Source organism: Flavobacterium reichenbachii, from assembly GCF_002217435.1.
GTDB classification, from domain to species: Bacteria; Bacteroidota; Bacteroidia; order Flavobacteriales; family Flavobacteriaceae; genus Flavobacterium; species Flavobacterium reichenbachii.
In genome coordinates this window covers 173,015-288,357 of record NZ_MUHF01000001.1, presented here as the reverse complement: position 1 = coordinate 288,357, position 115,343 = coordinate 173,015, and the positions used below count along the sequence as shown (strand labels likewise).

Below are 115,343 nucleotides of genomic sequence, written 5' to 3'. Positions count from 1 at the left end.
TACTGAAGGAACAGACTTATTCAGCAAAGGAAATATGTTTTATTCCAGAAGAATTGGGGGAACTCCTTCTGTTGAACCAGCATTGATTGACAACGAAGAAATAATTGAAACGGTACAAAATGTAAATCTTATTAATGCGCTAAAAGTTTCCGGCAGAACAAAAAACGGATTGGGAATTGGAATTTTAAATGCCATTACCGAAAAAACTTTTGCCACAATAAAAGATACGATAACAGGAGAAACAAGACGCGAAATTATAGAGCCGTTGACAAATTATAACGTTTTGGTATTGGATCAGCGTTTTCGTAAAAACTCCTCGGTAACTTTAATCAATACAAATGTTACTCGAAATTTTCATTATAGAGATGCCAATGTAACGGGGCTGGCTTGGGACTTAAACACAAAAGCAAATACTTATAGTTTGTTTGGAAATGCAAAATACAGCTATATTCATGATACTGAAAACAAAACGGGGGTTTTTACAACAGTGGGTTTTGCAGAAACCAGCGGTAATTATCGCTACAGCGTAGGTACAGACTTTGTTTCAAAAAATTTCGACCCAAATGATTTAGGGATTAATTTCTACACCAATTATTATAATTTCTATGGAAATGCTAATTACAGGATTTTAAATCCAACGAAGCTTTTTAACAGCTTTAAGATTGATTATGATATGTACACGGAATTCAATAAAGAATCTGGAAAATTGCAAGACAATAAGATCAGTGCAGAGTTAAATCTTTCAACCGTAAAAAACAATTATTACGGAGCTGGATTTACAGTTTTCCCTTTAGAAACTCATGATTATTACGAACCAAGAGCAACAGACCGATATGTAATAATTCCACGAAAAATAGATCTTTGGGGAAGTATTTCTACCAATTACAATCATAAATTTGCAATAGACATAAATCCGTCCATATCTTTTGCCGACGAGCCTGGACGTATGGCATATGGCGTTGATGTAGGGCCGAGATATCGTTTTAGCGACAAACTGCTGCTTACTTATACTTTTAGTTTCTTTAAACGTAATAATAACAAAGGTTATATTGACAGCTATGACGATGATGACAACGAAAGCACTCCTAAAACAATTGTCTTTGCAAATCGAAATGTATTTACATATTCTAACACATTATCAGGAAAATATGCTTTAAACAGCGCCATGACTTTAAATCTGGCTGTTCGTCAGTATTGGTCTTATGCAGAAAATAAGGAAGCGCTTGAATTGGCTTCAGACGGAACCTTAAATCCATATCCTGAATACACAACAAATAAAAATTCAAGCTTTTATTCCTGGAATGCTGACTTGTCTTATTCTTGGTGGTTTGCGCCGGGAAGCCAGCTTTCTGTTTTGTACCGAAACAGCGCATCTAACTTTGAGCGAATTATTGACAAAGATTTCAAGAATACCGTTACAGGATTATTAAACAATGACGCTCTAAAACACATTTTTTCTATTAGCGTTAAATATTTTATTGACTATAATGGAGTCAAAAATAAGTTCGGAAAGAGAGCATAGCGTGAATTAATTTTAAAAAATAAAGACTTCTATAATTAAATTATTATTTTTTAATACGCTTCATTTTATTAACCATAAATTGTAACAATGCTTTCTTTCGCATTTTAGAAATGCCTTATCTTTGTAGAAAACAAAAAATGATGAACAAAAAAGTTATCCTTATGATTTTAGACGGTTGGGGAAAATCTCCTGACCCTAAAGTTTCTGCAATAGACAATGCAAATGTTCCTTTTATAAATAGTCTTTACACAAAATACCCAAGCGCACAGCTTAGAACTGACGGATTAAATGTTGGTCTTCCTGAAGGACAAATGGGAAACAGTGAAGTGGGACACATGAATCTTGGTGCCGGAAGAATTGTATACCAGGATTTAGCAAAAATAAATTTAGCAGTAGCACATCAAACACTTGCCAAAGAACAAGTTCTTATTGATGCTTTTATATATGCAAAACAAAACAACAAAAAAGTACACTTTTTAGGATTAGTTTCTGACGGAGGTGTTCACTCTCATACTTCTCACCTGCGTGGTTTAATAGATGCTTCGCAAGAATATGGTTTAGATCAGGTTTATGTTCACGCTTTTACAGACGGGCGCGATGTTGATCCAAAATCTGGTGCAAAATACATTCACGATCTTGAAGATTACATCAAAGAAACTCCTGTAAAAATTGCCTCTATTGTGGGTCGTTACTACGCAATGGACCGTGACAAACGATGGGAACGCGTAAAATTAGCTTACGATTTGGTTGTTAACGGAATTGGAATTCCTTCTACAAATGCTGTTGCAAGTGTTTTAGACAGTTATGCTCATGATGTTACTGACGAGTTTATTGCACCTGTGGTAATGGTTGATGAGACACAAAAACCCTTAGCAACGATCAGCGAAGATGATGTGGTAATTTTCTTTAACTTTAGAACAGACCGCGGACGCGAACTTACAGAAGCACTTTCTCAGCAAGACTTTCACGAGCAAAACATGCACAAGCTGAAGTTATATTATGTAACGCTTACTAATTATGACGAAACATATCATGACGTAAAAGTGGTTTACAATAAAGATAATATCACTGAAACACTTGGTGAAGTTTTAGAAAAAGCAGGTAAAAAACAAATCAGAATTGCCGAAACAGAAAAATATCCGCACGTAACATTTTTCTTTTCAGGAGGAAGAGAAACTCCTTTTGAAGGCGAATCCAGAATTTTAAGAAACTCTCCAAAAGTGGCTACTTATGATCTAAAGCCAGAAATGAGCGCTTTTGAACTTACTGATGCACTTGTTCCTGAATTGAACAAAGGTGAAGTTGATTTTGTATGTTTGAATTTTGCAAATGGTGACATGGTAGGTCATACCGGAATTATGAGTGCCGCTATTCAGGCTTGTGAAGCTGTTGATGCTTGCGTGAAACAAGTTATCGAAGCAGCTCTGGCAAACGATTACACAACAATTGTAATTGCAGATCACGGAAACTGTGAAACCATGATTAATCCTGATGGAAGTCCAAATACAGCGCACACAACAAATCCGGTGCCGATTATTTTAGTTGACAAGGATTTAAAAAATATTCAGAATGGTGTTCTTGGTGATATCGCTCCTACTATTTTAGAATTAATGGGCGTACAGCAGCCAAATGCAATGACTTGTCATTCGCTTTTGTAGAAAACACTTAAATATTTTAAACCATATAAGTGATATAAGTTCATTTAATTAAAGCTTCAAAAGCTTGATTCGACTTATATCTCTTATATGTTTTTTATTTTTAAAAAGGCAAACAGCTCTTATAGTTTAAATAATAAAATAATGATAAATCTGTTCGACACCATATATTACAAGTCCGATAATACCGCCGACAAGTGTGCCGTTTATTCTTATGTATTGAAGGTCTTTCCCAATTTCTAACTCTAGTTTTTCTGAAACTTCTTTTCCGTCCCAGCTTTTTACGGTTGAAGAAATCAGATCTCCAATTACTTTTTTATTATTTAAAAGTACAGATAATAAATCCTCTTTTATAAAATTATTAATTTTAGCAATCATAATTTCATCCTGACTTATACCTTCGCCAAAACTCTGAATCAAGCCGGAAATGCTATTTCTTATTTTTGATTCTTCACCTTTGTCCAAATCATCTGTAATAGATAATTTTATTTCATCCCAAATTCCGTTTATATAGTCCTGAACTTCTTTTTTACCTGTAAAACCCAAAATCAAATTGTTGATTTTGACTCTCATTTCTTCTGAATTTTTTACTTTATCCAGAAAGTCATAAACGTATTCATCTATCTTTGCTCTAACTTCGCTGTTAGGATCTTTGGCTGTATTTAAGAAATCGTACAATCCATTAAAAACTCCTTCTGTAATGCTTTTATCGGCTAAACCAAAACTCAAAAACGGCGTAGAATCTTTTACTTTTCTTCGAATAAGATCTTTATTATTGATCAATTCATTACTCAAAACATCAAAAAGATTAGTTAGTAATTGATTTTTCAATTCGCCTTTTTGAAGCGGCTCTAAAGCAACAGCAACCCAGTCGCCAAAATTTATGGCGTCTAGTCTTTCTCTAAACTGAACCTGAATAAACCGCTTAATATCTTCATCGTTAATTGTATTTAAAACTCCAGGAATAATATTTACCGAAACAACATTGGCAATTTTTATCGCATTTTCTTTTTGTGAAAGCCAATCTGAAGCTTTAACTGCAAAATTGAATTCATCCAATTTAATTTCCAGTTTCTCACGGTTTAAGAATTCCTCTGAAACAAAATTTCCTAAATTTTCTCCAATCTCATTTTTCTTTGTTGGAATAATTGCTGTATGCCAAATCGGAATTCCCATAGGATGACGAAACAAAGCTACAACAGCAAACCAATCGGCAATTCCCCCAACCATAGCGGCTTCGCTAAACGCCTGTAAAATTGGGATTTTAAAGTAAATAGCAATTATAAAAAGAAGTACTGCAACACCTAAAAGTGCCAAAGCATTTTGTTTCATTTTTTTTAAAGCTTTTACTTTCAATATATCTTGATCTGTACTAGTTTCCATGATTTCACACGTTTTTACTACTAATTTAGGGCTTTTTTACGAGATAATTTGTTTTTCTGGCTCTTAAAACAGCTATAAATTATCCGTTAAAATCTATACTGTTAAGATTCGTGAAATGAATATTCCAATATAATTTGCAGCAATCTGTAAATTCAAGGCAAAAAAAACCTAATTCACAGCAAAAAAATTAGATACAGAAATAATATTAAAATCGTACTTTTGCGAACTGAAAATGGGAAAAATATGATTATCCAAAAAACTAGAGAAGAAATCGAATTAATGCGCGAAAGTGCTTTAATCGTATCGAAAACATTAGGAATGATTGCTTCTGAAATTAAAGAAGGAGTTACTACATTATATCTTGACAAATTAGCCGAAGAATTCATTCGTGATCACGGTGCAACCCCAAGCTTTTTAGGATTGTACGATTTCCCGAATTCGCTTTGTATGAGTCCGAATGCACAGGTTGTACACGGAATACCAAATAACACACCCCTAAAAAACGGAGATGTAATTTCTGTTGATTGCGGCGCTTTTAAAAATGGATACCACGGAGATCACGCTTATAGTTTTGAAATCGGGGAAGTTGCTCCAGAAGTTAAAAAACTTTTGCAGGTGACGAAAGAATCTCTATATGTTGGAATTAGAGAATTTAAAGCAGGAAATCGCGTTGAAGATGTTGGAAATGCGATTCAGAAATATACAGAAGCACACGGTTACGGAGTTGTTCGTGAATTGGTTGGACACGGTGTTGGAAAAAAAATGCACGAAGAGCCTGAAATGCCAAACTACGGAAAACGCGGACGCGGAAAACTTTTTGTTGAAGGAATGGTTGTAGCTATTGAGCCAATGATCAATATGGGAACAAGAAACATCAAACAATTGAAAGACGGCTGGACAATTTTGACTGCCGACGGAAAACCAAGTGCTCATTTTGAACACGATGTGGCGCTAATTGACGGCAAACCAGAATTATTATCCACTTTTCAATACATCTACAAAGCTTTAGGAATCGAAAGTAATGAAGAAGATGAATTTAGAAAAGTGCCGTTGATATTATAACACAAATTTCACGAATTAACACGGATTAATGTTGTTGTGAAATTACACTGAATGAGTGAATGAATGATGAGTGAATTATATTTAAGAGAAGAGTCCTATAAAATTATAGGACTCTGTATGGAAGTGCATAAAATATTAGGAAAAGGACATAGTGAGAAAGTTTACGGCGACGCTTTAGAATATGAGTTTCAAAGAAATAATATTCCGTATAATCGGGAATTAAGATATAATATTAGCTACAAAGACATTATTTTGCCCAGTTATTACTTTGCAGATTTTGTCATTTTCGATAAAATTATTTTAGAGCTTAAAGCAATTGCAACATTATCAACAAGTGAAATTAAGCAGACATTAAATTATTTAGCTGCATCAAAAAACAAATTAGGTCTACTAATCAATTTTGGAGAAGACAGCCTCAAGTATAAAAGAATAATACTTTAACCCAAATCAAAGTTCGTGAAATTTCACCATGTGTTTATTAGTGTAAATTCGTGAAATTCGTGTTCAAATTATTTAATCGTGAAGAAACTTTTTAAACTCGTACTTAATACAATTCCACGTCCATTATTAATTCGTTTGAGTTATGTGGCGCGTCCAATTTTAGCTTTCTCATTAAAAGGAGATAAATTTACAGATCCAATTGATGGCAGAAGTTTTAAATCTTTTTTACCTTACGGATACGGAAAACAGCGCAACAATGTGCTTTCGCCAAGTACACTTTCTTTAGAAAGACACCGCTTGCTTTGGCTTTATTTAAACGATCAGACTGATTTTTTTACAGCACCAAAAAAAGTACTTCATTTTGCTCCGGAACAGGCTTTTTATAAAAGATTCCGCAAGCAGAAAAATCTTGATTATACTACCACCGATTTACTTTCGCCTTTGGCAGATGTAAAAGCAGATATTTGCAACCTGCCTTTTAAAGATAACGAATATGATGTTATTTTATGTAATCACGTTTTAGAACATATTCCAGACGATACAAAAGCAATGCAGGAATTATTTCGTGTTTTAAAACCGGGCGGAATGGCAATTCTTCAAATCCCGCAGGATTTATCCAGAGAAGTTACTTTTGCAGACGACTCAATTACAGATCAAAAAGAGCGTGCTAAAATATTCGGACAATACGATCACGTTCGTGTTTATGGACGCGATTATTTTGATAAGTTAAGAAGCATTGGTTTTATTGTAATCGAAGAAGATTATACTAATAAAATCGCACCAGAATTGGTAGAAAAATATTGTCTGGCAAAAGGAGAAATTATTCCGCTTTGCTTTAAACAGGAAAATTAGTTTTTCACTATATAAGTGATATAAGTTATTTAAAAAGTTTTCAGAATCGCCCTATTTTGAAAACTTTTTAATTTTATAAGCCGAACCAAAACCATACAAACCAAATTTCAAATCTTGGAACCTACAAATTCATTTCAGTTCTGTTTTGACATCAGTTTTGAAAAAAATCTGAATGTCTATATTCCAACAGCTTATATCGTTGAGGATGCCGGCGATATTAAATATCTAAACAAAAAAGCAAGTAAAGACGTACTGGAAAGCTTTGGAATTGTTTTGGAAAATTTAGATTCGAATACAAAAAAAATATTGACTATTTGCGAGTCTTTAAAACCTGAATTTATTTTCAAAAAATTCAGTGCAAAAATCAAATCGGCAAAGACAATTGCTGACTTGCAGAAAGATTCTAAAATTGATTTTGCAATTCGCCAGCATTTAAAAATCAATTTAAGTTCCTTTTATTGTATAATTACAGCAGAACAATTTCCGTTATCTCTTAATATGGGAGCCGAGAAGGATTTTTATCGCTCCAGAGTCAGTGTTGAACCGCTTGATTTTGAACCTCAGATTCAATTTGACAAACATCCTGAAGGTATTACTTACACCCTTTCTTTAAAAGAAAACGAAGCTGCTTTTTTACCGATGAACAGCACTGTTAACATTCTTTTGGATGAACCCGGCTGGTTGATTATCAATAAAAAATTAGGACAGTTAAAAGAGCTGAATTCTAAAAAACTGATGCCTTTTTTAAAGAAAAAATCAATTGAAATACCTTCGAAATTAGTCGATGATTATTTTAAAAATTTCATTCCCGAAATAGCTAAAAAAATTGACATCGAAGCCAATGGTTTTGAAATTGAACTTCGTGACAAGATCATTTCCTGTACGATTCAGCCTGTTTTTGATTTTTTTAAAAACTGTTATTATCTGAATCTTTATTTTGATTATAACGGATATTCTTTTGATGCCGGTAAAAGTAAAAAAACACATTCGTTTGTTGATTTCAGCATTGCGAATGAACCCAAAATAATTCAGTTTAAACGAAACTCTGATGAAAATTCATATGCAGACAAATTACTCGAAATTGGTTTAATAAAAATCAAAAACGAATTATTTGGATTGAATTCAGAAGCAGAAAATGAAGATCCTTATGTTAATATTCAGTTGATCATTGATCATAAAGAAAAACTCAAAAGTTTAGGTTTTACCATTCAGAATTTGAAACTGGAAAGCAAAGAAATCATTACAGAAAGTAATACCATTTCAGCCTCAAAAGACACAAAAGAAGATTGGTTTGATATTAAAATAATCATTGAAATTGGGACCTATACGATCAATTTTAAGGAAATTATTCCAAACATAAAAAGCAAAGAAAGACTCTTTTTACTGCCCGACGGAAATTATTTCTTGATTCCGCTCGAATGGTTTAGCAAATACGGTTCACTGGCCAAGCTTGCTAAAACAGAAAATGGAAATCTTCTTTTGCGTAAAAGTAATTTTACAGCTTTGGACGGAATTTCTGAAATCGACAATGATTTAGATCAAATTCATAAAGCAGAATATACGGCTTCAGATTTACTAAAAGCAACTTTAAGACCTTATCAGGTTGATGGTGTAAAATGGCTTTTGGGACATTTTAACTCAAGTTTAGGCGCATGTCTGGCTGATGATATGGGACTTGGAAAAACTTTGCAGACATTAGCAGTTTTGGTTTCTGTGCAAGAACAATTAGGCTTTACAACTAAAACAACCAATTTTGATTTGTTTCAAAACGAAACTACTATTGAAAGGGAACCTTTAAAAACATTAATTGTTTTGCCCTCTTCTCTGGTTTTTAACTGGTACAACGAAGCCGGAAAATTTACACCGCATTTTTCAAAAATGCAGTACATTGGTAATGACAGAAAATTATTAGCAGGAAGATTAGCATCAACAGATTTAATTTTTACCAGCTACAGCATTATTCACCGTGATATCGCAATTTTAGAAAAGTACGATTTCCGTTATTTAATCTTAGACGAAAGTCAATACATTAAAAACAAAAATTCTAAGATTTTTAAAGCCATAAACAAAATAAATACGGCTCATAAAATTGCACTTAGCGGTACGCCTATCGAAAATTCGCTTGACGATTTATGGTCACAAATGCAGTTTATAAACCCTGATATTTTGGGCAGTTATGCTTTTTTTACTGAAAATTTTAAAAATCCGATTGAGAAAAAGCAAGATGAAAATGTTTTGTCTGAATTAAAAAACCTCATTCAGCCTTATATTTTAAGAAGAACCAAAGAACAGGTTTTAAAGGATCTGCCAGAATTATCAGAACAGATTTATTATTGCAATATGGATCCTGAACAGGAAAAACTATACGAACAAGAAAAATCAAAAGCTCGTAATTTTTTACTAAAAACAGACGGATCAAGTCCCGACAAAATCAGTGTTATAAATACGTTGATGAAACTAAGACAATTAAGCAATCATCCTAAAATGGTTGATCAGGATTCGGAAATTGATTCCGGAAAATATATTGCCGTTACCAATTATCTTGAAAATTTGGTAAAAGGAAAACAAAAGACCATCATCTTCAGCTCCTTTGTTACGAATCTGAATTTTTATACCGATTGGTGCAAGGCAAACAAAATAGCTTTCTGCGAAATTACGGGCGAAACTCCCGCGAGCAAAAGAGAACAGCAGGTAAAAACATTTCAGGAAAAAGAAAATCCAATGTTGTTTTTTATTTCGCTAAAAGCGGGTGGCGTCGGATTGAATATTACTAAGGCTTCCTATGTTTTGTTCTTAGATCCGTGGTGGAATCCTTTTGCTGAAAAACAAGGAGTGGGCCGAGCACATAGAATTGGGCAATTGAATAAAGTAAACGTTATCAGGTTTATTTCTAAAAATACGGTAGAAGAAAAAATAATCAAACTTCAGGAAAACAAAAAACTGTTATCTGATTCGCTTTTAGAAGAAAGCTATATTAATGACGAAATCGAAGTGAACTTAGAATACATTTTGGGTTCATAAAAATTTGTTTTGAAACCAATATAACAGCTTATTTTACGTTATATAAATTTGTTATATTTACAATCTTACAACGTAAAAGATGCTAAAATTTTTGTTTCAAAAACTTCTTCTGCTTTTTATTTTTACTTCGGCCATCGCTCAAGAAGTACAGACAGAAGTTGTTCCTCCTTATAATATTAAAACTGTAACGTTTGTGCAGAACGGCAGCAATGTTGTTCCAATATTCGAACTAGGATCTTCGTTTCAGCTGCAGTTTGATGATTTATTTGGTAATGAAGCCAATTATTATTTTGAAGTTACACATTGTGATTACAATTGGAAACCAACCGATATCCCGAAAACAGATTACATAAGAGGTTTTGACAATCAAAGAATTACAGATTACACCAATTCATTCAATACGTTACAGATTTACTCGCATTACAGACTTTCCTTTCCAAATCAATTTGCAACGCAGCTTCGTTTATCAGGAAATTATATGCTAAAGATTCTAAATGAAGACAGAGAAGTTGTTTTTTCGAAGAAATTCATTTTATATGAAGAACGTTCGACCGTTACTGCGCAGGTAAAACGAAGCCGTAACCTGAGCAATATCAATTATATGCAAAACCTTGATTTTGCAATTGCATCAACTGAAATCAATTTTCAAACTCCGGCGCAAAGCGTAAAAGTACTGTTACTTCAAAATGGTAATTTTAATACTGCGATCAAAAATGTGATTCCGCAATATACCATTGGCAACCAGCTGATTTACAAATACGACAAAGAAACTCAGTTTTGGGCTGGGAATGAATTTTTATATTTTGAAAACAAAGATATTCGTGCTGCAAGTAATAACGTAGGCAAAGTGGGCACAAATAATGATATTTACAATTCTTATTTATACACGAATCAGGCAAGAGCCAATCAGATTTACAGTGTTTACCAAGATGTAAACGGAAACTTTGTTGTTAAAAATATAAACGGTTCTGATAATGAAATTGAAGCCGATTATGCGTGGGTATATTTTACACTTTCTGCTCCCACCTTCAGATTAAACAAAGACATCTATATTACCGGAATGTTTAATAATTACAGTTTATCGCCAGAATACAAAATGGAATACAACACCGATAAAGGAGTGTATGAGAAAGCGATAATGATAAAACAAGGTTTCACTAATTTTCAGTATACAATTGCAGATAAAAAAGGGGTAATTGATAATGAAAATGCTGTAGATGGAAACTTTTATCAGACTGAAAATGAATATATGATATTAGTATATTATAAAGAAAACACTGACCGCTACCAAAGAGTAATAGGAAAAGGAAATGCAAACTCTATCAATATAGTCAATTAAAAGATTGTTAAGTTTTTTAATCGTATGTTTTTTTTTGTAACTTTGCCACTATAACCAACACATATATACTACTTTAGTATGGTTTCCCAGATAACAAGAGGCATAAAAATATCTGTTTTGACTAGTTTTGAAGGTACTTACTTCAAGAACTACAAGATTCATTTTGCTTTTAGTTACGTAGTTACAATCGAAAATCACAGTAAAGATTCTGTACAGCTGACTTCACGCCACTGGGAAATTTTTGATTCTCTAAACGATTTAGAGGTTGTAGACGGAGAGGGTGTTATTGGCAAAAAACCAGTTTTAAAACCAGGAGAAAATCACACCTACAGTTCAGGTTGTTTATTATCGTCTCCTTATGGCGCTATGAAGGGTCATTTTAATATGATTAATTTCACTACTACAAAAACATTCAAAGTAATTGTTCCTACTTTTAGAATGTGTGCTCCTTTTGCTTTAAACTAAGAATTAATTTTAATCGACATTTTTTATCGTTATCTAAATCATAATTTTGTCAAATTATTAATTTATCCTTTGTACTTTTGTGCAGCGTTAGATTATTCGTAACAAATCAAATAATCCAACCCTAAAATTGTCTAATTATCTAATTTTAAATAAGATGCTAAAAGGATTCTTTCAAGTACCAAAAGCGGTAAACGAGCCTGTAAAAGGCTACGCTCCAAATTCACCAGAAAAAGCAGCAGTTCAGGCAGCTTATACTTCATTATGGAATTCTAAAATTGATGTTCCTTTATATATTGGAAGTGAAGAAATCAGAACAGGAAACACAAAAACAATATCTGCTCCACACGATCACAAACATATTGTAGGAACGTATCATTTAGCAGAAAAACAACATATAGAAAAAGCCATTGCAAATGCACTTGAATCAAGAAAAGCATGGGCAAATATGGCATGGGAACAACGTGCTGCTATTTTCTTAAAAGCAGCTGAATTAATTGCAGGCCCATACAGAGCTCGTATTAATGCAGCAACCATGATTGGCCAGTCTAAAAACATTCATCAGGCAGAAATTGATGCATCTTGTGAGTTGATTGATTTTTTACGTTACAACGTAGAATTTATGACTCAAATTTATAACGATCAGCCAAAATCTGACTCTTCAGTTTGGAACCGTTTAGAATACAGACCTCTAGAAGGTTTTGTTTACGCTATTACTCCATTTAACTTTACTGCTATCGCTGCCAACCTTCCTGCAAGTGCTGCAATGATGGGGAATGTTGTGGTTTGGAAACCAAGTGACAGCCAAGTTTTTTCGGCAAAAATTATTATCGATGTTTTCAAAGAAGCTGGAGTTCCTGATGGAGTTATTAATGTAGTTTTTGGAGATGCATTAATGATTACAGATACTATTTTAGCAAGCCGTGATTTTGCTGGAATTCACTTTACAGGTTCAACTCACGTATTTAAAGATATTTGGGCTAAAATTGGTGCAAACATTCACAATTATAAAACATACCCAAGAATCGTTGGTGAAACTGGTGGTAAAGATTTTATCATTGCTCACCCAAGTGCAAACGTAAAACAAATAGCTACAGGAATCACTCGTGGTGCTTTTGAATTTCAAGGGCAAAAATGTTCTGCTGCTTCAAGAGCTTATATTCCGCAAAGTTTATGGCCAGCTGTAAAAGAACAATTAATTGCTGATGTAAAATCTATGAAAATGGGTTCTCCGGAAGATTTTGGAAACTTTATTACAGCTGTTATTCACGAAGGTTCTTTTGACAAATTAGCAAGTTATATTGATCAGGCTAAAAAAGATGCTGATGCCGAAATTATAATTGGAGGTAACTACGATAAATCAGTTGGGTATTTTATTGAGCCAACGGTTATTGTAACAACAAATCCAAAATATACAACAATGGAAACTGAGTTGTTTGGACCAGTAATTACTATTTATGTTTACGAAGATGCAAAATGGGAAAAGACTTTAGAACTAGTTGATACTACTTCTGAGTATGCTTTGACAGGAGCTGTATTTAGCCAGGATCGTTATGCTATTGAAGTTGCTACAATAAAATTGCAAAACTCAGCTGGTAACTTCTATATTAATGATAAACCAACTGGAGCAGTTGTAGGAATGCAGCCTTTTGGCGGTGCCAGAGCTTCTGGAACTAACGATAAAGCAGGTTCTGCATTAAACTTACTGCGTTGGGCTTCTCCTAGAACTATAAAGGAAACTTTTGTAACTCCAGAAGATTACAGATATCCATTTTTAGGATAATTCAGTTCTCCTAAAATCACACATAACCCCCAGATTTTCAGTTACATTTGAAATCTGGGGGTTTTTCTTTTTAACACCCATAATCTATATTCAAAATATTTTGTAGTACTTTTCTTATTTGTTTGAGTTTCAGCTATATAGAACGAACAAAAAACTTATTTTACCATTTTTAAAACTTATTGTGGCATATTCAAAATGCGTATGCTTTATAAATTTGCTGTCAGAAATAACAGAGTTTAATAATTAGTCAGATAACTTTAAACAATAAGAAAGCAAAAATGAAAAATTTAAAAAAAATACCAAAAATAATTGTTCAGGCAAAAGTTGCTGATCATTTGATTGACTACAAGTGGACTCCTAAAATAATGGAAAAACTTATTGATCCGGTTGGTGAAAATGAAGGATTAGAACATATTTTAAATCAAATTAGCCACAAGGCATCAATGGGATTGGCTGCGGCAACATTAGAGTGGATTTTTTGGAGATTTAAAGAACTTTCTACAAAATCTGAAGACATTAGACAACGCATAGAAACTATGTGGAGTTCTATTGAAAATCCAGAAAACACAAATGATTTGGTTTTTGACATTGAGTTGGATTTTCCTGCAAACAACTATATAGACGGACCGATTTGGGTAAGTTTAATGAATGTTAGAATGATCGATATCCTTTATAAAAAAGGATCCAATTTCTTGCAGACTGAAACTTTAGGCCTTATTTTATTAGCACGTCACATTACTCCTAAAAAGAAAACATTTGATAAATGGTTTGATGACAACATAAACAAACTGATAAACTTTTATCCAAATCAAAATTTAAATTCAGTAAATGATCTGGAAGATTCGTTATACGATTACAGTAAAGACCCCGTAATCTGTCGTGAATTTTTCTTTGATTCTTCATTCGAATACAATGAAGAACAATCGAAAAAAGCATTAAGTGATTTTATTTCTAATATAAATTATCAAAAAAATCAATATTGTATAAAAAGAAAAGAATATGCTTCGGCGTAATCTCAATCAAAGTCAGTTTTAGTTTAATGGGTTAATAGATTCTGATTAGAAACCACAAGTTCTTTTATTAGTACTTGTGGTTTTATTTTTAAAATTTAATTTTTAGTATCATTTCCAAATCGGAATTTTTACAAAACTGTCGTTATACCATTTTATTTTTAGAGGTACACTTGCATCTTTTATCGTTTCTTCTGTCACAATTTTTCCGGAACCTTGATTTAATTCTGAAAACGGATTTTTATTGACATTTAAGGTAATTAACAATCTGCTTCCCTTATTTAATTGCCTGCTTACCAAATGTGAATTTGAAAAAGGAATTGATTCAATTTTCTCGGGCTTTAATAACCTTCTTGTGGTAATATCTTTTGCGTAACTGGCACGCCCAATAAAATAAGACAAATGAAAATATTCTCCAGTCGGTGTCACTTCATAAAGTGTAACTCCAATATCCATGTCTTTTTTATTAATACTTGCCTTTATTTCACCAATAAAAGAACCGTTTACAAGAATTGGTTTTTTCAGAGGGTCACTTATAAAAGCAAATCCGCTGCTGGTATCAATTTCTTGTTTAATAATTGGGTCAGGATAATAGTCATTATTACTCAATTGTCGATCAGCAAAATCAACTTCTTGGACTAAATACCCTAACTTATTTGCTTTTTTAGAGGTTAAAGAATAGAAGTTTTCACCTTTATTTTTAGAATTCGTCAAATATAAAGTCAGGAAACCATTATTTATTTTTGCCAGAGAAGGCGCACTCCTCCATTCATTTGCTCCCATCACCTGATAGTTTACCCTATCTTTTAAAATTTCTGGCTTTGGACCACTTTTAAATATATAATCAAACCATTCGAAGGTAATCTTATTTGTATTTATTAACGCATCTGCATCAACTTTATAGCCATTCAAAACAGTTGCACCTTCTCTCTGCGCACCAAAGTGACTGTATGGACCAATTATTAAATGATAATCTGCCCGAGGATTATATTTCTCGAGTTCTCTTAAATAATACAAACCAGAATTTTGAGAATCATTGTAATAACCATCAATTGCTAAAACAGGAATATTTATTGCTGCAAATTCTTTTCCATAGGGAGCCATTTTTTTCCAATATTCATCAAAAGAAGGATGTGCAATCCATCGTTGAAAAAGTCTGTTGGGAGTTCCGTCAATGCTGTCCATTTTTTTGTAAGCCGCTCCGCTGTTCCACCATTTAAACATCATATTTCTAAAGCGCTGTCTGTCATTTCCAGCAACTGTATCTAAATATTTATTATTTCCTATATAAAAAGACCATTCGTAATTTGGATTTATAAAGACATTATTCTCCATCGGCAGTCCCATTCCGGGCCTATTGGCAACATACGGGACAATTGTTTTAATTGCCGGATGCATTTTTTTACAAGCTGCCCATTGCGTAAACCCATTATAACTTCCTCCATACATGCCTACACTTCCGTTACACCATTCTTGCTTACTGATCCAATCTATTACATCATAAGTATCGGCGGCATCATTTTCATACGGAAATATTTCATTTGGACTAAATCGCTTTCCGCGCGAGTATGCCATTACACCCACATAATCTTTATCTGCAGTTTCTTTTAAAGATTTTAAATCTCCTTTTTTATCTCTTACATAAATAGTATACTGCAATATGACAGGTTTTGGAACATTTACCCCCTTTTTTCTAACTACTATTGCAGAAATTAATGCACCATCGCGGGTTTTAATCATTACACTGTCCTGAATATTATATGCATTTTTTAAATCGGCCTGCCTAGCTGATTTTGTCTGCTGAGAAAAACAATTTACAGCAAACAGAAAAACAAATAAAAGCTTTAGAGGAAATTTCATTTAAACAACTTTTTAAGATTACTAATTGATTGATTAGTTTTTTGATACTCAAATATAATGGTTTTCAGATATTTAATTTCTTTTAATGGATTTCTCAAACAAAAAAATCCGAATCTTAGTAAGATCCGGATTTTCTATAAAGTTGTTATATGATACAAATAATTTTCTACGCTTTAAACTTTAAAGGTAAATGCACTACTTTTTTTGTTTCAAAAAATTCATCTTCAAAAAATTCAGCCAAATCATATAAAGTGGCATTTGGAAAATCTTTTAATTCTTCTGAAAGATCGCCCCCTTTAAGATAAAGTATACCGTTTTTTAAAGTGTGTTTATGCTGTTTTTTGATTTTGTCTTTTATCCACGATACAAAATCAGGCATATTTGTTACGGCACGGCTCACTATAAAATCAAAATCGCCTTTTGCATTCTCTGCTCTTAATTGCTCTGCTTTTACATTTTTTAATCCTAAAGCATCGGCAACGCCCTGAACTACTTTTATTTTTTTTGCAATAACATCAATCAGGTAAAAACGAGTTTCGGGAAAAAGAATTGCTAACGGAATTCCAGGAAATCCACCGCCTGTTCCCACATCCAGAACTGTAGTTCCCGGTTCAAATTTCATTATTTTTGCAATTCCAAGCGAATGTAAAACGTGTTTGGTATATAAGGCATCAATGTCTTTTCTGGAAATCACATTGATTTTTTCGTTCCAATCGTGGTATAAAAAGTCTAACTTTTGAAATTGTTCGATTTGAATGTCGGTCAAATCAGGAAAATATTTCAGAATCTCATCCATTGCTCTATTTTTTTAACAAAAGTAATACTTTACGATTGAAATATTTAACTCAATTTTGCAAATTGAGAATTTATAATAATTACCTTTGAGGCTATTTAAATTAATTATGAATAAGACTGCACCTACATTTGCAAGGCAAGATAATATGAAGTTTTTCAGAACCCTTAATACACGGGTTAACAATTACTTCAAAGAAAATAATATTAAAAAAACCGGAAATTGGAAACTTCATCTTAAAGCTATAATTCTTTTTGCTGTTTTCCTTACACCTTATTTTTTAATCTTAACACTTCCGATGCCGTTTTGGGTTATGCTGCTTTTATCAATCGTTATAGGGATTGGTATGGCCGGAGTCGGTATGAATGTGATGCACGATGGAAACCACGGCTCCTATTCGACCAAAAACTGGATTAATAAATTTATGGGAGGTACTATTTATGTTCTGGCCGGAAATGTTTACAACTGGCAGGTTCAGCATAATGTGCTTCACCACACTTATACAAATATTCCTGGACATGATGAAGATCTGGATGCCGGAAGAATTATTCGTTTTACAAAAGATGCTAAATGGCATAGTTTTCACCGTTTTCAGCATTATTACTCTGTTTTCTTATATGGATTACTGACTTTTAATTGGGCGATTACAACCGATTTTAAGCAAATGCGTAATTATTTGAAAAGAAAATTATCATATGGAGAACCAAAAAACCCAAAAATTCTTTGGACAACTTTAATCATAACTAAAGTAATTTACGTTTCGATATGGATCGTTTTACCAATGGTAATTGGAATTACATGGTGGAAAGTACTTGTTGGCTTTTTTATCATGCATTATACTGCCGGATTAATTCTGAGCGTCGTTTTTCAATTAGCGCATGTTGTAGAAGAAACTACAAACCCTTCTCCTAATGAATTGGGTGAAATGGATAATACATGGGCTATTCATCAATTGTTTACTACAACCAATTTTGCTCCAAAAAATGCAATTGTTAATTGGTATACAGGCGGGTTGAACCATCAAATCGAGCATCACATTTTTCCAAATATCAGTCACATTCATTATGGTAAAATTGCAAAAATCGTAAAAGAAACTGCAAGAGAGTGCAACTTACCGTATTACGAATACAAAACAATGACAAGCGCCGTTATTGCTCACTTTAAGCATTTGCGTGAGTTGGGAATGAAACCTGAATTAGCTGTTTAAACTAAAAAAAATCTATTAATAATTAACCTTCCTTAATTATAACTGCAATTAAGGACATTCAAAATTTTTATAATGAACCATATTCTTTCAGACAGAATCAACAACCTTGCAACTTCGCAAACATTAGCAATGGCCGCTTTAGCACGCGAACTAAAAGCACAAGGAAAAGACATTATCAGTTTAAGTTTAGGTGAGCCTGATTTTAATACACCAGACTTTATTAAAGAAGCTGTAAAAAAAGCAGTTGACGAAAATTACAGCACATATTCTCCAGTTGAAGGTTATTTGGAATTAAGAGAAGCAATTTGCAGAAAATTTAAAAGAGATAACGGATTAGAGTATAAACCAACTCAAATCGTAGTTTCTACAGGAGCAAAACAATCTTTATATAACATTGCACAAGTAATGTTAAACGATGGTGACGAGGTTATTTTACCAGCACCTTACTGGGTTTCTTATTTCGAAATCGTAAAACTTTCGGGTGGTGTTCCTGTTGAGGTTCCAACATCTGTAGATACTGATTTTAAAATTACACCAGAACAATTGGAAGCTGCTATCACACCAAAGACAAAAATGATGTGGTTTAGTTCGCCATGTAACCCTTCAGGTTCTGTTTACAGCCGAGAAGAATTAACAGCACTTGCAAAAGTGTTGGAAAAACATCCAAATATATATGTAGTTGCTGATGAAATTTATGAGCACATTAATTTCTCAGGAACTTTCTGCAGTATCGGTTCAATTCCGGGAATGTTAGAAAGAACTATCACTGTAAATGGAGTTGCAAAAGCTTTTGCAATGACAGGATACAGAATTGGTTACATTGGAGCGCCTGAATTTATAGCAAAAGCATGTACAAAAATTCAGGGGCAAGTAACATCCGGAGCAAATTCTGTGGCGCAGCGCGCTACAATTACAGCTGTAGATGCAGATCCAAGTGTATTAAACCACATGGTTCAGGCTTTCCACACTCGTAGAGATTTAGTGGTTGGATTATTAAAAGAAATTCCAGGCGTAAAAATTAACGTTCCAGAAGGAGCATTTTATGTCTTCCCAGACGTTTCGTCTTTCTTCGGAAAAACGTTGAGAGGAACTGAAATCAAAGATGCAAACGATGTTTCTATGTATCTTTTGGCTGAGGCAAACGTTGCAACAGTAACCGGAGACGCTTTTGGAAATCCAAACTGTATTCGTTTCTCTTACGCAACAAGCGACGACATTTTAAAAGAAGCATTACGCAGAATCAAAGAAGCTTTGGCTGCATAAAACTTAAATAATATTACTAAAACGGCTTAAGGTTCAAAGTTTCATCACTTTATACTTTAAGCTGTTTTTTTATGAAGTTAAGAACCATCACACAAAAAAATGAAATCTCAATTCTAATCAAACCTGTTAATTAATAATTCATTTTTCTAAGAAAAAATACTTTTCTCTTAGTATTCGTTAAAAATTATTTGCGCTTTCAAAATTCCCATTCCACAATATTATAAACAAGTGCTATAATTCTGTAAGGCTTAACGCTTTATAAAATCTCAACTTTGTATTATACAAATTATTAAAAATTATAGTCATGATACACACAGATGAAACCACAAAAGAAGCTATTAGCACATTAGAAGGATTAATTTCAATTCTTGAAGACGGAAAACTAGGATATACAAATGCTGCAGAGCATGTAGAAAATGCCTTAATTAAAACTGATTTTCTTGAATATGCCCGCGAGCGCGCCTTATTTATTGTAGAATTACAAGACGAAATCAACAAACTTGGAAAATCAACAGATACATCTGGAGGAGGACCATTAGGTGCTTTACACCGTACATGGATTGATATAAAATCATCTTTTACAGGTGGTGATACTGAAGCGATTATCAAAGCTTGTGTTACAGGAGAAGAAGCTGCAATTGAAAAATATAAAACAGCTCTTGAAAAAAACGAATTAGAGTACAATCAAATTTCTATCGTTACAAAACAGTTGAATAGTATTGAAAATACTTTGACTAAAATTAAAATGAAAGCGAATTAATCGATCGATCGATTCATACTTTTTAGAGAACCGCTCAGTCTTTGGATTGGGCGGTTTTTTGGGGATAAAATAAATTATCTTTTTGAGTTCATGATTATTTTATACTTTTAAACACCTTTTATAACTATAATCTAAAATAATCATCTATTAAAAAATGAAATCATTTCTTTTAATTTTTATAATCTTTTCAAGTATTAAGATTTATTCGCAAAGCACGCAAACCTCTCTAAATTTTGGAAAAAATAATGATTTTCATTCTGATAAAATAGTTTCTGAAACCACAACAAATAGAACTTTTTATAATCGTAGTGGCACTACGGAGCGTACGAAGGAAGTAAAATCCTATAATACTCAAAATAATGTTATTGCTGAACTTCGATACGATGAAGACAATAATTTAAAACAACGCTTAACTCGAATTTACGACAGCACTGGAACACGATGTTTAGCTAGAAAATTTGAGAACTGGCATAGGTACTTAGGTCATTCAATCGAAACTGCAATTTATACCTACGATTCTAAAGGTTTTTTAATAAATGCTTCTGACAAAAATCAAAAAGGGCAAATTTATAGACAAACTAATTTCATTAATAATGACAAAGGAGATCCTATTGAGATAATAAATTTCAACGGAGAAGAGATTATTGGAAAAGAAAAAAACGAATATAATTACGATAAAAATGAAGTCACTATTAAATACTGCAATAAAAATAATGAATTACTTAGCTCGCAAACGAGCACTATTGATTACTCAAAAGTTAATTCTGATGACATTGTAAACGAACATGGCGATATTATTAAATCAGCTACTTATGAAACGGAGATAAAGTACGATAAGTTTGGAAACTGGATTAAAGAAAAACATTCAGTAATACGAAATGGTAAACTCACAAAACAATCTGAAACATCACGAACCATAAAATATCTTAATTAAAACACAATCATTCCATATAAGTTAACAATTTCAAAAAAATCACTCCATCTCTAGCAATCTCAAATAATTTATAAGACCTTTGCAAACTTTTTTACGTGAATACCACAGAAGGTTAAAGTTTTAGAAATGAAGAAGAAAATCGAAATATTAGCTCCTGCTAAAGATTTAATTGGAGGAATGGCTGCTATAAACAGCGGCGCCGATGCAGTTTATATTGGTGCACCGCAATTTGGCGCACGTTCTAACGCTAATAACTCTATTGAAGATGTTGCAGCTTTGGTACAATATGCACATTTATTCAACGCACAGGTTTTTGTCGTTATGAATACCATTCTTTACGACAATGAATTAGAAACTTGTCGCTCAATGATTTGGGAATTATACGACATTGGTGTTGATGCCCTGATTATTCAGGATATGGCGATTATGGAAATGGACTTACCTCCTATCGTACTTCACGCCAGCACACAAGCCAATAATCGTGATGCTGATAAAATCAAATTCCTAAAAGATGCCGGAATCAAACGTGTGGTTTTAGCCCGCGAATTGAATTTACATCAAATTAAAACAATCTACGACGAAGCCGATGTAGAATTAGAGTTTTTCGTAACCGGAGCTTTATGTGTATCCTTCAGTGGAAACTGTTATATGAGTGTGGCAAACGGAGAACGCAGCGCCAATCGTGGTTCTTGCGCACAAAACTGCCGTTTACCTTATAACTTAATCGACGGAAACGGAGAAACTTTAATCAAAAACAGTCACTTACTTTCTATAAAAGATTTAGATATCTCAGATCAGATTCCAAATCTAATTGAAGCGGGAATTGTTTCTTTTAAAATTGAAGGAAGATTAAAAGATGTAGTTTACGTTAAAAATAACGTATCCTTTTTACGTCAAAAACTAGACAGTTATCTACAAGGCGCAGGAAATGATAAATACATGAAAGCTTCATCTGGAACTTGTACGTATACATTTGATTCTTCTTTAAACAGAACTTTCAACCGTGGTTACACCGATTATTTTGTAAACGATAGAAATCACAGTATTGGTTCTTGGGAAAGTCCAAAATCAAAAGGACAATACATTGGTAAACTTATAAGAACTGTTGGAAACGCTTACGAAATCGAAAACGGCGAATTACTAAACAACGGCGACGGACTTTGCTTTATCAACGAAAATAATGAAGCCGACGGAATCTACGTAAACAAAGCCGAAAACGGTAAAATTTACCCGAACGTTCTAAAAGAAGTAAAAGACGGAACTTTCATTTATAGAAATAACGACGCTGCTTTCATCAAAATTGTTGAAAGAGAAGACAGCGCAGTTCGTAAATTAAGCACTACTTTATTACTTACAGAAAATGAAAATGGTTTCGAATTAATCGCCACCGATGAAGACGGAAACGTAAGTACAGTAAAATTAGAGCATTCAAAAGAGCAGACAAAAACGGGCGAATCAATCGAGGAAAACATCAAAACACAATTGGCAAAAACAGGTTTCACGCCTTATACAGCCGATGAAATTACTATTATGTTTTCTCAAAACTGGTTCCTTCCTATTTCAAAAATCAACGAAATGCGAAGAACGGTTTACGATCAATTAACCGAAATTCGTTTAGCAAATTACAAACGCGAGGAACACCAATTAGTAAAAACGTCACATCCTTATCCTGAAACCAAATTGGATTTCATGTACAACGTTTCAAACAAAACGGCCCGTAAATTCTACGAACGTCACGGCGTTACCGAAATCGAAAAAGCATTCGAATTACAATGGGATCCGGGAAAATCTCGTGTAATGACCACCAAATATTGCATCAAATACGAATTAAAAAAATGCCCAATACACCAAAAAGATATAATGGGGGTTAAAGTAAAAGAACCTTTAGTTTTAAAACAAGGCGAGCTTGAATACAAACTAAAATTCAATTGCAAACCCTGCGAAATGGAAATTTGGGAAAAAGACGCTGAATTCGAAATTGAAGAAGATCATTTTCATTAATATACAAACCGATACTTTTTAAAAGAAGTGTCGGTTTTTTGTTTGGGCGTGTCCCTCCGGGCCGGGCTATACGTTGCAAGTCCTCGCACTTCCTTCGTCAGGCTGTGGGCTTTCCACTTCTATCCCTCACGCAAACATTTTCATAAGAACTTTTACGTTATAATTCCCATGATTTTGTCATTTCGACGAACGAGAAATCTCCGCAAGTAACTCCGTTCCAATTAGCCAACCTTTGTCGAGCTTCTCGCGTAGATTTCTCCTTCGTCGAAATGACAGACTGTGCTGAAAATCTCCCGAATCTGCAAAATCTGCATGAGAAATTCTTTGCAAACCTTATTTTAACTTAAAAAAACTTCGCGCTCTTTGCGTAAATCTTTGCGAACTTTGCGGTTAAATTATAGATTACGCAGACGCACTGCAGTGCGCCTCTACACTTGCGGTTAAAAACATTTTTCGCTACTTTTACTACTCCAATATTACAAAACTCCAAAATGAAAATACTACTCCTAGGTTCAGGCGAATTAGGCAAAGAATTTGTCATTGCCGCACAAAGAATCGGACAAACCATAATTGCAGTTGACAGTTACGAAAATGCTCCGGCAATGCAAGTCGCACACGGTTTTGAAGTCATCAATATGCTTGACGGCGAAGCGCTGGACAGAATCGTAGCCAAACACAAACCAGACTTTATCGTTCCCGAAATAGAAGCCATTCGCACCGAACGTTTTTACGATTATGAAAAACAAGGAATTACTGTTGTTCCTTCAGCAAAAGCGGCCAACTTTACTATGAATCGTAAAGCCATTCGTGATTTAGCTTCAAAAGAATTGGGCTTAAAAACAGCTAAATATCAATATGCAACATCAGCAGAAGAACTGCAAAAAGCTGTTCAGGAAGTTGGAATTCCGTGTGTTGTAAAACCCTTAATGTCCTCTTCGGGAAAAGGACAATCGACTATAAAAACAGAAAGTGATATCGAAAAAGCTTGGCAATATGCCGTTGCAGGTTCGCGTGGCGATGTTATCGAAGTTATTGTAGAAGCTTTTGTAAATTTTAATTCGGAGATTACGCTTCTGACCATTACTCAAAATAATAATCCCACTTTGTTTTGCGCGCCAATTGGGCACCGACAAGAACGCGGCGATTATCAGGAAAGCTGGCAGCCGGCACAAGTATCTGAAGCTGATTTATATGAAGCGCAGGATATGGCAGAAAAAATTACAGAAGCACTTGGAGGTGCAGGACTTTTTGGAGTTGAATTTTTCCTGACTAATGAAGGTGTTTATTTCTCTGAGCTCTCTCCGCGTCCGCACGATACCGGAATGGTAACTTTGGCCGGAACGCAGAATTTTAACGAATTTGAATTGCATTTACGCGCGATTTTAAGTCTGCCAATTTTCGAAATTACGTTAGAAAAAGCCGGAGCAAGTGCCGTAATTTTAGCTTCTGAAGATGCTGCAAATCCAACTTTTACCGGAATTGAAAAAGTAGCTGCTTTACCAAAAACTGATTTTAGGATTTTTGGCAAACCAACTTCAAGACCTTATCGCCGAATGGGAGTTGTTTTAAGCCACGATTCATTAGCCACTCCAATTGAAAAAGTAACCGAACGCGCCAAAGAAACGGCAAAATTAATAACTGTAAATTCTTAAAAAATGAAAAAACTTATATTCATGCTTTTCCTTTTTATCGGAATTGCAGCTCAGGCTCAATCTAAAAAAGTAATCGATAAACCAACAATTGTAGAAGCTTCTTGCGGAGAATGCCAATTCGGAATGAAAGGCAAAAGCTGTGATTTAGCCGTTCGCATCGACGGAAAATCGTATTTTGTGGATGGAACAAAAATCGATCAGCATGGTGATGCACATGCAGAAGATGGTTTTTGCAATGCGATCAGAAAAGCTTCTGTTACCGGAGAAATTGTGGGCAATAGATTTAAAGCAACTTCATTCACTTTAATAGAAGACAAAAAATAATGACATTAATACTAGAAAACATTGCCAAACATGTTTCTTTAACACCAGAAGAACAGGCGCTTTTTTTATCTAAATTAGAAACGAATACTTACAAACCTAAAACTATTTTATTGAATGCCGGCGAAATCTGTAAACATTCCTATTTTGTTAATTCGGGAATTTTAAGAAGCTTTAATATCAATGATAATATTGTGGAACATGTACTTTCATTTGCCTGCGAAGGCTGGTGGATGAGCGATATGTACAGTTTTTTTTCTCAAAAACCGGGACAACTTTTTATTGAGGTTCTGGAAGAAGCAGAAGTAGTTTCATTATCTAAAGAAAATCAGGAACAATTGTATCTTGAAATTCCTAAACTGGAACGCTTTTTTAGAATTCTGATTGAAAATTCATTAGTTGCCAATCAGCAAAGATTAATGGATAATTTAAGTTTACCTGCGGAAGAACGCTTTGATAAATTCACAAAGAAATATGGAACTTTAGTTCACAAAGTTTCCCAAAAACAGATCGCTTCTTTTATTGGTGTTACGCCTGAATTCTTTAGTAAAATGAAAGCGAGACTATTGAAGAAATAAGTTTTTTTTCACAGATTTGCTTCGCCTTTTCGCTATCTTTCAGGTCAAAGATTAAAATGATTTTTTGCCACGAGTTCCACAAATTTTCACAAATTAAGCTGAATTGGAATTCGTGGAAATTTGTAAATTGAAATTCATTGAAGAAAAACCTTTAGATGTTATGAAATATTTTATTTTAATAATAGCCTTGATTTCATTTAACTTGAATCAAGATACAGATAAGCTTAATGGACGCTACAATTATTTAATAGAAGACAATAATGTCTACATCCAAAAAGATAAAATTACTTTTAAGGATAGTGTTTTTGTGTTTGATAATAAATATATGCCAAAAGGAAAAATCTCTTATGGTAATGTGATACTATTGGATAATTTCATAAATACTGATTTAATTATAAGCATTTCAAAAGATCAAATCAAAAAAGATACTATTCCGTTTTACATGCATGATAAGAAACATCGTGTTATGAATTATCTTGATATAGTTGTTGGGAAAGGGAAATTGATTAGGATTAAATAATTCATATTTTTTATAATCTCGCAAAGACGCGAAGGCGCAAAGTTTATTTTCCTTTGAACTCAAACACAATCTTGTCATCTCGACGAAGGAGAGATCTTCAAGAGAAACTCCTCATGCAATATCACCAATCTTTGTCGAGCTGCTTGCGAAGATCTCTCCATCGTCGAGATGACAAACTGTGTGGCTACATTTGCTAAATAATTTGGTAGTAAAATCTTTGTCGAGCTGCTTATGCTGGATGGATTGAAATCCATCCCTACAATCTCTAAGTTCCTACGGAACTTTGTCCCTTTACACCTCTTCAACTTCTGAAAATGAAACTTCTTGCCTAGCCCTGATAGAAGCGGCATCCTTTTGTGGTTTCGTTTTTTTCTAACGAGATCACAAAAGATACAGCGGAGAGCAGGACATCAGGTCTTTTGAAAAACTAAACTTCTGCTTCTAAAAAAACTTATACACCATAATACTTATATTATCAGTAACTTAGGATATCAAAAACTTTTCTTAATCTAGGTTAAGTGTGTTTGCTTGATGTTGGTGGTAAATTTGTACCATAATAATAACACAAGCAAAACATCATGGAAAATATAGTATTACACAAAGCAGAAACCAGAGGAAATGCAAATCACGGTTGGTTGAATGCTTATCATAGTTTTAGTTTCGCGAGCTGGTACAATCCAGATAGAATTCAGTTTGGAGCACTTCGTGTTTTGAACGATGATACGATTGCAGCTGGAATGGGTTTTGGAACGCATCCTCATGATAATATGGAAATTATTACGATTCCGCTTGAAGGTGATTTAGCACACAAAGACAGTATGGGAAATACTGAAATCATCAAAAATGGGGATATTCAGGTAATGAGTGCCGGAACTGGTGTTCAGCACAGTGAGTTTAACCCAAATGCAGATCAGCAGACTAAATTATTGCAGATCTGGTTGTTTCCGAACAAAAGAAATGTGGCGCCACGTTACCAGCAAATTACTTTGAATGTTGCGGACAGACACAATAAATTATCTCAGATTTTATCTCCGAATGCAGATGATGAAGGCGTTTGGATTCATCAGGATGCCTGGTTCAATATGGGTAATTTTGACTCAGGTGTATCTACAGAATACACAATCAAAAAAGAAGGCAACGGAGTTTATGCTTTTGTTTTAAAAGGAAATGTAACAATAAACGGTCAGGAATTGAATACTCGTGACGCGGTTGGAATTTCAGGAACTGATATTTTAAAAATACAAGCTAATACAGATGCGGAATTATTATTGATGGATATTCCGATGAATTATTAATTCGACAGCAATTTTTCAAACAACAAAAACAAACAAACGGACAATTAGAAAGTTATTCATTTTTTTTCTTAATCTAGGTTAAGTGCCAAATAAAGACAGTAGAAGTAACTTTGTCCTATCAAAATGAAATTAATTATTTAAAAATAAAAATTATGGCAACTACAAAATGGTCAATTGACCCAACACATTCAGAAATTGGTTTTAAAGTTAAACACATGATGTTTACAAATGTTTCAGGTAAATTTGGAACTTACGATGCAACAATTACTTCAGAAGGAGAAAACTTCGAAAATGCAGCAATCGAATTTTCTGGTGACATTGCTTCTATTGACACTGCAAATGCAGACAGAGACGGGCATTTGAGAAGTGCAGATTTCTTTGATGTTGAGAACAATCCAAAATTAACTTTCAAATCTTCAACTTTCAAAAAAATTGATGCTGGAGATTACGAAATTACTGGAGATTTAAGCATTAAAGGTGTTTCAAAATCAGTAACATTTCCGGTAGACTTTAGCGGTATCATGACTGATCCTTGGGGAAATACAAAAGTAGGTTTAAGCATAGAAGGAAAAATCAATCGTAAAGATTGGGGTTTAAACTGGAACTCTGCTCTTGAAACTGGAGGAGTTTTAGTAGGAGAAGAAGTAAAATTAAACATTGAATTACAATTTGTAAAACAAGCTTAATTATTAAAAATAGGTTTTAATTTGGTTGGTTAAGAAGCCTGCACTTTTTAGGAAGTGCAGGCTTTTTTTTTGTTTGGATAAAAAAGTCAACCACAAATTACACAAATTTCCGCAAATTTTTTTCGCTTAAAGACGAAAGCTTTTGCCACAGATTAAAAAATTTTCACAGATTTAAAATCTACAGAATCTCTTAATCTGTGGCAAATAACGATTAAAAATTAATTTGTGTTAATTTGTGTAATTTGCGGTTAAAAAGAGTCAACGCAAAGTATTTCGAAATTCTGTTGGCGACAATCCGGTTTGTTTTTTGAAGAATCTGGAGAAATATGAATAATCTTCGTAACCAACTTTATAGGCAACTTCGTTTACGGCTAATTGTTTGTCGATTAACATTCTTTTTATTTCCAGAATTACGCGGTCTGTGATAACTTCTGTGGCTGTTTTTTGTAGAATTTCATTGCAGATTCTGTTTAAATGTTTTAGAGTTATACTGAGTTTTTCTGCGTAGAAAGACGGCAGTTTTTGGGTTTTGAAATATTCTTCTAAAAGAATTTCAAATGCGCTTATTTTGATATTGTACGAATGTGCCTGATGTGAATAGGTTTCGCTGTACTTACGGGAAATTTCAATATGAATACAATCTAGCAAATTCAGTAATTTATCCAATTGCAATTTATTATTTTGAAGATTTTCCTCAATCAATAAATTAAAATACGGAAGAATTTTTGGAATTTCTTTTTCTTCAAAAACCATTTCAGGACGATTATGAATCGAATGGTAAAAATTATAATCGTTAATTTTTTTCTGTCCGAAATATAAATTGTACAATTCCTGCGAAAAGATGATTACAAAGCCTTCAATGTCTTCAGACAAATTCCAATGGTGCATTTGTCCGGGTTGTAAGACAAATAAACTTCCTCTTTTTATTTCGAATTGATCAAAATCGACTTCGTGTTTTCCAGAACCATTTGTAAAAAATACCATTAAATACGAATCGTGCCGATGTGGTTCTTCGACAAAACTGTGGCTTTTTAAATGTTCTTTGAAAGTGTTCACATAAAAATCGCGATGAATATCGTTACAGCTAAAATTCTGAACACTATAAATTGGATATTTTTTCATTTATGCAGAATTATTTTTTATTGGTCGTATATCACAAAAATGTCTTTATTGTGCTACAAGTGGCGAAGATATAAAAAAGACTTTTATAATACTCTTAATTACCTTTGTATAAACAAAAAACATCAAGATCATGTCACATGCATTAACTCATATTTTAAGCAACGAATGTCCGGTTTGTCATAAAGGAAAAGTTTTTAAAGACAAGAATATTTTTTTGAATTTCGGTTTACCCAAAATGAACGAATATTGCAGTCATTGTAATTATAAATTCCAAAAAGAACCTGGTTATTTTTTTGGTGCAATGTATGTAAATTACGGACTTACGGTGGCGCAAGGCATTGCTACTTATTGTGTTGCACAGTTTTTCTTCGAAACTAATTTCGACTTAAGAATCATTCCGATTATTGCGGTTGTAATAACTTTACTCACTTCTTTTAATCTCCGATTTTCAAGATTGGTATGGATTTATATGTTTAAGGATTATACGAGCTAAAAAAATACTATTTTTGCCTTTCAATTGAAACTAATTTTCAATTCATAAATTCAATCTTAAATTAGACAAATGAAAGCATACGTATTTCCGGGTCAAGGCGCACAATTTACAGGAATGGGCAAAGACTTATATGAAAGCTCGGCTTTAGCCAAAGAATTATTCGAAAAAGCCAATGAAATTTTAGGTTTTAGAATTACAGATATTATGTTTGAAGGCACTGCCGAAGAACTAAAAGAAACTAAAGTTACGCAGCCTGCTGTATTTTTACATTCTGTTATTTTAGCAAAAACTTTAGGCGAAGATTTTAAACCAGAAATGGTTGCAGGACATTCTTTAGGAGAATTTTCAGCATTAGTAGCCAACGGAACTTTATCTTTTGAAGATGGTTTGAAATTGGTTTCTCAACGTGCTTTGGCAATGCAAAAAGCCTGCGAAATTACTCCATCAACAATGGCTGCAGTTTTAGGCTTAGCAGATAATGTTGTGGAAGAAGTTTGTGCTTCTATCGATGGAATTGTAGTTGCGGCAAATTACAACTGCCCTGGACAATTGGTAATTTCCGGAGAAACTACAGCAGTTGAAAAAGCTTGTGAAGCAATGAAAGCTGCGGGAGCAAAACGCGCTTTAATTTTACCTGTTGGAGGAGCATTTCACTCGCCAATGATGGAACCGGCAAGAGAAGAATTAGCAGCTGCAATTGAAGCTACAACGTTCTCTAATCCTATTTGCCCGGTTTACCAAAACGTTACAGCAAATGCTGTTTCTGATGCAAACGAAATCAAAAAGAACTTAATCATACAATTAACTGCTCCAGTGAAATGGACTCAATCAGTTCAGCAAATGATCGCTGACGGCGCTACTTTGTTTACAGAAGTTGGACCTGGAAAAGTGTTGGCTGGTTTGATTAATAAAATTGATAAAGAAGCGGTTACGGCGAATGCTTAATTAGTGTTTAGTATTCAGTTTTCAATTAATCAACAATAATTATATATTAAATTCTCATGAACGAAATGTTTTATGAGATTTTTTTTTAATACCATTCAAACTAAAATTTTGATTATTAACAAATTAAAAAATATAAGTTAAAATTCAAAATGACATTTTTTTTATTAAAACTTTATTGTAAATTTGAAAAAAAGGTTACTTTTGCACCCACCTAAAAAACACTATTATGGACAATAAAATTCTTGCAATCCGCTATGCTATTTTCAAAGTAGCGCAAGATTTTCTTGCTATAAATTCAAGAGATCTGAATGATATTGTTTTTTTTAACGAAAGCAATAATTTCTCAATAAAAAAATGTCTACTTCTGCCTTTTATTGTTACTATAGCAAATGGTAAAAAAGAGCAATTAATGGAAGGAATTTTTAATCTATCATTTTTCCCAGATATTGAAAAATTAGAAGGTGTTAGAATTGGAAAAATTAATGCTGACACTTTTGAGATATATGATTCAGAACAATTAGAATTAAAATTTGAAAATTCACGTTTAATATTTGAATTTAAGGAGAATGAATTTACAGATTTAGATGTAAAAATAAAAGCTGCAATAGATTATTCAATTAAATTTTTAAAAGAACGAAGAATTGAACGTTTTTCTAGCCTAAGCTCTCTTGAGTTAAGCAAAATATCAATGAACAATGATGCATTTGAATGCCTATTGGAAAACATTGAAACAAAAAAATTCACCAATATCGACAATATTTCTTTGGTAAAAGAATTTCAAAAATATATTATGGAATTCCCTTTTTATCTATCTTTAGTTAAAGAATTAGAAGAAGATATTATTTAATTGGATAACATTAATAAAATAGTAATTAATGAAGATGTAATAAAATTAAAACCCAATTTTATTACTTTCAGAAAGCACTTATTTACCTCATTGTTTTTGGGAGAGTATTATTCTGCAAAGTTTTCAGAAAAAATCAAATCACTCTTAAATCAACTTGACAGTATTGATGACTCTGTAATAACTCAAGATCCTTATATCAAAAAAAGATATTATCTAGCTAGAGATTACCTTTTACATTTTCAATACCTCAATCTTTTCATAACAAATAGATTAAAAGACAATTATTCTATAAAAATTTATAATTTCGAATATGAAGATGTTTTTGAAAAAACATCTTTCTTTCAGGAAAAAAATATTTCAATCGATGATTCTCTGCATTGGCTTTTTGTGGCGAATATCAAATTATCTGAAATGGATGAAGGGTATTCTGTTGACGAAAAAACAATATTAATACTTTCTGAAATCTACCACAAATTAGAGAGAATAAATCCTACTCTTGAATTTTTCGTTTCAAAAACAAGAACGAAATGCTCTATACTTCTTTATAAAATTTTAAAAAGATTAAAAAAAACCAATAAATTAATTGAGTACTCGATTTTCAATCAAGATAATATAACAATTCAAAAACTTGAAGAATATGTTCCCGATACGATTATAAAAAACATTGATTCTCAATACAATTGCTTAAAAAAGAATGACATTCATTCATTAAGCAAAGAAATTCAAAAATCACTTGATAACAAGACTTTAAACATAAGTTCTTCTCACAAATATATTAAAATTATAAAATTAAAAGACAGTTTTAATGATGGTGAGTACAAAAGAACTCGAGAAATCTTAGAAAACATTAATCTTTACTTTTCTGAAAAAATAAAAGATGACGAAATTAATAACATTTCATTCAAAACTTGCACTTACTTAGTTTTAAATTGCCAATTCACATTGGATTGCAATCATTATTTAAAGAAAATAAAATCTGATTTTAAATTTGACAAATTATTAAGTTTCAATTCAAAAATAGACGAAAGCTTCAACAGTATCAATTCATTAGAAAACACTGATTACCCAAATTGTATATTAAATAAAATATACGTACGAAAAAAAATTGAATTAATCGATATAATTAAAAATAGCAACCCTAAAGAATTAAATAACGAGGAACATGATTATTTTTCAATATTGGAAAATATTTTTACAAATAGCTTTAATGAGTTAAATAACTTAAAAAGTAAAATTAAAGTTTGCCAAAAAAATAAAATAATGCCTTTATACATCGAGCTGGAAAATTGCAAATTAGACGACAAAACATTTATAGACAGCCAGTACATTCTACCTTCAAATTATGAATATTTGCTAGATGAATGCGACAATGACTGGGACAAACTTAAAATTCAAGAAAGCATATTCTATTCTTTTACACCAAAAGTCATTAAAGAAATCAATGAAAAATTAAAAAAAGACATTAAGGAACAACAATACAGTATTATAACTGTAATTGGTCTTTATGCCTCCTTTATAACTTTTATACTCGCGAATGTAAATGTTTTACCAGAATTAATAAAACACAGCATCGGAGCTGTTTTAGCATTTATGCTAGTTTTTGGGATTGTACTTTTTTATTTTATTACATCATTAAAATTACTGTTTACTGCAAAGAAAATTTTTAAAGGCATTAGCAATTTTATTCTTTGGGCAATATTTGGTTTAATTTTAATTATATTGGGATTCATAGCCATTTTTAAATTCATAAATATTGATTTTAAAAAGGATATTGAAAATAAGAAAACTACCACTACTATAACAACATTTGACTTAAAAACAGGAAAAAAGCAATCTGAAACAAAAACTTTAGAACAAAATTCTGTAAGTGAAAAAAAAGATAGCTTACAATAAGCAAACATTTAAGCTAATTTGACAAAACCAAAATATTCCTTCTTAAAAAGAACATAAACTAAATCATCAAAATATTCAAGAACTTCTCTTTAAAATTATTTTTTCCAAGGATAAGCTTTAATTCGTTTAGACATTTCAGCTTTAAACTCCTCTGGCGTTAATCCTTTTGCAAACTCGGCATGAAAATCAAAAGTTTCAGGGTGTATTCCTTTAAATTTAGGTTTTTGAACTTCGTATTCTACTCTCGGTTCTTCTACCTTATTTTCCTTATTTATTTTTTCACCTGCCATAATTCTTACATTTCAATCTTATAAATTTACAAAATAAATTCAATCAAAATTGATTATGTAGAATTTTACTTTTGAATATAAAACTATTCAACATTACAAAACCTTCTTTTCTTTTTTCTTGTAGTTCACAATAAAAACCCCAAGAATAATAAGTGCTGTAGCAATAAGAAAATCAACCGTAATTATTTCATCTAAAAGAAGCCATCCCAGAAAAACAGCAATTATCGTATTCACATATGACAAAATAGAAACCTGAACTGCTGTAACATGCTTTAAAGCATAATTATAACAGAAAAATGCAATCACAGATCCAAAAATCGATAAATATAAAGCTGCAAAAATACTTCTTGAACTCCAAGAACTTAAATCTGGATTTGGAGAAAAAATAGAAGCCAAAACCAGCTGAATACAGGAAGCCATTGTAAATTGATAAAACAAATTGAGTACAATATTACTTGATTTATTAGCATGCGTTTTAGTATAAATCGTCCCTGCTGCCCATGCTAAGATTGCGAATACCATGAATACCATGCCCGTTTTATAATTCGCATCCAAAAATGATCCGAGTCCGTCTTTGAATATGAAAACTACTCCGGAAAACCCAATAATTACTCCTAGAAGTCCTCTCAAACTTATTTTTTGCAATCCAAATAAAATACTGCCCAGAAAAATAAGTATTGGAGACAAAGCACTTATTACAGACGCCAATCCGCTGGGAAGAGTCTGCTCAGCAATCGTTGTAAAACCATTAGCAACTACAATCATTAAAACTGAAGGAACAAGTTGCTGCTTTAAATTTTCCCACCCAATCCACTTTAATTCTTTTTTGAACAATAAAATAGTCATCATTATCATTCCCGCCAATCCTTGACGAATAGAGGTTACAAACCACGGCGGAATTGTCTCCACAGCTACCCTAATGCCTAAAAACGTCGTACCCCAAATGATGCCAACTGCCGCCAAAGCAAATATTAATCTATAATCTAAATTTTGTTTCATAATAAATGCCATTTAAAAAAAATCCCAAACTATAGTACTATAATTTGGGATCTTAAAATTTTACAATTTCAACTTAAGAAATTATTTATTCCTTATTTTTTGTTCCCATTTCCAAGCACTTGCCATTGCTTCATCCAATGATAATTCTGCCTTCCATCCTAAAACATTATTTGCTTTATCAGTGTTTGCATACGCTTCGGTAACATCACCTTCACGGCGAGGCATAATCTTATATGGTAATTTTTTATTGCTTACTTTTTCAAAACTTGTAATGACCTCAAGAACAGAACTTCCTTTTCCTGTTCCCAGATTGAAAGTTTCAACTTTAGCCAGATTTTTTTTGTTTAATAAACGTTGTAACGCTATTACATGTGCTTTCGCAATATCTACGACATGAATATAATCCCGAACTGCGGTTCCGTCCGGAGTTGAATAATCATTTCCAAAAACAGACAATTCTTTACGCAGCCCTGCACCTGTCTGCGTGATAAAAGGCACTAAATTTTGAGGAACACCCAAGGGCAGTTCTCCTATTTCAGTAGAAGAGTGCGCTCCAACCGGATTAAAATAGCGCAATAAAATAGCACAGATATTGGTTACTTTAACCGTATCTGTAATAATCTCTTCTCCAATTTGTTTTGTATTTCCATAAGGAGACATTGCTGTCTGAACAGGTGCATCTTCTGTAATTGGCATTTTTTCGGCTTGACCGTAAACCGTACATGACGAACTAAAGATAAAACTAGCTTCTGGTTTTTGCTGCAGCTGCTGTAACAAATAAACCAATGTTCCAATATTATTTTCGTAGTACAATAAAGGGTTTTCTACACTTTCGCCAACTGCTTTTGAAGCTGCAAAATGAATAACTCCGGTAACATCAGAATGTTTTTTAAAGAAATCCTGAATGGCGCTTTTCTCTCTTAGATCTATTTTTTCAAAGACAGGCAGTTTTCCTGTAATTGCTTGAATTCCTTTTAAAACATCTTCTGAAGAATTAGAAAGATCATCAATTATCACAACTTCAAAGCCTTCATTTTGCAACTCGACTACGGTATGCGAACCAATAAATCCCAATCCTCCTGTTACTAATATTTTCATATATTTTAGATTATAGAAAATAGAATAAAGAAAATAGACTTACAAACTGTGTGTGTTTTTTCTATCTCAATTTACTCTGTTTTCCTTTTTAAATTCTTTTCTCCTTATTCTTTGTTCTTTACTCTAAATTTCTTATTTCAAAAATCCTAAAACAGAATCAGTAATAAATTTTATCTGCTCATCATCTAGTTCTGTATGCATTGGCAGCGCAATTACTTCTTTTACTAATTGATTAGTTACAGGAAATTGTTCTTCTTTGTAACGTACATTTACATAAGCTTTTTGAGAATGCAGCGGGATCGGATAATAAATTGCGCAGGGAATCCCTTTGTCTAACAAATGCTGCATTAAAGCATTACGATCTGCATCGACAATTCTTAAAACATATTGATGAAAAACGTGATCATTTTCGTTTGCATCAAATTCCGGAGTGATAACATGTGCATTTCCAGCGAAAGCTGCATTATATTTTGTTGCTGCACGTCGACGCGCTTTATTATATTCGTCTAAAAGAGGCAGTTTTGCATTTAAAACTCCAGCCTGAATACTGTCTAAACGTGAATTAACTCCAACAACGTCATGATGATAACGCTCGTACATACCGTGATTTACGATTCCGCGGATAATGTGCGCTAATTTATCATCATTTGTAAAAATTGCTCCTCCATCTCCGTAACAGCCTAGGTTTTTAGACGGAAAAAATGAAGTTGCTGCAACGTGACCAATTACTCCAACTTTGCTTTTTATACCTGATTTAGAAATATAATCGGCACCTATTGCCTGTGCATTATCTTCAATTACATATAAATTATGTTCTGCCGCAATTTCCATAATCGCATCCATATTGGCAGCTCGTCCAAATAAGTGTACTGGAACAATTGCTTTTGTTTTTGGTGTAATTGCTTTTTTAATTGCCTCAATATCAATATTCATATTTACAACATCAACATCTACCAAAACAGGCGTTAATTGCAATAAGGCAATTACCTCAACAGTTGCTGCAAAAGTAAAATCTGCAGTAATAACCTCATCACCTGGTTTTAGATCCAATCCCATCATTGCAATTTGCAATGCATCGGTTCCGTTTGCACAAGGAATTACGTGTTTAGCACCTAAATATTCTTCTAGATTTTTTTGAAACTGATGAACTAAAGGTCCATTAATATAAGTATTTGTGTCTAAAACTTCCTGAATTGAAGCATCAACAGTTGTTTTTATTTTTTCATATTGACTTTTTAAGTCAACCATTTGAATTTTTTTCATTTCCAATATTTTTTAAAATTAAAGATCAGTTTTCAACTTCTAATCTTCAAAGGGAAGAACAAAAATAGTTATTTAATAATTCAAACAATGAAAATAGTCGAAAGAAACGTAATTTAGCTGCAAAAATTTACACATGCTTTTTTTATACAATTTAGTAGTTTCACTTGCGTTTTTTTTTCTCAAATTTGTTGCACTTTTCAGCCCAAAAATTAAACTTTTTGTCGAGGGCCGAAAAAATGTTTTTGCTGTTTTAGAAAAAAAGATAAAACCTTCTGATAAAACCATTTGGTTTCATTCGGCTTCGCTTGGCGAGTATGAGCAAGGCTTACCCGTTATAGAAAAAATAAAAGAAAAATATCCTTCACATAAAATAGTCGTAACCTTTTTTTCTCCTTCTGGATATGAAGTGCGTAAAAATAACACTGTTGCAGATGTTACTATTTATCTTCCTTTAGACACAAAAAGAAATGCCAGACAATTTTTAAAACTCGTTCATCCTGAATTTGCTTTTTTTATTAAATATGAGTTTTGGCTGAATTACTTAAAAGAACTTGAAACAAGCAAAACCCCAACTTATTTGATTTCGGGAATCTTTAGAGACAACCAAATGTTTTTTAAATGGTACGGAGGATTTTACAGAAAAGCACTTAAAGCTTTTACTTATTTTTTTGTTCAGAACGAAAGCTCGAAACAAAAAATTGAGGCAATTGGGTTTAATAACGTAGTAGTTTCCGGCGATACACGTTTTGATCGCGTAAATGCAATTTTAAGCAGAGACAATTCGCTTGATTTTATTGAAAATTTTAAAAATAATAAACCGACAATTGTTATAGGAAGTTCATGGCCAAAAGATGAAGCTCTTTTAATTGAATATATTAATCAGGCCGAAGAAGATATAAAATTCATTATTGCACCTCACAATATAAAAGGAGATCAAATAGAAGATCTCAAGTCGAAGATTAAAAAGCCAGTCATTTTATTTTCAGAAAAAGAAAATAAAGATTTATCCAGTTATTCGGTTTTTATCATCGACACAATTGGTCTGCTTACCAAAATTTACAGCTATGGAACTATTGCATATGTTGGGGGTGGATTTGGAAATCCCGGGATTCATAATATTCTGGAACCGGCAACATTTGGACTGCCTATATTAATTGGCCCAAATTACGATAATTTTGCCGAAGCCATTACGCTGGTTAAACTTGGAGGCTGTATTTCGATTTCGAATTTCGAAACATTAAAACAAAATTTAGACCTTTTACTTAGCGACGAAAGTTTATTTAAAGAAAAAAGCAACATCTGTAAATCGTATATTCAGAACAACAAAGGAGCAACAGAATGCATTATGAAAATCATATCTAAATAAACAGATTTATCCTTTGTTTTAAGAATACATAGACTATATCTGATATTGAGTTTTACAAAACGGACTTATTTTAGTTTTTAAAGACTATATAAAAACCAGTAAAAAACAAAATAAACTGCAATCAAAAGAAACAAACAAGCAATTCTCTTGTAGAATATTCAGTAAAAAATAATTTACTCAAAAAATACAATAATACCTCGCATTTGTGTTTGTTTGGCATATTCTTTGATAACTAAGATAATCGTGAGCAATGAAAATATTTTAAAAAAAAAATAAAAAAATATTTTACATATTAAAAAATTTATATCTTTGCCACGAATTAATAATTAACCTTTTATAATAAAGTAAGATGAAAAAAGTATTTTTAAGTTTAGCTGTTGTTGCTGTTTTAACTGTTGTATCTTGTAAAAAAGCTGACGCTGCAGCTACTGAAAACGTAGATTCTACTGCTGTTGCTGTTGATTCTGCTGCTGCTGTAGTTGATTCTGCTGCTGCAACTGTTGATTCTGCTGCTGCAAAAGTTGATTCTGCTGCTGCAAAAGTTGAAGAAACTGCTAAAGAAGTAAAAAAATAATTAGAACCTAAGTTCTAAAAATTTTAAAACCATCGATTACGATGGTTTTTTTTTGATCAAATTTTAATTGGATCATAAATTAGCAAAAAAAAGCGCTCGTTAATACGAACGCTTTTTTTATTCCTCTATTTCTTCTGCCGGAATCTCTTCATCTCCAAAAATCGATTCACCGGATGCAAAATCCAAGATTTCCGCTCTCGAAGCATAAGTCACTATTTCCTTTATCCCTTTTTGCAAAAGCAATTCAGTAGTATATTTTCGACTGATAGCAAAATGAACATCTCCCAACATCAATTTAAAAAAATATTTTCCTCCCGAGCCTTTAAATCGTAAAAACTTAGCCTGGTCAATATTTACTTTAAACTTTTCTATATCTTCCTCGCACTCAAACTTTAACTCATAACTCAAACTCGTAAAGATTACTTTCCCTTTTCTGGAAGTAAAAACAAATTTATATTCATCATTAAATCTTTTACTAATTACAAAAGCACCCATTTAGAATTTTAGATTTTTAGATTGTTGATTTTAGATTCAATAAATTCATAATTTAAATGCATTTATCTTAAACGTGGAGTTTACACAATAAAAAAAGCCTCTTCAAAAGAAGAGGCTTTAGTACTCAGAGCGGGACTTGAACCCGCACGAACATTGCTGTTCACTGGATTTTAAGTCCAGCGTGTCTACCAATTTCACCATCCGAGCATTATATGGTTTTGAGCGAAAAACGGGGCTCGAACCCGCGACCTCGACCTTGGCAAGGTCGCGCTCTACCAACTGAGCTATTTTCGCGTTTCAAATTCTATTAAAGAACCACAATACCTGATTTGTTCTGTATTGCGAGTGCAAATTTAGGACATTTATTCAATTAAACAAGCGTTTTCCGAAAAAAAATTTCACTTATTTTATAACTTTCTGATAACCTAAACTTTAAATTTGAAATATTCAGAAATTTATTTTTTAACCAACATTCTTTTAATCTCATTCAGCTTCATCAAGGCTTCAACTGGTGTGATTGCGTTTATATCCAGACTTAAAATTTCTTCTTTTATTTCTTCCAGCAATGGATCATCCAAATTAAAGAAACTCATCTGCAATTCATCATTAGCCGATTTTATTCCGTTTAAAGCGTCGCTGGAATGGTTTTTCTCTAATTTCTTTAATAACTTCTGTGCTTTTAAAATTACAATTTGGGGCATTCCTGCCATTTTTGCTACATGAATACCAAAACTATGTTCACTTCCGCCTTTTACCAGTTTTCTAACAAATAGTACGGTATCTTTTAATTCTTTTACAGCAACATTGTAATTCTGAATTCGCGGAAGCGATTCTGTCATTTCATTTAGCTCATGATAATGCGTTGCAAACAAAGTTTTAGGTTTTGATGGATGTTCGTGCAGAAATTCGGCAATTGCCCACGCAATCGAAATTCCGTCATACGTACTGGTTCCTCTTCCAATTTCATCAAGAAGCACCAAGCTTCGATCAGATATATTATTCAAAATAGAAGCTGTTTCATTCATTTCAACCATAAAAGTAGATTCTCCCATCGATATATTATCCGACGCTCCTACTCTGGTAAAGATTTTATCTACAATTCCCATTCTTACGCTGTCTGCAGGAACAAAACTCCCCATTTGAGCCAGCAATACAATCAAAGCTGTTTGTCTCAAAATAGCTGACTTTCCAGACATATTGGGTCCGGTAATCATAATAAGCTGCTGAGTTTCTCTGTCCAGAAAAACATCATTGGCAATATAAGGAGTACCAACAGGTAATTGTTTTTCTATAACCGGATGTCTTCCATTTTTTATATCCAGCTCAAAAGTTTCGTCAATTTCCGGACATACGTATTGATTCTCCACCGCAAGCTGTGTAAAAGAACACAAACAATCTAATTGAGCAACCAAATATGCGTTCATCTGAACAGGTTTAATGTAAGTTGCAATCCATGCCACTAACTGTTCAAAAAGTTCGGTTTCGATTTTATGAATTTTTTCCTCTGCACCTAAAATTTTAGTTTCGTATTCTTTTAGTTCTTCTGTAATGTAACGCTCAGCATTTACAAGAGTTTGTTTACGAATCCATTCTTCTGGAACTTTGTCTTTATGTGTATTTCTAACTTCAATATAATAGCCAAAAACATTATTGAAGGAGATTTTTAAAGATGATATACCGGTTTTTTCCGATTCTCTTTTTTCGATTCCTTCTAAATATTCTTTTCCAGATGTAGAAATAGCTCGCAAATCATCTAATTCTTCACTGATTCCTTTTGCTATTGCATTCCCTTTTGCTATTGCAACAGGCGCATCCTGATTTAAAGTAGTTTTGATTTTTTCTCTAAGCAAATCACAAGCATGCAGACTGTCTCCTATAACTTTTACTGCTTCCTGTGGACTTTGGAGCGCTAAGGTTTTTATTGGAATAATAGCATCCAGGGATTCTTTGAGATAAACAATCTCACGTGGTGAAACTTTCCCGGCAGCAATTTTAGAAATCAAACGCTCTAAATCTGAGATCTGCTTAATCTGATATTGAATATTGTGAAGTACTTCAGGATTTGATTTCAGATACGAAACTACTTCATGACGGCTCTTTATTTTATTACTGTCCTTTAGCGGCAACGCAAGCCATCGTTTTAGCAAACGTCCTCCCATCGGAGAAAGTGTTCTGTCAATTACATCTAAAAGTGTTACGGCATTTGGATTGTAACTGTGATACAATTCCAGGTTTCGAATCGTAAAACGATCCATCCAAACATAGACATCTTCTGCAATTCGCTGAATAGCCGTGATGTGCTGCACACGATTGTGCTGTGTTTCTGATAAATAATATAAAATTGCACCAGAGGCAATAATTCCTTCTTTTAGTTCTTCAACACCAAAACCTTTTAAAGAAGTAGTCTGAAAATGTTTGGTCAGGGTTTCTAATGCATAATCTTCTTTATAAATCCAGTCTTCTAGATAAAAACTATGAAAATCCTCTCCAAAGGCATCCTTAAAATCGCCTTTATTGTTTTTTGCAACCAAAACTTCACTTGGATTGAAATTCTGCAGTAATTTATCAATGTATTCTGCATTTCCCTGCGCTGTAAGAAACTCTCCTGTAGAAACATCTAAAAAAGAAATCCCTATATTTTTATTAGCAAAATAAACCGATGCTAAAAAGTTGTTTGTCTTAGATTGCAAAACCTCATCATTCAGCGAAACTCCGGGAGTTACCAATTCTGTCACGCCGCGTTTTACAATAGTTTTAGTCATTTTTGGATCTTCCAGCTGATCACAGATAGCTACTCGAAGTCCGGCTTTAACTAATTTTGGCAGATAGGTATTGATAGAATGATGCGGAAAACCTGCAAGTGCCGTTTCTGTATCAGAACCTGCACCTCTTTTTGTTAATGTGATTCCCAAGATTTTAGAAGCTCTAATTGCATCTTCGCCAAAGGTTTCATAAAAATCACCTACTCTGAAAAGCAGACATGCATCAGGATATTTTCTCTTGATTTCGTTATACTGTTTCATTAAAGGTGTTTCCTTCACCACTTTCTCTTTCGCTGCCAAATTATTATATTTTAAATGAAAATTTTATGACAGCGAATTTATGATATTTTAACGGCATATAGAAGTCTTCAAAAATTAAAATATTTTAAGAATTTTTTAAGTTGAGATATAAGTTTTTTACATAGATTTGTCTATAATTAAAACAAAGATTCTCAAAAGATGAAAAAAATAATTTTATTCGCTATGTTAGCTGTAGTTGGAATTACGGCTTCTAACGCTCAAAGCACTAAAAAAAGCGCAGCAAAAGCTGCCAAAGTTGCTAAAATTGAAGGAGCTGGAATGGCTTTTGAAACTGAAACTATCGATTACGGAACTATCGCACACAACGCTGATGGAAAACGTGAGTTCGTATTTGTTAACAACGGAACTAAGCCTCTAATCATCACAAATACACAAGGATCTTGCGGATGTACAGTTCCTACAACACCAAAAGAGCCAATTGCTCCAGGTGCTAAAGGTATTATTGGTGTAAAATATGCTACTGACAGAGTTGGTGCTTTTACTAAAACGGTTACTGTTACTTCTAATGCTGAAGGACAACCAACAAAAGTACTTACAATTAAAGGTACAGTTTTGCCAGATCCAGTAAAAAGCTAATCTGAAAATAACAAAATAATTAAAAAGCTTCCTTAACTTTGGAAGCTTTTTTTATGACCTCAATTCAATTCAAATGAGAAAACTTGAAAACAGCGAGCTGGACCGCAAATCGATAGAAGATTTTAAAAAGTCTGATAAAACACCGCTTATTTTAGTATTAGATGATATTCGCAGTTTACACAACATTGGATCTGTGTTTAGAACTGCTGATGCTTTTTTGGTAGAAAAAATTATATTATGCGGTATTACTGCTACGCCGCCTAATAAAGAAATTCATAAAACTGCTTTGGGCGCAACCGAAACCGTTGCTTGGGAACATCATGAAAATGTTTTGGAGGTAATCGAAAATCTTAAAAAAGAAAATGTATTAACTCTTGCGATTGAACAAGTCGAAAGTGCTGTTTTTCTTCAGGATTTTAAAGTCGAAAAAAATCAAAAATATGCCTTGATTTTTGGAAATGAAGTTTATGGCGTGGCGCAGGAAGCGGTGGCACTATGCGATGGATGTATTGAAATTCCGCAATTGGGAACCAAACACTCCTTAAACATTGCCGTTAGCGCAGGAATTGTTGTTTGGGATTTATTCCAGAAGTTGAATTGGCCAAAAGCTAATTAAAGAATACTTAAACAAAATGTTGTTTTTTTAGACACTTCATTCCTTAAATATTAGAAATTGAAATATATTTTTTAATCATTATAAAATTGATACTTTTATAAAATGAAAAATTTTGATTTCTTAAAAGTAACCCTATTATTTTCTTTATTGTTATGCAGCTTTTCTGGATTTGCGCAGTATACATCAATTCCTGATCCAAATTTTGAACAAGCTCTGATCGACCTAAATATAGATAGCGGTGCTATTGACGGTCGAGTTTTGACGGCAAATATAAGCAGTCTGACACAATTGGAAATTCGGAGTAAAAACATTGTGGATTTAACTGGAATTCAGGATTTTTCGGCATTAATAGGATTGAGCTGCTCTTATAATAGACTGACTAGTTTGGATATTAGCAAAAATACTGCATTATCCGTTTTAAATTGCGATAATAATCAACTAACCAGTTTAAATCTCAATACCGCTTTAACTTACTTAGCCTGTTTTGACAACAAACTAACTAGTTTGGATTTTACGAACAATACTGATTTATCTGTTTTGTTTTGTTCAGGCAATTTATTAAGCAGTCTGAATGTTACTAAAAATATTGATTTAACTTATTTATCGTGTTTTAATAATAAACTACCCAGCTTAGATGTTACTAAAAACACCAGTTTAACTTCTATAGTCTGCTCTAACAATCAATTAACGAGCCTAGACGTCACTAAAAACAATTTATTGACTTATTTGGCTTGTTCTTTTAATCAATTAACTAGTCTGGATGTTTCAAAAAATAATGCTTTAACAGAATTATATTGCACCACCAATCGATTGACAAATTTAGATGTTACTAATAATATAATTTTAAAGGAATTAACGTGTTGGAACAATCAATTAACTAGTTTAGATGTTTTTAAAAATACTTCTCTAAATCTTTTATTTTGCGACAATAATCAACTGACAAGTTTAGACGTTTCAAAAAACACCTCTTTAAATGATTTTGCCTGCGCTAATAACCAGCTAACCAGTCTCAATTTAAAAAATGGAAATAACACTCAATTATCTGTTTCTTCGTTGTTCCTTAATTCTAACCCAAATCTGAAATGTATACAAGTAGATGATTCCAATTATTCTAATAGTAATTGGTCAGCGTCTAAAGATGCATCAGCTTCTTATTCGAACAATTGTAATATAATTGAGGTTACTACAGCACCCAAATTAGCAGCAACAGGAGATCAATTATACTGTCCTCAAAATTTAATAAATATTGTAACCACTTTTTCTATAACACACGACATTGCAGAACCAGGAACTCAAGCTGCATATATTCAGGTTTCTTCTGGTTATTCTAGTGGATTTGACAAATTAGAACTTTTAAACCCAGCAGCGCATCCTTCTATTACAACAAGCTGGGATGTAACGACTGGGAAATTAAAATTATCAAGTCCAACAGGAGTTGATGTTTTATATACAGATATTGAAGCCGCAATTAAAGATGTAGCATTCTCAAATTCTTCGGCCGCAGCTTCAGGAACAAGAACATTTTCTATTACAATTGGACAAGCCAATTATTTACCTTCAACTCAGCATTATTACTTATTTGTACCAAGTCTGGGAATAACTTGGGCTTCTGCAAAAAATGCCGCAGAAGCAAGTACCTATTATGGTCTTAAAGGATATTTAGCCACTATATTGTATGCTGATGAAGCAAAATTAATTGGAGAACAAGCATCTGGAACAGGATGGATTGGTGGCAGCGATGCTGAAACCGAAGGTGTTTGGAAATGGGTCACCGGCCCAGAAACAGGAACTGTTTTCTGGAATGGAAACACAAATGGCTCAACTCCTAATTTTGCATTTTGGAATAACGGAGAACCAAACAACCAAGGAGATGAAGATTATGCACATATTACGCAGCCTGGAACAGGAGTTAGAGGTTCTTGGAACGATTTATCCAACACCGGATCTTTAAACTCAGGCGATGCTTATCAGCCAAAAGGATATATTGTGGAATATGGAGGGATGCCGGGCGAACTTCCTTTGAATATTGCTGTGAGTACCAAAATAACAATTCCTGAAATAACTTCAGTGTCAACTCCAAATTCTATTTGTGATTCAGGAAGTTTTACTTTAAATGCATCTGCCACGATTGGAGCAGTTATCAATTGGTATGACGCTGCTTCTGGAGGAACTTTATTAGGCACAGGAAATATTTACAACACTCCTGTAACAAACACAACAACAACATATTACGCTGATGCTGGCTGTGAAAGTAACAGAAAATCAGTTACTGCCGTTATCAACAAAACACCAGCTGTACCAATTGCAGACAAGTCAACTGTTACAAGATGCGGCGCCGGAACTGTTACACTGCAAGCTAGTGCCGATATTGGTATCATCAATTGGTTCACAACTGCTTCGGGAGGAATCAGTGTTTATACAGGAAATTCTTTTACAACTCCAATTGTTATTTCTAATACAACATATTATGCCGAGGCTTCAAACAATGGCTGCATCAATACAACTCGAATTCCTGTTGATATTATTATATACACACCTCCAATTGTTACTGATGAAACCGTGATCTTATGCCAATTTCAGAAAATAACATTAGATGCAGGAATTTCTGGCATGAACTATTTATGGTCTAATGGCAGTGCAGCTCAAACAACTGAAATTAATGACGCAGGGACTTATACAGTTCTTGTTACAGATCCGGGTCCGGGAAGTTGCAGCAGTACAAAAAAAGTAACTGTTATTGAGCATTTAAGACCGCAGATAGAAAGAATTGATGTAGAAGGAACAAGAGCTGTAATTTACCTTTCTAAAGCCGAAGATTATTTTGAATATTCGGTTGATGGAGTAAATTTTCAGGATTCGAATATATTTTACGATATTCCTGCGGGTTTACAAACTGCATACGTTCGAGAAAAAAACAATTGCGGACAAACTGAAAAAGATTTTGTAGTACTGGTCTTTCCTCCATTTTTCACTCCAAACAATGACTCTTATAATGATTTCTGGGAAGTGAGCGGAATGGAAAATTACCCGCAGGCAGAAGTAACGATTTTTGATCGGTATGGAAAACTGATTATACAGCTAAATGCTTCAAGAATGAGTTGGGACGGAACTTTTGAAAAATTACCACTCCCCGCTTCTGATTATTGGTATACCTTAAAAATTGACAATACAAAACCTATCCTCAGAGGGCATTTTTCTCTTAAGAGATAATTTTAATTAGATAATGTGCCAATTAGATAATTGCTCTAGCATAATTTTTTAATTGACACATTATCTAATTTTCTTCTCAATTTCATTTAAAATAAAAAGATAGTCTTCGTGTTTTTTTACAAAATCACGATCTGAAACATCAATAATCAAAACGTTCAAATCTTTTTGAGATTTTATATATTCTAAATAACCTGTATTGATTTTATCCAGATAAGATGCTTCTATATTTTGTTCGTAAGTTCTGCCTCGTTTTTTAATGTTCTGAAGAAGACGATCTGTATTTTGATATAAATAAATATACAAATCCGGCTTTGGCATTTCTTTGTAAATAATATCAAATAGATTTCGGTATAAACGATATTCATCTTCTCCCAATGTTATCTTGGAAAAGATTAATGACTTAAAAATATGATAATCTGCTACAATAAAATCTTTAAAAAGATCAAATTGTTTTAAGTCATCGGATAACTGCTGATAGCGATCTGCCAAAAAAGACATTTCTAACGGAAACGCATATCTTGTTTGATCTTTATAAAACTTAGGCAGAAAGGGATTATCTGCAAATCCTTCTAATACTGTTTTAGCATTAAAATCTTCTGCAATCTTATGGACCAAAGTTGTTTTTCCCGCACCAATATTTCCTTCAAAAGCGATGTAATTAAACTTTTCTAACGGAATTTCCTGCAATGGATTATTCAAATTCTGAACAACAGTACAAACACTGTCATCTGGAGAAATTGCAATTAATTCAGAAATTGTTTTCTGAAGAACAGGATGTTTCCAATCTAACTTTAAATCCCTGACCGGCAGCAGTACAAAATTTCTATTCTGCATTAAAGGATGCGGAATCTGAAGTTTTTCAGACTCGATAATTTCATTATCAAAAACAATCAAATCAACATCAATAATTCGGGATTGGTAACCTTCCTGATTGGAGCGGACTCGACCTAACTGTTTTTCAATTTTTAAAACCTGATTCAGTATTTTTTGTGCCGATGAAGTACTATGCAAAAGCAGTGCGCAATTATAAAAAGCATCACTTTCAAATCCCCAGGCAGGAGTTTCATAAAGCTTAGAAACGCGAATAACCGTACCTACTTCCTGATGTATCAATTGAATACAACTTTCTATATTTTCCAGCCTATTTCCCTGGTTACTTCCTATTGATAAAACGACTTGATGCTGTGATTTCATAATTAATGCAAATTAACTAAAACTATTTTAGAATTAGCAATATATTTGTGAAACGGCACTTCTTATTGATTGAAAATTTGTGTCTCAAAATTGTAACGTATTAGCACTTTTTGCTACTTATTAAAAAAATATACTTATGAAGTTTTTAGGAAATGTACTTGCCACAATAGTTGGTATTTTTGTATTCTTTATGCTCTTCTTTTTTGGAGTAATCCTTATTGGAGCTATTTTTGGAGGAGATGACACCATCTCTGTAAAAGGTGATTCTGTTATCGAATTAAATTTAAAAGAAATAAATAATGATTATGCCGGAAAATACAAAGACCCTTGGGTAACTGTTTTTTCAGACAAAAAAAGAATTGGTTTAACAGATGTAATCAGCGCTATCGAAGCCGCAAAGACCGATGACAACATTAAAGGAATTTCGATTTTAAATGACGAATCATCTTTAGGTCTGGCACAATATAAAGATTTGAGAAATGCTCTTGAAAGCTTTAAAAAATCAGGGAAATTTGTTTGGGCGTATGCTAATACATATTCTCAAAAAGAATATTATTTGAATTCTGTCGCAAACACCGTTTATATAAATCCTGCAGGAGATTTAGATTTTAAAGGACTTTCTTCTGAAGTAATGTTCTTCAAAGATTTTCAGGATAAATCGGGTATTAAGATGGAAGTAATTCGCCATGGAAAATATAAAAGTGCTGTAGAACCATTTTTAGAAAATAAAATGAGTGATGCAAACAGAGAACAAATGACGGCACTTTTAAACTCGGTTTGGGCAACTGTTTCCAGCGATATTGCAAAAAGCAGAAATATTCCTATTGCCAAACTAAACGAAATCGCCGATGGTCTGCTGGCGAGAACTCCAGAAATGGCAAAAGAACAGCATTTGGTTGATATCGTTGCTTACGAAGATGTGTATCATAATGCGATTAAAAAAGCATTAAAAGTAAGTGGAGACGAAGACTATAACAAAATCTCGATTTTAGATTATACTCAAAATAATATCACAACAGCTTTAACGAACACGGCTGCTGATCAAATTGCTGTTATTTACGCTCAAGGCGAAATTATGGGCGGAGAAGGTGATGTTACGGTAATTGGAGAAGGTTCTATGCGTCGTTCTCTACAGGAAGCGAGAAAAAATGATGATGTAAAAGCTATTGTTCTTAGGATTGACAGTCCTGGAGGAAGTGCCTTAACGTCTGATTTAATCTGGAGAGAAATTGAAATTACTAAAAAAGTTAAACCGGTTATAGTTTCTATGGGAAATTATGCTGCTTCTGGAGGTTATTATATTGCCTGCAACGCAGATAAAATATTTGCAGAAAGCAATACCATTACAGGATCAATTGGTGTTTTTGGAATGCTTCCTAATTTTTCTCCATTGGCAAACAAACTTGGAATCAATAGCGAGCAAGTAAAAACACATTCAAATTCAGCAAACTACAGCCCTTTTATACCTGTTGATGAGAAATTTAAAGCCTTTACTTTAGAAGGCGTAGAAAATATTTATAAAACTTTTGTTACCCATGTAGCCGAAGGGAGAAAAATGACTTTTGCACAGGTAGATTCGATAGCACAAGGAAGAGTCTGGTCTGGAACTCAAGCTTTAAAAATAGGCTTAGTAGATCAAATTGGAGGTCTTAATGATGCTATTGCCGAAGCAGCTAAAATTGCTAAAATCAAAACGTACACCACACAGAACTACCCTGAATACGAGAAAACATTTAATGATGTTCTTTCTGGTCTGCCTTTTGCACAGTCTAAAGAAGCTTTTATTAAAGAAGAAATTGGCGAAGAAAACTATATGCTAATTGAGCAGGTAAAAAAATTCCAAAATCAAAAAGGGGTTCAGGCGATAATGCCATTTGGCATCAACATTCACTAATTCTAAATTACAAATGAGTAAAGCAATCTTATTTTTAACCGTTCTGTTTTTGAGTTTTGTAAATGCTCAAGTTAAAAAAGAACAGACTTATAAAGAATCTCCAATAATTTTAAAAATTAATGTAGATCAGCTTTATGGAACTTTGACAACTCCCGATTTAACGAAAAAATATCCAGTTGCTTTAATTATCGCGGGTTCCGGCCCAACAGACAGAGACGGCAACAATCCGATGATGAAAAACAATTCGCTAAAAATGCTGTCGGAAGCATTAGCAAAAAACGGAATTGCATCTTTGCGTTTTGATAAAAGAGGAATTGGTGAAAGTAAATCTTCTGCATTAACAGAGTCAAGTTTAGTTTTTGAAAATTACACAGAAGACGTCAAAAGCTGGATTAATTTATTAAAACAAGACAAGCGTTTTTCTAAAGTAATCATAATCGGACACAGCGAAGGTTCTTTGATTGGTATGATTGCGGGTGCCAAAGCAGACAAGTTTATCTCGATTGCAGGAGCAGGAGATTCAGCAGATAAAATCATAAAGGCACAAATTTCGTCTAAATCAATGAAGCAGATCGAAGACATGACTTTTCCGATTATTGACAGTTTAAAAAATGGCAATACGGTAAAAAAAGTAGATCCGATGCTGAATTCTCTTTTTAGGCCAAGTATTCAGCCTTATTTAATCTCTTGGTTTAAATACAATCCGCAGACAGAAATTAAAAAAGTTACGGCTCCTATTTTGATCCTCCAGGGAAACAATGATTTGCAGGTAACAGTAAAAGATGCAGAGAATTTAGCTCAAGCAAATAAAAATGCAGAACTGGTAATCATTGATAAAATGAATCACATCATGAAAGTTATTGACGGCGACCAACAGGCCAATTTTGCCAGTTATAGCAACGAAACGCTCCCTCTTTCTGAAACACTGGTGAATAAAATTGTTTCTTTTATCCAAAAATAACAATAAAGCTAAAATTAAATCCGTTTGAATATAAGATCAAACGGATTTTTTATTTTAAAAAATGACGAAAATTTCCTACATTATTTAAGAAAAAATTATCTAAAACTCAATCAAAAAAAGCTACTTTTGCAGGAGTTGATTTTTACGTTAAACCCTCAAATCAAATTAATATGCTTAAGAAAATTTTAAAAATAACTGCTATTGTATTAGTAGTAATTGTAGCAGCCTTATTTGCTATTCCTTATTTCTTTAAGGACCAAATTAAAGCTAAAATTGCCGAAGCGATCAACGAAAGTGTTGATGCTAAAGTAAGTTTTGCAGATGCCGATTTAAGTTTATTTAAAAACTTTCCAAATGCAACAGTGGGCATTGAGAAATTGGTTATCATCAACAAAGCTCCTTTTGAAGGAGATACTTTGGTTTCGCTTGGCGAATTAAACTTAAAAATGAGCATTAAAGAACTTTTTAAAGGAAAAGATGAACCTTTAAGCATTCAGGGAATCAGTTCTCAAAATGGTTTAATCAACATTATTTTTAATAAAGACGGGGTTGGAAACTTTGACATTGCCCTAAAAGACAAAGAAAAAACAGAAAAAGAGGAAGCCAGCAAACCGCTTTCCTTAAAAATTCAAAATTATAAAATCGAAAATTTCACATTTAGATATATCGATCAGGGATCAAAAATCAAAATGGTGATCGATAGTTTAAACCATGAAGGAACAGGAGATTTTACTAATTCAAAATTAGATTTAACAACAAAATCTACTGCTAACGTTTCCTTAGACATGGATAAAATGAATTACATGAAAAATGTAAAACTTACTTTAGACGCTGTTTTAGGAATTGATTTAGATCAAAGCAAATATACGTTTAAAGAAAATAAAGCTTTAATAAACCAATTGCCGTTAGAATTTGACGGATTTATTCAAATGGTTGAAAAAGGCCAGATTTATGATTTAAAATTTAAAACACCAACTTCATCATTTACCAATTTCTTAGGCTTAATTCCGTCTGCATATTCTTCTAGTTTAAACGGAGTAAAAACAACAGGCGATTTTACAATTGTTGGTTTTGCTAAAGGTGAATTAACAGAGACTACAGTTCCTAAATTCAACATTGCAATTGCATCAAACAATGCTTCTTTTCAATATCCTAATCTTCCAAAATCAGTGCAGAATATTGTAATTGATACTAAGATTATTAATGAAACAGGAATACTAAACGATACTTACGTAAATTTAGATAAACTTTCATTTAAGATTGACCAGGACGTTTTCAGCGCTAAAGCGAATATTAGAAACATTACCGTAAATCCAATTGTAGATGCTGCACTAAAAGGAACTATTAATTTAGCCAACCTTTCAAAAGCATATCCTATTAAGATGGACAAACCTTTGGCAGGTATTTTAAAAGCCGATGTTACAACTAATTTTGATATGGCATCTGTAGAAAAAAGCCAATATGAAAACATCAAAAATGCCGGAACGATTAGTTTATCAGGATTTAAATATACTGATGAAAACAATAAAGCAATGAATATCAGCACGGCGCTGGTTGAATTTAATACGAGCAGAATTAACTTAAAACAATTTGATGCCACGACAGGAAAAAGTGATTTAAGCATTAATGGAGTTTTGGAGAATTTCTACGGTTTTATGTTTAAGAAACAAGAACTGAAAGGAAACTTTAATATGAGCTCAAACCAATTGGCAGTTGATGATTTTATGACTTCTGGCGAACCTGCAAAACCAGAAACAAAAACAGAAGCAAAACCGGCTGAGGCAATGAAGATTCCGGCTTTCTTAAATTGTACATTAAATGCAAAAGCTGCAACGGTTCTGTATGATAACTTAAAACTAAAAGATGTTTCTGGAAAACTGATTATTAAAGATGAAAAAGCATTATTAGAAAACTTTAAAACTTCAATCTTTGGAGGAACAATTGGTTTGACGGGTGCGGTTTCTACAAAAGCTAAAGTTCCAACATTTGATATGAATTTAGGTTTTAATCAAGTTGATATTGCGCAGACTTTTACGCAATTAGACATGATGAAAAAAATGGCACCAATAGCAGGAATAATCAACGGAAAATTGAATTCGACTATTAAGTTAAAAGGAAATCTGGATGCAAAAGAATTAACACCAGATCTAAAATCTATTTCTGGAGATTTATTAGGACAATTGCTTTCTACAACCGTTAATGCAAATAATTCTACGGTATTAAATTCTTTAACTTCAAATATTAAATTTCTGGATTTGAAGAAATTGAATCTAAATGATTTAAAAATGGCATTGACTTTTGATGACGGAAAAGTAAATGTAAAACCATTTGATATAAAGTACCAGGATATAAAAATTACAGTTGGCGGAACTCATGGTTTTGATCAAACGATGAATTATAATTTAAAATTAGATGTTCCGGCAAAATATTTAGGAACCGAAGCCAATGCTCTAATTGCAAAATTATCTCCTTCAGATGCTGCAAAATTGGATAATATTCCGATTACCGCATTGTTGACAGGTAATTTTTCTAATCCGAAAGTATCTACAGACATGAAAAGTGCAGTAACAAGCTTAACAACTCAATTAGTAAATCAGCAAAAAGAAAAGCTTACTCAAAAAGGAGCATCTGCACTTACTGATTTGATTAATAAGAATACAAAAGCAAAAGATACTACACAAGCTGCAAAAACAGAAAAAGAACAAAAGACACAAGAAACCACGAAAAAAGCAACTGACTTAATTAATGGTTTATTTAAGAAGAAAAATTAATACCAAAAAAAGGCCAATCTTAAGATTGGCCTTTTTTATTAAACTGCTTTTGATAAAGATTTTATTCTGCCATTGCTTAGAATAGCGTTAAAAACTTTGAAATAGTCATTTTTAGAATAACTATATATATCTATACCAATACTGCTATTATCGTAAGGCTCATATTTTTTAAGATTTGAAACCGAAAATAAACCTGCAGTTGGAGTCTGAACTGAACTTGCTAAGTGCATAATACCGCTGTCTGCCCCAATAAATAATTCTGTGTTGGCGATTACCGCACCAATCTCTCTAATATCCTTACTATAAAATGAAGGCGCCTGAAAACCTATCTGAGACACATTCTCAACGGGCAGGATTTCGATAATATTGTATTCTCTGTATTTATCCTTTAATGCTTTATAAAAATCTCCCCACCATTCTTCTGTCAGGCATTTATTGCCCGTAGCATAGGTAAAGATACAGATTGTCTTTTTTGAATTAGTAACCAATTCATCAAGCTTCTTTTTACCATTCATAAATTCTGATGAACTTAAATTTAGATCTACAGAAGCAATAATTCTGTTGCTTTTTTCTATTCCTAATTTACTCAGATAATTACGGAAGTTATAAACTGGATATTTTGCAATGTGCTCGTAATCGCTTTTGTCAATAACCTGATTTTCGTCTAAATCTCCATAAAATTTATATTTAGCATTTGAAAACCGAACTGCCAATCTTCCTGATGAGGAATTTTGATCGACATTTATAGCCATATCATAAGGTTCTTTCATTATAGAAACCCATACTTTAATATAATCGATCAGGCTTTTGAATGGTTTTTTAGGCAGAGGAATTGATTTATTATACGCTTCATAGTTTTCAAAAATAATTGGTGCAAGAGTTCCTTTTACAAATAAATCAATTTTACAATTTGGAAATGTTGCTGCCACTTCCTTAACGAGAGGAGTGATCAAAAGAAGATTACCTAATCTTCCATTTGGTCTGCAAATTAAAATACGTTTAATTTCAGATTTGTCGACCATAAGGATGCCGTAATCGGTCTTTTGTTTTCCAATATCTTTAGTCAGACCGCGCATTACGCCTCTTCTAAATTGGTTAATTTTGCTTAAAAAACTCATTTTTAAATTATTTAAAGAATTATATAATTTGCGATTAACTTCAAAAAAAAAGTCTTAGACGTAAAACTCAAATCTAGACTCTTTTTATTTTTAAAATTAAATTCTTTGAATAAGTTATTATTACAAAATTGTAACTAAATGTTTTAAAATTCACACCACTTATCCTTGAAAAGATAAAAGTATGGCTATTATTTTATTAACTAATTTATTATTATACAGTCTCTTAATAAGCATAGACGAATGCCTTAAAATACTAGACGTTTATTGTGACAATATATCCTTCTGAACCGCGAACATTAAAGACTGTGCCATTTTCGAAAATTAAATACTGTCCTTTAATGCCCGTTAATTTTCCTTGAAAAGTTGGAGTTTTGTCCAAATTTAAGCTTGCCACTTTTGCAGGATATTTTAAAACAGGATATTTTAGCTCGAAAACATCATTCTTTTGACTGTAGAAATAATCCTTAACCTCAACGGGAATTAAACTTTCTACTTTTGATTTCTCAAGAATCAAATCACAAGATTCTGCGGTGCACTGCAGCATTTTTCTCCAATTTGTTTTATCGGCATAATGATTTTTTAAAGCGACCTCTGTAATCCCGGCCAAATAACGGTTGGGGACTTCTACAACTGCAATTGCCTGTGTAGCGCCCTGATCGATCCATCTGGTAGGAACTTGTGTTTTTCGCGTTACACCAACTTTTATTTCGCTGGATAATGCCAAATAAACGATATGAGGCTGTAACTGTGCTTTTTGCTCGTATTCTAAATCGCGGTCTGCAATTCCTAAATGGGCCGTACTCAATTCTGGTCGCATAATCCAATCGCCAACTGCAGCACTAGAATAGAAACAGTCGTAACAAAAACCTTGTCTGAAGATTTTTTTCTTTTTACTGCAATTCAAACACTGATAACCAACAAAATTGATTTCAATTTCTTTGTTTAATAATTGATTTATGCTCAAAAAACTGTCTTCAAAAACCAAATAATATTGAATTGGGTTTCCGATTTCTGTCTGCATTTTTGTAAGGACGCCTTGATATTGCATTATAATATTTATTTTTGAGTAGTGCTTTTTAAATTTTGATTATTTGAAGAATCTAGAATTTTTATTGTTAAAATTATATTTCTGAATTCGAATCTTTGCAATAAATAGGATTTTTTTCTACAAAAAAACACTATTTTTGATAAGGACAAAGTTAGTATTTGTCCATCGATATTCAAATTTTAAAGTTTTTTGTTTTAAAGAGAAACCTTAAAATTCTAATTCTTAATCAGCAATTTTAAATACGTTTTATGCCCCTATCAATAATCAATTCGTTTGCTTCCTGGGTTCTCAAACAAAGGATACATCAAATAGAGCTTTTTTTAAAATATCCAAATGAAGTTCAGGAAGAATTACTGCATAATTTATTGACAGCTTCAGAAAACACTGTATTTGGTAAACAATATGAATTTTCGAGTATTAAGTCCTATCAGACTTTTGCAGAAAGGGTGCCAATTGCAACTTATGAAGAATTACAGCCGCTTATTGAACGTACGCGCCAAGGTGAACAAAATGTGTTTTGGGAGACTCCTATAAAATGGTTTGCAAAATCGAGCGGTACTACAAACGCAAAAAGTAAATTTATTCCTGTAAGCAGCGAAGCTCTTGAAGACTGCCATTATAAAGGAAGTAAAGATTTGCTTTGCCTTTATCTAAATAACAATGAAGATTCTGAATTATTTCTGGGAAAAAGCCTTCGCTTGGGAGGAAGTTCTCAGATTTACGAAAACAACAATACTTTCTTTGGAGATTTATCGGCAATTTTGATTGAAAACATGCCTATCTGGGCCGAATTTAGCAGCACGCCGAGCAGTAAAACTTCGCTTATGAGTGAATGGGAAACTAAAATGGCTGCGATTATAAATGAGACAAAAACCGAAAATGTTACCAGTTTTGCAGGAGTTCCTTCGTGGATGCTTGTTTTAATGAATAAAGTTCTTGAAAACACAGGTAAGGAAAGCTTGCTTGAAATCTGGCCAAATCTTGAAGTTTATTTTCATGGAGGTGTTAGTTTTTCTCCTTATAAAGAACAATACAAGAAAATTCTGCCAAGCAAAGATTTTAAATACTACGAAATTTACAATGCTTCCGAAGGCTTTTTTGCTATTCAGGATTTAAATAATTCAAGTGATTTATTGTTAATGCTTGATTATGGTATTTTTTATGAATTTATTCCAATGGATACTTTTGGAACTCTAAATCAAAAAGTAATTCGTTTGGCCGATGTCGAATTGAATAAAAATTATGCAATTGTAATTACAACCAATTCCGGTTTATGGCGCTATTTGATTGGAGATACAGTTCGTTTTACTTCTTTAAATCCATACCGAATTAGAGTTACCGGCAGAACCAAACATCATATTAATGTTTTTGGAGAGGAATTGATGGTAGAAAATACTGATCAGGCGATTGCAAAAGCTTGCCAAATAACTCAAACCGAAGTTATCGATTATACGGTTGCTCCTATTTTTATGCAGGACAAAGAAAAAGGCGCTCACGAATGGATGATCGAATTCAAGAAAAAACCTGCCGATGTTGGTCTTTTTCAAAAAGTTCTGGACGAAACGCTGCAGACTTTAAATTCTGATTATGAAGCCAAACGCTACAACAATATGACATTAAATCCTTTGGTTATTAATGTCGCTCGTGAGAATTTATTTTATGACTGGTTAAAAGAACGTGATAAATTAGGCGGACAGCATAAAATTCCGAGGCTTTCTAACCAGAGAGATTATTTGGAGCAGTTAAAAGATATGTGTGTAAAAACAATGTAATTAAATTTTTTGATATGGGAAATAATAAATTTAGTGAAATGACTAAGGAGGAATTGATTAAAAATCAAAAAACATTAACAGGCGTTGCCTATGGTCTTGGCGTTATGCTATTTCTTTGCTTTGCTGCTAATATCTTTCTTGTTTTTAAAAAAGGTTTTAGTGCTTTAACTGTTATTCCTATTGCATTAGTTCCTGTTCTTATTCTGAATATAAGCAGTTTAAAAGCAATTAAGAAGGAATTAGAATCGCGTAATAATGTAGACGAAAATTCCAGTAAATCGCATGAGGGATAGAAGTGGAAATCCTTTTTGTCCGCCGCGGCGGACAAAAAGATTGGGAACGGATAGCCCGACCCGGAGGGGCATGCCATTATTAAGGTTCTAAGTTGCTAAGATTCTAAGTTACTAAGTTTTTTTGAATATTGTAATCTGAGCAAAGTTGACGTCTTTTTTGACATGAAAGTGATTCGACTTCGCCCTAAAGTATTACATCATATCAATATACCTGTCGTGATATCCTAAAAGATACAGAACACCGTCAAGACCCAGACTTGATATGGAGGTTGAGGCACTTTCTTTTACTTTTGGTTTAGCATGAAAAGCGATTCCGAGACCTGCTAAGTTTAGCATTGGTAAATCGTTTGCTCCGTCGCCGACTGCAATGGTCTGATTGATGTGAATGCCTTCTTTTTCTGCAATAGCTCTCAATAATTCGGCTTTTTTCTGACCGTCTACGATTTCACCTAAATATTTACCAGTTAATTTACCGTCTATAATTTCTAACTGATTAGCGTGAACGTAATCTATACCTAATTCTTTCTGAAGATAATCTCCGAAATAAGTAAAACCTCCAGATAATATTGCCGTTTTATAACCATAATATTTTAAGGCTTTCATCAATCGTCTTGCTCCTTTTGTAATAGGCAGATTTATAGCAACATTATGCAAAACTTCTTCGCTTAAGCCTTCCAGCAGCGCCATGCGTTGTTTAAAGCTTTCGTTAAAATCTATTTCGCCATTCATTGCAGATTCTGTAATTGCTCTTACCTGTGCTCCTACTCCGTTTAATTCTGCCAATTCGTCAATTACCTCGGTTTGAATTAAAGTCGAATCCATATCAAAACACACCAAACGTCTATTTCTTCTGTAGATATTATCTTCCTGAAAAGAAATATCTACATCTAATGTTCTGGAAATCTCCATAAAACTTGCGGTCATGACAATCTTATTTACGATTTCTCCTGTTACAGATAATTGTATACAAGAACGTGGATATTCTTCTTTTTCAACAATAGAAGTTCTTCCGGTCAGTCGTATAATCGAATCAATGTTTAGATTTTGATCTGACATTATTTTGGTGACTGCAGCCAATTGCGATGCAGCCAGCTGTTCTCCGAGAATATTAATGATATAGCGTTGTTTTGATTGCGATTTTACCCATTTCTCGTAATCATCGATAGAAATTGGAATAAATTTTACTTTAATTTCAAGTTCATAGGCTTTAAACAAAAGATCTTTTAGAACTGGTCCTGAGGTAGAACCTGCTTTTATTTCAAACAAAATTCCTAAAGATAATGTATCATGAATATCAGCCTGGCCAATATCTAAAATCATAGCATCATAAGCAGCTAAAACTGATGTTAAACCAGCTGTAACTCCTATTTTGTCGTGTCCTGAAACTTTTAATAAGATGATTTCTTTATCTTCTGCTGCCATTTTGTTCTTATTGATTTAGAAGCGACAAAAATCGACAATCTCAAGTTGATAAAAAAGTATAATCCTTGTTTTTTTGAAAAGAAAAAGCACATTTTCATGTGCTTTTTAAAGTAATTTAACAATAATGTTCCGCTATTAAAATAACATAACTTTATTGATTATTATTTGGCTCATTTTCATCAAAATTCACCATCCAGTTTATGCCGAATTTATCTTTGAACATTCCAAAATAAGCACCCCAAAATGTTTTTTCCAATGCCATTTCTACTTTTCCTCCTGCAGAAAGTGCGTTAAAAATTCTATCGGCTTCATCCGTGCTTTCTGTATTGATCGAAATTGAAAAATTGTCTCCAAAACCAACATCTCCATATCTAGGATGACTGTCACTTCCCATTAAGATAGTTTTTCCAATTGGTAATGACACGTGCATAATTCTGTTTTGATCTTCCTCAGAAAGTTTCTCGCCCTCCTCTGCAGGTGCGTCTTTATATTTTCCGATATACGGAAATTCTCCACCAAATACCGATTTATAAAACAGAAATGCTTCTTCGCAATTTCCGTTAAACATTAAATAAGGATTTACTGATGCCATAATGTTCTTTATTTTGTTTGTTGTTTTATAAAAACTTAAATCTATAATCTATTCTCTTTCCTCTTTCCTCTTCACTCTTTCCTCTTCACCCTTAATTCTCTGAAAGTTGTTTTACTATTTCCAGCCCTTTAGGAAAAGCGCCCTTGAAATAATCAATAAATTTTTCGACTACATCAACCTGAACTACAAGATCTATAAACTCATCATCGGGAGTTAATCGATAAATTTCCATTGCTCCGCTCCATTCTTTTGCTTCTTCATTGATAGGCAGTTCTTTAAAATCTTTTACTTCTCCCAAATGTTTAAAAGCTATGTACTCATTTGGAATTTTTTTCTCAATTATACTGCTCATTCCTCCGCCATCAGGACCTAGAAAGTGTACTTTTCCGCCTTCTTCCCAGTCACTTACGGCATATGATCCTTCATAAAAAACTCCTGCCCATTTTCTGTAGGTTTCATCATTCCATAAAACCGACCATACTTTTCTGCCGGAGCTTTGATTCTAATTTTAAATTCTAATGTTTCCATAATTACGATAATTTACTAAAATCCATGTACAAAACATTCCATCTGTGACCGTCTAAATCGGCAAAACCAAAACCATACATCCAGCCCTGACTTTCTGCCGGATCAGCAAAAATTTTTCCTCCGGCTTCTTTAACTTTTTTGGCAAGCTCATCGACTTCTTCTTTGCTCTCGGCATCTATAGAAATCAGGACTTCAGAACTTAATTGTGTATCTGTAATATTGTTTTGAGAAAAATCAGAGAAAAGAGATTCTTTAAATAACATCACTACAAAATGATTTTCGCCCACAACCATACAGGTAGAACTCGGCGTGTCATGCTGTTCATTAAACGAGAAACCAATTTTCCAGAAAAATTCCTTTGCTTTTGCCACATCTTTTACAGGCAGATTTAACCAAATTTGTTTTGTCATTTTTTTATTTTTTGTGTTAGATATTTTTTAAATCCTATAAATGATAAGTTTTTTTCAAGTTTTGAACCTAATTAGATTCAACGTAATTCTTGAAATTATCCAATATTGCCTGCCATCCTCCACGCTGCATTTCTTCGGGATTTTCTGTTTCAGGATCAAAACTTTCTATTATTTCTACTCCTTCTGGAGTTTCTGTAAATGTAATCACGGCTTTTCTTCCGTCGCCCATTACATAATTGATGGCTTGATCTTGTTTTACCAAAGTATACTCTCCCAAAAAATCAAAACTCATACTGCCGTCTTTTGCCGACATTGTTGTAGAGAATTTACCGCCTTCTCTCAAATCATTTTCTGCATAAGGTGCGTACCAGTCTGGAGAGGCAAAAGCCCATTTTGTAATATGTTCGGGCTTACTCCAAAAATCCCATACTTTGTCAAGCGATGCATTAATTGTATTTTTTAATGTTATCATTATAAAATTATTAAAATTATACTTCCTTTTTTATAAAATTACAAAAATATTAAAGCAAATTTAAAACATTAAGACTATTTGATAATGTCAATAAAAGTCAACTTTAGGGGCATTTAAGACAAATTGTTTATTTTTACATCAAGTTAACTTTTCCAAACACCACAAATGATGAGCAAAAAAATAGGATTGATAATACCTTACGACTATAAATTATTAAGCGTAGCGGCTATTTTGGAAGTTTTTGAAACGGCAAATAAACTGTCGCCAACAACTGAGGAAACATTTAAAATAATGCTTTTTCAATCGGCAGAACAATTAAGCCAGGAAGTTTCTTTGGGTTATAAAATTAATGCAATTCAGGATTCTGATATCGCATTAGATCTGATCTTAATTCCCGCTTTTACGACAGATAATATGAGCGAAATGATCGCGAAGAATAAAAATTTTATTCCGTGGCTGCAAAAACAACATCGTGACGGAGCCGAATTGGCTAGTTTTTGTACCGGTGCTTTTTTATTTGCTGCATCTGGTTTATTAAACGAAAAACTGGCAACAACACATGTTGACGCGTGCAGTGCTTTTACAAAAGCTTTTCCGATGGTAAAATTAAAAGCCGAAGAAACTTTAACCGCCGATGGCAGTTTATACACCAGTGGCGGATCGACCTCAACATTTCATTTATTGATTTTATTGGTGCAGAAATATTGCGGCAACGAAATTGCAGTTCAGATTGCAAAGATTTTCTCTATTGATTTAAACCGATACAAACAAAGTTATTTCAGCACCTTTAGACCAAATCATTTACACAATGATACTTTGGTTGCGATGCTGCAGCAAAAAATAGAAAGTCAATACCATTCTATCGAAAAGCTGGAAGAAATAACAAAAGACATTCCAACAAGTGCCAGAAATATGACACGCCGTTTTAAACAAGTTACCGGAATCCCGCCAATTGAATATCTGCAAAATATTAGAGTCGAAAGCTCTAAAAAGTATCTTGAACAAACCCAGCTTTCTATATCTGAAATTATCGAAAAAACGGGTTATAATGACCCAAAAGCTTTTAGAAAAGTATTTTATAAAATGGTAGGCATGAAACCTATTGAATATAGAGAGAAATTTAGGGTTCAGTGATTTTTGAGAAGCAGAAGTTTTGTTTTCAAAAGACGTTTGGTCCTGCTCTACACTATATCTTTTGCTCTAAACTCCAGAGCAAAAGGATGCCGTTTCGATCAGGGCTAAACCAGAAATTTCATTTTTACAAGAAAGAAATTTCGAGATTCTTAAAGTCTTTATGATTTAATAATCCACATCAGGACTTTTTTATTTGTTTTTAAAAGTTCATCAATTTCTTTCATGCTTTCGTTGGAAACAGCAGGACAGCCCCAGCCTTCTGGTGTTCCGCGTGGATAGACTTCGTTGTCTGGAACAGCTTCCCAAGAATGTAAAACTACAGCACGGCTTCGCGCATTTGAATTGGATTTTTCTTTTCCCTGCAAAATATAATTGACTTTTATTCCCCACTGACTTACCCCGCGATCCAAAATCACGTATTTACCCAGAGAAGAACAATGCGAATCAAATTCGTTACTTATCTCCACCTTATCTTTTGAGGCAGTTCCTCCCCAATTATTAGCACCGCATCCATGACTTACCATATAAGAATTTGAGACTGCTATCTTTTTAAAATCGTAAATAAAAAATCTTTTATAACCAGAATGCAATCCAAGATCAATCAGGATAAATTTATTCTGATTCAGGTTATTTCTATTGCAAAATTGTTCTGCTTCTTTATAGTAATTACCGTAATTGATTTCAATTCTAGGTTTTTCTAATGAAATTATTTTGCTTTTATGTTTATTTTCAGAAACCATTGTTGGTTTATTTTCTTTATTAAAAGAAAATCCAAAAACACAAATCAGGAGTAAATAATTCTTAATTACCATGTCCAACTCTATGAATAAATTGATTATTAAAAAAAGCATTAAACATTTTAAATTCACCTAAATAGGAATCTTGAAAACTAATGTCCTCAAATTTATTATTTAATATTTCTTTAGGAAATTTCGAATACAACAGCTTCTTTTCAACTATATCCTCCACCTCTAAAACCAAATCTTTAATTTTTCGCGAATCTAATTTTTCACTTTGCAATTCTTCAATTCTAGATTTTGAAATAACTATTTGTTTTTTATGAATTATAATATCAATTACATAATAAGGAACTAAAACACTCAAATATAAAGTTATAGAACATAACTCTCCATTCTCAATGACATTCAGAAAAAATGTATAACATCTATCTTGCCAATCTAGTCTGGAAAAATCCTCAAAATCCTTTAAAACTGGATCTTTGTCAAATTCTGCTTTAATAGTATCTCGCATTTTTTGATTATTATCAGAATCAAAATGTTCTATTAGCCCTTTCAATCTTTTATACTCCTCAGTTTCTAAATATTGCTCCTTTTGATTCCAAGGACATATATTTTTAGGATAATATAAATAGGCTAATTTTTTTAAGACTTCGGTTATCATATTTTATCAGAAATAATTTAACCACAAATATATCCTTTTATATAAAGAAAGAAAAATATTACATAAAATATAAAAAAAACCTGTTCAAAAAATGAACAGGTTTTAAAATTCTTTTGTCAAAATTTAAACTTTGACTAAGTTATTTCAATATTTAAGAAGCAATTTCCATTCGCTTCAATAAATTTTTGTTTAGTGTGTGTTCTGCGTATTCTTTATCGATACTCAATACTTTATCATCAGAACTTGGTAATTCGTACATCGCATCTGTTAGAATTGCTTCACATAGCGAACGCAATCCACGAGCACCTAATTTGTATTCTAATGCTTTATCAACAATAAAATCCAAAGCTTCGTCTGTAATAGTAAATTCAACTTCATCCATTAAAAATAATTTTTGATATTGTTTTACTAATGCATTTTTAGGCTGTGTTAAAATTGCACGCAAAGTTTCTCTGTCTAGAGGATCCATGTGTGTAAGAACTGGCAGACGACCAATAATTTCTGGAATCAAACCAAAATCTTTAATATCTTTTGGAATGATATACTGAAGTAAATTATCTTTATCTATATTATCTGCATTCTTAGAAGTGGAGTACCCCACTGCCTGACGGTTTAAACGTTTAGAAATAATACGTTCTACTCCATCAAAAGCACCTCCTGCAATAAACAAGATGTTTTGCGTATTTACCTCAACAAATTTCTGGTCAGGGTGTTTACGACCTCCTTTAGGCGGTACGTTAACAACAGTTCCTTCCAGCAATTTCAATAATGCTTGTTGCACACCTTCTCCAGAAACATCACGCGTTATTGATGGATTATCACTCTTACGGGCGATTTTATCTATTTCGTCAATAAAAACGATTCCTCTTTCTGCTTTGGTTACATCATAATCCGCAGCTTGTAACAAACGTGTCAAAATACTTTCGACATCTTCTCCTACATAACCTGCTTCTGTCAATACAGTTGCATCAACTATCGCCAACGGAACATCTAACATTTTTGCAATGGTTTTTGCTACCAATGTTTTTCCCGTTCCAGTCTGCCCTACCATTATGATGTTACTTTTTTCAATCTCTACTTCATCGTCTAACTGCTGCTGCATTAAACGTTTGTAGTGATTGTAAACCGCAACTGACATTACTTTTTTGGTCTGATCCTGACCAATAACATATTGATCTAAGAAAGCTCTGATTTCTTTTGGTTTCTTTAAAATTAAGTCACCAACCAATTTTGCGCTTCCGCTTGATTTTAATTCTTCTAATACTATTCCGTGTGCCTGCTCAATACACTTATCACAGATATGTGCATTTATGCCCGCAATTAATAAATTAGTTTCTGGCTTTTTTCTTCCACAAAACGAACATTCTAATACTACTTTTGCCATTCTTTATTTAGTTAAGCTGCAAAGTTACTAAGTTTCTGAGACTTTCTATTAAAACCTCAAAAACTTAGTAACTTCTTAACTTTTTATTTTTTTGTTTCAAGTTTAATTTTGTTTCAAGTTTCAAGTTAATCTTAGAACCTTAGTCCCTTTGTAACTTTAAACCTTAAAAAAAATTAGCTTCTTCTCAAAACTTCATCAATCATTCCGTATTCTTTAGCTTCGTCTGCTTTCATCCAGTAATCACGTTCACTGTCTTTATGAACTCTTTCGAAAGATTGTCCTGAATGTTGTGAAATAATGTTGTACAACTCGTCTTTAAGTTTCAACATTTCGCGTAAGTTGATTTCCATGTCAGTTGCAACACCTTGTGCTCCTCCAGACGGCTGGTGAATCATTACTCTTGAGTGTGGCAAAGCCGAACGTTTTCCTGCAGCACCTGCACATAATAAAACTGCTCCCATAGAAGCTGCCATACCAGTACAAATTGTAGCTACATCTGGTTTGATGTACTGCATGGTGTCATAAATCCCTAATCCTGCATAAACGCTTCCTCCAGGAGAATTTAGATAAATTTGAATGTCTTTTGATGCATCAGCACTTTCTAAGAAAAGTAATTGTGCCTGAACAATATTAGCGATTTGATCGTCGATACCTGTTCCTAAAAAGATAATTCTGTCCATCATTAATCTGGAAAAAACATCTAATTGAGAAATATTCAACTGACGTTCTTCTATAATGTATGGAGTCATATTGGTTGGATTCATCGCAGCTACGATTTTATCGTAGTACATTGCGTTTACCCCTTGATGCTTTGTAGCAAATTTTTTGAATTCTTTACCGTAGTTCATATTTTTAGTTTAAAGTTTGAAAGTCTAAAGTCTGAAAGTGACTTTATCGGATAAAACAAAGTTCATACCTTTTTATAAAGGATGCCAATTTGTCTTATTTTTTTGTTTCAAGTTTCAGGTTTCAGGTTTATTGAAGTTCGAAAACTTGAAACTTGAAACAAAAATAAAATTTGAAACAAAAAAGAGCGTCAAAAATATCTTTTTGACGCTCAAATATAACTTTTTTTATCTTTCAGTTTCTGTAATAAAATCTTAAATTTTAAAATAGAGCTTTCACCCTATTCTAGTCAACTTTTGACTTTATAACTTTTGACTTTAGACTAAAATTTATTCTCCGTAAGAAGCTGCAATAAATTCTTCGTAAGTAACTTCTTTAGTTGTTGGATTTGCTTTTTCTTTGAATAAATCTAACAATTTAGCTGCTACAACTTGCTCAGAAAGTCTTTTCACTTCTTCTTGGTTAGATAAAACTCTAGCCACAATTCCTTGAACTTCTTCGTCAGTTGGGTTTGTTTGTCCAAATTGAGCCATTTGTTGTTTGATAGCGTTTGTTGTAAAAGCTTTCAAATCATCAAATGTAATTTGGATATTACTTTGAGCCATTGCTTTTCCTTCAATCAATTGAAAACGTAAACCTTTTTCAGATCTTGCGTATTCAACTTCTGCTTCCTCTGGAGAAAGTTTTTTCTCTCCAACAGTTTGTAACCATTTTTTAAGAAATTCTGATGGTAAATCAAATTTTGTGCTTTCGATAAGGAAATCCTGAACGTCCATCAATAATTTTTGATCTGCTTGCTGTGCAAATTGAGATTCAGCATCTTCTTTAATTTTAGCTTTTAAATCTTCTAAAGAAGCTACTTTTCCTTCACCAAAAAGTTTATCAAATAAATCTTGGTTTAATTCTGCCAATTCAGCTCCATTGATAGCTTCGATTGTAAAGTTTACTTCGATATCTAAACCATGAACGTCATCATGACCAACTTTAAGATAATCCATTAATTGGTGATCGTCTTCAAATAAACCTTTTGTACTTACCGCCACAACATCTCCAACTTTTTTACCGATGAATTTATCTCCGGCAGCTTTGTTAAATGCAGTTACAGAAATTGTAGTCGTATTGTTGATTCCTTTTTCTTCGTTTGTGAAAGTTCCAGTTAAATCTGAATCAGCTTCAACTTTATCTTGAGGAATTGCTGTTCCGAATTGTTTTTGGATACGCTCTACTTGTCCGTCGATTAATTTATCATCGGCAGTAACGATATATTTTACGATATTGTTTTTTGCTTCTAAATCAATTTCAAAGTTAGGAACCAAACCAATTTCGTATTCGAAAGTTAGTTCTTCAGCATCCCAATCAAAGTTTTCGTTTTCTTTAGCAAGAGGAGTTCCTAAAAGATTTAATCTTTCAGATTGAACAAAACGCTCTAAAGCCAAATCAACTACTTTTTTAACTTCTTCCTGCTTAATAGCTTTTCCGTATTGTTTTTCAACAAGATCTTTAGGTACTTGACCTTTTCTAAAACCTTTTACGGTTGCCAATGGCATTTTTTCGTTTATTCTTTTTGCTACTTGACCTTTATAATCCATGTGAACAACGTTCAAAACAATCGTTTCATTCACAGCATCTATTGCTACTCTTTTAATATCCATCTTCTTCTTTAATTTACATAATAAAATTGGGTTGCAAAATTATAAAATTTTTGCAACCCAGCCAAGTTTTTAATCTATTGTATTTGAAGCGTTTTAGAACACACTCATTGTTTTATTTATCGTCTCCTAATATTTTGTAGGTTATAGATTGAAGCACAGACAATATAATACTAAATATTAATGCCGTCCAGAAAGAATCTACTGCAAAACCTCCGACTATATTTGTGCAGAGTAAAATAATTACAGCATTTATAACTAACAAAAACAATCCTAGAGTTACTACTGTTACCGGAAGCGTTAATATCACTAAAATTGGTTTAATAAAAAGATTTAGCAAACCTAAAACTACCGCAACAATTACAGCTGTAGCAAAACTGGTAACAACTACACCAGGCAGAATTTTAGCAATTAACAAAACAAGCGCCGCTGTAACAAGAAGTCTAAGTAATATTTTCATTTTTTACATTTTTAAAGTTTAAATAAAAGTACTGATTTTTTAATCAAAAAGACTATTCTTTTAGAAATGCAGCAGTCAATTCAAAAAACAATTTAGGATTTTCTGCATGCAGCCAATGTCCTGCGTTTGGAATTGTTTCTAGTTTAAAATTTGGAAATTGAACACGAATTGCGTCAAGATCAGAATCCTGAATATAGCCTGAATTTCCTCCACGTATAAATAATGTCGGCTTATCAAAAATCAAATTATCTGCCAGAGGTTTTCCAATTGCATCCAGATTATTATTAAAGGCATCCAGATTAAAACGAAATGCCAGTTGCCCTGGCTCTGCCCAATATAGATTTTTCAATAAAAATTGTCTTGTTCCAAAATCTGAAACATATTGCGATACTATTTCTTCAACATCATTTCGGCTTGGTTTTACCGAAAAATCGACAGCATTTAATCCTGCCAAAATATCTTCATGATGCTGTTTGTAAAACTTAGGACCAATATCTGCTACAATTAATTTATCGACAATTTCATGATGAAGTGCTGCAAAAAGCATTGCAACTTTACCGCCCATAGAATGCCCTAGGATATCAACATTCTTTAATTGATTGGCTTGACAATAATCAAAAACGTCCTGCACCATCGCTTCGTAAGTCCATTCGTCTGAATGAAAGCTGCGTCCGTGATTTCGTAAATCCAAAACATGAACCTGAGATCCTGCTTCTACATATTGCCCTGCCAAGGTTTTCCAATTATCAGACATTCCCAGAAATCCATGCATAATAATAAATGGTTTTCCTTCGCCTTCTATTTTTGAATAAAGCATATTATTTTAATTTATTTAAATACATATTCACCACATTATCTAAACCCAGATAAAGTGCTTCTGCAATTAGAGCATGACCAATTGAAACTTCTAATAATCCAGGAATATTTTGTTTAAAAAACTGAATATTATCTAAACTCAAATCGTGACCCGCGTTTATTCCTAATTCTAATTCGTTTGCCAGTTCTGCAGCTTTAACATAAGGATCTATTCCTTTTTTATTTCCCAAATCATAATCATGTGCAAAAGCTTCTGTATACAATTCAATTCTGTCTGTTCCTGTTTTTTTTGCTCCTTCAATCATTTCCAGAACGGGATCAACAAAAATTGAAGTTCTGATTCCGTTACGCTGAAATTCCTGAATCACTTCTCTCAAATAAGATTCATTTTTCACAGTATCCCATCCGGCAGAAGATGTAATTGCTCCAATTGCATCCGGAACAAGCGTTACCTGATCTGGCTTACATTCTAAAACCAAATCAATAAAATTATGCTGCGGATTTCCTTCAATATTATATTCAGTATTGATGATTGCTTTTAAATCTCTTGCATCCTGATAACGTATATGACGTTCATCGGGACGCGGGTGAATGGTGATTCCCTGACCTCCAAATTTCTGAATATCTGCAGCTACTTTTAATAAATCGGGAACATTTCCGCCGCGAGCATTTCGAAGCGTTGCAATTTTATTGATATTTACACTTAACTTTGTCATATAAATAGATAATTAATTCTAGTAACACTATATTTGTTACCACAAAAATACAAAGTAAAACACAGCGGTTTTTGCTATTTTTTGATTATTTTGCATAAAATATCTTCAGTTGACTTATGACAGAAATTACCAACTATATCACAAATGACTTCAGGGCAATTGACAGCCAGGAAACGATCGCGAATGTTCAGGACTTTTTTGCTGACTTAAATTTTTCGCATTTTCCGGTTTTAGAAAGTGGAATTTTCATTGGAAGTATTGCTTCAGATGATGTTGAAACTTTTGATACTGACAAAAAAGCAATTGATTATAAATATACTCTGGAACGTTTTTTTGCCAGAAAATCCATGATTTGGTTAGATGTTTTAGAAATTTTTGCAAAAAACCACACAAATACGATTCCGGTTCTGGACGAAAATAACAGCTATGTTGGGTATTATGAAATGGAAGATATCATGAAATTCTTTCAGGAAACTCCATTTTTAAAGGAACAAGGCGGTATCATAATCGTTCAAAAAGGACTTATGGATTATTCTATGGGACAAGTAACCCAGATTGTTGAAAGCAATAACGGTAAAATTCTAGGTTGTTTTGTATCTGAAGCTGATCTTGAAAATGTTCAGATTACTGTTAAAATTGGTGTTGGGCCTATGAATGAAATTATACAGACTTTTAGAAGGTATAATTATGAAATCATTTCAGAACACCAGGAAGACGCTTATATCAACAGCTTAAAAGAACGTTCTGATTATTTAGACAAGTACCTGAACATATAAATTAGAAAATTTAGATAATGTGTCAATTAGATAATTCTTTAACAGCTGACATGATATCTGTTTTTTTAATTGACACATTATCTAATTGACATATTATCTAATTAAAAAAATGAAAGTAGCTATTTACGGACAGTATTATCAGAACAGTACAGAACCTATTATTAAAGATATTTTTATGTTTTTCAGTGCCAACAATGTAGAGATGGTAATTGAAGAAAACTTTCTGAACATGCTTTACGAAAAAGAACTTATCAAAAAAGAATACCAAACTTTTTCGTCGAGTAATTCCTTAGATAATAGTTTTGAAATGCTGATTAGTATCGGCGGTGACGGAACAATTTTAAGAGCCGCAACTTTAGTTCGTAATTCTGGTGTTCCGATTTTAGGAATTAATGCCGGAAGACTCGGTTTTCTAGCTACAGTACAAAAAGAAAACATTGATAGTTTTTTACAATTTGTAATTGACAAAAATTATACTACCTCCGAAAGGACATTGTTAAGCATTACCTGCGATCCAAAAAATGATGCAATTCCAGAAGACCTGAATTTTGCAATGAATGAAATAACAGTAAGCAGAAAAGACACTACTTCTATGATTACTGTTGAAACATCTTTGAATAATGAATATTTGAATTCCTATTGGGCCGACGGTTTAATTATATCTACTCCCACAGGATCTACAGGATATTCTTTAAGCTGTGGAGGACCATTGTTAACACCAGATGTCAAAAGTTTAGTAATTACGCCTATTGCACCACACAATTTAACAGCACGACCACTTGTTATTCCAGATGATACAGAAATCAAACTGCGTGTCTCCGGGAGAGAAGATCAATATTTAGTTTCATTAGATTCCAGAATATCTTCAGTCAAAAATGAATCTGTTTTAACAATAAAAAAAACAAATTTTAAAATTAAAATGGTTGAAATTCCGGGAGAAACTTTCCTGAAAACATTAAGAAACAAATTGCTTTGGGGAGAAGATAAAAGAAATTAAGCCCTTTTCCCATTCGCCACTATACGATAATAGCATCTTTTCTCGTTTTGCTTGTAGTGAATCATCATTAAATGTCTCAAAATCATATTGTAAATTGAAAAAAAAGCACATTTATGTAAACGAACGTTGATTCGTATTGATAATTATTATATTTGCACGCAATTTTTAATTAAATGAAGAAAATTTTTAATTTATTGTTATGTTTTTTCCCCTTTATTACACTAAATGCTCAAATAAATGAGCTTGGTGTTTTTCTAGGAGGAAGTAACCTTGTTGGTGATGTTGGAAAAACAACTTATATTTCGCCCGAAAAAATCGCTTTTGGGGTGTTATACAAGTGGAACAGAAGCCCGCGACACTCGTACAGATTCTCGTACACACAATCTGAAATTTCAGGAAACGATTTTAAATCTAAGGAAACAGGTAGAAATCAAAGAGGATACAGATTTGAAAGCAATGTAAAAGAATTTTCTGCAGGACTGGAATTCAACTTTTTTGATTTTAATCTTCACGATTATCATACAAAAGTTACGCCTTATGTTTATTCTGGACTAAGCTTTTTTCTTTACGATGAATTGTATCGTTTTACGACAGCTCCAAATGCGCTGCAATCTGTAAATTCAAGCTCGCTTGCTATACCTATTATATTAGGTGTAAAATCTAATGTAACACCAAACTTTGTTTTAGGATTTGAAGCTGGCGTTCGTTATACATTTACAGACAACATTGACGGAAGTAATCCTAATACAAACAATCCAAACATCATGAAGTTTGGAAATTTAAACAATAATGACTGGTATGTATTCTCAGGTCTTACCTTAACATATACCTTTGGACAAAAACCTTGCTATTGCGCAGAATAAAATGAATTTACAAGACTCTATAGATCACACAAACTTACCTAAACACCTAGCCATTATAATGGATGGCAACGGACGATGGGCCAAACAACAAGGCTTTTTAAGAGCGTTTGGACATGAAAACGGAACAAAATCTGTAAAAAAAACAATAACAACTTGTGCCAAATTAGGTATTGAGTATCTTACATTGTATGCTTTTTCTACAGAAAACTGGAATCGCCCGAAATTAGAAGTCGAAGCATTAATGAAAATCTTGATCAATTCATTAAAAAAAGAGCTTGTTACTTTGCAAGAAAACAATATCAAACTCAATGCAATTGGAAATCTTGATAAATTACCAAAATCAGCTCAAAAAGAACTTTTAGACGTAATTGAAAAAACCAAAAATAACACTCGTCTCACGCTGACACTAGCTTTAAGTTACGGATCACGAGAAGAATTGGTAAATGCCGTGAGAATCATCAGTGATAAAGTTAAAAATAATATAATTTCAATAGACACTATTGACGATTCAATTATAAATGAGCATCTTTACACGCAAAATTTACCCGATGTAGATTTATTAATACGAACAAGTGGAGAACATAGAATAAGTAATTTTCTGTTGTGGCAGATAGCCTACGCAGAGTTATATTTTACTAATGTCTTATGGCCAGACTTTAAAGACCAAGATTTATATGAGGCTATTATTAGTTATCAAAAAAGAGAACGTAGATTTGGAAAAACCAGTGAACAAATTAAATAATTTTTTAGTGTTACAAAAAAAAATTCAAATAGCCCTTACCCTAATTCTTTTGGGTAGTTTTTCACAAATAAAAGCACAAGATAAAGTTCCTTTTGATCAAGGAAAAAAATATATTCTTGCCAAAGTCTCTGTTGTTGGTAAAATTAGCTTTAATGAACAAACCGTTGTTACCTTTTCAGGACTTCAAAAAGGACAGGAAATAACTGTTCCTGGAGAAGAAATAAGCAGCGCAATCAAAAAATTAGGTAAACTTGGCCTTTTTGATGAGATTTCATTTTACGTAAATAAGGTAGAAAACGACAGTATCTATCTTGATTTGGATATTGTTGAACTTCCTAAATTAAACGAAGTTAAATTTGTAGGAATTAAGAAGAGTAAAGTTGAAGGACTGATTAAAGACAACAGCTTAACGAAAAATAAAATCGTCAACGAAAACTTAATCACGACTACTAAAAATTATATTGAAAATAAATATAAAAAAGAAGGTTTTTATAACACTAAAGTCACTATTACAAATACGCCTGACACCATCAATGGCAACATGGTAAATATGCTTGTCAGAGTAGATAAAGGGGCTAAAGTGAAGATTAGAAGCATTGATTTCATTGGTAACCAGCAATTATCAGACAGCAAATTAAGAAGTGCTATGAAGGACACAAAACAAAAAAATGTTTTGCGTGTTTTAAAAGCATCAAAATTTATTCCTGAAAAATATAAAGCTGACTTAGAAAAAGTTATCGCCGCATATAAAGAAAAAGGATACCGAGATGCACGTATTATCTATGACTCTGTTACTTACAACAAAGAAAAGAAAATGCTTGACATCAAAATTAATCTGGAAGAAGGAAACAAATATTACTTTGGAAATATTAAATTCTTAGGAAACACCGTATATTCTGACCAGTTATTAAATCGCTATTTAGGTATTAAAAAAGGAGAAGTTTATAACGGAGTTCTACTAGAAAAAAGAATTGCAGACAAAACAAAACCAGACGCAGAAGACATTACGAATTTATACCAAAACAATGGTTATTTATTCTCTAATATTAATGCAGTTGAGGTAAAAACGGTAAACGATACAATTGACTTTGAAATCAGAGTTACAGAAGGTCCAATTGCGTATTTCAACAAGATTAGTGTTGTAGGAAATGACAAAACAAATGACCACGTTATTTACCGAGAATTAAGAACTAAACCAGGAGAAAAATACAGTAAAGAACAGCTTGTAAGAACTATTCGTGAAATTGGACAATTAGGTTTCTTTGATCCTGAAGCAATCGACCCTAAGTTCAAGAACGTTGATGCTGCAGCAGGAACTGTAGATATTGAATATAATGTTGTAGAAAAAGGATCAAGTCAGGTTGAGCTTCAGGGAGGTTACGGAGGCGGTGGTTTCATCGGAACTTTAGGACTTTCTTTTAACAACTTCTCGGCAAGAAAATTATTTGACAAAGAAGCTTATAAGCCTTTACCAATGGGAGACGGTCAGAAAGTAGCGCTTCGTTTACAAGGAAGTACTTATTTCCAAACTTACAGTGTATCGTTCTCTGAACCTTGGTTTGGAGGAAAAAAACCAGTACAGTTTAGTTCATCTATTTCTTATAGTAAACAATTTTTGAATAATTATATAACAAGATCAGTAGACAAAAGCAAAAGTTTTAATATTTTTACAGTACAAGTAGGACTGGCAAAAAGATTAACAGTGCCAGATGATTATTTTGTTCTTTCTCAATCTGTGAGTTACCAGCATTATGATTTGAATAACTACAACACAGGATTATTTACTTTTGGTAATGGAGCATCAAGAAACTTTGCTTATACAATTGGACTTTCAAGAAGTAATAAAGGGGTTAACCCAATATTCCCAACTTACGGTTCAGAGTTTAGTATTTCTGCAAAAGTAACTCCTCCTTACTCATTATTGAGCGGACTTGATTATGGTGATTTAGAAAATCAAAAAGAATACAAAGCACAATATACAGGAGATAATACGATAGGTGCAGACAAACAGCCGCTTAATAATGGCGACTATTTAAAAACGGTTGTTATTGACGGACAATCAGTACAAGTAAGTGTTGGATCTGACTATAAAAGCGCTGACACTGATGTAGCCAAAGTAGACCAGAAAAAATACAACTGGCTGGAGTACTACAAAATTAAATTTAAAGGAGACTGGTATACAAAAGTTTACGGAAAATTAGTTTTAAGAACATTAACAGAATTTGGTTTCTTAGGAGCATACAATCAAGAAAGAGGAGTTATACCGTTTGAGCGTTTTTACTTAGGTGGAGACGGAATGGCAAATTACTCAATGGATGGTAGAGAAACTATTGGATTAAGAGGTTATAAAAATAACTCATTAACACCTGTAAATACTAATGGAGAACAAATTGGAGCTTCTATCTACAATAAATTCTCAATGGAATTACGTTACCCTATAACATTAAAAGCCTCTGCTTCAATTTACGCCTTAACATTTTTAGAAGCGGGATCATCATACGCTTCGTTTAAAGACTATACTCCGTTTGACTTATACCGTTCAGCTGGTTTTGGTTTACGTGTATTTATGCCAGCGTTTGGATTGTTAGGAATTGATTATGGTTATGGATTTGATGCCGCTCCAGGAAATAGTAAACCAAATGGTGGAGAAATACACTTTATCATTGGACAACAATTTTAGATAAAAAGCGTTTGGTTAAAAATCATCAAATAAAGTTATGTTATGAGAAAACAGTATTTATTTATATTTTTAGCCTTGATTGTAGCACATACTGCTCAGGCTCAAGGAAAAACGACTAGGATTGGGTATATTGACATGGAATATATTTTGGAGAATGTTTCTGATTATAAGGAAGCTAAATCCCAATTAGAGTTAAAGGCTCAGAAATGGAAGCAAGAAATTGAGACTAAAAAAATTGAAATTAACAAATTACAGGAAAGCCTAAAAGCAGAAAAAGCTTTACTCACTAAAGAGTTAATTGAGGAAAGAGAAACTGAAATTAAATTTCTTGAAAGCGAAATGCTGAGTTATCAGGATAAATTATTTGGGCCTCAGGGAAATTTAATTAGACAAAAAGCAGCATTGGCAAAGCCAATTCAAGATCAAGTTTTTACTGCTGTTCAAGATATCGCTGAAGCTAAAAATTATGATTTTATCTTTGACAGATCATCAGATTTAACAATGCTTTTTAGTAACAAAAGATTTGATATAAGTGATCAGGTTTTACGTGTTCTAAACAGAACTGAAAAACGCGAACAGTTGACTAAAAAACAATTAAAAGATCAGGAAATAAAAGAAAATCTTGAAAACGCAATTGATGAGAATCCTGCAATGGCAGATCGTCAAAAAGCATTGGATGAGAAAAGGGCCGCCCGAGAGAAGTTAATTCAAGACCGTAAACTAGAACAAGAGGCTAAGAAAAAGGAATATGAAGATAGAAGAAATGCATTAGCAGCCGAGAGAGCAGCTAAAAAAAATGGCACGGTTTCTGAAACAGCTAAGCCAAACAGCACTTCTACAACTACAGATCCAGCAGTAAAAACTGATGCAACAGCAAAACCTGCAGCAACTGGAACTGAAACCACAACTCAGCCACCAGCTTCTGCGAAAGTTGAAGAAAGACAAAGGTTATATGAAGAGCGCAAAAAAGAATTAGAAGAAAAGAGAAAGAAAATATTAGAAGAAAGAGAAGCGGCAAAAAAAGCTAAGGAAGCCGAAACACAAAAACCTAATACGACCAATAATTAATTAATATTTTAAAAATGATGAAACAAATCAAAACTTTACTAATTGCTGCGATACTTATTTTAGGAGCAAGTAACACAATGAACGCACAGGCAAAGGTAGCCCATGTTGATGTTAGCGAGATTATGTCGAAAATGCCTGCAATGCTTGATGCTCAAAACCAATTGCAAAAATTAAGTGGTACATACGATGCTGAATACAAAAAAATGGTTGATGAATACCAAGTAAAAATTAAAAAGTATGAGGCTGAAGCTGCAACTGTAACTGATGCTGTAAACGGTGAGCGTTCTAAAGAGGTTCAAGACATGCAAAAAAGAATTGTTGACTACAGAGACAATGCTCAAAAAGAACTTCAACAAAAAGAAACTGATATCGTAAAACCATTAATGGAAAAAGTTAGAGCTTCTATCCAAAAAGTTGGAAAAGCTAAAGGTTTCCAATATGTATTAGACGGTTCTACTTTATTATTAGCTGATGGTCCAAACATTACTGCTGATGTTAAAAAAGATTTAGGATTCTAATCAACGAATTCATTATAAAAAACTGCTCAATTCTTTAAAAAGTTGAGCAGTTTTTTTTTACATTAAATTAAAATATAAAAAGAGATAAATTAAGAAATTTCACCTACTTTGAGGTATAAATTTATTTCAAAAAAATACTAAATTTGTATAATGACAAATAGTAATCCTATAGGCGTTTTTGATTCTGGTATTGGAGGAACTTCAATCTGGAGCGCTATTCACGATCTTCTTCCGAACGAAAAAACAATTTATTTAGCCGACAGCAAAAATGCTCCTTATGGGCAGAAAAGCAAAGAGGAAATTGTTGCCTTAAGTAAAAAAAATGTTGATTTACTGCTCGAGATGAATTGCAAGTTAATTGTTGTAGCCTGCAATACTGCAACAACAAATGCAATCCAGGAACTTCGTGCTTCGTATGATATTCCATTCATAGGAATTGAGCCGGCTATTAAACCCGCTGCTAATAATTCTAAAACCGAAGTTATAGGTATACTGGCAACCAAAGGAACTCTAAACAGTGAGCTGTTTAATAAAACAGCTGAAATGTTTCAGAATACCAAAATAATTGAACAGGTTGGTTACGGACTTGTACAACTTATTGAAGACGGAAACCTTTATTCTCCGGAAATGACAACCCTTTTGGAGTCTTATCTCCATCCTATGATTGAAGCCAATATTGATTATCTAGTATTGGGATGCAGTCATTATCCGTATTTAATTCCACAGATTAAAAAAATCCTTCCGGAGCACATTCAGATTATAGATTCTGGAGAAGCTGTTGCAAGACAGACTCAAAATATTTTGCGCGAAAAAGTTGGTTTTAGCGACGCACTTAAAAGCGAGCCTGAATTTTACACGAACTCAGATCCAAAAGTTTTAGAATCAATTTTAGAATATAAATATCCAGCAGTCAAAAAAGACTTTTAATATTAATCTATTTTTCGTTTAACAAACCAAATTCCGTCTAACGATAGATTAATTGATATTTTATGATAATTTTCTTTAATTAAATTATCAGCTACTCTGCCTTTCTGTCCGTAGGAATACGAAATATTCAAAGCTGAATATGTGTTTTCTATTGGCAGAGAAAGCCCCAGAGAAAAAGATGCATTGTTTACCCTTTTTCCGTCTACTTCAAGATAACCGGTGTCAAAATTTAGTCCGGTAGAATATTTTATTCTGTCCCAATATCTTCTCACGTTTTTCTTTGTACCATAACTAAAACCAAGGGCAAACCTGTCTTGATTTACAAAATCACCGTATGAATCAGATTGCTTCGTTTCGTCCCATAAACTTTTTTCATAATCAAAAGTCATGTTTATATTGTTTTTAAAGCGCTTGCTAATCCCTACACCAAATTCTAACGGCATATAATAATCATCAGCATCAGAAGATGCTTCTGCCTCTACTGTTGTCACTACCTCATCGGATACGGTTTGTACAGATTGCACTTTTGAAGCTTTAATTTGAGTAGGAACTTTAAAAGTTGTGGCAATTGTTAAAGTAGAATCGATTTTATATTGTGCTCCCAACGTTGTACGCACACCATTATAATTTGTTTTTCTGTGAATGTTTGTTAGAGAATTTACGATTAGAAAAGTTCTGTCTTCTTCTGTATTTCCAAATAACACAGATGCCGTTGCTCCTATTGAGAGTTTCTTGTTAAAACTATACCCGTAGGAGAAATCTAAATTATTTAGTCCGCCAGTGCCGACAGCTGTTAAATAATAGGATTCTTGACTATCTGCAATCGGCAGCTTAAGATTTGATATTTTAAACGCCGCACTTGAGTAAGGACGTAAAGCAACACTAAAACCAGATTTTTTGCTGAGAGGAAAAGCAAATGCTAAATGAGAAAATTGAAAATTGTTGCGTTTTTCTGTTCTTGAGCCACTTTGATAAGTTGTTCCAATCGATTTTCCTCCAATATCAAACATAAAGTGATTTTGAGGCATAAAACCTAAAGAAGCCGGATTTAAGTTGTTGATAAAATCGCTTGACGGCAAAGCCATACCAGAAGATCCCATGGATGGAAGTGTTCCAAAATCTGAATCATACACACTTCCTAATCCGTATAATGAATATGGTGAACTAGATATACTTTGAGCAAATGAGGTAAGCGACATTAAAATGAGGCAGCTAAAAAAAAATATTTTATTTTTCATTAATAAGAGATGTAATAAATTTTCAGTTGAATTTTATTGTTCAAATGCTTTTGATCTCCTAAAACAATTCGATTTACTGTTTTAGAGATTCCCGGAAGCGTAAAAATTAGAGAAGATCGGGCATCTGTTTGTTTCAGCATTTCCTTCTGCAGAAAATTACCAATATGCATGGAGTAACCTATATTCTCATTAAACTCATCGCTTTTTTTATTTAGTATACCGTAAACCGCTGTTCCGGCAGAATTTGCTAATGAAGTACTAATTCTGTTTAAATTATCGCCTACATAAATCGCAAGAGAATCTGCTAGTGGATATTGGGCAGAATAGGAATTATTAACAGGTTTCAAAATCAATTCGGCATCAACAATTGCCCCGTTATCTGCAATGTATTTGAGCTGTTTGATATTTGGAAAATCAATCCGACAGGCCACTCCGGTACCCGATTGTATAAACCCCTGATTACTTGTAGCACTACTGACCAGTTTACTGCTGGAAATGGGCAGATTTTGGAGTAAGGTTCCTGTTTTATCGAGTGATATTGCATTAAACTGCTTTGAAGTATCTAAAATTGTAAAATCTATGTAATATGAAATTTCATCTGTATCGGCTTGGTATTTTGAATAATACAGCCGCACTTTACTCGTTGCTGTACTAAAACCAATAACACTCGAAGAATTGGTTGTATTTGGCACCAGAACTAAACCTTTTAAATATTCGGTAAAACTATCAAAATCTGTAAGTTCTCTTGACTTTAGTTTTTGAAAAAGTGCTGTTCCAAAAGCATCATTCATTCTAATATTAATAGAATCTTTTTGAATTGGACGCGGCTTAAAGGAAATGGATCCAAGACTTTCTTCGCTGTAAGCCAAAGCCGAATTATTATAAAAACTATCGTCGTTTGTATTTGGCTTTACTTTTTGTGTTAATCGATGAATATCAAATTTCTGAACTGCTGTAGTATCTCCATAATAATAGTTATCATATTTTAAAATCATAGAAATCGAGTCAAAAACATAATTGACTGCCTGAGTATCAGATCCAGTGGTATAAAGCGCGTAAGTACTTGTAGACAACTGGAAATAACTGTTTGATTTTACTTTCCCAAAAATAGGATCGTTGTAATTACCAATCAAAATTCTGCCTTGACTTGAAGTTGCAAGTGAGTCAAAATTTATTGTAGACATATCAACAGTTACAGTATCAATCAAAACTACTTTATTGTTTGCAGCCAGATAATCAGATCCAACAACAAATTCGCCGGCATCCGTATCCGTTCCGCATGAAAAGAGAGTAATTGCAAAAAGCAGTATCAATAAAAACTTGTTCATAATGAATTTTTTGAACAAATATAAAATGCACTCTCCTGCACCACACTATAACATATACAGTTGCGTGTTTTTAGACTATAAACAGGAAAAAATCATCTACAATACATATACGGAAGCCGATACTTCATTCAACCTAAAAAACGCTCATTTAGTCTATCAAAAAGGGGCATACATATATCTTCTTTTTTTTAAAGCCATCTGCCACCTACTTTTGAACCAATAATTAAGTAATGAAAATAAGATTTTTAGTTTGTTCGATTTTTACGATTTCATTCTTCAGCATAAAAGCTCAGGAAAAATTATATGCCTCAGTGAATGTAAAAACAGAATCAACTGAGAAAATCAATTTTAATGAAACTAATATTAATGTATCATTTAATAAAAAGATAAACTCAAAAATTACGATTTCAAACCAATTGGAATATGCAAATTTGAAAGTGAATTATGATTCGGGCAGTTTTAAAAATTTTGAAAATTTGGATCAGTGGAATGAGATTCAAAACACATTAGGATTTTTATATGATGTTTCTAATAAAACTAAAATAAAGTTTTATGTTACACCAACTGCAAATTTTGAGCGCACTCTCGATATGTCTGATCTTACTGTTTTGGGAGGTTTTGAAATTAATCAGCAATTAATCCCAAGTACAACTATAATTATTGGAGCAGCAAGAACAACTGCATTTGGCTATCCTAAATACAGACCTGTCTTGTCTTTAAATTATAAAATAAATAACAGCAGTAATATGCTGATTGGGTATCCGGATTCTAAAATTTCGTACTCTAACAACATTAGAAACCAGTTTGTTTTAAGTAATAGCTTTAATGGTAATTTTTATCATTTAGACTCCACAAATGAATTGAATAATAATGCTTCGAAAGCAGTTTTATCGCAAATGACGACTGCAGTTGAATATGAGAGAAATGTAGATAAAAATTGGTTTTTAAATTTTAAAGCTGGTTATGATTTCGACAAAAAATACAATTTGATTGATACTAACAATCATACAGTATATGATTTTAATACAGGCAAAGGATACATTTTAGGAATTGGCATCAAATACAAACAATAAATAAATTTAATACACTATGAATAATTTAAAAAAAGGAATATTATTCGCGGCACTTTTTTCGAGCCTCTTTTTTGTTAGCTGCAGTAACGACGATGACGATGATGATTTGATAGGAAACTGGGTTAAAAAATCGGCATTTGACGGACCTGCAAGATCTAGTGCTACCAGTTTTGTTATTGGAGATTATGCTTATGTAGCAACAGGCTATACGGGAGATGTTTATTTAAAAGATTTATGGGCTTATAATTCAAATGGGGATTATTGGGAACAAAAAGCAGATTTTACTGGAGTTGGCAGAAGTTCTGCATCTAGTTTTACTCTTAATGACAAAGGTTATGTCGGACTTGGTTATGATGGAACTAATAAATTGAAAGATTTTTTTCAATATGATCCAAATGGTAACAGCTGGACTCAAAAAACTGATTTTGCAGGAACAGCGCGTTATGGAGCTCTAGGTTTTCAGGCTGGCGGAAAAGCTTATTTTGGAACAGGTTACGATGGAAATTATTTAAAAGATTTTTACCAATATGATGATCAAGCAAATACATGGACTCTTGTAAATGGATTTAGCGGTAATAAAAGACGTAATGCTACTGTCTTTGTAATTGCCGATAAAGCTTATTTGGTAACAGGTGTTAACAATGGTGTTATGCAGGAAGATTTCTGGGAATTTGATCCTGCAACAGATGTTTGGACCAGAAAACGTGATATTGACAAAGATACTGATGACGATTATACTTACAATGATGACTATGCCATTGTCCGTTCTAATGCTTCTAGTTTTACCATGAATGGATTAGGTTATATAGTAGGCGGCGAGAGTATAAAAACCGTTTGGGAATACAATCCAAGTACTGATACATGGTTAGAAAGAACTGCTATGGAAGGTGCAACCAGAACAGATGCTGTAGGTTTTGCGATTAATAACAGAGGTTTTTATATGTTGGGAAGAATAGGTTCTACTTATTTTGATGATGCTTGGGAATTTAAACCTTTAGAAGAACAAAATGACGACGATAATTAATACTAATAAACAATTCTTCTGGAGCACAATCCAGAAGAATTTAGTGTTTTTACTATTACTTTTAATGTTTGCCAGCTGCGCAAGAAAACAGGCGTTAAAAGCAGAAACATTTAAAACTCAGTCAGGATGGGGTTATACTATTGCTTACAAGAATAAGATTTTAATAAAGCAGTCTATTATTCCTGTAATCAATGATAATAAAAGTTTCTCGACAGAAGATGATGCGCTTAAAGTCGCAGATTTGGTAGTAAATAAACTCAATCAAAACATATCGCCAACGGTAACCAAAAAAGATTTAATTTTATTAAAAATAAAATTCTAAATGGAAATAGATACCATCAAAAATACCGGCTTAAATAAAATTTTGTTTCATTGTGCAATATGGATTTTTTTTATTTTGACTTCTTTAATTCAATTTTACGAAAGTCCGTTTAGCATTAATAATGACTTTTACGCACAATGGTTTACAGGAATCGTTTTATTTTATCTGAACTATTTTTATTTGGTTCCAATTCTTCTTTTGCAGAAGAAATACTGGCTCTATTTTATTTTTGTTTTTGCCCTTATCGCTGTGTTTATGATTATCAGGGTAAATTATTTTATGCCTGAATTCAGACATTTACGACCAGGAAACATGATCCCTCACAGAATGATGCCTCCTGATGGTCGTTTTTTTCCGAGAGGAAGACACGAAGGAATTGAAATGAGACAACCGCTTTTTTTTAAGCTCGCACCTTCGTTTTTTTACATTCTGGTTATTACTATAAGTGCGATTATTAGAACACTTACAGAGTTTTATAACAACCAGCAAAACAAATTAATTGCAGAAACCCACAGAACTAATACAGAATTAATTTATCTGCGTAAACAGACCAATCCGCATTTTTTATTTAATTCTCTAAACAGTATTTATTCTCTGGCTCATAAGAAATCTGATTTGGTCCCTGATGCCATCGTGACGTTATCTGAACTCATGCGGTATATGCTGTATGAAACAGATAACAAAACGGTGGCTTTAGAAAAAGAAGTCAATTACATTCAGAACTATATTGAATTACAAAAACTGAGACTCAATAACATCGAAGATATCTTTATAAATGTTCATGGAGACACCAGAAACAAGTTTATAGAACCCTTATTGCTTATTTCATTTGTAGAAAATGCTTTTAAATATGGAACAGATTATAAAGGCGCGGCTCATGTAAAAATCAAAATTTTCATCTCAGACAACAATCTTGATTTTTGGATTGAAAATACGATTGAAAATTATGTAAAAGACCCAGAAAATTCAGGAATTGGACTAGTAAATATTCAAAGCAGACTGGATTTACTTTATCCAAATGCGCACGAACTCACCATTACACAAGACAATGGTTTTTACCGTGTCCATTTGAATTTAAAGTTAGATGAAATTCAAACCGATATAAATTAAAACTCACTGATTATGGACAGAAAAAAATTCATCAGAAATAGTATTTTCGGAATTGCATCATTAGCAACAGCTTCAACACTATTAGAATCATGCTCAAAAAATGATCATGATGATTCAGAAACAAATTCTGGAGACGGAAGCTGCACGGTTTCTCCATCAGAAACCAAAGGTCCCTTCCCTATTAAAACACCAAGCCAGCTGGTTTTAGAAAATATAAAGTCAGACCGGGTTGGAGTTGCACTGCTTATTAATTTAACTATTGAAAATAAAAATAATAACTGCGAACCTTTATCTGGAGTTTTAGTTGATGTATGGCATTGCGATAAAGATGGAAATTATTCTGAATATGGCGGTACATCTATGCAGCAAGCAGATTATACAACCGTTCACTTTTTAAGAGGAAGACAAACTTCAAATACTAAAGGTGAAGTTTCCTATATTTCAATTTACCCAGGATGGTATCAAGGAAGAGCGCCACATATACATGTAGAAGTTTTGAGTGCCAGTGGTAACTCCTTATTGGTTACACAAATTGCTTTTCCAGAACCAGTTTCAAGTACGGTATATGCAAGCATCAATTATGCTGCGCACGGTCAGGCAGATACTGCAAACACAAGAGACAATGTTTTTTCAGATAGTTTATCAGATGAATTAGCCACGATAACTGGTAATCTGACAGATGGTTATACATTAAGCAAAACAATTATCGTAAATGCTTAATTTTGGACAAACCAGTATTTTATGATAATTTTAAAACTTAAATTACTGGTTTAAAACTACTTTTGACTGCCAGAAACAAATTAAAAATTAAATACCCAAAAGATGAAGTGTGTAATTATTGATGATGAGCCTTTAGCAGTTGAACTATTAGAAGACTTTGTCCGTAAGATAGAATCGCTGGAATTAGTAAGCACTTTTAATAATGCAATTGATGCTGTTTCTTTTATTAATCAAAATAGTATCGATTTAATTTTTCTGGATATCCAGATGCCTCATTTTTCTGGAATTGATTTTTTAAACACCATCGAAAAAAAACCTTTAGTAATTTTTACGACTGCTTATTCAGATTATGCTGTCGAAGGATTTAATCTTGGCGCTGTCGATTATTTGGTAAAACCTATTCCGTTTCATCGTTTCTTAAAATCGGTGGTAAGGGCACAGCAGCTTTTAAGTCCAACCGCATCAGTTCAGGCTATTTCTGAGAATACTACTGTTCCAGAAATCGAGCAGGATTTTATGTTTGTAAGAGCAGAATATGAAAATGTAAAAATGAATTTTGCAGACATCCTTTTCATTGAAGGCTTAAAAGATTACGTTAAAATTTACACTACAGATAATAAATTTACTTTAACCTTAATCAGTTTAATTAAATTAGAAAATCTGCTTTCGAGCAAAGGTTTTTCAAGAATTCACAGGTCTTATATTATCAATATAAAGCACGTAAAATCTATTCAGAAAAATAAAGTTTTGATTAGTGATAAAAGAATCCCGATTAGTGAAAGTTACAAAAACACTTTTTTCGAAAAAATCAACTTATAACGTTTTTAAATTCCAAATAAAAAATTCCAAATTCCAAGCTCTTAGAACATTGGGATTTGGAATTTTATAATTTTCAGAATTTATAATTTTATTCTTCGTTTTTAAACCAGCCGGAATACATAACGTAATTGTTTGAAATACGCTCGATTTCTCCTGCAAAATCAGATTGATCAATGTCTTTAACTTTTTTGGCAGGAACGCCTGCATAAATAGTTCCTGAAGGAACAGTAGTATTTTGAGTCACAACTGCACCGGCTGCAATAATCGAATTACTTTCTATTATACAATTATCCATTACAATTGCTCCCATTCCGATCAGCACATTATCATGAATCGTACAACCGTGAACAATAGCATTATGTCCTATAGAAACATTATTACCGATAATTGTCGGGTGTTTTTGATACGTACAATGAATAATTGCTCCATCCTGAATGTTAACTTTATTTCCTATTTTAATAAAGTGAACATCTCCTCGAATCACAGCATTAAACCAAACACTGCAAGAATCACCAAAAGTAACGTCTCCAACAATAGTTGCATTTTCGGCCACATAACAATCCTGAGGAATTATTGGCGATTTGCCATTTACAGATTTTATCAGCATAATAAAAGTTTAGTTAATTGCCGGACAATTACAATTGTAACGTTCTTTTTTACAAAATAAATTAATTCCTAACGTAATTTGATGATAACCTCCAGTATCAAACTTTACATCGCCGGTAACGTGAGAATACGTATAAGCAAACATAAAATTCTTAACATTTACCCCAACTATTGGTGTAAAATATTGAAGTTTTTGAGCAGCTACTCCACTTCCTGTGCTATATTGAGCACCATCAAAACTTCTTCTGTAGGATAATGCGGCCCATAAACTTCCAAAGTCTAAATTTTTGTAGGCTTTCAAGTTTAAATCAATAGATTTTTCTTTTGTTTTATCAAATATTTGAAATAAAATAGAAGGCTCCCAAGTAATACTTTCACTTTTGCCAAAAACATACCCGGCACTTAATAAAAATTTTCTCAAATTGTCACTTTCGTAATCAGTGTACAATTCTCTTCTGGTTTCAATCAAGCCCTGCACAGTAGCATGAGCATAAAAATCCAGAAAGTTATAAGAAGCTCCAACATCTATATTAAAATAAGAATCTTTTTGAATTGAACCGAAAACTAAAGGATCAAACGTCGTTCCGAATTTAGTTTCATCTAATTGATTCTGAATCAATCCGCCGCTAATACCAAATGAAAGCTGATTCAAATCTACTTCATCTCTGGAAAACATAATATGATGCGCGTAAGTAAGCTTCATTCCTTTTTGTGAATGATATCCGTTTTTGTCATTAAAAACAATAATTCCGGCACCAGATCGTTCTCCTATTCTTCCATTAAAGCTTAAAGTCTGCAATGAGGGTGCATCATCCTGGCCAAACCATTGCTTTCTCGCAGTCAGTCTTATTTTTGCGCAATTTGCCGCTCCAGCCATAGAAGGATGTATTAAATAGTAATTATCTGACAAATAATCAGAATAAACCGGAATTCCTTCTTGAGCATATGTATAAAAAGAGGTAAGTAAAAATATAAATAAAACTCTGGTTTTAAGTTTCATAAAAAATAGTTTTGTTTAAAAACAATTTTAAACTCTAATAATTTAACACGATTTATTGGAGAAGAGTCTTAATTATTTCATTAAAAAATCAAATATAGGTATTAGTAGAAAATAACTTTATTAAATTTGCAAAAAATATACTACCATGGCAAAAATCACGATAAAAGAAACTCAAAATCCGACCATTATAAAATTCGAATTTGAAGACTTTATTACACAGAATCAAAACTTTGAGTTTAAAAATATAGACGAAGCACAATCTTCCCCTTTAGCACAGCAGTTATTTTACCTTCCGTTTGTAAAAACAGTTTATATATCGGGCAATTTTATTGCTGTAGAACGATATAGTATTGTAGAATGGAGTGATGTACAAGACGCTGTAGCAGAACAAATAGCTGCGTTTGTAGACAAAGGGGGTGTAATCATCAAGATTGATGAAACTCAGACTAAAAAACAGCCTATTACAGTATATGGAGAAACAACACCTAACCCGTCTGCCCTAAAGTTTGTGGTAAGCAGAATGTTAACCAAAAATGCTGTAGAATATAAAAATATAGATCAGACTGCTTCTTCTCCACTGGCACAGGAATTATTCAAATTTCCATATGTTAAAGAGGTTTTCATAGACGAAAATTATATTTCGGTAACAAAATATGATATCAACGACTGGTCTGAAATTACACTTGAAGTAAGAACGTTTATCAAGCAATTTATTGAAAACGGCGGAACTGTTTTAGACGAAAGTCTAATTCAGACTACAGCTAAAAATGATGTAACCAAAGATGAAGCATTTGACAAGCTTGATGTTACGTCACAACAAATAATCAACATATTAGAAGAATATGTTAAACCAGCAGTTGCAGCAGATGGCGGTAATATTGCATTTGATTCTTATAACGAAGAAGACAAAACAGTAAAAGTAATCTTGCAAGGCGCCTGCAGCGGATGTCCTTCTTCTACTTTTACTTTAAAAAGCGGTATCGAAAATATGCTGAAAAGCATGCTGAATGATGAAGCTATTAAAGTTGAAGCTGTAAATGCATAAAAAAACAAATTATTAAATAAAATTAGCGCCTCCAACGAGGCGCTAATTTTTTATATCTTAACTATAATAATTATTTTAACAAAAACATTGAAATCTTATAAAAATAGTTAATATTGTACTCTAAACTAACCAATTAAAACTATGGGATTATCATCATTTTTCACAAATTTATTTGGCAGAGCCAAAGAAACTACTGCTGAATTTTCTGAACAAGCTGAAAGTACGATAGAAAAAGTTAAAGAAGCAGCAGAGCCAATATTAGATACAGCGGTGGAATACGCAGAAAAGGTATCGGATTCGATAAATGATATTATCGATTCTGTAAAAGAGGCGGCTTCAGAAATTACAGAGGAACGTTTAGTTACTGAAACTGTATTTGATACCAGCGAAGATTCCGTTGCAGAAATCAACGAAGATTCTGACAAATAATAACAAACTCTTTCTTTTTAAAGAATAAAATATTTTTATATTTGCATCATCAATATGCCTTCTCAATTGAGAAGGTTTTTTTTATAAAAAAAATGGACATCAACCCAGAACAATTCAGCAATTACGCTTCTAGATTTATTAACATATTAATAGATTATTCTCCAAAATTAATTTCGGCTTTTCTAATTTTATTTGTTGGTTTATATGCCATACGATTAATAAACAGAATTATTAGAAAAATAATGGTCAAGAGGAATCTAGATCCTACTTTAACAAAATTTCTGGCCGATATTTTATTATGGGCTTTAAGGATTTTATTGTTTGTATCTTTTATTTCAAAACTCGGAATCGAGACTTCTTCTTTTGTTGCCATTTTAGGAGCAATGGGTCTTGCTGTTGGTCTGTCGCTGCAAGGTTCTCTTTCTAATTTTGCAGGCGGTATGCTTATTATTGTCTTTAAACCTTTTAAAGTAGGCGACACAATTGAAGCGCAGGGAGTTATTGCAACCGTTTTGGAAATTCAGATTTTTGTAACTAAAATGCTGACTGGAAACAATCAGACTGTTTTTGTACCAAACGGAGCTTTATCTAACGGAACGATCATCAATTATTCGATGCAGGGAGAAAGAAGAGCTGATCTTACTTTTTCTGTTTCTTATGATTCTGATATCAAAAAAGCAAAAGAAGTTCTTTTGGATGTTTTAAATAAAAACCCAAAAGTACTTAAAAACCCTGCTGCAGAAGTTTTTGTAAAAAATCTTTCGGCAGCTTCTGTAGATTTTGCGGTGCGTCCGTGGGCAAAAAATGCCAATTATGGAGCTGTTTTCTCTGAGACATTAGAGAATTGTAAAATTGCATTAGACGAAGCTGGAATAGATACACAGCCTTATACAATTCAAAAATAATAAAATTGTTTACTGTTTTTTTGAAGGAGGAATAATCATAAAATCTTTCAAATAATAAGGTTCAAAATAAGCGACATCTACAGTGTCGCTTTTTTGGTATTTATCATAACTGATTTTACTCATTGCTTTTGCAGAAGGATATTTTATTTCTTCTAAAAATACAAAGTTGGAAGCGGTTAAAACAGGTTTACTTTTTTCTGCACAATCACCCACAAAATAAACAGTTTCTGTATATTCAGAAAAAGAATTTTCGTCAATTATTTCTGCTTTAATAGATCTTTCAGTTTCTAAATTGGCATTAAAAACTTCACTGTATACCTCCATTCTTCTGGCGTCCAGCATTGGTATAATTTTTCCGCTTGAAACGTTAGCCTGCGATGCTAATGTTTTTAAAGTATCAACAGCTATTAACGGAATATCTAATGCGAAACATAATCCTTTTGCAGCCGAAACTCCGATTCGCAAACCCGTATAAGAACCTGGTCCCTGACTTACAGCAACCGCTGCTAAATCCTGAACTGTAATTCCTGCAGATGCAATTACTTCCTCAATAAAAACATGAAGCTTTTCGGCATGAGAATAACCTTCATCGGCAATTTCATTACATGCAATAGTTTCACCATCTTTTGCAATGGAGACCGAACAGTTTTTGGTTGCCGTTTCGATATTTAGGATATAAGACAAGGTAATTAAGTTTTATTATTTAAAATTGGACATACAAGAAAACAGTTATTAAAGTCACTACAGGAATAATACATAAATTTACTGCTAAAAAAAGTAAATAAAGCATTAATTTTTTTCCTGTAGAAAAATAAACAAACTCTTCAGTATAATATTGACTGTTATAAATCTTATAATGAGTAAAAATAAGGAATACTAAAATAAGAACTAATAAAACAACAATAAATTCAACAAATCCGGCAGGTGGACTACCACATAATGAAATCATATTACTATAAAGATTATTTCTTAGGTGTATCAGCTTTTTTCAGCTTTACTTTATCGCCAGAATTTAACTCTTTAGAAACTGTTGTGTAAGGTCCAGTTATCACTATATCTCCAGATTTTAAGCCTGACATTACTTCAATATTAGTATCGTCCTGAACACCCGTTTTAATGATTCTGATTTTTGCTTTGTCTCCAACTTTCACAAAAACACATTCAAACTTTTTGTCACTTTTAGGAGCTGTTTTTTTCTCGTTCGGATCTTCAACCTTAAATTCTGTTACTGCTGTTGTATCTGATTTTACAACAACGGAACTAATTGGAACTGCCAAAACATTTGCTTTGGTTTGCGTAATAATATCTACTGTTGCAGTCATTCCTGGTCTAAACGGCGAATATGTACTTGGCTTTCCTTCTAATAGATCTTGATAAGATTCTTTTAAAATTCGAACTTTAACTTTAAAATTAGTTACCTGATCAGAAGTCAGTGTTGTACTGGCAGAATTAGAAATACTGGTTACGGTACCTTTAAATTTCTTTTTTAAGTATGCATCGACTTCAACATTGGCTTCATCCCCAATCTTTATTTTTACGATATCATTTTCATTTACGTCCACTTCAACTTCCATATTGTTTAAGTTGGCTACTCTCAAAAGTTCTGTTCCTGCCATTTGCTGCGTTCCCAAAACACGTTCTCCAAGTTCAACGTTCAAAACAGAAATTGTTCCATCAGCCGGAGCATAAATTGTGGTACGGCCTAAGTTATCTTTTGCTTCATTTACAGATGCAGAAGCACTCTGAACAGTGTAATAAGCATTTTGTTTAGTTGCTTTAGCCACTTCAAAAGAGGCAATCGCTTTATCCCAGTCTGATTTAGAAATTACGCCTTTATCATACAATGTTTTATTACGCTCGTAATTTGATTTTGCTTCTTTAAAACTTGCTTCAGACTGCGTTAAGCCAGCTTTGGTTCCAGAAAGATTAGAAACCGAACGATTGTAGCTGGAGGTATATAAATCAGGATTTATTTTAACTAATAAATCTCCTTTTTTTACAACCTGACCTTCTTTTACATTTAATAATATAATCTCACCAGAAACTTCTGGCGCTATTTTTACTTCGATTTCTGGCTGAATTTTACCAGTTGCCGAAACTGTTTCGACAATAGTCGAAGCCACAACTTTTGAAATTTCTACTTCTTTTCCTTCATCCTTATTTCCTATTACTCCTGCTTTAGAAAGACTTATTAAAACTGCGATAACTACAACAGCACCGCCTACTAAGAAATAAATTGTTTTTTTTGACATAGTAATTTAGTTTGTGATAATTGGAATAATTGGAATTCCAAAGTAAAATTCAAGTATTTTAATTTTGAAAATATAATCGTATTTAGTTCTGATAACATCAGATTGTGCATTAGTCAATAAAGTCTGTGCCTGAGTAAAATCAAAAGAATTCATCAAACCTACATCGTACTTTTCTTTTGCATAATTATAAGCCTGTTGTCTTGCTTCTAAAGTTACTGTAGAAGATTCGTACGTGTTTAAAGCTCCTTTTGCATCTGTAAACGCAGTATAAACGTTACGTTGCAAATCTAAACTTTTTTGTTCTAAATCTATTTTAGATTTCTCTAAACTTACTTTACTTCTTTCTACATTATTTCTAACCGAGAAACCATTAAATATCGGAACAGATAACTGAAATCCAAACGACTGCCCTTTATTATCATCAAACTGATCAAAAATTGGCGCCGCATTACCCAAAACAGATGAATAATTATCACGCACTACAGGCTGATTTGTTCCTTGAACATAACCTATTTGAGTGGAAGGATTTGCACTATTTAAAGTAGAACCGGTAACAATATCCGAATAACTTGCTCTTGTATTAAAGTTGTAGAAAGCACTTAATGTTGGCTGATAAGCTCCTTTTGCAATAGCAACGTTTTTTTCGGCAATTTCAAGATTAGTCTGTGCTAATTTTAATTCTGTTCTAATTTCTTTTGCTTTATTGTAAATATCAACCGGATTTTGAGCCATGATATTATTTTCGTCCTTAGCATTAGTATCATCAATTACATCAAAATCGGCAAATTCCTTAAGTTGTAGTAACTGTGCTAAACTCAATTTTGAGATCAGCAGATTATTTTCTGCTACAATAATATTTTGTTTATCTGTCGCTGCAGTTGCTTTTAAGTCGTATAAATCACCACGCGGAATTGTTCCTGCATTTACCATTTCTTCAGAACGGGCAAGTCTTTTTTCATCGATTGACAATTGCTCGAGTTTTACTTTCAGATTTTCTTTATTGAAAAGAATCTGCAAAAAAGCATTTGCAACATTAAGACCAATATCTTCCTGCATTTTCAGCAATTGATATTTTGAAGCAACAATAGAAAGATTTGCTTTTCTAAGTGTGTTTTGATTCTGAAGGCCTTTGTAAATATCTACACCGACTGAAGCGCCAATTGATGAATATTGTGTGGTCTGATTTTCAAGCAAACCTGTTGTAATATTTTGATTCAGACCAATATTCCAGGAATGAGAAGCATTTGCATTTACTGCTGGCAGAAAGTTACCAAATGCGGCTTTTTTATCAATAGCTGCATTTTTAATATCCAATTCTGTGTTTTTAATTGTGATATTGTTCTCCATCGCATATCTAACACACTCTTCTAAAGTCCATTTTTTTGTCTGAGCCTGGCCCGAAAATCCAAACCCAAATAACATTGCGAAAACAAGACTATTATATTTATTTATTTTCATATATTTTGAATGAAAGCATAGCATCGATACTACGCAAATTTAACATTTTTTAAAACCAAAAAACCTATTATTCTGTTTTCAAATTATTTTTTATCGCCTTCGTTTATTAAGCCCTGATTCCAGATTTTAATTTTATCCGATTTTTTTACGCCATTTTTAACTTGAACATAAATTCCGTCACTAACTCCCAAAACAAGATCTTTTTTCTCAAACTTTTGAGGAGCGGTTTCGATCTCTATATAAGGTTTTTGTGTTTTTTTGTCAAACTGCACCAATGACTCTTTTATAGCCAGCACCTTGTCTGCTTTTTCTAAAATAATAGAAGCATTTGCGCTCAAGCCTGCTCTAATAAAGGTTGCATCTCTATTTTCTAAAGAAGCTTTTATTTCAAACTGAATTGCACCATTTTCTGTAACACCTTTTGGAGCAATGTAAGTTAAAACAGCTGTAAATTTTTTATTTTCAATTGCTCCAACCGTAATCTCAATAGGCATTTTTTCTTTTATTTTCCCTACTTCAGATTCATCGATTTTTCCAACAAAAATCATTCTTCCAACATCTGCAACACTTGCAATTGTGGTTCCTTCATTAAAATTATTACTTTCAATAACCTGATTTCCTACTTTTACAGGAACATCCAAAACCATCCCATTTACGGTAGAACGAATCAAAGTATTTGCATAACTGCCCAATGACGAAGTAGTTCCTGTTTTTACAATATCTAAACTTTGTTTTGCCGCCAAATAATTTTGTTTTGCCTGTTTGTAAGCCAATGAAGCTGCATCAAAATCGTTTGCAGAAATAACGTCTTTATCAAATAATGTTTTTTGTCTCTGATAAATTTTCTCTTGGTTATCTAAAGCAATTTTTGCAGTCTGAACCTGATTTTGTGTACTGCTTACATTAGAAACATTTGCTACTACTCTAATTTTAGCAATCATGTCGCCTGCTTTAATTTTTTCGCCTGCTTTAATGTACACTTGTTCAATAATTCCAGATATATTTGGTTTGATTAATACCTCCTCATCCGGCTGAATATTACCTGTCGCTATTGTGTTTTTTACAATCGTTTTAATTTCTGCTTTTTCCGTTTTAAAAACGGTTGGTGCCTCTTGATTCTTTGCGTATAAATAGTAAAGTGCGCCAAAAAAAACTATAGCTATAAAAATTAAAATGGTTACAGTTACTCCTTTTTTCATTTTGTTTTTGGTTTAATCGATTATTTTGATTGATAATTTATTCTGTTCTTAATGCATCTACCGGCTTTACACTAATTGCTGTCTGAGCAGGAATAAACCCTGCCAGCAGACCAGATCCTACTAAAATTAATAGAGCAACAAATACAACTCTTAAATCTACACTAGGATTGGCAAACATTGTATTTTTTCCCGGCGGCATCGAAGCCAGGAACATATTTAACAGCGCAATAACTCCGGTCGCAACGGCAATACCAAGCATGCCGGATATAATGGTTAAAAATATAGATTCAGATAAAATCTGTCCGCGGATCGCAGCAGGTGTTGCCCCTAATGCTCTGCGTATTCCGATTTCTTTGGTACGCTCTTTAACTACAATAAGCATAATATTAGAAATACCAATCACACCTGATATCAAAACTAATGTTCCGACAAAATAAGCTATGATTTGTAGAATATTAAACAAACTCTGCACCTTATTATACTGTTCATACAAATCAAAATTGCCTACAGCTCTTTCATCAGCAGGATTTACAGAATGTAATGCTTTAATTAATTCCAAAATCTTAGGCTTCAATTCGGTTATTGATGATCCATCTTTTGCGGTCAGCGCCATCCAGCCTACTTTATCTCCATAATTAAAAGCCTGCTGAAAAGTGGTAAAAGGTATAAAAATATTTTTCTGCTGTTCTTCTGCATTTCCTCCTTGTTGTTTGGATTTATAAACTCCAACCACCATAAAATTTATTCCGTTGATTTTTATATAAGTTCCAACTACTTCTTCTTCTTTTCCATAAAGCTGTGCAATTACTCCTTTACCAATCACCGCTATTTTTCTTTTTTCGAGAATATCCTGCTGATTTAAAAAACGACCTTTGATAATATCCATGGGCTCCTGTTTGATCAACTCCGGATAATCTCCATAAATAGTAAATGCTGCCGTTTCTGTACCTCGAACAACATTATTAGTTCCGTTAAAATCCCCTAATTGATTACGAGGAGAAACATATAACAAATCAGGTAAAGCTTCTTTTAGAGCTTGTACGTCACTGTTTCTAAAATCAAAACGACGTACTTTAGGAAGTCCTTTATAAGCCTTAGAAGTACTCTGACTCCACATAAACATAGTATTGGTGGCGATACCATCAAAACCTTGTTTCACTCCATTTTCCAAACCTTTTCCGGCTGCAAGTAATATTACCAAAATAAATATTCCCCAAAACACACCAAATGCAGTCAGAACAGTTCTGAAAACATTGGCCGTTAAAGCTTGTAAAATTTCGTCCCAATTATCTTTCTTAAACATAATTATTCGTCTCTAAGTGCTACAATAGGTTTAATTTTGGCCGCTCTGTAAGCAGGAAAAAATCCAGCCAATGCACCGGCAAATACAAGCAGAAAAACGGTCGTAATTGCAACACCAAAATCTACTTCAGGATTTCTAAAATATTCACTCTGTACCATTGGCCCAACAAATTCCAGAAGAAGTAAACTAGCCAATAATCCGGTAAAACCTGCAATAGTGGTGATAAAAATGGATTCGTGAAGTATCATTGAAATAATTGAAATTGGAGATGCTCCAAGTGCTTTCCTAATTCCTATTTCTTTTGTTCGTTCTTTTACAATAATCAGCATAATATTACTAACCCCCACTACACCAGCAATAATAGTACATATCCCTACCCACCAAAAAAACAATCTGATATAAAGATTGAGATCATAAAACTGCTTAGCATCTTCAACTGAATTAAAAATTCTAATAGCGCTGTCATCATCAGGAGCGACAATATTTTTACTTTTCAACAATTCTTTAACTCCATCTGTAAATTTTCTGGATTGTGCCAAAGCTTCGTCATAATCTGCTTTCTTATTCAAAACAAACGACATTCCGTCAATCTTATCGCCCGCGCCATAAGTACGCTGATTGGTTGTCATTGGCATATAAACTCTTACTTCTTCACGTTCGCCAGAAGGATCTGTAAATACACCTATAACTTTAAAATTAATCCCGTTAACTACTATTATTTTTCCCAGCGGATCTTCTCCTTTAAATAAATCCTGCTCAATTTTCAAACCGATTACAGCTACTTTTTCATTGTTTTTTAGATCATTATCATTTAAAAAACGACCTTTTATTATGGTAGCATTTTCAATAGCTAAATAATCAGGAGTAACTCCTCTATATTGGTAGCTTCCAGATTCTTTTCCGTAGGCAATTGTAAGACCTCTGGTAATTCTGGTATTTGACTTTTTATTAATTTCGTCGCCGTATTTTTTAATAGAAAGTTCATAATCGTTATTTCGAAGCTGAATCTGTCTCCCTGGATTTAGTCCTTTATATTGTTTGGTTGTAGTCTCAGACCAAATTTCGATAATTCCTTTAGCATCATTTTCAAATTGTTTTTCAATTCCGTTCTGAAGCCCTTTTCCAGCACCAAGCAAAATCACCAGAATAAAAATCCCCGAAGCCACAGAAACCCCGGTAAGAAATGTTCTAAGTCGGTTTTTTGAGATTGCCTCAAAAATTTCCTGCCAGCGCTCGATATTAAACATAAGATGAAGCTCTAACTTGTTCTACCATTTTATCATCGATAATTAATCCATCTTTCAGGACTACATTTCTTTTGCACATTGCTGCAATATCTGGCTCGTGTGTAACGATCAAAATGGTTTTACCTTCATCGTTAATCCCTTGAATAAGCTCCATTACTTCATATGAAGTTTTAGTATCTAAAGCTCCTGTCGGCTCATCTGCCAGCAATACTTTTGGGTTTGACGCCAATGCTCTCGCAATGGCAACACGCTGCTTTTGCCCTCCTGAAAGTTCGTTTGGCAAGTGGTGAGAATGCGTTCCCAAACCTACTTTTTCAAGATATTTCATCGCGATTTCATAACGTTCTTTTCTTTTTACACCTTGGTAATACAAAGGCATAGCAACATTATCTAAAGCTGATTTGTAATTTATTAAATTGAAAGATTGAAAAACAAATCCTAAGAATTTATTTCTGTATTTTGAAGCTATCGTTTCGTTCAATTTTTTTATTGGAGTATTATCTAATATATAACTGCCAGAATCTGCTTCATCCAAAATTCCTAAAATATTAAGGAGTGTAGATTTTCCAGATCCTGAAGATCCCATAATCGCAACCAGCTCGCCTTCAGCGATATTAAAATTAATTCCTTTCAACACATGCAATTCTGAATTGCCCATTTTGTAGGACTTGTGCAAATCTTTAATTTCGATCATGATATTGTTAAATTTTTAAACAATAATAAGGTTTTTTATAAGTAAATTATGATAACAAAACGTTAATAGTTTTACTTACTTATTTGAATAAGACTACAAAGTTTATCAAATGTTACACTTTATATATAAAATATAATTGTTTTTGTAATTTTATCCCATCTAAAAAAATCATTAATAATGAAACTTCGTTCAATTATTTCACTTATTACAACAGTTATTATATTAACAAGCTGTTCTTCAAGCCAAAAATTAGAAACTTTAAAACCAGAACCAGATGATGCAAGTCCTTTAGTCTATGACAGCAGCCCTTCTTTTATTAATTTACCGATAACAGTAAAACTTGCTGATATTGAAAACCAAACCAACACACTTTTAAACGGATTAATATATGAAGACAACAATATCGAAGATGACGATATTGAAATCAAAATATGGAAACAGGCTCCTATAAAAATTCAAAATGATCCTGCAAATCCAGATAAAAAGATTAAGACTATACTTCCCTTAAAAGCAAATATTAAATATCGGATAGGCACAAAACGTCTTGGAGTTGAACTCTACGATATTCGTGAATTTAATTTAAACGGAGTAATCACTTTATCAAGCGAAACGATTCTAACTAATTGGAAGTTAACTACCAAAACAGAATTCAAATCATTAGACTGGAACGAAAGTCCTACAATGACCGTTTTTGGTAAAAACATGCCGATTACTTACTTAATTAACCCTGCAATTTCTATTTTCAAATCTAAACTTGAAAAAAGTATTGACGATGCGATTGAAAAGTCTATGGATTTCAAACCAAATGTTTTGGCTGCTGTAGAAAAAATCAGTACTCCTTTTAAAATGAGTGATACTTTTGAAAGCTGGCTGCGAATTGTTCCAGTCGAAATTTATTCGACAAATGCAAAACTCAAAAAAGATTCCTTTTTATTAGATATGGGAATGAAGTGCAACATGGAAACAATAGTAGGGAAACAGCCTGAGTCGAAATTTAATGCAAGTAAAACGGTATTGAAACCTGTAGCAAAAATTCCAAACCAAATTAGCGCTAATATCGCCGCAATTTCGAGTTATGTTGATGCATCAAAAATTATGACAACAAATTTTGCGGGACAAGAATTTGGTTCCGGAAGCAAAAAAGTAACAGTTAAAAATGTATCGATCTGGCACAAAAACGGAAAAATGGTAATTGCTCTTGACGTTTTAGGATCTATAAACGGAACATTATATTTAAATGGATTTCCTCAATATAATCCTCAGACAAAAGAAATTTATTTTGACAAACTTGATTATGTCCTAGATACTAAAAGTAAGCTTATGCGAACTGCAAACTGGCTGGCACAAGGTTATGTTTTAAAGAAAATGGAAGAAAGCTGCCGTTATTCAATTCAGCCGAATTTGGAAGAAGGCAAAAAAAGTATGGCTTTGTATCTTAAAAACTATTCTCCGATGCCTGGTGTTTTTGTAAACGGGAAAATGGAAGATATTCAGTTTGATAAAATCCAGCTAACCAATCAAGCTATTATAGCGTTCATAAAAATAAACGGAACCGTGAATGTCTCTATTGACGGACTGAAATAATAATAAAAAAAGCAGTATAAATATTATACTGCTTTTTTCTTTTTGGATTGGTACATTCTATAAATCAGATAACCAATTATAGCAACTAGTAAATACGGAATTACCATTAAGTAAACAATTCCGTTATTTACTGCTTCTGCTTTTTTTACATTTGAATCTCCTGCAAGAGCTGCGCGGCACATCGCACATTGAGCATTAGTCGCAAGAGAAAAGAAAAAAGAGAATAACATATAGAACATTTTTGTTGAAAAAAAATCTATAAATCTATTTCTATCAGTCTTTTTATTGTCTTTATTCTGTATTCTATTTTCTATTTTAAGCATAATACGGGGAAATCATTAAAAATACTATAACTCCAGTTACTGCAACATATAACCAAATCGGAAAAGTGATTTTGGCTATTTTTCTATGTCTGTCAAATCTTTCAGAAAGTGCTCTTACATAAGTAATCAACACTAAAGGAATTATTGCTACTGAAAGTAAAATATGTGTTATCAAAATAATGAAATACACTAATCTCAATGAACCAATTTTAGCGCTTTCTGCTGTATCAAGAATACCGTCATGATTTAAATCACCAAATTTTGTTGAATCTGAAGTCATATGATAGGCTACATACATAACCAAAAACGCGAGAGATAAAGCAATAGCAAAAGTCATTAATCGTTCGTGGAGCTTGCGATTTCCTTTTTTGATTGCCATTACCGCCAAAACCAAAACTATTGCGGTAATCCCATTTGTAGTGGCATAAATTGGCGGTAAAAAGGACAAAGGTTCTACATTAAAACCCAAATCTTTTAGTTTAACACCAAATAAAATCGCTACGACAACTGGTATAATAATCGAAACGGCAATAATAAGCTTACTGTATTTTTTTTCTAATGAATGATCTTCCATTGTTATTCTTCTAATAGTATTTTAATATCTTCCTGAATGTCTCTTACCCCTTTTTTATCCAATCCGTCATAGTAGATATTTGGGTTTCCAAATTCATCTTTTCTACAGCGAATATTTCCCTCTTTATCAATTAAAGCAAACAATCCAGAGTGCTCAAACCCGCCGCTTACTTTATCATTCTCACCAGCATAAAGATTAAATCCTTTGTTAGACAAATCCATAATTGTTGCTTTATCTCCTGTCAGGAAATTCCAATTAGAAGATTTAACTCCAAGTAGTTTAGCATGATCTTTTAAAACTTTCGGCGTATCATGAGAAGGATCAATTGTGATAGAAACGATTCCGAAATTAGGATTTCCAAAAAAGGTCTTCTCTATCTCCAGCATACTCATATTCATTTTTGGACAGATTGAAGGGCATGTAGTAAAGAAAAATTCTAAAACATAGACTTTCCCTTTATAAGTTTCATTAGATATTTTAAGGCCATCCTGATTGGTTAGTTCGAACTTTGGTGCTTTTCCAATTACAACTAATTTTCCGTCAGATTTAGTTTTTGATTCTACATTATCCAGACGATTTCCTTTTACTACTTCACCATTTTTAATTCTATCTACAATTTTAGGCACAGCATAAATTCCAAAAATTAAAATGATAAAAGAAATTCCGATATATGATTTGTTTTTAAACATTATAGATACAATTTAAAGTTGTTTAGTGGCATTGTGATTCTTCTTTAAAGCAGCGCGGTATTCATATAGAATAATTTTAAAATCATCTAACATTTCATTACTCAGCTCCGATGGATGAAACATATCATATCCTTCTTTATAATCTTTCTTGTCTTTTCTGCCTCTCAGGTTTCTTTCTTTATCTACGATATAAATATTCGAAGTTCCTAAGTCGTCATTTAGCTTTCCTTTTAAATGCAATTGATTATAAAATGTTTTAATCTCTTCAGGCGAAGCAAAAATAAAATTCCATCCTGAGACATCTGTAAAAGGAGCAAGTGCATCAACTAATTTCTGAGCTTCTGCTTCTGTTCCTAAAGGGCAAAGCACCACAAACTGAAGATCTTCAAAACCGTTATAACGTTTGTAGATTTTCTCGTTTAAATTAAAGTAATTACCGCGATTGCTTAGAATATGAGATCCCGAAAAACCTAAAACAGTAATTTTCTTATTCAGCGAAATTTTTTTACCATTTAAACTTTTCCAATCTCCAAAGTCAGCAATTTTAGGAGTTATTGTAGGCAGTTTAGTAAAACTATTCACTCCAGAAGCAAAAAACAAATACGCTACAATTGGAAGAACAAAAAGCGAAAAGAGAACTATATTTTTTTTCATTATTAGTGAAGAAGTTATTGGAGTACAAAAATAAAAAAAGCTCCGTTAAACGGAGCCTCTTTTCGAATTAATATCATGTTAAAAATTCCATTTAATAGTAGAATCTTTAAAAACCCCATAAATATAATGTCCTTCTGTAAGCAGAATAAACAATAAATATAAAACTAGGAATATAACTGGCGATACAACAGACCATCTAAGGCTGCTTTTCTCACCTTCCATGTGCATGAATGCCCATACAATATAATATGCTTTGAAAATTGTTAAGATATAGAATATCCAGTTCAATAAATTCAAACCGATAAAATGATTAAATTCTAATGATGCTGGTTTAAAAATACCCAGAATAACTTCTACTGTAGTTACTACTGAAAGTAAGATGAAAACAAACCAGATTCTTCTTGTATTTGATACGTGTTCGTGTGACATAATAATTAAAATCTAAAATTAAACTAAGTAGAAAACTGTAAATACAAATACCCAAACTAAATCGACAAAGTGCCAGTATAAACCAACTTTCTCTACCATTTCGTAGCTTCTTCTTTTTTCGTAAGTTCCTAATAACACATTAAAGAAAATAATGATGTTAATGATAACTCCAGAGAATACGTGGAATCCGTGGAAACCAGTAATAAAGAAAAAGAAATCAGCAAACAATTTACTTCCGTATTCGTTTCTAGTTAAGTTTGCTCCTTCTACTACATATCTTGCATCCTGCAAACGAGTTTCAGATTCAGCTCTGTTTAAAACAGTTTTTTTCTTTTCAGCAGTAAGCTTTTCAGTTCTGATCAATAATTCCGGATGAGCTTTAAAACCTGCCTGAATTTCAGCAACAGAATAAGTTGACAACGTTTCTGCATCTTCCATAAACCAAGATGTTTTGTTTCTTGTCAAAGCTTCTCTTTGTTCTGGCAATTTAACAGCAAAATCAGCAATCGCTACTCTTTTACCTTCTTTATCGACAAACTGCAATAAGCTTCCTCCTTTTGTTTCAACTGCACCGTACTCTCCTTTAATGAAATTTTTCCATTCCCAAGCTTGAGAGCCCACGAAAATAAATCCTCCAATAATAGTTAAGAACATATAAAATGCAACTTTTGTTTTTTTCAATTGATGACCAGCATCAACAGCTAAAACCATTGTTACAGATGAAAAAATCAAAATAAAAGTCATCAAGGCCACATAATACATCGGAGCAGATGCACCGTGCATAAATGGGAAGTGAGTAAACACTTCATCAGCCAAAGGCCAAGTTTCAATAAATTTAAACCTAGAAAAACCATAAGCTCCCAAAAACCCAGAGAATGTTAAGGCATCTGATACGATAAAAAACCACATCATCATTTTACCATAACTTGCTCCTAATGGCTGATTGTCGCCGCCTCCCCAAGTTTTTTCTTCGTTATTTGCAGTAGTCACTGTCGCTTCCATAAAAGATATTCGTTAAAAAGTTCCCAAATTTACGTTTTTTTCTTATTTAAAGAAATATAAAAATAAAAATAATAAAACCCACAATAAGTCTAGAAAGTGCCAATACATTGCACCTAGTTCTATACCAAGAGTTTGAGTCGAATTGTATTTTTGTTTAAAATGATTATAAATTACAATTAAAAGCGAAATTAGTCCGCCAGCCAAGTGTAATAAGTGCACAAAAGCAATTATGTAAAGAAAAGTCGCAGTAATTGAGCTGCCTTGACCCGTCATGTAATAACCACTTTCCATGATTTGTCCAAAGCCTACAAATTGCAAAACAACAAATAAAATACCTAACGCCAATGTTCCCAAAAGGAAAGCTGTAGTTGCAGCTCTATTGTCTTTTTGAATTGCTTTTTTAGCCAAATAAAAAGTAACACTACATCCTATAATCACAGCTGTACTGTAAAAAAATGCAGTTGGTAATTCGAAATTCTTCAACCAGTCAGCTCTTGATTTACTTACCACGAAGGCACTCGTAAGTCCGGCAAACATCATGGTCATGCTTACCATTGCAAATAACAAAATCAGTTTTGCTGATTTTTCTTTTTGCACTTGTTGTTCACCTGTTGTCATTGTCATTTCCATAACTATCTTAAAAATTTATCTACTATAAATACTATTTGCAGTAACGAAATATACGAAACGCTCACCAGCATTAATGTTCTTGCTGCTTTTGCAGTTCGTAAATTGTACAAACGCACTGCGTAAAACAACATCCATAAACCCAATAAAAACACTAATATTGCTGCAATTGGCGATATAAATAATTGCCCTGTAAACCCTAAAGAAGGCAGCAATGATGCTATAATAAGCCAAACTGTATATAAAATTACCTGCAAAGCTGTTCCTTTATCTTTTTTTCCTGTTGGCAGCATAAATATCCCGGCCTTTTCATAATCTTCATATAAAAACCAGCCTATAGACCAAAAATGCGGAAACTGCCAGAAAAACTGAATTAAAAACAAAGTTCCTGCCTCGATACCAAATTCTCCTGTTGCCGCAACCCAGCCTAACATAAACGGAATTGCACCCGGAAAAGCACCCACAAAAACCGATAACGAAGTTACTGTTTTTAAAGGTGTATAAACGCTTGTATATAAAAATATTGAAATTGCGGCAAACATTGCTGACTTGGCATTGATTGTATATAACAATGCAATACCAACAATAGTAAGCAGACTGGCTACAAACAAAGCCATTTTTGGTGACATACGCCCTGAAGGAACCGGACGGTTTTTAGTACGATCCATTAATGAATCGATATCTTTTTCGATTACCTGATTAAATGCATTTGAAGCTCCCACCATGCAATACCCGCCAATCATTAAAACCAGTAAAACACTCCATTTAAAAGGATGTTCATCATTAACACCTAACAAATATCCGGCGATCGACGAGAACAATACACTAATAGCCAAACCAGCCTTAGTAATTTCTTTGAAATCGAGGAATATTGATTTAAGTGAAAATGTATTTTTTGCAGCTTCCAATACGGTAGTTGTTTGTGTATTTTTTTTTGAGTGGTGCAAATGTACAAATTAGATTGTAGAATCTGGACCTATAAAATTAGATTTTTTTTAATAAAACCCCGACAAAATAAGAACTTGCAAATCTTTAACACTATTATTTCGAAAAATCTTATTAAAAACTAGTAATCAAAATACCAATTGAAAATATCCGAACGGAGTCCGATTGAAAACCAAGTCGTACTTTGCTTAAAAGTCGCTGCGGTTTCCTGAGTAGGATCAAAATTTCTATAGATAAAACTTCCAAATAATTTTAAATTAGTGATAGGATTAATCAAATATCCAGCCTGAACATCGGCTATAAAAATACTCGTTTTATTTCCCTGCCCTACTTTTACTCCTTTGTCGTACGGACGTTTTTCGTCGTAACTTTTATAAATATTTCCTCCATAATTATAGCTGTCTGCTGCTGTATCAAAATCCAGACCTCTAGTACCTGTAGTTAATTTTGCATCGGCAAAATAACGTCCTTTATGATAACGCGAGATTACAACTAATTCTTCAAAATTACCTCCCCATTGATGCCCCATGCTCTGATTATTATGTCCGTAATTTGTAATTACGGCGCTGTGAGAGTATACGTAAGGCCTAACATGGTTATATTCTACCTGAACAAGTAAATCTTTCACCTTAAAGGCATCGAAGTATTTTGCTCCAATTTGATACCCAAATTTGTTCTTCCAGCTTTTTTCTCCAGCTCCTATATCAGAAACAGAAAATTCATCAATTAAGAATTGGGTATACAAATTAATATTATTATTCCATTTATATTTTCCTGTAATTCCCAAAAGAGCATTACCACTTTTAGAAGAAGAACCAAACTCTACTGCACGATAAAAAATAATTGGATTCACAAAATTAATATCAAATCCTCTATCGTTGCTATTGGACCAAACAACGGACTCAAAAAAGCCTAAATTAAGTCTATTTGAAACATTCCAGCTCAAATAGTGATTGGCCATAAATTTGGTTGCGTATGTTTTTTCTGCTGTAACATCTGGACGAACATCTTTAAGCCACATATAGGTATTTGTGTACTTAATTTTCCAAAAATTAGTATTAATTTTAAAATAAGGATATGGACTTGCACCATCACCTTCAAGCAGAGATCGATATCCATCTCCGATAAAGTTTCGTCCGTATCCTAACTGCAAATCAAAAATTTTACTTGGCGCAAATGTAATATTAGCATCTGCCAATGGAAAATCATAAGCATCTTCTTTAAATCTTTTTGCAATTCCGATTCCGGGCACAATCGCAGGATTTCCTCCTGATGGTTTTATAGATTCTGCATAATTATTAAAATAACCCGCAAAACGACCTTGGCTTTCAAAAAAAGTTGTGGTAAAATTAATCTGTTTTCCTAATCCTCCTCTAAAGTTTAAGGCACGTGTGTTTACATACGTATAAGAGGCATCAATATCTGAGGCTTTACCCATTTGCAGATCAAGAATTGGATTTAATGTAAACCAATAATCTTCTCCCTGAATCTGAACCATATTTTCGTTCCAGAATTTTCTTCCCAGCCAGCTGGATACATTTTTCTGAAGCGATTCGTTTACTGCTTTTAAGTTGTAATATTTTGAAACCTCTGTGTAAGTAAAAGGCTTAGATGCAGTATGGTTATTACTGCCAATTTTATTCATTGCTCCATCAAACTGCGCATAATAACTGTGTGAGAATGGAATATTTAAATGACTTTGAAATTCAGGATTAGTATATTTTTTATAAACGATACTATCCAATTCTGTCATTGGTTTTTCTTCCGGCTTTAGAATTTCTGCGGCAGCCAAAGCTTCTGCAGCGAGTTGATCGGCATTTTTTAACGGAATATCAATTGAAATTGTATATTTTGAATAAGTTGGTTTTCCGCTAAAAGTAGATGGTTTTATTTTATCGAATTTATCAAACACACGTGTCGCTTCTTTAGATAATTCATCATTTACAGCATTTACATAAATTACTTTAAACTCGCCTTCCTGGTCAACTTCAAAAAGCACTTTAACTTCACCTTTATAATTGTTTTGCTTTAAATTTTCGGGAACCTGAAAGTTATTATAGACAAAATTCTGAACTTCTCTGTAAAAACAATTTTCTAAATCTTTAGATCTTAAATTTTCGCAATTCGGAAAAACAGGAAATTGTTCTGCTGTAAAACCTGGCTTGATAGAAGAGTTACCATTTTCCTGCGAAAAAGTAAATAAGGAGGATAAAATAAAAGCAAATGATAATAAAAGCTTATTCACGTAAGTTTGGGTTTTCATTAATATTGATTTGTGGTATTTTCTCCGTCTGCAATTTTTTTTGCTGCCGAAGTTCCAATGCGTTTAACACCTAGATTAATCATTTCTACTGCATCTTCGTACGATCTTACGCCGCCTGCCGCTTTTACAGGCAGTGGTGATGCATTTTCAAGCATCATCAAAATAACGGGAATTGTTGCACCGTTTGGCAGATCATTTTCTGTTTTATAAAATCCAGTTGATGATTTTACAAAAACAGAAGTATATTCGTCTTCTCTAAAATTGGACAAAACAACATTTTTAATCAAGGCCGAAATTTGTATAATTTCTTTGTCGCTTAAAGCTGCGGTTTCAATAATCCATTTTATGGTTTTATTTTTTGCAAGTCCAATTTGCGTTCCTATTAAAACTTCTTGTTTTACTAAGGCTGTATATCCGTCTTTAAAGGCTTCGTAATTACAAACAAAGTCTAATTCATCAACTCCGTTTTTGATTGCTTCTTCTGCCTCTTTTATTTTAGACTCTAAACTTGAACTGCCTTCTGGAAAATCAATAACGGTACCAATAAGCAGTTTTGATTCCGCACTAATAATCATAGTTTTAGCCAGACTAACATATTCAGGCCGAATCATAATGAGCTTAAAACCTTCGACAATAGCTTCTTCAATTGCATTTTTTACCACAATTGTATTTTCTGCTTCCGAAAGTCCGGCCTGATGGGCTGTTTTTAAATAAGTTGAATCGAGATATGGCTTAACATTCATAATTTTTAAGTTTCATCGAATTGGCACAAAAGTACATTTTAAATTCAAAAAAAAACACTCTTTTTAAAGCTTCATTTTCTTGTAATAAAAAACCCACCGAAGTGGGTTATCTATTTTATATTTTATCGATCTGCTTCTTAAAGGCTATACATGTAAAAACACCTGCTGTACCTCCAATTGTATTTGCTAAAATATCCGTCACATCTGCCGCTCTTGTTATAGTAAAAACACTTTGCAGGATTTCTATCGTTATTCCAAAAAAAACTGAAAAAATAAAAGAAATCAAATAAGCTTTATAATCATCGGCTTCTTTACCTTTTAGTTCCTTTTTGAAAAACAAAATCCATGAAAATGTAAATCCAAAATGAAAACAAAAATGTACGATTTTATCAATGCTTGGAAAATTTACTGCGGGAATGTTACTTGAATCTATCAAACAGAAATAAGTAATAACTCCTGAGCAGAGAATCGCCCAGCATAATAATAGCTGTTTAGGCACCGATAAGTTCTTTGTAAGCTTCGTCAGATAAAAGAGTATCTATTTCTGATGCATCAGCAATTTTTATTTTGATCATCCATCCAGCTCCATAAGGATCTGAATTTACAGTTTCAGGCGCACTTTCTAAACTGTCATTAAAAGCTATAATTTCTCCTGTTAAAGGCAAGAATAAATCTGAAACTGTTTTTACAGCTTCAACTGTTCCAAAAACCTCATCTTTATCAAGTGTCTGATCTAAAGTTTCTACTTCAACATACACGATATCTCCTAATTCTTTTTGTGCAAAATGAGTAATTCCTACAGTTGCCACATCTCCTTCGATGCTAACCCATTCATGATCTTTTGTGTACTTTAAATTTGCTGGTATGCTCATAATAGTATGTTTGAAAAATTGATAATTTAAAATTTGTGTCACAAATGTAACAATCTTCTAATTAAATTTGGTTTAGAAATTCAAATTTAATTTCCAAAATTATAACGTAATGTAAATCCTGATCTGATGTTTGTCAAAGGAAATGATGTTGAAATAACTGCTTTTGAAAACGAATGATCGTAATAAAATATAGCCGTTAGATTTTTACTGAAAGAATAATCTGCAGTAAGTTTAAGCGACCAAATATTCTGACCTGCTCCTAATTGATTATTATCGTAATCTAAATAACGTACCAATGTCTCGTTGTTTCTAAAAGAGAAATCTGCTTTTATGTTGATATCACTTTTAATAATTCCTGTTGGATTATCAGCTAATCTAGAGGAGAAAATAACATCTTTAAAACGGTATCCTAAACCTACAACATATTCTATTCCTTTTACTTCTGTCAATAAATTGTTATCAAAACTCATAGACAATGCTCTGTCTTTTTTGATCTCGGTCAGTACACGCAGCGAGCTTTTCAACTCAAAATCTACACGGATCAGCGGGCTGAACTGCTCAACCAAGTTGATATTTGACATCACTGTTTTATTATAGAAATTACCATTTACATCTACCCCATTTGGAGATTCAGTATAATCAAAATTAGACCTAAACTGATTGATTGTATAAGATGCTCTATAGTTATGCTGTAATGAAAAACGCTTAAATTTATCTTTAAAGTATTTGTAGCGCATTAATCCATTATACTTTATACTCCAGTTTGGAATAGGGAAATTTCTAAAAATATCTGTCGAACTGCTAGAAGCATCTTTACCCGAATACGCTGCGAGGAAAGAAGGCAGCAATACTGCCTGATTGCTTTTTCCGTATCCTATTGGATATCCATCATTTGAAATGATCTTTTTTCTATCTGCATTTTCTGGATTTGCAATGTCTGTTAATGGTGCTGTAGCATCTGCCAATGGAAGAGCCGAAGCATCATATCTTGGAACTGTTGCTCCGTATCTTTCTTCTGCCAGACGATTCGCAATTACCAAACGATTTTCTCTAAAATCATCAAATGCGGCAGATTGTGTTTCGTTACTTGTAGAAAAAGCCGTTTTAATTAGGACTGTTGATATAGAGAACATTCCATAAGTATAAGGTGAAAGGGGCACATATTCTCCAGTAGCCTGATTAACACTATACTGCTCTGATGAATTTTCTGAATACGAACGATCCATTGCTAAATCAATTTTCAAATCCGGGAACAAATCAATATTTGCCGTGATTTTTAAAAGCTTATTATTTACCTGAGTAAAGTTTTGATTGAATTCCTGATAAGTAGTCAGCCAGCCGTTTTTAGCCGCTTCGTAACGAACATCATCCTGACTTCCGAAAACAAATCCTAATGTTGGTCTCGAGGTTCCGAAGAAACCGACACTTGGAGTGTATCCAGGTAAAACTGTTCCGCTGTTTTCCGTGTAATTAACCTGTATATTTTTCACACTGGTCAATATGCCAATCAAACCATCATAAAACGGATTGCTGCTTGTAACTGGTTTTGCTGTATTGACAATTTTCTCTCCAGGTTTTGGCGGTGCTGCCGGCTTCGCTTTTGCTTTTACTTTTGCTCCCGGAGTCAGACCTAAATACTTATACAGTGTATTCATATTAAAGGTCGTCGTCAATGTATTTGAATTGGCATTTTGAATGGTATTTCCTAAATCCCATAGTAATCCATTTTCATCTTCGTACTGAGAAAGCGCTGTCGAAGAACGCTGCCAGTTATAATCTGCGGTATAAGAATAGTTTGCTTTTATAAATCCAAAAATTGGAATTTTATTAATCGGAATATCATAATTCAAAACTAATTGCTGCACGTGCTGATTTGGTGTTCCGATATCAAAATAATCATCCCAGATATTAAAATCTTCTTTAGGCGTATTGTCATCGTTCATGAAATTTCTCACGATATTATTAGATGCAGCTGTATAATTTAACTTCAATGATTTTGTCAGGTTAAAACCAAATCCGTATTGATAATTAAAAGCAAAATTTCGTCTGTAAAGAGGATCTAAACCAATTCCCTCTACATCAACTTGTCTGTATTGCTGACGGTTACTTTGTCTTAAAATATTGGTATTAAAAGATATATTCGACGGCAGATAATTAAAATTAATATCACTCAGCAGTTTCCAATACTCACTGCTTTTCATGAATTTGGTTTGTTTGAAAGGAACTACTTCTTTTGGCTGAAAAGTGTATGCATAATTTACAGAGGTACTTGTTTGCTCATCATCATAATTTTCAACTTCATAATCATGTCTTTCTACTTGATTGTAAGATTGAGAGAATGTCAAATTCTCCACATCGTATATATGTGGTTTTTGTTCTGGCGCTCTGTCTTTTCGTACTCCAATAAAATTGATGCTTCTTCGTTTTGTATAATCTACAGCACGAGTTCTGATGTTATCTTTTTCTGCCTGATCAGTTGTTTCTCTAATCAATTGATCTAATTTAATATCCTGATTAAAAGGATCGTATTCTGGTGTAATTACTTCTTCGCCGATAGCATAATTAAAAGGAAGGTTTATGCCCCATCTTGGTGGTAATAATTTACCTAAATTAAGATTAGTAACAATATTATATTGTTGTACATCTTCACGATCTCTTTCGTTTGCTCCCTGCTCCAAAGATCCAAAACCAATTGTACTTTTTCTACCAGAAGCAGAAACTGTAGCAAAATCTGCCAAATTGGTATCAACATTTAACAATGCTGCCATTCCGCCCTTATTTTCCAAATCGGCAAGACGAAGTTCATTAAACCAAACTTCTCCTTTAATATCTTTATTAATAGCACGACTTTTTACTCCGACCATTAAATTTCGTACCAAACCAAAATTCGGATTTCCTTTGATACCCAATCTTAATCTTGAATCACCATCTCCATCGCTTAAACCCAAATCATCATCAGGATAATAAACACCATTTATATCTCTTTTATCTGAGTTAATATCAATGCTCATTGCTTTAATCTTCATTCTGGTTAATAATTCCAGAGCAAGATCAATATCATTATCTTCCATCCAGACTCTATCGGCACTTATTGTACATGAACCGCCGCTTCCTGTTACTTTTAATGGAATTTCAACTTGATAATAGTTTTGTGTAAAGTCATTTCCGAAACGGATAAATCCAATCATTTCATCATCTAAAAGAGGATTTTCGTTTGGTAAAGACTCAGCATGCATAAACATTTTTAATTTTTTGTATTGACGCATATCAACACTTACATTTTTAAATACAGCTCTTGAATCTTGATATTCTAATCCAGCTCCTCCAACTCTAACCGCCAATGATTGCTCATTTTGGTTAATAATTGTATTGTTATTGTACAACTGCTCTCTCTGAACTCCTGGCGGAATCACATAATTTACAGGGCATTTTGTACTATTCTCCTGAATATTAACTGCTGCAACATCAAACTCAACGCCATCATCGTCAGGATTTGTATCGTTTGCATCAAGTGTTCCTGTATACCTTCTCCACTCACCTCTAACTAAATCTAAAGCTCCAAAACGAACTGTCATCTGATCACTAAATCCTGTCATAAACATTCGCATAAAACGAATAGATCTAAAATCAGTAATATTTCCAATTGTATTTTGTGGTTGTGAAACCGGAATTTTAAACTGAATCCATCTTGCATTTGTTGTTGATCCGTTTGGCAGTTCAACATTGGTTACCTCACGAACATCAGTAATATAGTTTTGCCCAACCTGCATTCCTGGTTTTAAATCAATGCTGTATTCATAATAAGCATTAATAGTATTCATCGTGTTATCACGATTTATATCTTCCACGTCCGGAAGGGTTGTAGAACCTCGATTAGGGTCGTCTACACTCACTGCAGAATTTCCTTCAAGTCCGTTATAATTTTTATATCGATCTAAGACACCTCCCTGTGTATTCAAATAATATGTATAATCATCTGCTGCAGGATCCAGTTCTGAAGCAAAATTAGTATAAACAGCACCTTCTCTTGAATTAGGAAGACCGTCTAAACCAACGTCTTGATTTCTTCGATTATCGGCATTGGTATCAAATGCATAAATTAAAGATTGAGAGGCAGGAACATCTCCCCAAATTGGCTGTGGCTTTACCATAATCTGGTCTGGTCCTAGTCCATTTTCATATTGCTTTCTACCGTCTTTCAGTACATCTTCTGAAACTTCACCTAAATTGAAATAAATTTTACCCGTATTATTGGTCTGTGCTTCTCCATTTCCTACGTAAGGATCTAATACCCAAAATTGAATATACTCTACATTTCCTTGTTCGAAATTGGTTGAATTTAAAGCACGCATAATACCTCCAAAATTAGATGACGGAGCACTTGTACTAAAACTTGGGTTATTATTATAAGGTCCTCTATCTGATGGATAATAAGTTAAATCAAGTGTATTGATGACTTGTATTTGTCCCTGAGCAATATCTGTATTTGGATAAAGTTCTCTGCTGTAAACTCTTCTTGTTGTATTTAATGATAAATCATCATTTGTAATACCTGATGGTTTTGAAGAATAAAAAACAGGATCGACAGTATACCAGGCCAGCTTAGCACGTTTATAACCGTATTCTAATGTATTTGAATTGGCATTAAAAGTATTATCGTTTATAGAATTTACAAAAGGTGTAGAAGCCAGACTCCATGCATACGCTGATCTCATATCAATCGTAGTTTGTGATCCCTCAAAATCATCTACGTAAATAGTGGCTTCTCCCTCAAAATCACTTGCCTTTGGAGCATCGGGTTTTAGGAAAGCAATCTCACCTCGGATAGATAAATTAGAAGGAACATCTGTATCGATATTCGGTAATTTGTTTACCAATCTGGTCAAGAAAGGAACTTCTGTTGAATAATTTCCATTAAAACCAAATATTGTATTATTTACAGACTCCTGGCCATAGCTTGATTTTTGAGTAAAAGGCCTTTCGGTCATTTTTAAATAAGTTCCGCCAATAAGAAATTTTTCAGAAATTTTATGTTCTATATTGAAACCCATAAATCTTCTGGTCTGCTGCCCAAAAATAGAATTATTTTCTAACGAAACTTCGATTGGTGTATTTGACGCCTGAAGTGAAGGGTCCAGAATCTGAACTCGCCCTAATTGATAATCTACACTATAATCTATACCTTCTACCAAAACTCTCCCTGCAGCTGTAACCACTACAGAACCCTGAGGTACGTTAAAAGCTCCGATTGGGATACCATTACTTCCTGATGATTTGTATTTTCCTCTTAATAAGAATTTATTTTTGTCACTATCCTGCAAAGCTCCCGACTGCGTGTTTCTATACATGCTTCTAAACACATATTTCTGCTGGTTTGGGTTATAGGTATTAGTATCATCGTAGTTTTCGACAGATCCGGTATTTTGTAATTTCTTAAATAATAGTTCCCCAAAAGGTTCTTTGGTTGTAAAGACAATACGACCGTTTTGTACATCTACAGTTATTCCGGGAATATAATCAAAGAAACCATCTCCTCCTGTCTGCGGGTCATTATTGTAATTTAAACGATCCAGATTAAAAACATTCAATAATGGTGTCTGATCAACTTTATTGTCCGGACTTGGATTTGCAGGAAATGAAGATCCTAAAACTGGTGTTATATAATTGATAGGCGAAGGATCTGTATAAAGAATGTTTAATCTAAAATCATCTTGTTTAATTTGATATGCCTGCGGGATTTGATAAACGTTTTTCATCATCAAATTCCAAACTGGATTCTGTACGTTTGTTAAATTACTTTTCAGCATTTTTAAAACCAAACTCTGCGTAATAATAGCCTGATCAGAATTATTGCTTCCTGTAACTACAGTAGCATCAATTCCGTCACTTCCAAATTCTCCAACACGATACACAGTGCCTCCTTCTGTATATTCGTAAGCAACTGCCAAAATTTCGTCATTTGCCAAACGCTGTTGTAAAGAGATATATCCTAACTGCGGATTAAATGTATATTCTGTAGCTGCCAATTTTCTGGCATTTTCTAATACAGAGTAATCTGCAGCTTCACTAACATTAGTATTATTAAAACCAGATTTTGCTGTTACAATTTCTCTAATATTCTGATTTAAGAATGAACCTGCCTGA

At 33.1% G+C, this 115,343-nt stretch carries 105 protein-coding genes and 2 tRNA genes (2 of these 107 running past the window's edge); 54 read left to right on the top strand and 53 right to left on the bottom strand.

Annotated elements, in window-relative coordinates:
- Positions 1-1,522: the 3' portion of a DUF5916 domain-containing protein gene (locus tag B0A68_RS01235; RefSeq protein WP_035685470.1), read on the top strand. 908 nt of this gene lie to the left of the window's left edge; the window shows 1,522 of its 2,430 coding nt (coding positions 909-2,430); its start codon lies beyond the left edge, outside the window; it ends in the stop codon at positions 1,520-1,522.
- Positions 1,523-1,662: 140 nt separating this feature from the next.
- The gene (gene gpmI / locus B0A68_RS01230) at positions 1,663-3,180 is read left to right on the top strand and encodes a 2,3-bisphosphoglycerate-independent phosphoglycerate mutase (protein ID WP_035685473.1); all 1,518 of its coding nucleotides are present in this window, start codon (positions 1,663-1,665) and stop codon (positions 3,178-3,180) included.
- Between the two features lie 126 nt (positions 3,181-3,306).
- Here gpmI and B0A68_RS01225 read toward each other — a convergent pair whose 3' ends face one another.
- Positions 3,307-4,560 carry a DUF445 domain-containing protein gene (locus tag B0A68_RS01225; protein ID WP_035685475.1) on the bottom strand — a complete coding sequence of 418 codons (1,254 nt, stop codon included), beginning with the start codon at positions 4,558-4,560 and terminating at the stop codon, positions 3,307-3,309.
- Positions 4,561-4,803: 243 nt separating this feature from the next.
- Between B0A68_RS01225 and map the strand changes: the two genes are divergently transcribed.
- From map to B0A68_RS01185, 8 genes are all read left to right on the top strand, one after another.
- Positions 4,804-5,622, top strand: coding sequence for a type I methionyl aminopeptidase (gene map, locus B0A68_RS01220; RefSeq protein ID WP_035685477.1), 819 nt, complete (start codon positions 4,804-4,806; stop codon positions 5,620-5,622).
- A gap of 66 nt (positions 5,623-5,688) precedes the next feature.
- Positions 5,689-6,063 carry a GxxExxY protein gene (locus B0A68_RS01215; RefSeq protein ID WP_035685481.1) on the top strand — a complete coding sequence of 125 codons (375 nt, stop codon included), beginning with the start codon at positions 5,689-5,691 and terminating at the stop codon, positions 6,061-6,063.
- A 78-nt stretch (positions 6,064-6,141) separates the two neighbouring features.
- A complete protein-coding gene (locus B0A68_RS01210; RefSeq protein WP_035685483.1) occupies positions 6,142-6,915 on the top strand; it encodes a class I SAM-dependent methyltransferase in 774 nt (257 codons plus the stop codon).
- 114 nt (positions 6,916-7,029) lie between these two features.
- Positions 7,030-9,936, top strand: a complete 2,907-nt coding sequence (locus tag B0A68_RS01205) for a DEAD/DEAH box helicase (RefSeq protein WP_035685486.1) — start codon at positions 7,030-7,032, stop codon at positions 9,934-9,936.
- A 79-nt stretch (positions 9,937-10,015) separates the two neighbouring features.
- Entirely contained in the window at positions 10,016-11,275 is a 1,260-nt protein-coding gene (locus B0A68_RS01200; RefSeq protein ID WP_035685490.1) for a type IX secretion system plug protein, read from the top strand.
- A 78-nt stretch (positions 11,276-11,353) separates the two neighbouring features.
- Complete coding sequence (apaG, locus tag B0A68_RS01195) at positions 11,354-11,740, top strand: Co2+/Mg2+ efflux protein ApaG (protein ID WP_008467225.1); 387 nt, start codon at positions 11,354-11,356, stop codon at positions 11,738-11,740.
- Between the two features lie 154 nt (positions 11,741-11,894).
- Positions 11,895-13,520 (top strand): L-glutamate gamma-semialdehyde dehydrogenase, encoded by a 1,626-nt coding sequence (gene pruA / locus B0A68_RS01190; RefSeq protein WP_035685493.1) that lies wholly within the window; start codon positions 11,895-11,897, stop codon positions 13,518-13,520.
- A 278-nt stretch (positions 13,521-13,798) separates the two neighbouring features.
- Positions 13,799-14,533, top strand: coding sequence for a hypothetical protein (locus B0A68_RS01185; RefSeq protein WP_035685496.1), 735 nt, complete (start codon positions 13,799-13,801; stop codon positions 14,531-14,533).
- 108 nt (positions 14,534-14,641) lie between these two features.
- On the opposite strand, the gene B0A68_RS01180 is transcribed toward B0A68_RS01185, so the two are convergent.
- Together B0A68_RS01180 and rsmG are read right to left on the bottom strand one after the other, a co-directional pair.
- Positions 14,642-16,390 carry a CocE/NonD family hydrolase gene (locus B0A68_RS01180; protein WP_035685499.1) on the bottom strand — a complete coding sequence of 583 codons (1,749 nt, stop codon included), beginning with the start codon at positions 16,388-16,390 and terminating at the stop codon, positions 14,642-14,644.
- A 166-nt stretch (positions 16,391-16,556) separates the two neighbouring features.
- A complete protein-coding gene (gene rsmG, locus B0A68_RS01175; RefSeq protein WP_035685502.1) occupies positions 16,557-17,186 on the bottom strand; it encodes a 16S rRNA (guanine(527)-N(7))-methyltransferase RsmG in 630 nt (209 codons plus the stop codon).
- A 106-nt stretch (positions 17,187-17,292) separates the two neighbouring features.
- On the opposite strand from rsmG, the gene B0A68_RS01170 reads away from it, so the two are divergent.
- The 11 genes from B0A68_RS01170 (at position 17,293) to B0A68_RS01120 (ending at position 28,400) form a co-directional block, all read left to right on the top strand.
- Entirely contained in the window at positions 17,293-18,390 is a 1,098-nt protein-coding gene (locus tag B0A68_RS01170; protein WP_035685504.1) for a fatty acid desaturase family protein, read from the top strand.
- A gap of 72 nt (positions 18,391-18,462) precedes the next feature.
- Positions 18,463-19,653, top strand: a complete 1,191-nt coding sequence (locus tag B0A68_RS01165) for a pyridoxal phosphate-dependent aminotransferase (protein ID WP_035685508.1) — start codon at positions 18,463-18,465, stop codon at positions 19,651-19,653.
- 304 nt (positions 19,654-19,957) lie between these two features.
- Entirely contained in the window at positions 19,958-20,413 is a 456-nt protein-coding gene (locus tag B0A68_RS01160; protein ID WP_035685511.1) for a ferritin-like domain-containing protein, read from the top strand.
- Positions 20,414-20,567: 154 nt separating this feature from the next.
- Entirely contained in the window at positions 20,568-21,347 is a 780-nt protein-coding gene (locus tag B0A68_RS01155) for a hypothetical protein (protein WP_035685514.1), read from the top strand.
- A gap of 126 nt (positions 21,348-21,473) precedes the next feature.
- Positions 21,474-23,348 carry a peptidase U32 family protein gene (locus tag B0A68_RS01150; protein ID WP_035685517.1) on the top strand — a complete coding sequence of 625 codons (1,875 nt, stop codon included), beginning with the start codon at positions 21,474-21,476 and terminating at the stop codon, positions 23,346-23,348.
- Positions 23,349-23,821: 473 nt separating this feature from the next.
- Entirely contained in the window at positions 23,822-25,000 is a 1,179-nt protein-coding gene (gene purT / locus B0A68_RS01145) for a formate-dependent phosphoribosylglycinamide formyltransferase (protein WP_262486761.1), read from the top strand.
- Positions 25,001-25,003: 3 nt separating this feature from the next.
- Positions 25,004-25,324: a DUF6370 family protein gene (locus tag B0A68_RS01140; RefSeq protein WP_035685522.1), complete on the top strand. Its 321-nt coding sequence runs from the start codon at positions 25,004-25,006 to the stop codon at positions 25,322-25,324.
- Positions 25,324-25,899 (top strand): Crp/Fnr family transcriptional regulator, encoded by a 576-nt coding sequence (locus B0A68_RS01135; RefSeq protein ID WP_035685524.1) that lies wholly within the window; start codon positions 25,324-25,326, stop codon positions 25,897-25,899. Before B0A68_RS01140 ends, B0A68_RS01135 begins: the two co-directional genes overlap by 1 nt.
- A gap of 127 nt (positions 25,900-26,026) precedes the next feature.
- The gene (locus tag B0A68_RS01130) at positions 26,027-26,419 is read left to right on the top strand and encodes a hypothetical protein (protein WP_240475254.1); all 393 of its coding nucleotides are present in this window, start codon (positions 26,027-26,029) and stop codon (positions 26,417-26,419) included.
- 578 nt (positions 26,420-26,997) lie between these two features.
- Complete coding sequence (locus B0A68_RS01125) at positions 26,998-27,714, top strand: pirin family protein (RefSeq protein WP_035685526.1); 717 nt, start codon at positions 26,998-27,000, stop codon at positions 27,712-27,714.
- Positions 27,715-27,866: 152 nt separating this feature from the next.
- Complete coding sequence (locus B0A68_RS01120) at positions 27,867-28,400, top strand: YceI family protein (protein WP_035685528.1); 534 nt, start codon at positions 27,867-27,869, stop codon at positions 28,398-28,400.
- Between the two features lie 258 nt (positions 28,401-28,658).
- On the opposite strand, the gene B0A68_RS01115 is transcribed toward B0A68_RS01120, so the two are convergent.
- Positions 28,659-29,522: a helix-turn-helix domain-containing protein gene (locus B0A68_RS01115; protein WP_035685530.1), complete on the bottom strand. Its 864-nt coding sequence runs from the start codon at positions 29,520-29,522 to the stop codon at positions 28,659-28,661.
- 130 nt (positions 29,523-29,652) lie between these two features.
- Here B0A68_RS01115 and B0A68_RS01110 point away from each other — a divergent pair, with 130 nt between their 5' ends.
- The 4 genes from B0A68_RS01110 to B0A68_RS01095 all read left to right on the top strand — a co-directional run bounded on the left by B0A68_RS01110 (position 29,653) and on the right by B0A68_RS01095 (position 33,700).
- On the top strand, positions 29,653-30,015 hold the full coding sequence (locus B0A68_RS01110) for a DUF983 domain-containing protein (protein ID WP_035685532.1): 363 nt from the start codon (positions 29,653-29,655) through the stop codon (positions 30,013-30,015).
- Positions 30,016-30,084: 69 nt separating this feature from the next.
- Entirely contained in the window at positions 30,085-30,960 is an 876-nt protein-coding gene (fabD, locus tag B0A68_RS01105; RefSeq protein WP_035685534.1) for an ACP S-malonyltransferase, read from the top strand.
- Between the two features lie 226 nt (positions 30,961-31,186).
- Positions 31,187-31,807, top strand: coding sequence for a hypothetical protein (locus B0A68_RS01100; RefSeq protein ID WP_035685536.1), 621 nt, complete (start codon positions 31,187-31,189; stop codon positions 31,805-31,807).
- Complete coding sequence (locus B0A68_RS01095) at positions 31,808-33,700, top strand: DUF308 domain-containing protein (protein ID WP_035685539.1); 1,893 nt, start codon at positions 31,808-31,810, stop codon at positions 33,698-33,700.
- Between the two features lie 95 nt (positions 33,701-33,795).
- Here the strand turns inward: B0A68_RS01095 and B0A68_RS01090 are convergent, their stop codons facing one another.
- The 4 genes from B0A68_RS01090 to B0A68_RS01075 all read right to left on the bottom strand — a co-directional run bounded on the left by B0A68_RS01090 (position 33,796) and on the right by B0A68_RS01075 (position 37,350).
- Positions 33,796-33,990, bottom strand: a complete 195-nt coding sequence (locus B0A68_RS01090) for a hypothetical protein (protein WP_035685542.1) — start codon at positions 33,988-33,990, stop codon at positions 33,796-33,798.
- A 93-nt stretch (positions 33,991-34,083) separates the two neighbouring features.
- Entirely contained in the window at positions 34,084-34,989 is a 906-nt protein-coding gene (locus B0A68_RS01085) for a DMT family transporter (RefSeq protein ID WP_035688240.1), read from the bottom strand.
- An 81-nt stretch (positions 34,990-35,070) separates the two neighbouring features.
- Positions 35,071-36,087, bottom strand: coding sequence for a UDP-glucose 4-epimerase GalE (galE, locus tag B0A68_RS01080; RefSeq protein WP_035685544.1), 1,017 nt, complete (start codon positions 36,085-36,087; stop codon positions 35,071-35,073).
- Positions 36,088-36,219: 132 nt separating this feature from the next.
- Entirely contained in the window at positions 36,220-37,350 is a 1,131-nt protein-coding gene (locus tag B0A68_RS01075; RefSeq protein ID WP_035685547.1) for a DegT/DnrJ/EryC1/StrS family aminotransferase, read from the bottom strand.
- Positions 37,351-37,483: 133 nt separating this feature from the next.
- Between B0A68_RS01075 and B0A68_RS01070 the strand changes: the two genes are divergently transcribed.
- Complete coding sequence (locus B0A68_RS01070; RefSeq protein WP_035685551.1) at positions 37,484-38,716, top strand: 3-deoxy-D-manno-octulosonic acid transferase; 1,233 nt, start codon at positions 37,484-37,486, stop codon at positions 38,714-38,716.
- A 349-nt stretch (positions 38,717-39,065) separates the two neighbouring features.
- A complete protein-coding gene (locus tag B0A68_RS01065; protein WP_035685554.1) occupies positions 39,066-39,290 on the top strand; it encodes a PG1828 family lipoprotein in 225 nt (74 codons plus the stop codon).
- Positions 39,291-39,407: 117 nt separating this feature from the next.
- Here B0A68_RS01065 and B0A68_RS01060 read toward each other — a convergent pair whose 3' ends face one another.
- From B0A68_RS01060 to mutS, 4 genes are all read right to left on the bottom strand, one after another.
- Positions 39,408-39,785, bottom strand: a complete 378-nt coding sequence (locus B0A68_RS01060) for a hypothetical protein (RefSeq protein ID WP_035685557.1) — start codon at positions 39,783-39,785, stop codon at positions 39,408-39,410.
- 121 nt (positions 39,786-39,906) lie between these two features.
- A tRNA-Leu gene (locus B0A68_RS01055) sits at positions 39,907-39,992 on the bottom strand.
- A 14-nt stretch (positions 39,993-40,006) separates the two neighbouring features.
- A tRNA-Gly gene (locus B0A68_RS01050) sits at positions 40,007-40,079 on the bottom strand.
- A 161-nt stretch (positions 40,080-40,240) separates the two neighbouring features.
- On the bottom strand, positions 40,241-42,847 hold the full coding sequence (mutS, locus tag B0A68_RS01045) for a DNA mismatch repair protein MutS (RefSeq protein ID WP_035685560.1): 2,607 nt from the start codon (positions 42,845-42,847) through the stop codon (positions 40,241-40,243).
- 159 nt (positions 42,848-43,006) lie between these two features.
- Here mutS and B0A68_RS01040 point away from each other — a divergent pair, with 159 nt between their 5' ends.
- The 3 genes from B0A68_RS01040 to B0A68_RS01030 all read left to right on the top strand — a co-directional run bounded on the left by B0A68_RS01040 (position 43,007) and on the right by B0A68_RS01030 (position 47,270).
- A complete protein-coding gene (locus tag B0A68_RS01040; protein WP_035685563.1) occupies positions 43,007-43,444 on the top strand; it encodes a DUF1573 domain-containing protein in 438 nt (145 codons plus the stop codon).
- 73 nt (positions 43,445-43,517) lie between these two features.
- A complete protein-coding gene (locus B0A68_RS01035) occupies positions 43,518-44,060 on the top strand; it encodes an RNA methyltransferase (RefSeq protein WP_035685566.1) in 543 nt (180 codons plus the stop codon).
- A 102-nt stretch (positions 44,061-44,162) separates the two neighbouring features.
- Positions 44,163-47,270 carry a T9SS type B sorting domain-containing protein gene (locus B0A68_RS01030; RefSeq protein ID WP_084679076.1) on the top strand — a complete coding sequence of 1,036 codons (3,108 nt, stop codon included), beginning with the start codon at positions 44,163-44,165 and terminating at the stop codon, positions 47,268-47,270.
- A gap of 60 nt (positions 47,271-47,330) precedes the next feature.
- Here B0A68_RS01030 and folK read toward each other — a convergent pair whose 3' ends face one another.
- The gene (folK, locus tag B0A68_RS01025) at positions 47,331-48,464 is read right to left on the bottom strand and encodes a 2-amino-4-hydroxy-6-hydroxymethyldihydropteridine diphosphokinase (protein WP_035685570.1); all 1,134 of its coding nucleotides are present in this window, start codon (positions 48,462-48,464) and stop codon (positions 47,331-47,333) included.
- A 136-nt stretch (positions 48,465-48,600) separates the two neighbouring features.
- Between folK and sppA the strand changes: the two genes are divergently transcribed.
- The 3 genes from sppA (at position 48,601) to B0A68_RS01010 (ending at position 54,090) form a co-directional block, all read left to right on the top strand.
- Positions 48,601-50,358: a signal peptide peptidase SppA gene (gene sppA, locus B0A68_RS01020; RefSeq protein ID WP_035685572.1), complete on the top strand. Its 1,758-nt coding sequence runs from the start codon at positions 48,601-48,603 to the stop codon at positions 50,356-50,358.
- A gap of 13 nt (positions 50,359-50,371) precedes the next feature.
- Entirely contained in the window at positions 50,372-51,319 is a 948-nt protein-coding gene (locus B0A68_RS01015) for an alpha/beta hydrolase family protein (protein ID WP_035685575.1), read from the top strand.
- Between the two features lie 170 nt (positions 51,320-51,489).
- Positions 51,490-54,090 carry an AsmA family protein gene (locus tag B0A68_RS01010; protein WP_035685577.1) on the top strand — a complete coding sequence of 867 codons (2,601 nt, stop codon included), beginning with the start codon at positions 51,490-51,492 and terminating at the stop codon, positions 54,088-54,090.
- Positions 54,091-54,128: 38 nt separating this feature from the next.
- Here the strand turns inward: B0A68_RS01010 and B0A68_RS01005 are convergent, their stop codons facing one another.
- Both B0A68_RS01005 and B0A68_RS01000 read right to left on the bottom strand, forming a co-directional pair.
- Entirely contained in the window at positions 54,129-55,208 is a 1,080-nt protein-coding gene (locus B0A68_RS01005; protein WP_035685579.1) for a glycosyltransferase family 9 protein, read from the bottom strand.
- 253 nt (positions 55,209-55,461) lie between these two features.
- Positions 55,462-56,256 carry a DUF2797 domain-containing protein gene (locus tag B0A68_RS01000; protein WP_035685581.1) on the bottom strand — a complete coding sequence of 265 codons (795 nt, stop codon included), beginning with the start codon at positions 56,254-56,256 and terminating at the stop codon, positions 55,462-55,464.
- A gap of 248 nt (positions 56,257-56,504) precedes the next feature.
- Here B0A68_RS01000 and B0A68_RS00995 point away from each other — a divergent pair, with 248 nt between their 5' ends.
- A complete protein-coding gene (locus tag B0A68_RS00995; RefSeq protein WP_035685583.1) occupies positions 56,505-58,028 on the top strand; it encodes a GH3 auxin-responsive promoter family protein in 1,524 nt (507 codons plus the stop codon).
- Positions 58,029-58,042: 14 nt separating this feature from the next.
- Positions 58,043-58,321 carry a hypothetical protein gene (locus B0A68_RS00990; protein WP_035688243.1) on the top strand — a complete coding sequence of 93 codons (279 nt, stop codon included), beginning with the start codon at positions 58,043-58,045 and terminating at the stop codon, positions 58,319-58,321.
- 192 nt (positions 58,322-58,513) lie between these two features.
- Here B0A68_RS00990 and serB read toward each other — a convergent pair whose 3' ends face one another.
- The 6 genes from serB to B0A68_RS00965 form a co-directional block, all read right to left on the bottom strand.
- The gene (gene serB / locus B0A68_RS00985; protein WP_035685585.1) at positions 58,514-59,743 is read right to left on the bottom strand and encodes a phosphoserine phosphatase SerB; all 1,230 of its coding nucleotides are present in this window, start codon (positions 59,741-59,743) and stop codon (positions 58,514-58,516) included.
- A 151-nt stretch (positions 59,744-59,894) separates the two neighbouring features.
- Positions 59,895-60,335: a VOC family protein gene (locus tag B0A68_RS00980; RefSeq protein ID WP_035685588.1), complete on the bottom strand. Its 441-nt coding sequence runs from the start codon at positions 60,333-60,335 to the stop codon at positions 59,895-59,897.
- Between the two features lie 91 nt (positions 60,336-60,426).
- Entirely contained in the window at positions 60,427-60,687 is a 261-nt protein-coding gene (locus B0A68_RS24650; protein ID WP_240475255.1) for a hypothetical protein, read from the bottom strand.
- 53 nt (positions 60,688-60,740) lie between these two features.
- Positions 60,741-60,863, bottom strand: coding sequence for a hypothetical protein (locus B0A68_RS24750; RefSeq protein ID WP_262486750.1), 123 nt, complete (start codon positions 60,861-60,863; stop codon positions 60,741-60,743).
- 2 nt (positions 60,864-60,865) lie between these two features.
- Positions 60,866-61,273 (bottom strand): VOC family protein, encoded by a 408-nt coding sequence (locus tag B0A68_RS00970; protein WP_035685590.1) that lies wholly within the window; start codon positions 61,271-61,273, stop codon positions 60,866-60,868.
- A gap of 67 nt (positions 61,274-61,340) precedes the next feature.
- Positions 61,341-61,745 (bottom strand): SRPBCC family protein, encoded by a 405-nt coding sequence (locus tag B0A68_RS00965; protein ID WP_035685593.1) that lies wholly within the window; start codon positions 61,743-61,745, stop codon positions 61,341-61,343.
- Between the two features lie 165 nt (positions 61,746-61,910).
- Here B0A68_RS00965 and B0A68_RS00960 point away from each other — a divergent pair, with 165 nt between their 5' ends.
- A complete protein-coding gene (locus B0A68_RS00960; RefSeq protein WP_240475256.1) occupies positions 61,911-62,879 on the top strand; it encodes a GlxA family transcriptional regulator in 969 nt (322 codons plus the stop codon).
- Positions 62,880-63,037: 158 nt separating this feature from the next.
- On the opposite strand, the gene B0A68_RS00955 is transcribed toward B0A68_RS00960, so the two are convergent.
- The 8 genes from B0A68_RS00955 to B0A68_RS00920 all read right to left on the bottom strand — a co-directional run bounded on the left by B0A68_RS00955 (position 63,038) and on the right by B0A68_RS00920 (position 70,151).
- Entirely contained in the window at positions 63,038-63,691 is a 654-nt protein-coding gene (locus B0A68_RS00955; protein WP_035685598.1) for a murein L,D-transpeptidase catalytic domain-containing protein, read from the bottom strand.
- Positions 63,681-64,280: a hypothetical protein gene (locus tag B0A68_RS00950; RefSeq protein WP_035685600.1), complete on the bottom strand. Its 600-nt coding sequence runs from the start codon at positions 64,278-64,280 to the stop codon at positions 63,681-63,683. Before B0A68_RS00950 ends, B0A68_RS00955 begins: the two co-directional genes overlap by 11 nt.
- A 151-nt stretch (positions 64,281-64,431) precedes the next feature.
- The gene (clpX, locus tag B0A68_RS00945; RefSeq protein ID WP_035685603.1) at positions 64,432-65,664 is read right to left on the bottom strand and encodes an ATP-dependent Clp protease ATP-binding subunit ClpX; all 1,233 of its coding nucleotides are present in this window, start codon (positions 65,662-65,664) and stop codon (positions 64,432-64,434) included.
- A gap of 173 nt (positions 65,665-65,837) precedes the next feature.
- Entirely contained in the window at positions 65,838-66,512 is a 675-nt protein-coding gene (gene clpP / locus B0A68_RS00940; RefSeq protein WP_035685605.1) for an ATP-dependent Clp endopeptidase proteolytic subunit ClpP, read from the bottom strand.
- A gap of 327 nt (positions 66,513-66,839) precedes the next feature.
- Positions 66,840-68,162 carry a trigger factor gene (locus tag B0A68_RS00935; protein WP_035685607.1) on the bottom strand — a complete coding sequence of 441 codons (1,323 nt, stop codon included), beginning with the start codon at positions 68,160-68,162 and terminating at the stop codon, positions 66,840-66,842.
- A 112-nt stretch (positions 68,163-68,274) separates the two neighbouring features.
- Entirely contained in the window at positions 68,275-68,619 is a 345-nt protein-coding gene (locus B0A68_RS00930; protein ID WP_035685609.1) for a phage holin family protein, read from the bottom strand.
- A gap of 52 nt (positions 68,620-68,671) precedes the next feature.
- Positions 68,672-69,436, bottom strand: a complete 765-nt coding sequence (locus B0A68_RS00925) for an alpha/beta fold hydrolase (RefSeq protein WP_035685611.1) — start codon at positions 69,434-69,436, stop codon at positions 68,672-68,674.
- A gap of 1 nt (position 69,437) precedes the next feature.
- On the bottom strand, positions 69,438-70,151 hold the full coding sequence (locus B0A68_RS00920) for a pyridoxine 5'-phosphate synthase (RefSeq protein WP_035685612.1): 714 nt from the start codon (positions 70,149-70,151) through the stop codon (positions 69,438-69,440).
- Between the two features lie 116 nt (positions 70,152-70,267).
- Here B0A68_RS00920 and B0A68_RS00915 point away from each other — a divergent pair, with 116 nt between their 5' ends.
- The 8 genes from B0A68_RS00915 to murI all read left to right on the top strand — a co-directional run bounded on the left by B0A68_RS00915 (position 70,268) and on the right by murI (position 78,722).
- A complete protein-coding gene (locus tag B0A68_RS00915) occupies positions 70,268-70,927 on the top strand; it encodes a CBS domain-containing protein (RefSeq protein ID WP_035685614.1) in 660 nt (219 codons plus the stop codon).
- A 109-nt stretch (positions 70,928-71,036) separates the two neighbouring features.
- Complete coding sequence (locus B0A68_RS00910) at positions 71,037-71,924, top strand: NAD kinase (protein WP_035685616.1); 888 nt, start codon at positions 71,037-71,039, stop codon at positions 71,922-71,924.
- 173 nt (positions 71,925-72,097) lie between these two features.
- Positions 72,098-72,787 carry a type IX secretion system protein PorG gene (gene porG / locus B0A68_RS00905; RefSeq protein ID WP_035685618.1) on the top strand — a complete coding sequence of 230 codons (690 nt, stop codon included), beginning with the start codon at positions 72,098-72,100 and terminating at the stop codon, positions 72,785-72,787.
- A gap of 1 nt (position 72,788) precedes the next feature.
- A complete protein-coding gene (locus B0A68_RS00900) occupies positions 72,789-73,529 on the top strand; it encodes an isoprenyl transferase (RefSeq protein WP_035685621.1) in 741 nt (246 codons plus the stop codon).
- Positions 73,462-76,209, top strand: coding sequence for a BamA/OMP85 family outer membrane protein (locus tag B0A68_RS00895; RefSeq protein WP_035685624.1), 2,748 nt, complete (start codon positions 73,462-73,464; stop codon positions 76,207-76,209). Before B0A68_RS00900 ends, B0A68_RS00895 begins: the two co-directional genes overlap by 68 nt.
- 42 nt (positions 76,210-76,251) lie before the next feature.
- Positions 76,252-77,277 (top strand): OmpH family outer membrane protein, encoded by a 1,026-nt coding sequence (locus B0A68_RS00890; RefSeq protein WP_035685626.1) that lies wholly within the window; start codon positions 76,252-76,254, stop codon positions 77,275-77,277.
- A 14-nt stretch (positions 77,278-77,291) separates the two neighbouring features.
- A complete protein-coding gene (locus B0A68_RS00885; RefSeq protein ID WP_170830271.1) occupies positions 77,292-77,795 on the top strand; it encodes an OmpH family outer membrane protein in 504 nt (167 codons plus the stop codon).
- A 150-nt stretch (positions 77,796-77,945) separates the two neighbouring features.
- Complete coding sequence (gene murI, locus B0A68_RS00880) at positions 77,946-78,722, top strand: glutamate racemase (RefSeq protein WP_035685629.1); 777 nt, start codon at positions 77,946-77,948, stop codon at positions 78,720-78,722.
- 2 nt (positions 78,723-78,724) lie between these two features.
- Here the strand turns inward: murI and B0A68_RS00875 are convergent, their stop codons facing one another.
- The gene (locus tag B0A68_RS00875; RefSeq protein WP_035685632.1) at positions 78,725-79,960 is read right to left on the bottom strand and encodes a hypothetical protein; all 1,236 of its coding nucleotides are present in this window, start codon (positions 79,958-79,960) and stop codon (positions 78,725-78,727) included.
- Positions 79,960-81,288: a DUF4270 family protein gene (locus tag B0A68_RS00870; RefSeq protein WP_035685634.1), complete on the bottom strand. Its 1,329-nt coding sequence runs from the start codon at positions 81,286-81,288 to the stop codon at positions 79,960-79,962. The genes B0A68_RS00875 and B0A68_RS00870 overlap by 1 nt, the downstream gene beginning before the upstream one ends.
- 230 nt (positions 81,289-81,518) lie before the next feature.
- Here B0A68_RS00870 and B0A68_RS00865 point away from each other — a divergent pair, with 230 nt between their 5' ends.
- From B0A68_RS00865 to B0A68_RS00840, 6 genes are all read left to right on the top strand, one after another.
- Entirely contained in the window at positions 81,519-82,361 is an 843-nt protein-coding gene (locus B0A68_RS00865; RefSeq protein ID WP_035685636.1) for a DUF6268 family outer membrane beta-barrel protein, read from the top strand.
- A 16-nt stretch (positions 82,362-82,377) separates the two neighbouring features.
- Positions 82,378-83,385 (top strand): Kelch repeat-containing protein, encoded by a 1,008-nt coding sequence (locus B0A68_RS00860; protein ID WP_035685637.1) that lies wholly within the window; start codon positions 82,378-82,380, stop codon positions 83,383-83,385.
- Positions 83,369-83,707 (top strand): DUF4907 domain-containing protein, encoded by a 339-nt coding sequence (locus tag B0A68_RS00855; RefSeq protein WP_035685638.1) that lies wholly within the window; start codon positions 83,369-83,371, stop codon positions 83,705-83,707. The genes B0A68_RS00860 and B0A68_RS00855 overlap by 17 nt, the downstream gene beginning before the upstream one ends.
- The gene (locus B0A68_RS00850) at positions 83,708-84,817 is read left to right on the top strand and encodes a sensor histidine kinase (RefSeq protein WP_035685640.1); all 1,110 of its coding nucleotides are present in this window, start codon (positions 83,708-83,710) and stop codon (positions 84,815-84,817) included. It begins immediately after the preceding gene.
- A 12-nt stretch (positions 84,818-84,829) separates the two neighbouring features.
- The gene (locus B0A68_RS00845; protein ID WP_035685641.1) at positions 84,830-85,537 is read left to right on the top strand and encodes a dioxygenase family protein; all 708 of its coding nucleotides are present in this window, start codon (positions 84,830-84,832) and stop codon (positions 85,535-85,537) included.
- A 102-nt stretch (positions 85,538-85,639) separates the two neighbouring features.
- Complete coding sequence (locus B0A68_RS00840; RefSeq protein ID WP_035685643.1) at positions 85,640-86,356, top strand: LytR/AlgR family response regulator transcription factor; 717 nt, start codon at positions 85,640-85,642, stop codon at positions 86,354-86,356.
- Positions 86,357-86,444: 88 nt separating this feature from the next.
- Here B0A68_RS00840 and B0A68_RS00835 read toward each other — a convergent pair whose 3' ends face one another.
- Both B0A68_RS00835 and B0A68_RS00830 read right to left on the bottom strand, forming a co-directional pair.
- Positions 86,445-86,963, bottom strand: coding sequence for a gamma carbonic anhydrase family protein (locus B0A68_RS00835; protein WP_035685645.1), 519 nt, complete (start codon positions 86,961-86,963; stop codon positions 86,445-86,447).
- 9 nt (positions 86,964-86,972) lie between these two features.
- Positions 86,973-87,962: a PorP/SprF family type IX secretion system membrane protein gene (locus B0A68_RS00830; protein WP_035685648.1), complete on the bottom strand. Its 990-nt coding sequence runs from the start codon at positions 87,960-87,962 to the stop codon at positions 86,973-86,975.
- Positions 87,963-88,107: 145 nt separating this feature from the next.
- Here B0A68_RS00830 and B0A68_RS00825 point away from each other — a divergent pair, with 145 nt between their 5' ends.
- The 3 genes from B0A68_RS00825 (at position 88,108) to B0A68_RS00815 (ending at position 90,341) form a co-directional block, all read left to right on the top strand.
- Positions 88,108-89,007: a NifU family protein gene (locus B0A68_RS00825; protein WP_035685650.1), complete on the top strand. Its 900-nt coding sequence runs from the start codon at positions 88,108-88,110 to the stop codon at positions 89,005-89,007.
- 141 nt (positions 89,008-89,148) lie between these two features.
- Positions 89,149-89,436: a YtxH domain-containing protein gene (locus tag B0A68_RS00820; RefSeq protein ID WP_035685653.1), complete on the top strand. Its 288-nt coding sequence runs from the start codon at positions 89,149-89,151 to the stop codon at positions 89,434-89,436.
- A gap of 92 nt (positions 89,437-89,528) precedes the next feature.
- A complete protein-coding gene (locus B0A68_RS00815; protein WP_035685656.1) occupies positions 89,529-90,341 on the top strand; it encodes a mechanosensitive ion channel family protein in 813 nt (270 codons plus the stop codon).
- Positions 90,342-90,350: 9 nt separating this feature from the next.
- On the opposite strand, the gene tsaB is transcribed toward B0A68_RS00815, so the two are convergent.
- The 7 genes from tsaB to B0A68_RS00775 form a co-directional block, all read right to left on the bottom strand.
- Positions 90,351-91,025, bottom strand: a complete 675-nt coding sequence (gene tsaB / locus B0A68_RS00810; protein ID WP_035685659.1) for a tRNA (adenosine(37)-N6)-threonylcarbamoyltransferase complex dimerization subunit type 1 TsaB — start codon at positions 91,023-91,025, stop codon at positions 90,351-90,353.
- A gap of 278 nt (positions 91,026-91,303) precedes the next feature.
- Positions 91,304-92,593 (bottom strand): efflux RND transporter periplasmic adaptor subunit, encoded by a 1,290-nt coding sequence (locus B0A68_RS00800; RefSeq protein ID WP_035685661.1) that lies wholly within the window; start codon positions 92,591-92,593, stop codon positions 91,304-91,306.
- A gap of 6 nt (positions 92,594-92,599) precedes the next feature.
- A complete protein-coding gene (locus B0A68_RS00795; protein WP_035685663.1) occupies positions 92,600-94,051 on the bottom strand; it encodes a TolC family protein in 1,452 nt (483 codons plus the stop codon).
- An 83-nt stretch (positions 94,052-94,134) separates the two neighbouring features.
- Positions 94,135-95,250 (bottom strand): efflux RND transporter periplasmic adaptor subunit, encoded by a 1,116-nt coding sequence (locus B0A68_RS00790; protein ID WP_035685665.1) that lies wholly within the window; start codon positions 95,248-95,250, stop codon positions 94,135-94,137.
- A gap of 37 nt (positions 95,251-95,287) precedes the next feature.
- A complete protein-coding gene (locus tag B0A68_RS00785) occupies positions 95,288-96,553 on the bottom strand; it encodes an ABC transporter permease (RefSeq protein WP_035685667.1) in 1,266 nt (421 codons plus the stop codon).
- A gap of 2 nt (positions 96,554-96,555) precedes the next feature.
- Complete coding sequence (locus B0A68_RS00780) at positions 96,556-97,800, bottom strand: ABC transporter permease (protein WP_035685669.1); 1,245 nt, start codon at positions 97,798-97,800, stop codon at positions 96,556-96,558.
- Positions 97,793-98,494, bottom strand: a complete 702-nt coding sequence (locus B0A68_RS00775) for an ABC transporter ATP-binding protein (protein ID WP_035685671.1) — start codon at positions 98,492-98,494, stop codon at positions 97,793-97,795. Before B0A68_RS00775 ends, B0A68_RS00780 begins: the two co-directional genes overlap by 8 nt.
- A 177-nt stretch (positions 98,495-98,671) precedes the next feature.
- Between B0A68_RS00775 and B0A68_RS00770 the strand changes: the two genes are divergently transcribed.
- Positions 98,672-100,078 (top strand): DUF4403 family protein, encoded by a 1,407-nt coding sequence (locus tag B0A68_RS00770; RefSeq protein WP_035685673.1) that lies wholly within the window; start codon positions 98,672-98,674, stop codon positions 100,076-100,078.
- 23 nt (positions 100,079-100,101) lie between these two features.
- Here the strand turns inward: B0A68_RS00770 and B0A68_RS00765 are convergent, their stop codons facing one another.
- From B0A68_RS00765 to sov, 13 genes are all read right to left on the bottom strand, one after another.
- Positions 100,102-100,308 (bottom strand): hypothetical protein, encoded by a 207-nt coding sequence (locus tag B0A68_RS00765; RefSeq protein WP_316930988.1) that lies wholly within the window; start codon positions 100,306-100,308, stop codon positions 100,102-100,104.
- An 85-nt stretch (positions 100,309-100,393) separates the two neighbouring features.
- The gene (locus B0A68_RS00760; RefSeq protein ID WP_035685678.1) at positions 100,394-100,975 is read right to left on the bottom strand and encodes a DUF420 domain-containing protein; all 582 of its coding nucleotides are present in this window, start codon (positions 100,973-100,975) and stop codon (positions 100,394-100,396) included.
- Positions 100,976-100,977: 2 nt separating this feature from the next.
- The gene (locus tag B0A68_RS00755; RefSeq protein ID WP_035685681.1) at positions 100,978-101,664 is read right to left on the bottom strand and encodes an SCO family protein; all 687 of its coding nucleotides are present in this window, start codon (positions 101,662-101,664) and stop codon (positions 100,978-100,980) included.
- A 12-nt stretch (positions 101,665-101,676) separates the two neighbouring features.
- Positions 101,677-102,318, bottom strand: coding sequence for a hypothetical protein (locus B0A68_RS00750; RefSeq protein ID WP_035685685.1), 642 nt, complete (start codon positions 102,316-102,318; stop codon positions 101,677-101,679).
- A gap of 78 nt (positions 102,319-102,396) precedes the next feature.
- The gene (locus B0A68_RS00745) at positions 102,397-102,747 is read right to left on the bottom strand and encodes a cytochrome C oxidase subunit IV family protein (protein ID WP_035685688.1); all 351 of its coding nucleotides are present in this window, start codon (positions 102,745-102,747) and stop codon (positions 102,397-102,399) included.
- A gap of 18 nt (positions 102,748-102,765) precedes the next feature.
- Complete coding sequence (locus tag B0A68_RS00740; protein WP_035685691.1) at positions 102,766-103,749, bottom strand: cytochrome c oxidase subunit 3; 984 nt, start codon at positions 103,747-103,749, stop codon at positions 102,766-102,768.
- A 42-nt stretch (positions 103,750-103,791) separates the two neighbouring features.
- A complete protein-coding gene (locus tag B0A68_RS00735) occupies positions 103,792-104,379 on the bottom strand; it encodes a cytochrome c oxidase subunit 3 (protein WP_035685693.1) in 588 nt (195 codons plus the stop codon).
- A 2-nt stretch (positions 104,380-104,381) separates the two neighbouring features.
- Complete coding sequence (gene cyoE, locus B0A68_RS00730; RefSeq protein ID WP_035685697.1) at positions 104,382-105,284, bottom strand: heme o synthase; 903 nt, start codon at positions 105,282-105,284, stop codon at positions 104,382-104,384.
- Positions 105,285-105,442: 158 nt separating this feature from the next.
- Positions 105,443-107,584, bottom strand: a complete 2,142-nt coding sequence (locus B0A68_RS00725) for an energy transducer TonB (RefSeq protein WP_035685700.1) — start codon at positions 107,582-107,584, stop codon at positions 105,443-105,445.
- Positions 107,584-108,327, bottom strand: a complete 744-nt coding sequence (gene deoC / locus B0A68_RS00720) for a deoxyribose-phosphate aldolase (protein ID WP_035685702.1) — start codon at positions 108,325-108,327, stop codon at positions 107,584-107,586. The genes B0A68_RS00725 and deoC overlap by 1 nt, the downstream gene beginning before the upstream one ends.
- Before the next feature lie 115 nt (positions 108,328-108,442).
- The gene (locus B0A68_RS00715; RefSeq protein ID WP_035685705.1) at positions 108,443-108,826 is read right to left on the bottom strand and encodes a VanZ family protein; all 384 of its coding nucleotides are present in this window, start codon (positions 108,824-108,826) and stop codon (positions 108,443-108,445) included.
- Positions 108,819-109,199 (bottom strand): glycine cleavage system protein GcvH, encoded by a 381-nt coding sequence (gene gcvH, locus B0A68_RS00710; protein WP_035685707.1) that lies wholly within the window; start codon positions 109,197-109,199, stop codon positions 108,819-108,821. Before gcvH ends, B0A68_RS00715 begins: the two co-directional genes overlap by 8 nt.
- A gap of 86 nt (positions 109,200-109,285) precedes the next feature.
- Positions 109,286-115,343: the 3' portion of a T9SS outer membrane translocon Sov/SprA gene (gene sov, locus B0A68_RS00705; protein ID WP_035685710.1), read on the bottom strand. 1,175 nt of this gene lie beyond the right edge of the window; the window shows 6,058 of its 7,233 coding nt (coding positions 1,176-7,233); its start codon lies beyond the right edge, outside the window; it ends in the stop codon at positions 109,286-109,288.

Excerpts from the sequence above, each read along its gene's own strand:
- B0A68_RS00960 (WP_240475256.1), top strand. The coding sequence starts at position 61,911 with ATGATGAGCAAAAAAATAGGATTGATAATACCTTACGACTATAAATTA.
- B0A68_RS00895 (WP_035685624.1), top strand. The coding sequence starts at position 73,462 with ATGAGGCTATTATTAGTTATCAAAAAAGAGAACGTAGATTTGGAAAAA.
- porG (WP_035685618.1), top strand. The coding sequence starts at position 72,098 with ATGAAGAAAATTTTTAATTTATTGTTATGTTTTTTCCCCTTTATTACA.
- B0A68_RS00950 (WP_035685600.1), bottom strand. The coding sequence starts at position 64,280 with ATGATAACCGAAGTCTTAAAAAAATTAGCCTATTTATATTATCCTAAA.
- B0A68_RS00735 (WP_035685693.1), bottom strand. The coding sequence starts at position 104,379 with ATGGAAATGACAATGACAACAGGTGAACAACAAGTGCAAAAAGAAAAA.
- B0A68_RS01070 (WP_035685551.1), top strand. The coding sequence starts at position 37,484 with ATGCTTTTTTTATACAATTTAGTAGTTTCACTTGCGTTTTTTTTTCTC.
- serB (WP_035685585.1), bottom strand. The coding sequence starts at position 59,743 with ATGGCAGCAGAAGATAAAGAAATCATCTTATTAAAAGTTTCAGGACAC.
- B0A68_RS01115 (WP_035685530.1), bottom strand. The coding sequence starts at position 29,522 with ATGAAAAAATATCCAATTTATAGTGTTCAGAATTTTAGCTGTAACGAT.
- B0A68_RS00785 (WP_035685667.1), bottom strand. The coding sequence starts at position 96,553 with ATGTTTAAGAAAGATAATTGGGACGAAATTTTACAAGCTTTAACGGCC.
- B0A68_RS00725 (WP_035685700.1), bottom strand. The coding sequence starts at position 107,584 with ATGAAAACCCAAACTTACGTGAATAAGCTTTTATTATCATTTGCTTTT.
- B0A68_RS00885 (WP_170830271.1), top strand. The coding sequence starts at position 77,292 with ATGATGAAACAAATCAAAACTTTACTAATTGCTGCGATACTTATTTTA.
- B0A68_RS00860 (WP_035685637.1), top strand. The coding sequence starts at position 82,378 with ATGAATAATTTAAAAAAAGGAATATTATTCGCGGCACTTTTTTCGAGC.
- B0A68_RS00820 (WP_035685653.1), top strand. The coding sequence starts at position 89,149 with ATGGGATTATCATCATTTTTCACAAATTTATTTGGCAGAGCCAAAGAA.
- B0A68_RS01065 (WP_035685554.1), top strand. The coding sequence starts at position 39,066 with ATGAAAAAAGTATTTTTAAGTTTAGCTGTTGTTGCTGTTTTAACTGTT.
- B0A68_RS00770 (WP_035685673.1), top strand. The coding sequence starts at position 98,672 with ATGAAACTTCGTTCAATTATTTCACTTATTACAACAGTTATTATATTA.
- galE (WP_035685544.1), bottom strand. The coding sequence starts at position 36,087 with ATGAAAATATTAGTAACAGGAGGATTGGGATTTATTGGTTCGCATACC.
- B0A68_RS01215 (WP_035685481.1), top strand. The coding sequence starts at position 5,689 with ATGAGTGAATTATATTTAAGAGAAGAGTCCTATAAAATTATAGGACTC.
- B0A68_RS01015 (WP_035685575.1), top strand. The coding sequence starts at position 50,372 with ATGAGTAAAGCAATCTTATTTTTAACCGTTCTGTTTTTGAGTTTTGTA.
- clpX (WP_035685603.1), bottom strand. The coding sequence starts at position 65,664 with ATGGCAAAAGTAGTATTAGAATGTTCGTTTTGTGGAAGAAAAAAGCCA.
- B0A68_RS24650 (WP_240475255.1), bottom strand. The coding sequence starts at position 60,687 with ATGAGCAGTATAATTGAGAAAAAAATTCCAAATGAGTACATAGCTTTT.
- B0A68_RS00795 (WP_035685663.1), bottom strand. The coding sequence starts at position 94,051 with ATGAAAATAAATAAATATAATAGTCTTGTTTTCGCAATGTTATTTGGG.
- fabD (WP_035685534.1), top strand. The coding sequence starts at position 30,085 with ATGAAAGCATACGTATTTCCGGGTCAAGGCGCACAATTTACAGGAATG.
- B0A68_RS01155 (WP_035685514.1), top strand. The coding sequence starts at position 20,568 with ATGAAATCATTTCTTTTAATTTTTATAATCTTTTCAAGTATTAAGATT.
- clpP (WP_035685605.1), bottom strand. The coding sequence starts at position 66,512 with ATGAACTACGGTAAAGAATTCAAAAAATTTGCTACAAAGCATCAAGGG.
- B0A68_RS00990 (WP_035688243.1), top strand. The coding sequence starts at position 58,043 with ATGGGAAATAATAAATTTAGTGAAATGACTAAGGAGGAATTGATTAAA.
- B0A68_RS00910 (WP_035685616.1), top strand. The coding sequence starts at position 71,037 with ATGAAAGTAGCTATTTACGGACAGTATTATCAGAACAGTACAGAACCT.
- B0A68_RS00915 (WP_035685614.1), top strand. The coding sequence starts at position 70,268 with ATGACAGAAATTACCAACTATATCACAAATGACTTCAGGGCAATTGAC.
- B0A68_RS00925 (WP_035685611.1), bottom strand. The coding sequence starts at position 69,436 with ATGCTTTATTCAAAAATAGAAGGCGAAGGAAAACCATTTATTATTATG.
- B0A68_RS01060 (WP_035685557.1), bottom strand. The coding sequence starts at position 39,785 with ATGGGTGCTTTTGTAATTAGTAAAAGATTTAATGATGAATATAAATTT.
- B0A68_RS00840 (WP_035685643.1), top strand. The coding sequence starts at position 85,640 with ATGAAGTGTGTAATTATTGATGATGAGCCTTTAGCAGTTGAACTATTA.
- B0A68_RS01165 (WP_035685508.1), top strand. The coding sequence starts at position 18,463 with ATGAACCATATTCTTTCAGACAGAATCAACAACCTTGCAACTTCGCAA.
- B0A68_RS01225 (WP_035685475.1), bottom strand. The coding sequence starts at position 4,560 with ATGGAAACTAGTACAGATCAAGATATATTGAAAGTAAAAGCTTTAAAA.
- map (WP_035685477.1), top strand. The coding sequence starts at position 4,804 with ATGATTATCCAAAAAACTAGAGAAGAAATCGAATTAATGCGCGAAAGT.
- B0A68_RS00980 (WP_035685588.1), bottom strand. The coding sequence starts at position 60,335 with ATGGCATCAGTAAATCCTTATTTAATGTTTAACGGAAATTGCGAAGAA.
- B0A68_RS01135 (WP_035685524.1), top strand. The coding sequence starts at position 25,324 with ATGACATTAATACTAGAAAACATTGCCAAACATGTTTCTTTAACACCA.
- B0A68_RS00870 (WP_035685634.1), bottom strand. The coding sequence starts at position 81,288 with ATGAACAAGTTTTTATTGATACTGCTTTTTGCAATTACTCTCTTTTCA.
- B0A68_RS01035 (WP_035685566.1), top strand. The coding sequence starts at position 43,518 with ATGAGAAAACTTGAAAACAGCGAGCTGGACCGCAAATCGATAGAAGAT.
- B0A68_RS00930 (WP_035685609.1), bottom strand. The coding sequence starts at position 68,619 with ATGAAAATATTACTTAGACTTCTTGTTACAGCGGCGCTTGTTTTGTTA.
- B0A68_RS01185 (WP_035685496.1), top strand. The coding sequence starts at position 13,799 with ATGAAAAATTTAAAAAAAATACCAAAAATAATTGTTCAGGCAAAAGTT.
- B0A68_RS00875 (WP_035685632.1), bottom strand. The coding sequence starts at position 79,960 with ATGAAAAATAAAATATTTTTTTTTAGCTGCCTCATTTTAATGTCGCTT.
- B0A68_RS01200 (WP_035685490.1), top strand. The coding sequence starts at position 10,016 with ATGCTAAAATTTTTGTTTCAAAAACTTCTTCTGCTTTTTATTTTTACT.
- B0A68_RS24750 (WP_262486750.1), bottom strand. The coding sequence starts at position 60,863 with ATGGAAACATTAGAATTTAAAATTAGAATCAAAGCTCCGGCAGAAAAG.
- B0A68_RS00920 (WP_035685612.1), bottom strand. The coding sequence starts at position 70,151 with ATGACAAAGTTAAGTGTAAATATCAATAAAATTGCAACGCTTCGAAAT.
- B0A68_RS01075 (WP_035685547.1), bottom strand. The coding sequence starts at position 37,350 with ATGAAAAAAATTCAAATGGTTGACTTAAAAAGTCAATATGAAAAAATA.
- murI (WP_035685629.1), top strand. The coding sequence starts at position 77,946 with ATGACAAATAGTAATCCTATAGGCGTTTTTGATTCTGGTATTGGAGGA.
- B0A68_RS00855 (WP_035685638.1), top strand. The coding sequence starts at position 83,369 with ATGACGACGATAATTAATACTAATAAACAATTCTTCTGGAGCACAATC.
- B0A68_RS00955 (WP_035685598.1), bottom strand. The coding sequence starts at position 63,691 with ATGGTAATTAAGAATTATTTACTCCTGATTTGTGTTTTTGGATTTTCT.
- folK (WP_035685570.1), bottom strand. The coding sequence starts at position 48,464 with ATGAAATCACAGCATCAAGTCGTTTTATCAATAGGAAGTAACCAGGGA.
- sppA (WP_035685572.1), top strand. The coding sequence starts at position 48,601 with ATGAAGTTTTTAGGAAATGTACTTGCCACAATAGTTGGTATTTTTGTA.
- B0A68_RS00765 (WP_316930988.1), bottom strand. The coding sequence starts at position 100,308 with ATGTTATTCTCTTTTTTCTTTTCTCTTGCGACTAATGCTCAATGTGCG.
- B0A68_RS00850 (WP_035685640.1), top strand. The coding sequence starts at position 83,708 with ATGGAAATAGATACCATCAAAAATACCGGCTTAAATAAAATTTTGTTT.
- B0A68_RS00965 (WP_035685593.1), bottom strand. The coding sequence starts at position 61,745 with ATGATAACATTAAAAAATACAATTAATGCATCGCTTGACAAAGTATGG.
- B0A68_RS01010 (WP_035685577.1), top strand. The coding sequence starts at position 51,490 with ATGCTTAAGAAAATTTTAAAAATAACTGCTATTGTATTAGTAGTAATT.
- B0A68_RS01090 (WP_035685542.1), bottom strand. The coding sequence starts at position 33,990 with ATGGCAGGTGAAAAAATAAATAAGGAAAATAAGGTAGAAGAACCGAGA.
- B0A68_RS00775 (WP_035685671.1), bottom strand. The coding sequence starts at position 98,494 with ATGATCGAAATTAAAGATTTGCACAAGTCCTACAAAATGGGCAATTCA.
- B0A68_RS01100 (WP_035685536.1), top strand. The coding sequence starts at position 31,187 with ATGGACAATAAAATTCTTGCAATCCGCTATGCTATTTTCAAAGTAGCG.
- B0A68_RS00740 (WP_035685691.1), bottom strand. The coding sequence starts at position 103,749 with ATGGAAGCGACAGTGACTACTGCAAATAACGAAGAAAAAACTTGGGGA.
- B0A68_RS01180 (WP_035685499.1), bottom strand. The coding sequence starts at position 16,390 with ATGAAATTTCCTCTAAAGCTTTTATTTGTTTTTCTGTTTGCTGTAAAT.
- B0A68_RS01125 (WP_035685526.1), top strand. The coding sequence starts at position 26,998 with ATGGAAAATATAGTATTACACAAAGCAGAAACCAGAGGAAATGCAAAT.
- B0A68_RS00835 (WP_035685645.1), bottom strand. The coding sequence starts at position 86,963 with ATGCTGATAAAATCTGTAAATGGCAAATCGCCAATAATTCCTCAGGAT.
- B0A68_RS00995 (WP_035685583.1), top strand. The coding sequence starts at position 56,505 with ATGCCCCTATCAATAATCAATTCGTTTGCTTCCTGGGTTCTCAAACAA.
- B0A68_RS01140 (WP_035685522.1), top strand. The coding sequence starts at position 25,004 with ATGAAAAAACTTATATTCATGCTTTTCCTTTTTATCGGAATTGCAGCT.
- B0A68_RS01085 (WP_035688240.1), bottom strand. The coding sequence starts at position 34,989 with ATGAAACAAAATTTAGATTATAGATTAATATTTGCTTTGGCGGCAGTT.
- pruA (WP_035685493.1), top strand. The coding sequence starts at position 11,895 with ATGCTAAAAGGATTCTTTCAAGTACCAAAAGCGGTAAACGAGCCTGTA.
- rsmG (WP_035685502.1), bottom strand. The coding sequence starts at position 17,186 with ATGGATGAGATTCTGAAATATTTTCCTGATTTGACCGACATTCAAATC.
- B0A68_RS00830 (WP_035685648.1), bottom strand. The coding sequence starts at position 87,962 with ATGAAACTTAAAACCAGAGTTTTATTTATATTTTTACTTACCTCTTTT.
- B0A68_RS00760 (WP_035685678.1), bottom strand. The coding sequence starts at position 100,975 with ATGGAAGATCATTCATTAGAAAAAAAATACAGTAAGCTTATTATTGCC.
- B0A68_RS01040 (WP_035685563.1), top strand. The coding sequence starts at position 43,007 with ATGAAAAAAATAATTTTATTCGCTATGTTAGCTGTAGTTGGAATTACG.
- B0A68_RS00815 (WP_035685656.1), top strand. The coding sequence starts at position 89,529 with ATGGACATCAACCCAGAACAATTCAGCAATTACGCTTCTAGATTTATT.
- B0A68_RS01150 (WP_035685517.1), top strand. The coding sequence starts at position 21,474 with ATGAAGAAGAAAATCGAAATATTAGCTCCTGCTAAAGATTTAATTGGA.
- B0A68_RS00825 (WP_035685650.1), top strand. The coding sequence starts at position 88,108 with ATGGCAAAAATCACGATAAAAGAAACTCAAAATCCGACCATTATAAAA.
- B0A68_RS01120 (WP_035685528.1), top strand. The coding sequence starts at position 27,867 with ATGGCAACTACAAAATGGTCAATTGACCCAACACATTCAGAAATTGGT.
- B0A68_RS00900 (WP_035685621.1), top strand. The coding sequence starts at position 72,789 with ATGAATTTACAAGACTCTATAGATCACACAAACTTACCTAAACACCTA.
- deoC (WP_035685702.1), bottom strand. The coding sequence starts at position 108,327 with ATGAATGTTAAGCCATATCTCGATTCAACTTATTTAAAAACAGCCCAT.
- B0A68_RS00750 (WP_035685685.1), bottom strand. The coding sequence starts at position 102,318 with ATGAAAAAAAATATAGTTCTCTTTTCGCTTTTTGTTCTTCCAATTGTA.
- apaG (WP_008467225.1), top strand. The coding sequence starts at position 11,354 with ATGGTTTCCCAGATAACAAGAGGCATAAAAATATCTGTTTTGACTAGT.
- B0A68_RS01110 (WP_035685532.1), top strand. The coding sequence starts at position 29,653 with ATGTCACATGCATTAACTCATATTTTAAGCAACGAATGTCCGGTTTGT.
- B0A68_RS00745 (WP_035685688.1), bottom strand. The coding sequence starts at position 102,747 with ATGTCACACGAACACGTATCAAATACAAGAAGAATCTGGTTTGTTTTC.
- B0A68_RS00970 (WP_035685590.1), bottom strand. The coding sequence starts at position 61,273 with ATGACAAAACAAATTTGGTTAAATCTGCCTGTAAAAGATGTGGCAAAA.
- B0A68_RS00935 (WP_035685607.1), bottom strand. The coding sequence starts at position 68,162 with ATGGATATTAAAAGAGTAGCAATAGATGCTGTGAATGAAACGATTGTT.
- B0A68_RS01160 (WP_035685511.1), top strand. The coding sequence starts at position 19,958 with ATGATACACACAGATGAAACCACAAAAGAAGCTATTAGCACATTAGAA.
- B0A68_RS01170 (WP_035685504.1), top strand. The coding sequence starts at position 17,293 with ATGAATAAGACTGCACCTACATTTGCAAGGCAAGATAATATGAAGTTT.
- B0A68_RS00845 (WP_035685641.1), top strand. The coding sequence starts at position 84,830 with ATGGACAGAAAAAAATTCATCAGAAATAGTATTTTCGGAATTGCATCA.
- B0A68_RS00865 (WP_035685636.1), top strand. The coding sequence starts at position 81,519 with ATGAAAATAAGATTTTTAGTTTGTTCGATTTTTACGATTTCATTCTTC.
- B0A68_RS01030 (WP_084679076.1), top strand. The coding sequence starts at position 44,163 with ATGAAAAATTTTGATTTCTTAAAAGTAACCCTATTATTTTCTTTATTG.
- B0A68_RS00890 (WP_035685626.1), top strand. The coding sequence starts at position 76,252 with ATGAGAAAACAGTATTTATTTATATTTTTAGCCTTGATTGTAGCACAT.
- B0A68_RS00755 (WP_035685681.1), bottom strand. The coding sequence starts at position 101,664 with ATGTTTAAAAACAAATCATATATCGGAATTTCTTTTATCATTTTAATT.
- B0A68_RS00780 (WP_035685669.1), bottom strand. The coding sequence starts at position 97,800 with ATGTTTAATATCGAGCGCTGGCAGGAAATTTTTGAGGCAATCTCAAAA.
- gcvH (WP_035685707.1), bottom strand. The coding sequence starts at position 109,199 with ATGAGCATACCAGCAAATTTAAAGTACACAAAAGATCATGAATGGGTT.
- B0A68_RS01000 (WP_035685581.1), bottom strand. The coding sequence starts at position 56,256 with ATGCAATATCAAGGCGTCCTTACAAAAATGCAGACAGAAATCGGAAAC.
- B0A68_RS00800 (WP_035685661.1), bottom strand. The coding sequence starts at position 92,593 with ATGTCAAAAAAAACAATTTATTTCTTAGTAGGCGGTGCTGTTGTAGTT.
- B0A68_RS00790 (WP_035685665.1), bottom strand. The coding sequence starts at position 95,250 with ATGAAAAAAGGAGTAACTGTAACCATTTTAATTTTTATAGCTATAGTT.
- gpmI (WP_035685473.1), top strand. The coding sequence starts at position 1,663 with ATGAACAAAAAAGTTATCCTTATGATTTTAGACGGTTGGGGAAAATCT.
- B0A68_RS01005 (WP_035685579.1), bottom strand. The coding sequence starts at position 55,208 with ATGAGTTTTTTAAGCAAAATTAACCAATTTAGAAGAGGCGTAATGCGC.